This is a genomic window from Streptomyces sp. NPDC052012 (genome assembly GCF_040689265.1).
GTDB lineage: Bacteria > Actinomycetota > Actinomycetes > Streptomycetales > Streptomycetaceae > Streptomyces.
The window spans coordinates 1-86,863 of sequence record NZ_JBFAXA010000010.1 but is presented as its reverse complement, the minus strand read 5'-3'; the positions used below and the strand labels follow the sequence as shown (position 1 = coordinate 86,863).

78 protein-coding genes, 3 pseudogenes and 1 riboswitch are annotated in these 86,863 nt (G+C 70.4%); of the genes and pseudogenes, 52 read left to right on the top strand and 29 right to left on the bottom strand.

Annotation, left to right across the window (positions count from 1 at the left end):
* Nucleotides 1-169: 169 nt before the first annotated feature.
* Together AB0412_RS18685 and AB0412_RS18680 are read right to left on the bottom strand one after the other, a co-directional pair.
* A complete protein-coding gene (locus tag AB0412_RS18685) occupies nucleotides 170-484 on the bottom strand; it encodes an AzlD domain-containing protein (protein ID WP_366403657.1) in 315 nt (104 codons plus the stop codon).
* Nucleotides 481-1,164 (bottom strand): AzlC family ABC transporter permease, encoded by a 684-nt coding sequence (locus AB0412_RS18680; RefSeq protein ID WP_366403656.1) that lies wholly within the window; start codon nucleotides 1,162-1,164, stop codon nucleotides 481-483. The genes AB0412_RS18685 and AB0412_RS18680 overlap by 4 nt, the downstream gene beginning before the upstream one ends.
* Nucleotides 1,165-1,232: 68 nt before the next feature.
* Between AB0412_RS18680 and AB0412_RS18675 the strand changes: the two genes are divergently transcribed.
* On the top strand, nucleotides 1,233-1,808 hold the full coding sequence (locus tag AB0412_RS18675) for an XRE family transcriptional regulator (protein ID WP_366403655.1): 576 nt from the start codon (nucleotides 1,233-1,235) through the stop codon (nucleotides 1,806-1,808).
* Nucleotides 1,809-1,960: 152 nt separating this feature from the next.
* Here the strand turns inward: AB0412_RS18675 and AB0412_RS18670 are convergent, their stop codons facing one another.
* On the bottom strand, nucleotides 1,961-2,164 hold the full coding sequence (locus tag AB0412_RS18670; RefSeq protein ID WP_004984723.1) for a cold-shock protein: 204 nt from the start codon (nucleotides 2,162-2,164) through the stop codon (nucleotides 1,961-1,963).
* A 308-nt stretch (nucleotides 2,165-2,472) separates the two neighbouring features.
* On the opposite strand from AB0412_RS18670, the gene AB0412_RS18665 reads away from it, so the two are divergent.
* On the top strand, nucleotides 2,473-3,321 hold the full coding sequence (locus AB0412_RS18665) for a menaquinone biosynthesis protein (protein ID WP_366403654.1): 849 nt from the start codon (nucleotides 2,473-2,475) through the stop codon (nucleotides 3,319-3,321).
* A gap of 65 nt (nucleotides 3,322-3,386) precedes the next feature.
* On the top strand, nucleotides 3,387-5,126 hold the full coding sequence (locus AB0412_RS18660) for a serine/threonine-protein kinase (protein ID WP_366403653.1): 1,740 nt from the start codon (nucleotides 3,387-3,389) through the stop codon (nucleotides 5,124-5,126).
* On the opposite strand, the gene AB0412_RS18655 is transcribed toward AB0412_RS18660, so the two are convergent.
* A complete protein-coding gene (locus tag AB0412_RS18655) occupies nucleotides 5,119-5,757 on the bottom strand; it encodes a hypothetical protein (protein WP_366403652.1) in 639 nt (212 codons plus the stop codon). The genes AB0412_RS18660 and AB0412_RS18655 overlap by 8 nt on opposite strands.
* A complete protein-coding gene (locus tag AB0412_RS18650; protein ID WP_366403651.1) occupies nucleotides 5,754-10,445 on the bottom strand; it encodes an FtsK/SpoIIIE domain-containing protein in 4,692 nt (1,563 codons plus the stop codon). Before AB0412_RS18650 ends, AB0412_RS18655 begins: the two co-directional genes overlap by 4 nt.
* Before the next feature lie 348 nt (nucleotides 10,446-10,793).
* On the opposite strand from AB0412_RS18650, the gene AB0412_RS18645 reads away from it, so the two are divergent.
* The 5 genes from AB0412_RS18645 to AB0412_RS18625 all read left to right on the top strand — a co-directional run bounded on the left by AB0412_RS18645 (nucleotide 10,794) and on the right by AB0412_RS18625 (nucleotide 14,219).
* A complete protein-coding gene (locus tag AB0412_RS18645) occupies nucleotides 10,794-11,096 on the top strand; it encodes a WXG100 family type VII secretion target (RefSeq protein WP_366403650.1) in 303 nt (100 codons plus the stop codon).
* Between the two features lie 100 nt (nucleotides 11,097-11,196).
* Complete coding sequence (locus AB0412_RS18640) at nucleotides 11,197-11,523, top strand: hypothetical protein (protein WP_366403649.1); 327 nt, start codon at nucleotides 11,197-11,199, stop codon at nucleotides 11,521-11,523.
* 72 nt (nucleotides 11,524-11,595) lie between these two features.
* Nucleotides 11,596-12,933: a hypothetical protein gene (locus AB0412_RS18635; RefSeq protein WP_366403648.1), complete on the top strand. Its 1,338-nt coding sequence runs from the start codon at nucleotides 11,596-11,598 to the stop codon at nucleotides 12,931-12,933.
* A 12-nt stretch (nucleotides 12,934-12,945) separates the two neighbouring features.
* Nucleotides 12,946-13,596, top strand: coding sequence for a hypothetical protein (locus tag AB0412_RS18630; protein ID WP_366403647.1), 651 nt, complete (start codon nucleotides 12,946-12,948; stop codon nucleotides 13,594-13,596).
* Between the two features lie 11 nt (nucleotides 13,597-13,607).
* Nucleotides 13,608-14,219, top strand: a complete 612-nt coding sequence (locus tag AB0412_RS18625; RefSeq protein WP_366403646.1) for a hypothetical protein — start codon at nucleotides 13,608-13,610, stop codon at nucleotides 14,217-14,219.
* A 53-nt stretch (nucleotides 14,220-14,272) separates the two neighbouring features.
* Here AB0412_RS18625 and AB0412_RS18620 read toward each other — a convergent pair whose 3' ends face one another.
* From AB0412_RS18620 to AB0412_RS18575, 10 genes are all read right to left on the bottom strand, one after another.
* Complete coding sequence (locus tag AB0412_RS18620; RefSeq protein ID WP_366403645.1) at nucleotides 14,273-14,854, bottom strand: hypothetical protein; 582 nt, start codon at nucleotides 14,852-14,854, stop codon at nucleotides 14,273-14,275.
* On the bottom strand, nucleotides 14,851-15,498 hold the full coding sequence (locus tag AB0412_RS18615; protein WP_366403644.1) for a hypothetical protein: 648 nt from the start codon (nucleotides 15,496-15,498) through the stop codon (nucleotides 14,851-14,853). The genes AB0412_RS18620 and AB0412_RS18615 overlap by 4 nt, the downstream gene beginning before the upstream one ends.
* Nucleotides 15,482-15,880, bottom strand: coding sequence for a hypothetical protein (locus tag AB0412_RS18610; protein ID WP_366403643.1), 399 nt, complete (start codon nucleotides 15,878-15,880; stop codon nucleotides 15,482-15,484). The genes AB0412_RS18615 and AB0412_RS18610 overlap by 17 nt, the downstream gene beginning before the upstream one ends.
* Nucleotides 15,881-15,906: 26 nt before the next feature.
* Nucleotides 15,907-17,265 (bottom strand): hypothetical protein, encoded by a 1,359-nt coding sequence (locus AB0412_RS18605; RefSeq protein WP_366403642.1) that lies wholly within the window; start codon nucleotides 17,263-17,265, stop codon nucleotides 15,907-15,909.
* Nucleotides 17,262-17,564: a hypothetical protein gene (locus tag AB0412_RS18600; RefSeq protein WP_366403641.1), complete on the bottom strand. Its 303-nt coding sequence runs from the start codon at nucleotides 17,562-17,564 to the stop codon at nucleotides 17,262-17,264. The genes AB0412_RS18605 and AB0412_RS18600 overlap by 4 nt, the downstream gene beginning before the upstream one ends.
* A gap of 429 nt (nucleotides 17,565-17,993) precedes the next feature.
* Nucleotides 17,994-18,956: a hypothetical protein gene (locus AB0412_RS18595; RefSeq protein WP_366403640.1), complete on the bottom strand. Its 963-nt coding sequence runs from the start codon at nucleotides 18,954-18,956 to the stop codon at nucleotides 17,994-17,996.
* Between the two features lie 34 nt (nucleotides 18,957-18,990).
* Nucleotides 18,991-20,028 carry a hypothetical protein gene (locus AB0412_RS18590; protein ID WP_366403639.1) on the bottom strand — a complete coding sequence of 346 codons (1,038 nt, stop codon included), beginning with the start codon at nucleotides 20,026-20,028 and terminating at the stop codon, nucleotides 18,991-18,993.
* Between the two features lie 38 nt (nucleotides 20,029-20,066).
* Nucleotides 20,067-20,738 carry a hypothetical protein gene (locus AB0412_RS18585; protein ID WP_366403638.1) on the bottom strand — a complete coding sequence of 224 codons (672 nt, stop codon included), beginning with the start codon at nucleotides 20,736-20,738 and terminating at the stop codon, nucleotides 20,067-20,069.
* Between the two features lie 93 nt (nucleotides 20,739-20,831).
* Complete coding sequence (locus AB0412_RS18580) at nucleotides 20,832-22,943, bottom strand: hypothetical protein (RefSeq protein ID WP_366403637.1); 2,112 nt, start codon at nucleotides 22,941-22,943, stop codon at nucleotides 20,832-20,834.
* Nucleotides 22,944-22,948: 5 nt separating this feature from the next.
* On the bottom strand, nucleotides 22,949-23,665 hold the full coding sequence (locus AB0412_RS18575) for a hypothetical protein (protein WP_366403636.1): 717 nt from the start codon (nucleotides 23,663-23,665) through the stop codon (nucleotides 22,949-22,951).
* Nucleotides 23,666-24,144: 479 nt separating this feature from the next.
* On the opposite strand from AB0412_RS18575, the gene AB0412_RS18570 reads away from it, so the two are divergent.
* From AB0412_RS18570 to AB0412_RS18525, 10 genes are all read left to right on the top strand, one after another.
* On the top strand, nucleotides 24,145-24,870 hold the full coding sequence (locus AB0412_RS18570) for a hypothetical protein (protein ID WP_366403635.1): 726 nt from the start codon (nucleotides 24,145-24,147) through the stop codon (nucleotides 24,868-24,870).
* Nucleotides 24,871-24,889: 19 nt separating this feature from the next.
* Complete coding sequence (locus AB0412_RS18565) at nucleotides 24,890-25,846, top strand: hypothetical protein (protein WP_366403634.1); 957 nt, start codon at nucleotides 24,890-24,892, stop codon at nucleotides 25,844-25,846.
* Nucleotides 25,843-27,150, top strand: coding sequence for an ATPase, T2SS/T4P/T4SS family (locus AB0412_RS18560; protein WP_260825585.1), 1,308 nt, complete (start codon nucleotides 25,843-25,845; stop codon nucleotides 27,148-27,150). The genes AB0412_RS18565 and AB0412_RS18560 overlap by 4 nt, the downstream gene beginning before the upstream one ends.
* Before the next feature lie 8 nt (nucleotides 27,151-27,158).
* Nucleotides 27,159-28,154, top strand: coding sequence for a type II secretion system F family protein (locus tag AB0412_RS18555; protein ID WP_366403633.1), 996 nt, complete (start codon nucleotides 27,159-27,161; stop codon nucleotides 28,152-28,154).
* An 11-nt stretch (nucleotides 28,155-28,165) separates the two neighbouring features.
* A complete protein-coding gene (locus AB0412_RS18550; RefSeq protein WP_366403632.1) occupies nucleotides 28,166-29,077 on the top strand; it encodes a type II secretion system F family protein in 912 nt (303 codons plus the stop codon).
* Nucleotides 29,078-29,138: 61 nt separating this feature from the next.
* Nucleotides 29,139-29,402 carry a hypothetical protein gene (locus AB0412_RS18545; RefSeq protein WP_366403631.1) on the top strand — a complete coding sequence of 88 codons (264 nt, stop codon included), beginning with the start codon at nucleotides 29,139-29,141 and terminating at the stop codon, nucleotides 29,400-29,402.
* A gap of 26 nt (nucleotides 29,403-29,428) precedes the next feature.
* On the top strand, nucleotides 29,429-29,884 hold the full coding sequence (locus AB0412_RS18540) for a TadE family protein (protein WP_366403630.1): 456 nt from the start codon (nucleotides 29,429-29,431) through the stop codon (nucleotides 29,882-29,884).
* Nucleotides 29,885-30,316 (top strand): TadE/TadG family type IV pilus assembly protein, encoded by a 432-nt coding sequence (locus AB0412_RS18535; RefSeq protein ID WP_366403629.1) that lies wholly within the window; start codon nucleotides 29,885-29,887, stop codon nucleotides 30,314-30,316. It abuts the gene before it with no gap.
* Nucleotides 30,313-30,774, top strand: coding sequence for a pilus assembly protein TadG-related protein (locus AB0412_RS18530; RefSeq protein WP_366403628.1), 462 nt, complete (start codon nucleotides 30,313-30,315; stop codon nucleotides 30,772-30,774). Before AB0412_RS18535 ends, AB0412_RS18530 begins: the two co-directional genes overlap by 4 nt.
* A gap of 314 nt (nucleotides 30,775-31,088) precedes the next feature.
* On the top strand, nucleotides 31,089-31,319 hold the full coding sequence (locus AB0412_RS18525; protein WP_366403627.1) for a hypothetical protein: 231 nt from the start codon (nucleotides 31,089-31,091) through the stop codon (nucleotides 31,317-31,319).
* 67 nt (nucleotides 31,320-31,386) lie between these two features.
* On the opposite strand, the pseudogene AB0412_RS18520 reads toward AB0412_RS18525, so the two are convergent.
* A pseudogene (locus tag AB0412_RS18520) lies at nucleotides 31,387-31,616 on the bottom strand (hypothetical protein).
* Between the two features lie 51 nt (nucleotides 31,617-31,667).
* Nucleotides 31,668-31,845 (bottom strand): annotated as a pseudogene (locus AB0412_RS18515) (DUF397 domain-containing protein); the annotation flags it as partial.
* A gap of 196 nt (nucleotides 31,846-32,041) precedes the next feature.
* On the opposite strand from AB0412_RS18515, the gene AB0412_RS18510 reads away from it, so the two are divergent.
* From AB0412_RS18510 to AB0412_RS18500, 3 genes are read left to right on the top strand one after another with little or no spacing between them, the layout of a single operon-like run.
* Nucleotides 32,042-32,509 carry a hypothetical protein gene (locus AB0412_RS18510; protein WP_366403626.1) on the top strand — a complete coding sequence of 156 codons (468 nt, stop codon included), beginning with the start codon at nucleotides 32,042-32,044 and terminating at the stop codon, nucleotides 32,507-32,509.
* Nucleotides 32,476-32,730 carry a hypothetical protein gene (locus AB0412_RS18505; RefSeq protein WP_366403625.1) on the top strand — a complete coding sequence of 85 codons (255 nt, stop codon included), beginning with the start codon at nucleotides 32,476-32,478 and terminating at the stop codon, nucleotides 32,728-32,730. Before AB0412_RS18510 ends, AB0412_RS18505 begins: the two co-directional genes overlap by 34 nt.
* 8 nt (nucleotides 32,731-32,738) lie before the next feature.
* Nucleotides 32,739-33,134: a hypothetical protein gene (locus AB0412_RS18500; protein ID WP_366403624.1), complete on the top strand. Its 396-nt coding sequence runs from the start codon at nucleotides 32,739-32,741 to the stop codon at nucleotides 33,132-33,134.
* A 72-nt stretch (nucleotides 33,135-33,206) separates the two neighbouring features.
* Here AB0412_RS18500 and AB0412_RS18495 read toward each other — a convergent pair whose 3' ends face one another.
* Together AB0412_RS18495 and AB0412_RS18490 are read right to left on the bottom strand one after the other, a co-directional pair.
* Nucleotides 33,207-34,175, bottom strand: a complete 969-nt coding sequence (locus AB0412_RS18495; protein ID WP_366403758.1) for a hypothetical protein — start codon at nucleotides 34,173-34,175, stop codon at nucleotides 33,207-33,209.
* A 77-nt stretch (nucleotides 34,176-34,252) separates the two neighbouring features.
* Nucleotides 34,253-34,900: a hypothetical protein gene (locus tag AB0412_RS18490; RefSeq protein ID WP_366403623.1), complete on the bottom strand. Its 648-nt coding sequence runs from the start codon at nucleotides 34,898-34,900 to the stop codon at nucleotides 34,253-34,255.
* Nucleotides 34,901-35,209: 309 nt separating this feature from the next.
* Between AB0412_RS18490 and AB0412_RS18485 the strand changes: the two genes are divergently transcribed.
* From AB0412_RS18485 to AB0412_RS18470, 4 genes are all read left to right on the top strand, one after another.
* Nucleotides 35,210-38,197 (top strand): BTAD domain-containing putative transcriptional regulator, encoded by a 2,988-nt coding sequence (locus tag AB0412_RS18485; protein ID WP_366403622.1) that lies wholly within the window; start codon nucleotides 35,210-35,212, stop codon nucleotides 38,195-38,197.
* Between the two features lie 4 nt (nucleotides 38,198-38,201).
* On the top strand, nucleotides 38,202-38,930 hold the full coding sequence (locus AB0412_RS18480; protein WP_366403621.1) for a prepilin peptidase: 729 nt from the start codon (nucleotides 38,202-38,204) through the stop codon (nucleotides 38,928-38,930).
* A 90-nt stretch (nucleotides 38,931-39,020) separates the two neighbouring features.
* The gene (gene mqnC / locus AB0412_RS18475) at nucleotides 39,021-40,220 is read left to right on the top strand and encodes a cyclic dehypoxanthinyl futalosine synthase (RefSeq protein ID WP_366403620.1); all 1,200 of its coding nucleotides are present in this window, start codon (nucleotides 39,021-39,023) and stop codon (nucleotides 40,218-40,220) included.
* A 7-nt stretch (nucleotides 40,221-40,227) separates the two neighbouring features.
* Nucleotides 40,228-40,674 (top strand): hypothetical protein, encoded by a 447-nt coding sequence (locus AB0412_RS18470; RefSeq protein WP_366403619.1) that lies wholly within the window; start codon nucleotides 40,228-40,230, stop codon nucleotides 40,672-40,674.
* A gap of 80 nt (nucleotides 40,675-40,754) precedes the next feature.
* On the opposite strand, the gene AB0412_RS18465 is transcribed toward AB0412_RS18470, so the two are convergent.
* The gene (locus AB0412_RS18465; protein WP_366403618.1) at nucleotides 40,755-41,762 is read right to left on the bottom strand and encodes a chitinase; all 1,008 of its coding nucleotides are present in this window, start codon (nucleotides 41,760-41,762) and stop codon (nucleotides 40,755-40,757) included.
* Nucleotides 41,763-41,951: 189 nt separating this feature from the next.
* On the opposite strand from AB0412_RS18465, the gene AB0412_RS18460 reads away from it, so the two are divergent.
* Genes AB0412_RS18460 through AB0412_RS18445 form a run of 4 tightly spaced genes read left to right on the top strand, consistent with a single transcriptional unit; the run spans nucleotide 41,952 to nucleotide 46,460 of the window.
* Nucleotides 41,952-42,389: a hypothetical protein gene (locus tag AB0412_RS18460; RefSeq protein ID WP_366403617.1), complete on the top strand. Its 438-nt coding sequence runs from the start codon at nucleotides 41,952-41,954 to the stop codon at nucleotides 42,387-42,389.
* A complete protein-coding gene (locus tag AB0412_RS18455; protein ID WP_366403616.1) occupies nucleotides 42,386-44,635 on the top strand; it encodes a bifunctional polysaccharide deacetylase/glycosyltransferase family 2 protein in 2,250 nt (749 codons plus the stop codon). The genes AB0412_RS18460 and AB0412_RS18455 overlap by 4 nt, the downstream gene beginning before the upstream one ends.
* Nucleotides 44,635-45,768, top strand: coding sequence for an acyltransferase (locus AB0412_RS18450; RefSeq protein ID WP_366403615.1), 1,134 nt, complete (start codon nucleotides 44,635-44,637; stop codon nucleotides 45,766-45,768). The genes AB0412_RS18455 and AB0412_RS18450 overlap by 1 nt, the downstream gene beginning before the upstream one ends.
* The gene (locus AB0412_RS18445; RefSeq protein ID WP_366403614.1) at nucleotides 45,765-46,460 is read left to right on the top strand and encodes a demethylmenaquinone methyltransferase; all 696 of its coding nucleotides are present in this window, start codon (nucleotides 45,765-45,767) and stop codon (nucleotides 46,458-46,460) included. Before AB0412_RS18450 ends, AB0412_RS18445 begins: the two co-directional genes overlap by 4 nt.
* Here the strand turns inward: AB0412_RS18445 and AB0412_RS18440 are convergent.
* Together AB0412_RS18440 and AB0412_RS18435 are read right to left on the bottom strand one after the other, a co-directional pair.
* Nucleotides 46,447-46,761 carry a PASTA domain-containing protein gene (locus AB0412_RS18440; RefSeq protein WP_366403613.1) on the bottom strand — a complete coding sequence of 105 codons (315 nt, stop codon included), beginning with the start codon at nucleotides 46,759-46,761 and terminating at the stop codon, nucleotides 46,447-46,449. The genes AB0412_RS18445 and AB0412_RS18440 overlap by 14 nt on opposite strands.
* A 149-nt stretch (nucleotides 46,762-46,910) precedes the next feature.
* The gene (locus AB0412_RS18435; RefSeq protein ID WP_366403612.1) at nucleotides 46,911-47,417 is read right to left on the bottom strand and encodes a GNAT family N-acetyltransferase; all 507 of its coding nucleotides are present in this window, start codon (nucleotides 47,415-47,417) and stop codon (nucleotides 46,911-46,913) included.
* Nucleotides 47,418-47,466: 49 nt separating this feature from the next.
* Here AB0412_RS18435 and AB0412_RS18430 point away from each other — a divergent pair, with 49 nt between their 5' ends.
* A complete protein-coding gene (locus AB0412_RS18430; RefSeq protein ID WP_366403611.1) occupies nucleotides 47,467-48,801 on the top strand; it encodes a geranylgeranyl reductase family protein in 1,335 nt (444 codons plus the stop codon).
* 330 nt (nucleotides 48,802-49,131) lie between these two features.
* Here the strand turns inward: AB0412_RS18430 and AB0412_RS18425 are convergent, their stop codons facing one another.
* Nucleotides 49,132-49,956 (bottom strand): C40 family peptidase, encoded by an 825-nt coding sequence (locus AB0412_RS18425; RefSeq protein WP_366403610.1) that lies wholly within the window; start codon nucleotides 49,954-49,956, stop codon nucleotides 49,132-49,134.
* A gap of 747 nt (nucleotides 49,957-50,703) precedes the next feature.
* Between AB0412_RS18425 and AB0412_RS18420 the strand changes: the two genes are divergently transcribed.
* The 15 genes from AB0412_RS18420 (at nucleotide 50,704) to recQ (ending at nucleotide 69,059) form a co-directional block, all read left to right on the top strand.
* Nucleotides 50,704-51,063 carry an NADH-quinone oxidoreductase subunit A gene (locus AB0412_RS18420; RefSeq protein ID WP_007490928.1) on the top strand — a complete coding sequence of 120 codons (360 nt, stop codon included), beginning with the start codon at nucleotides 50,704-50,706 and terminating at the stop codon, nucleotides 51,061-51,063.
* 13 nt (nucleotides 51,064-51,076) lie between these two features.
* Nucleotides 51,077-51,631 carry an NADH-quinone oxidoreductase subunit B family protein gene (locus AB0412_RS18415; RefSeq protein WP_018528252.1) on the top strand — a complete coding sequence of 185 codons (555 nt, stop codon included), beginning with the start codon at nucleotides 51,077-51,079 and terminating at the stop codon, nucleotides 51,629-51,631.
* Entirely contained in the window at nucleotides 51,628-52,374 is a 747-nt protein-coding gene (locus AB0412_RS18410; RefSeq protein WP_366403609.1) for an NADH-quinone oxidoreductase subunit C, read from the top strand. Before AB0412_RS18415 ends, AB0412_RS18410 begins: the two co-directional genes overlap by 4 nt.
* Nucleotides 52,371-53,762 (top strand): NADH-quinone oxidoreductase subunit D, encoded by a 1,392-nt coding sequence (locus tag AB0412_RS18405; RefSeq protein WP_366403608.1) that lies wholly within the window; start codon nucleotides 52,371-52,373, stop codon nucleotides 53,760-53,762. The genes AB0412_RS18410 and AB0412_RS18405 overlap by 4 nt, the downstream gene beginning before the upstream one ends.
* The gene (gene nuoE, locus AB0412_RS18400; RefSeq protein ID WP_366403607.1) at nucleotides 53,759-54,619 is read left to right on the top strand and encodes an NADH-quinone oxidoreductase subunit NuoE; all 861 of its coding nucleotides are present in this window, start codon (nucleotides 53,759-53,761) and stop codon (nucleotides 54,617-54,619) included. Before AB0412_RS18405 ends, nuoE begins: the two co-directional genes overlap by 4 nt.
* On the top strand, nucleotides 54,616-55,968 hold the full coding sequence (gene nuoF / locus AB0412_RS18395) for an NADH-quinone oxidoreductase subunit NuoF (protein ID WP_366403606.1): 1,353 nt from the start codon (nucleotides 54,616-54,618) through the stop codon (nucleotides 55,966-55,968). The genes nuoE and nuoF overlap by 4 nt, the downstream gene beginning before the upstream one ends.
* Nucleotides 55,965-58,469, top strand: a complete 2,505-nt coding sequence (locus AB0412_RS18390; RefSeq protein ID WP_366403605.1) for an NADH-quinone oxidoreductase subunit G — start codon at nucleotides 55,965-55,967, stop codon at nucleotides 58,467-58,469. Before nuoF ends, AB0412_RS18390 begins: the two co-directional genes overlap by 4 nt.
* A gap of 17 nt (nucleotides 58,470-58,486) precedes the next feature.
* A complete protein-coding gene (gene nuoH / locus AB0412_RS18385; protein ID WP_366403757.1) occupies nucleotides 58,487-59,863 on the top strand; it encodes an NADH-quinone oxidoreductase subunit NuoH in 1,377 nt (458 codons plus the stop codon).
* On the top strand, nucleotides 59,856-60,506 hold the full coding sequence (nuoI, locus tag AB0412_RS18380; RefSeq protein WP_366403604.1) for an NADH-quinone oxidoreductase subunit NuoI: 651 nt from the start codon (nucleotides 59,856-59,858) through the stop codon (nucleotides 60,504-60,506). Before nuoH ends, nuoI begins: the two co-directional genes overlap by 8 nt.
* The gene (locus tag AB0412_RS18375) at nucleotides 60,503-61,348 is read left to right on the top strand and encodes an NADH-quinone oxidoreductase subunit J (RefSeq protein WP_366403603.1); all 846 of its coding nucleotides are present in this window, start codon (nucleotides 60,503-60,505) and stop codon (nucleotides 61,346-61,348) included. The genes nuoI and AB0412_RS18375 overlap by 4 nt, the downstream gene beginning before the upstream one ends.
* On the top strand, nucleotides 61,345-61,644 hold the full coding sequence (gene nuoK, locus AB0412_RS18370) for an NADH-quinone oxidoreductase subunit NuoK (protein ID WP_004927567.1): 300 nt from the start codon (nucleotides 61,345-61,347) through the stop codon (nucleotides 61,642-61,644). The genes AB0412_RS18375 and nuoK overlap by 4 nt, the downstream gene beginning before the upstream one ends.
* A gap of 11 nt (nucleotides 61,645-61,655) precedes the next feature.
* Nucleotides 61,656-63,620 (top strand): NADH-quinone oxidoreductase subunit L, encoded by a 1,965-nt coding sequence (gene nuoL, locus AB0412_RS18365; RefSeq protein ID WP_366403602.1) that lies wholly within the window; start codon nucleotides 61,656-61,658, stop codon nucleotides 63,618-63,620.
* Between the two features lie 5 nt (nucleotides 63,621-63,625).
* Nucleotides 63,626-65,197 (top strand): NADH-quinone oxidoreductase subunit M, encoded by a 1,572-nt coding sequence (locus AB0412_RS18360; RefSeq protein ID WP_366403601.1) that lies wholly within the window; start codon nucleotides 63,626-63,628, stop codon nucleotides 65,195-65,197.
* Entirely contained in the window at nucleotides 65,194-66,852 is a 1,659-nt protein-coding gene (gene nuoN / locus AB0412_RS18355) for an NADH-quinone oxidoreductase subunit NuoN (RefSeq protein ID WP_366403600.1), read from the top strand. The genes AB0412_RS18360 and nuoN overlap by 4 nt, the downstream gene beginning before the upstream one ends.
* 197 nt (nucleotides 66,853-67,049) lie before the next feature.
* On the top strand, nucleotides 67,050-69,059 hold the full coding sequence (gene recQ, locus AB0412_RS18350; RefSeq protein WP_366403599.1) for a DNA helicase RecQ: 2,010 nt from the start codon (nucleotides 67,050-67,052) through the stop codon (nucleotides 69,057-69,059).
* Nucleotides 69,060-69,121: 62 nt separating this feature from the next.
* Here recQ and AB0412_RS18345 read toward each other — a convergent pair whose 3' ends face one another.
* A complete protein-coding gene (locus AB0412_RS18345) occupies nucleotides 69,122-70,060 on the bottom strand; it encodes a M56 family metallopeptidase (protein WP_366403598.1) in 939 nt (312 codons plus the stop codon).
* A gap of 203 nt (nucleotides 70,061-70,263) precedes the next feature.
* A complete protein-coding gene (gene fahA / locus AB0412_RS18340; RefSeq protein WP_366403597.1) occupies nucleotides 70,264-71,478 on the bottom strand; it encodes a fumarylacetoacetase in 1,215 nt (404 codons plus the stop codon).
* 295 nt (nucleotides 71,479-71,773) lie between these two features.
* Between fahA and AB0412_RS18335 the strand changes: the two genes are divergently transcribed.
* The 5 genes and pseudogenes from AB0412_RS18335 to AB0412_RS18315 all read left to right on the top strand — a co-directional run bounded on the left by AB0412_RS18335 (nucleotide 71,774) and on the right by AB0412_RS18315 (nucleotide 79,993).
* A complete protein-coding gene (locus tag AB0412_RS18335) occupies nucleotides 71,774-73,060 on the top strand; it encodes a DegT/DnrJ/EryC1/StrS family aminotransferase (protein WP_366403596.1) in 1,287 nt (428 codons plus the stop codon).
* Nucleotides 73,053-74,597: pseudogene (locus tag AB0412_RS18330) on the top strand (lipopolysaccharide biosynthesis protein); the annotation flags it as partial. The gene AB0412_RS18335 and the pseudogene AB0412_RS18330, both read left to right, overlap by 8 nt.
* 1,966 nt (nucleotides 74,598-76,563) lie before the next feature.
* Nucleotides 76,564-78,372, top strand: a complete 1,809-nt coding sequence (locus tag AB0412_RS18325; protein WP_366403595.1) for a glycosyltransferase — start codon at nucleotides 76,564-76,566, stop codon at nucleotides 78,370-78,372.
* Nucleotides 78,369-78,827, top strand: a complete 459-nt coding sequence (locus tag AB0412_RS18320) for a hypothetical protein (protein ID WP_366403594.1) — start codon at nucleotides 78,369-78,371, stop codon at nucleotides 78,825-78,827. Before AB0412_RS18325 ends, AB0412_RS18320 begins: the two co-directional genes overlap by 4 nt.
* Nucleotides 78,828-78,916: 89 nt before the next feature.
* Entirely contained in the window at nucleotides 78,917-79,993 is a 1,077-nt protein-coding gene (locus AB0412_RS18315; protein ID WP_366403593.1) for a glycosyl hydrolase, read from the top strand.
* Between the two features lie 111 nt (nucleotides 79,994-80,104).
* Here the strand turns inward: AB0412_RS18315 and AB0412_RS18310 are convergent, their stop codons facing one another.
* From AB0412_RS18310 to AB0412_RS18300, 3 genes are all read right to left on the bottom strand, one after another.
* Nucleotides 80,105-80,860: a polysaccharide deacetylase family protein gene (locus AB0412_RS18310; RefSeq protein WP_366403756.1), complete on the bottom strand. Its 756-nt coding sequence runs from the start codon at nucleotides 80,858-80,860 to the stop codon at nucleotides 80,105-80,107.
* A 101-nt stretch (nucleotides 80,861-80,961) separates the two neighbouring features.
* On the bottom strand, nucleotides 80,962-82,287 hold the full coding sequence (locus AB0412_RS18305) for a glycosyltransferase (RefSeq protein ID WP_366403592.1): 1,326 nt from the start codon (nucleotides 82,285-82,287) through the stop codon (nucleotides 80,962-80,964).
* A 43-nt stretch (nucleotides 82,288-82,330) separates the two neighbouring features.
* On the bottom strand, nucleotides 82,331-83,416 hold the full coding sequence (locus AB0412_RS18300; protein WP_366403591.1) for a GNAT family N-acetyltransferase: 1,086 nt from the start codon (nucleotides 83,414-83,416) through the stop codon (nucleotides 82,331-82,333).
* 165 nt (nucleotides 83,417-83,581) lie between these two features.
* Here AB0412_RS18300 and AB0412_RS18295 point away from each other — a divergent pair, with 165 nt between their 5' ends.
* Nucleotides 83,582-84,481, top strand: a complete 900-nt coding sequence (locus AB0412_RS18295; RefSeq protein WP_366403590.1) for an HAD family hydrolase — start codon at nucleotides 83,582-83,584, stop codon at nucleotides 84,479-84,481.
* Between the two features lie 48 nt (nucleotides 84,482-84,529).
* Here AB0412_RS18295 and AB0412_RS18290 read toward each other — a convergent pair whose 3' ends face one another.
* Complete coding sequence (locus tag AB0412_RS18290) at nucleotides 84,530-85,021, bottom strand: transglycosylase SLT domain-containing protein (RefSeq protein ID WP_366403589.1); 492 nt, start codon at nucleotides 85,019-85,021, stop codon at nucleotides 84,530-84,532.
* 5 nt (nucleotides 85,022-85,026) lie between these two features.
* Nucleotides 85,027-85,201: riboswitch (cyclic di-AMP (ydaO/yuaA leader) on the bottom strand.
* 509 nt (nucleotides 85,202-85,710) lie between these two features.
* On the opposite strand from AB0412_RS18290, the gene AB0412_RS18285 reads away from it, so the two are divergent.
* Nucleotides 85,711-86,721 (top strand): polyprenyl synthetase family protein, encoded by a 1,011-nt coding sequence (locus AB0412_RS18285; protein WP_366403588.1) that lies wholly within the window; start codon nucleotides 85,711-85,713, stop codon nucleotides 86,719-86,721.
* The last annotated feature ends 142 nt before the right edge of the window (nucleotides 86,722-86,863 follow it).

Below are 86,863 nucleotides of genomic sequence, written 5' to 3'. Positions count from 1 at the left end.
AGTCGCTCGGTTCAGCTGCCGCGCTGCCTGGGTTCGGTGGCAGCCGTTCGGTTCAGCGCCGTGCCGCTCGGGTTCGGCGGCGTTCGCTCGGTTCAGGCGCCTCGCTGCCTGGCTTCGCGGGCAGCCGTTCGGGTCATCCCCCGGACCCGCTCACCGCTCCCGCTCTCGCTCACGGAACCCCCGCCGCCCGCAGGAGTGCTGTCGTTGTCGCCGCGGCCAGGACGGCCGCCGCGAACGGGGCGCGGCGCCAGGCCAGTAGGCCGCCCGCCAGCACCCCGGCCGGACGCGCCCATCCGGCGAAGCCGCCGCCCTCGGTGAGGGCGCCCGTCGCGAGGAGGGCCACCAGCAGGACCACCGCACCGGCGGACAACAGCTCCTGCACCCGTGACGGCAGCTCCACCCGCCCGTGGAGGAGCGGCCCGACCAGCCGGAAGGCGTACGTACCGACCGCCAGCGCCAGGATCACCGCGACCGCCCCGCTCACGCCGACCGCCTCCCGCGTCGGTACAGCACCAGCCCGGCCAGTGCCACCAGGACCGGCACTCCCGCCGGAACCACCGGTGTCACCGCCAGGGCCAGCGCCGCGCCCGGCAGGGCTGCCCGGCGGATCCCCGCGTCCTCGCGCAGCGCGGGGAGGACCAGGGCGGCGAGGACGGCTGGGAAGGCGGCGTCCAGCCCGTAGCGGGCCGTGTCGCCCAGCGCGCTGCCGGCCAGCGCGCCCGCCAGCACCCCCACGTTCCACACGGCGAACATCCCGAGCCCCGAGACCCAGAAGGCGGCCCGGCGCCGTGCCGGATCCGTCTGGGCCAGGGTGAAGGCCACCGTCTCGTCGGTCACCAGATGGGCGCCGACCAGCCGGGCGAGCCGCCCGGAGCCGATGTGTTCGGCGACGGCGAGACTGAAGGCCGCGGTGCGCGTGTTGAGCAGCAGCCCCGTCGCCGCGGCCGCGAGAGGGCCGCCCCCGGCGAGCAGCACGCCGACCGCGCTGAACTGGGCCGACCCGGCGTACACCAGCAGCGACATCACCACCGGCACCCACACCGGCAGCCCCCCGGCGACGGCGATCGCCCCGAACGACACGCCGACGATGCCTCCGGCCGTGCAGACCAGGGACACATCACGGAGGAGGTCGGCGTCTATCCTTGTTCGCTGTACCGAACGCATGTTTTCTACGATGGACAAGCCGAGGCTTGTTCGTCAAGCCGAACAATCAGACCGCTGGAGCGAACAACATGGCTGAAGGAGCCCCGGGCGTCCCGTCCCGCCTCCCCCTCGACTGGATCGCCGCCGCTCTGCGCCGCGAACGCACCCGCGCCGGCCTCTCCCTCTCCGAACTGGCCAAACGCGCCGGAATCGCCAAGTCCACGCTGTCCCAGCTGGAGGCGGCGAGCGGAAACCCGAGCATGGAGACCATCTGGGCGCTGGCGGTGGCGCTCGGCGTGCCGTTCAGCACCCTCGTGGAACCGCCGGTGTCCGCGGTGCAGGTGATCCGGGCGGGTCAGGGGCCGACCGTCCACTCCGAGCAGTCGAGCTATCTGGCCACGCTGCTGTCGGCGAGCCCGCCGGGGGCCCGGCGCGACATCTACGCCGTCGCCCTGGAGCCGGGCACGGTGCGCGACTCCGAACCGCACATCCCGGGAACGGTGGAGCACATTGTGGTGAGCGCCGGGCGGGTCGAGGCGGGCCCCGACGGGGAGAGCGTGGAACTCGGCCCGGGGGACTACATGGCGTACCGCGGGGACGTGGCGCATACGTACGAGGCGCTGGAGCCCGGCACGAAATTCGTCCTGATCATGCAGCACGTATGACGCGCATACGGGAAGAATTCATCCCGAATTCATGCAGAGAAAAAAGGGGGCAGCGGCCGGAGGCCGGAGAAAAGGCAGGAGCCCCGTCGCCTGACGGCGCGGGGCTCCTTGGGTACTGCTAGTCGTTCCCGATCAGAGGAAGGATCTGAAGATCAGACCGGCGTGACGTTCTCCGCCTGCGGGCCCTTCGGACCCTGCGTGACGTCGAAAGACACCTGCTGGTTCTCCTCGAGGGACCGGAAGCCGGTCGCGTTGATCGCGGAGTAGTGGACGAAGACGTCGGGACCGCCGCCCTCCTGGGCGATGAATCCGAAGCCCTTTTCGGCGTTGAACCACTTCACGGTTCCGGTAGCCATAAGCCCTCCTTGGGCCCAAAGGGTTGCCCTGCTCCAGAACCAGCAAGTGTGAAGACTGAATTCTGCACAACTGCATATGTCTGAGAACGACGAGAGCCCGCGGTCACATGCTCCGCAGGCTCTGTACTGCAAGGGAAACCAAACTGCAACTTGCGATGAGCCTAGCACGAGGGCGCCCGAATGCAAGAGAGGCCAAGATCACGTCACCCGAATGTTTGAACGCGCCCTGCGTCCCCTCCTGTCGCAGCGCCCCCACAGCGGGTGGGGCCGGAGGCTCCGCCGTGACGCACGAGGGCTAGCCTCCCGATGTGGACAATCCTCGCACCCGGCCGCGCGTCGGCCACATCCAGTTCCTGAACTGCCTGCCCCTGTACTGGGGGCTTGCGAGAACGGGCACGCTCCTCGACTTCGAGCTGACGAAGGACACCCCCGAGAAGCTCAGCGAGCAGCTGGTGCAGGGCGACCTCGACATCGGGCCGATCACCCTGGTCGAGTTCCTCAAGCACGCGGACGACCTGGTCGCCTTCCCCGACATCGCCGTCGGCTGCGACGGCCCGGTGATGAGCTGCGTGATCGTCTCGCAGGTCCCGCTGGACCGGCTGGACGGAGCCCGGGTCGCCCTCGGGTCGACCTCCCGCACCTCCGTACGCCTCGCCCAGCTGCTGCTCGCCGAGCGGTTCGGCGTGCACCCCGACTACTACACCTGCCCGCCCGACCTGAGCCTGATGATGCGGGAGGCCGAGGCGGCCGTCCTCATCGGTGACGCGGCGCTGCGCGCGAACATGCTCGACGGGCCGCGCTTCGGCCTCGACGTGCACGACCTGGGCGCGCTGTGGAAAGAGTGGACGGGCCTGCCGTTCGTCTTCGCGGTGTGGGCGGCGCGCCGGGACTACCTGGAGCGCGAACCGGTCATCACCCGCAAGGTGCACGAGGCCTTCCTCGCCTCCCGCAACCTCTCCCTGGAGGAGGTCGGCAAGGTCGCCGAGCAGGCGGCCCGCTGGGAGGCCTTCGACGAGGAGACCCTCGCCCAGTACTTCACCACCCTCGACTTCAGCTTCGGCCCGCCGCAGCTGGAGGCGGTCGCCGAGTTCGCCCGCAGGGTGGGGCCGACGACGGGGTTCGCGCCCGACGTGAAGGTGGATCTGCTGCGGCCCTGAGCCCGCGAGGGCGCTGGCACTACCCTGCTGGAAGGTTCCGGCGTTACGGGGGAGGGGTGGACGCGATGCGGCCGCTCGACGTGGACGAACCCACGGTGGTGGGGCCCTACCGGCTGCTCGGCCGGCTCGGCTCCGGCGGCATGGGCAGGGTCTACCTGGGCCGCAGCGCGGGCGGCCGTACGGTCGCCGTCAAGATCGTGCACCCGCACTTCGCGCTCGACGACGAGTTCCGGGCCCGCTTCCGGCGCGAGGTGGAGGCCGCGCGCCGGGTGGGCGGCGCCTGGACCGCCCCCGTCCTGGACGCCGACCCCGACGCCCGTATCCCGTGGGTCGCCACGGCCTACGCGGCCGGCCCGTCCCTCGCCGCGGCGGTCATGGACACCGGCCCCCTGCCCGCCACGACGGTAAGGGCGCTGGGGGCCGGCCTGGCCGAAGCCCTCACGGCGGTGCACGAACTGGGCCTGGTGCACCGCGACGTGAAACCGTCCAACGTCCTCCTCACCCTCGACGGCCCCCTCCTCATCGACTTCGGCATCGCCCGGGCCATGGACGGCACGGCCTCCCTGACCTCGTCCGGCGTCTCCATCGGCTCCCCCGGCTACATGTCCCCCGAGCAGATCCTCGGCAAGGGCGTCACCGGCGCGGCGGACGTCTTCTCCCTGGGCGCGGTCCTGACGTACGCGGCGACGGGCGAGCCGCCCTTCCCCGGGGACTCCTCGGCCGCGCTGCTCTACAAGGTCGTCCACGAGCCCCCGGAACTGGGCGACCTGGAGGGCGAGGTGCGCGCGGTGGCCGAGTCCTGCCTGACCAAGGACCCCGCCGCCCGCCCGGCCCCCGCCGAGGTGGCCCGCCGCCTGGCCCCCGAGGGCGCGGCCCGCCTGGTCACGGGCGGCTGGCTGCCGGGCCCGCTGGTGGAGCAGGTGAGCCGGGCGGCGGTGCGGCTGCTGAACCTGGAGGCGGGGGACGCGTCCGGTCCCGCGTCGGGCCCGGTGGCTTTCACGACTCCGGCGGTCACGGGGGAGGCCGCAGTCGCTGAGGGTGCCGCGGGGGTTACGGGAGGGGCCGCGCCCGCCGCCTTCGGTCCGGCCCCGGTGATGCCGGGCGGCGAGACTCCGGCCCGTACTCCGATCCCGGAGCAGCGGGAGCCCCATCCGCCCACCCAGCCCTCCGGGGCGCCCCTGTCACCAGGGGCTCCTCCCGGTATCCCTTCCGCATCCGACGGGAACCCGCCCGGCAAGCTCTCCCTCTCCGTCACGGCCACCTCCACCCAGGAGCCCGGCACCCGGGGCAGACGGGCGCGGCGCGTGAGCTGCACGGTGGCCCTCGCGGTGGCGGGCGCACTGGCCGCCGTGACGGTCGGATCCGTGTTCGTCTTCGACCTGCTCCCCCGCAACGGCTCGGACGACTCCTCCTCCGCCGGCGGCGGATCGGCGTACGAGGCCCCGCCCACCACCGTCCCCGCCGCCTACCTCGGCACCTGGGAGGGCCAGGCCAGCTCCCGCGACGGCATCTCCATCCCCCTCGGGACGTTCCGGGTGACGCTCAAGCAGGCGAAGGCGGGCGAACAGGTGGGCACCGTCCGCCACACCGACATCTTCGGCGGCATCTGCGACGACGTCCTCACCCTGAAGCAGGTCACCGGCAAACAGCTCGTCGCGAGCTCCGTCGGCGCCAAGACCAACCGCGACGTCTGCAACCAGGCCCTGCACACCGTCCGCCTCACCCCGGTCGGCGACGACCTGGTCTACGAGTCGGACAGCAAGGACTCGGGGCGGCCGAAGGCGCGGTTGTCGAAGATCAAGTAGCGGCGGGAGCGCCGTCCGCCGAGTCCTCGGCGGACGAGGGACTCTTCGGGCGGATGTACTTCCCGCCCAGCACGAGCAGACCCGTGATCACGGCGACCGTCGCGGCGAGTCCCACCGCCCACAGGAACGGGTACTCCTCGTGCACCCAGCACACCCCTCCCTCCTGGTAGCAGTCGGCGTCCCAGTCGCTGCGTCGCTTGGGCCGGAAGGTCGCCGTGAAGATGAACCCCGTCACCAGGTAGCAGCCTGCCAGGCCGGGCAGGGAGGCTGCCGCCCACGCCAGGGAACGGACCTTGCTCTTCTTCCAGCTGATACGGAACAGCGGCGCCGCGAAGGCGACGAGGACCGGCGGAGCGACGGCACCCACCGTGGCGGCGAACGCGTACGCGCCGCCCGGCCAGGCGGGAGCCACGCTGCCCCATACGCTGTGGCCCCAGTGCCTCTCGAAGAACACCAGCGGCAGGATCAGGACGACGAAGACCGGCAGCACCAGACACCCGAACGCCTTCTCCCCGAACGTCAGCTTCTTCTTCCCGCCCCCGGCGGACGGCCGCCCCGGCCGGTGCTCGTACCGCAGCGACGCCCCCGCCGCCCTGCGCCGCTTCGGCCTCGCCGATCCGCCGCCGCTCACCCCGGCACCACCACCGTGCGCAGCTCACCGTCGCCCAGGTGCAGCATGCCCTTGCCGGGGACGATCTGGCCGCCGACCATGCTGCGCGACAGCCGTACGCCGATGAGGTCGCCGCTGGAGGACTCCTGCGGGGAGAGCAGGATGCCGCGGCGTGCCTTCTTCGCGTCGACCTGCCAGCCGGAGAAACCGCTGCACACGTCCTCCTCGTCACCGGCGATGACCAGCGCGAGCCCGCGTTCGGCACCGCGGGAGACGAGCTTCTTCAGCTGGCTCTCGGCGTCGCAGTCCTCCAGGATCTCGCCGTCGTCGACGAGCACGGCGATCGGTGCGTCCGTCGACGCCTCGTCGATGAGCTCCTCGAAGTCGTCCTCGTCGATGTCGTCCCCGGTGAAGACCTTCAGCACGCCGTCCGCGCCGTCCAGTTGCCGAAGCGGCGACTGGCGCGGCGCGGCGACCACAAGGCGGGTGCCCTGGGCCAGGAAGGACTGGGCGAAGTTCATCAGCACCGTCGAGCGGCCCGACTTGGCCGGTCCCGCGATGACGAACGCCGGGACGCCCTCGGCGAGATCGGGCCCGAAGCCGACGATCTCGTCGCCGCCGATACCGGCCAGCGCCCACAGCTTCGACCGGGACGACTCCGCATCGCGCAGCTCCCACGCCTCCGCGAAGGAGATACGGCTGGGCAGGCTGTCCACGCGGAACGGGCGCCGGGAGCGCGGCACGTCGGCGTCCCGCACGCCGGCCGCCTCGCCGATCGCGGTGAGGGCCGCGGCCTGACCCTGACCCGTGGTGTCCTCGGCGAGCAGCGCGAACTGCGTCTCCGTACCGGACTCGTTGCGGAACGCGCGTCCCGGCGGGATCTCCTCGGGCACCTTGCGGGCCGGGATGCCGAGCGAGGAGAAGTCGCTGCGGTCGGCGAGCCGCAGCCCGTACTTGTCCTCGGTGAGCGTGGCGATGCGGCCGACGAGCAGGGTGCGGTCACCGGTGAGGACCAGATGGATGCCGACGCTCGCACCCTCGCGCATCATCGTCTGCAACTCGTCGGTGAGCGACCCGTGGTCGATCTCGCCGAGCGTGGGCACCCAGCCCTCCCAGCGGTCCAGCAGCACCACGATGTGCGGCAGCCGCTCGTCCTCGGCGACGGCGGCCCGCTGCTCGCCGATGTCCGCGTAGCCCTTGTCCGCCAACAGGTCCTGCCGACGGGACAGTTCACCCTTGAGCCGGTTCACCAGCCGGATCACCCGCTCGGTCTGGTTGCGGCCGACGACCGCGCCGCAGTGCGGCAGCCGGGTCAGCGCGTTCAGGGCGCCGTTGCCGCAGTCGATGCCGTACAGGTGGACGTCGGCCACGGAGTGGGTGCGGGCGATCGAACCGGCGAGGGTGCGCAGCACCTGCGAGCGGCCGCTGCGCGGGGCGCCACCGATCATCAGATGGCCGAACGTGGAGAAGTCGACCACGACCGGGCGGCGGGCCTGGTCGGCCGGCAGGTCCTCGATGCCGAACGGGGCGGGCGGCAGCTTGCCCGGGGTGAGCGCGACGGCCGGCACCTCGATGTCGTCGAGCAGCAGCGTCTCGTCCAGCGCGGGCAGCCACGGGCTGTGCTGGGCGGGGATGCCGAGGGACCGGTTGGCGTCGCGCACGGCGTCGACGAGCACCTTGAGGTCGGTGATCTCGTCGTCCTCGCGGGCCTCCGACTTCGGCTTGGCGAGCGCGGCCCGACCGAGGTCCTCCCAGGTCAGCGGGCCCACCCAGGGCGCGAGCGCGGCCGGGTCCGCCGCACCGGGCCGGCGGCCACCGACGCGCCCCGACTGGAAGGGCACCAGGGAGGAGTGGCCGAGCCGCGCGTAGGCGCGACCCGGGGTGCTCTTGGAGATGTGCCCGGCCTCGGGGGAGTCGATGACGTCCGTCGACTCACCGGCGTCGGTCACCCGCAGCGCGATACGCAGGTTGGTGTTGGCGCGGATCTCGGGGGAGACGACACCGCTCGGCCGCTGCGTGGCGAGCAGCAGGTGGATACCGAGCGAGCGGCCTCGCTGGGCGATGTTCACGAGGCCGGTCACGAAGTCGGGCAGGTCCCGCACCATGGACGCGAACTCGTCGATGACGATGAGCAGGCGCGGCACGGGCGCGTGCGAGGGGTCCCGGCGCACCAGGTCCTGGTAGTCCTCGATGTCCTTGGCGTCGGCGGCGGCCAGGATGTGCTCGCGCCGCTTCAGCTCCGCGCCCAGCGACTCCAGGGCCCGCTCGACGAGATGCGCGTCGAGGTCGGTCACCATGCCGACGGTGTGCGGCAGTTTGACGCAGTCCTTGAACGCGGAGCCGCCCTTGTAGTCGACGAGGACGAAGGTCATGTTCTCGGGCGTGTTCGCCACGGCCAGCGCCGCCACGATGGTCTGCAGCAGCTCCGACTTGCCCGAACCGGTCGTACCGGCGATCAGACCGTGAGGCCCGTCCTTGCGGATGTCGATGCCGAACGGACCGTCGTACGACTCGCCGATCACCGCCAGCGTCGACTGCCCGCCCATCCGCCAGCGCGCGGCGATCGCGTCGCCGGTCGGCGGCTCCAGCTGCAACACGTCCAGGAGCCGGCTGGATCCGGGCAGCGCCGAGTCCTCGGTCTCCCCGCTGATGTCCCGCAGCGGCGCGAGCGAGCGGGCGAGTCGCAGGCACCAGGCGGGGGAGACGAAGTCGGGCCGTACGTCCTTGATGCGCTCCGCGCCCGCCTCCTCCACGCGCAGCCGCAGCTTGTCCGGCTGCTGGGTGCGGCTGGGCTCGGCGGTGCTGGTGTGCCAGGCCTGGAAGGAGGGGAAACCGCCGCTCGCCTGCTGGGGCTGGGCCTGCGGATGATCCTGTGCGCGCTCCTCGGCGAGCGGCTCGGCGACCACGAACGCCTGGCACTCGCCGGGCAGGAACCGCTCCTCGGCGTCCAGGCAGATCGCGTACATGGACACGGACGGCCCCTCACGCAGCAGCCGCACGACCCCCGGCAGGGACCGCAGCCGCCGCGACCCGTCCCAGACGACGACGATGTCCGGGTCGCTGAACGTCGTCCCCTGGGACCGGTTCTCGTCGGCGGCCTTCTTGCGCGCGTCGAGGATCTGCGTCAGCTCGCCGATGCGGGCGCCGACGGTCTCGGCGTCGGTGCCGATGAGGACGTTGACGTCCTGACCGCCGGAGGGGCGCGCGTGCGGCAGCCAGCGGACCCAGTCCCAGGACTCCTGGGCGGAGTTCTCGCTGAGCACGTAGAACTGCACGTCCATCGGGCTGTGCAGGGCGGCGGTCTGGGCGACGGCCCACCGGCCGAGGGCACGGGCGGAGTCGCCCGGCCCGGCCATGCCGATGACACCCAGGGAGCGCAGCTTCAGCGCGACGGGCGCGTCCTCGATCTTCCAGGTCACCTGGCGGCGGTGGTCGTCCTGCTCCGGGTCGTCGAGCACGACCTCGGAGGGCAGTTGCCCGGTCCCGACGCGCAGCAGCAGATGATCGCGGTCCGTCCGCCGCCGCTCCCACAGCCGGGTCCGCGGCCCGGTGCCGAGCGAGAGCACGGTCGCCGGATCGGGAATCGCATGCCGCCGGTCGTCACGCTCCTGGACCAGCGCCTCCCGGGCGTCCTTCTCGATGCGCGCCTTCTGCTCCTCGTACTCCTTGACCTGCTTGGCGTGGGACTTGCGGCCGTGCTTCTTGTCGTTGAAGTAGTTGGCGAAGAGCAGGATCGGGCTGAGCGCCGCCATGATCAGGTACCACCAGCGCTGGAAGATCAGCACCATGACGACCGAACCGACGAGCGGCGACAGCGCCATCAGCCAGGGCAGCGGCCGGGCTTCGTACTCGCGGGGCGCCGAGGGCAGCCGGAAGTTGGTCTGCCGCTCGGCCGGACGCAGCCGGGGCGGCCGGTTGTAGTCGAGGCCTATCCCGTCGTCGGACCACTTGAGGGCGGCGTTGGGGGGCGAGTAGCGGGTGAGCTCGAGGAGGCTGTTGCCGAGGCCGATCTGGGCGCCGAGGGGCCAGTCGTGGGTGCCGTCCGCGGCCGGGCGCTGGGCCCGGTTCTCCCCGGAGCCACCGGCACGGGAGGCACGTGCCTCCTGACGCCTCCGCCTCTTTCTCTTGCCCTTTCTCTTGCCCTTGCCGCTCTCCTCGTCCGTGCCGGTGTCGTCCTGGTGGTCGATCGGCCGGCCGTCGAGCGTGACCTTCTCGCGGTCGCCGTGCACGACGACCTGGCAGGTGCCGTCGGTGGCCACGGAGAGGGTGAGGGCACGGGCGTCGACCTCGGGATCGTCGACGCGGATGTAGGACGCCGGCCCGCTGCCGATGTCGTACCGACCGACGCCCAGCCGGTGCACGAACCCGGCGGCGGGCCCGCCGACGACGCGCAGCTCGACGAGGCCGGTGGGCTCACCGGGCAGACAACCGGCGGGGTCCTGCAGCGAGACGACGGCCCCGTCGCGCAGCGGCGACCCGATGACGGTGGCGGAGGGATCGACGGCGTACCCGTCGACGTAGACGAGCGGCGCGCTGCCGACGGGCCCCTGACGCTGCTGCCCGATGGGAATGACCTGGGCGCCGCTGTGTCCGACCTGCGCGGCCAGCTCCTGCGCGATGTCACCGACGGTGGACTCGGGATCGGCATCGAGCACGACGTCGGCGGCGTCCCCGCCGAACGGATCGACGACGGTCAGAGTCAGGCGCACGCTAGTCCTCCCCAGGCCCTGTGGCCGTTCACTGTGGCCGCATCCACCACACGAGTCACAGTCCCGGTGACGATATCGGCTCGCGAACGCGACGAGGCAGCGGGGAGCCGCCCCGGCGTTCCCGATGGCAACGCCGTACACAACTTCCCGACACTTCCCAACGGCGCCTTCACAGACGGGGATGTGGCACCAGAAGTCACCCCCGTAAGCTGCTGCCGCAAGAGCGGACGATCACACCGGCAGCCCCTGACGCCTCATGCGTCCCGGAGTGGGTGCGGATGGACCGATCGTTCCGCAAACGGGAGCCACGGGGGTTGGCCCTGCGGCGTTGCGAGAGGAAGCGGCTTCATGGCCAAGGACCTTGACATCACATATCAGGACATGCGGGAGGCGGCCAAGCATGTCGTCAAGGAGAAGGAGAAGCTCCAGGAGAAGCTGGACGGCCTCCGCAAGTACATCAACAACCTGGTCAACTCCGGCTATGTGACCAAGAGCTCCTCCAAGGCCTTCGACGAGAACTTCGACGAGTTCACCAACGGCGCGAAGAAGACGCTGGACGGCCTGGACGGCATGGGCGACTACCTGACCATGGCCGCGGACAAGTTCGAGCAGATCGACGACGAACTGGCGAAGCAGGCTCGGGGGAAGTAGCAGCGTCCGATGAGGGCGTACGGCGGTGGGGTGGGCCATGGACCCTGACCCACCCCACCGCCGGTGCTGAGCAAACGACAACGCGCAAAGCGGGGGCGTCATGGCCGGCGAGGGCGATCACACCCGGGCCGATCTCGATGTGATCAAAGAGATGGGTACTGGGCTCACCAAAGTCAAGAAGGCGTTCGAGGGCCTGGGGAAGCTCAGCGGGAAATACGGGGATGAGTTCGGGCACAGGGGCCTTGCCGATAAGTTCGAGGACTTCGCAGGAAACTGGGAGATCACTCGGGAAAAGCTGACCGGGGAAGTCGAGGCGTTGGCCAAGATCGCCAAAGAAGCAGCCAAGGCATACGAAGACATCGACCACCAGTTGGCCGAGGCCATTAGAAATGCACGGGACTCCGAGAATTCCCAGAGGGGGAAGTAGGCCATGCCCGGACGGCCCCGCGACTGGCACCCGCTCGCAGACAGCGATCCCGTACCCGGAGACCCGGACCAGGTGGCTGCGCTGGGTCGGCAGCTACGCAAGACGGCTGAAGAGCTGGAACGCCAGATCGGAAACCTCAAAGCCATTACCCGAGTCGATTCCTGGGACAGCAAGGCGGGCAAAGAGTTCCGAGAGAAGGCGAAGGGCAACGTAAAGAAGCTCGAAGCCGCACTCAAACGGTATGACACGGCGGCCAACGCCATCGGCACGAGCGTGACAGAGACCGGCGGCGGGTATCGGGACGGGTCTCAGGTCAAGCCCACGAACTACGCGAACGATCTGAACAGGGCGCAGGAGATAGCCGATGCCGCCCTGCGAGACGCGAAGGACGCCGAAGACCGTAAAGGCGCTGCTCAGCGGAGCTTGGACGGGCTCGCGGAAAAGGACCAGGGCGACAAGAAGAAGCTGGAGGAACAGCAGGAGGCTGCAGAGGGCGAGATCGCACGCGCGCGGGAGAAGATCGCTCAGGCACAGGACGTCCGGGACCAAGCGGCCAAGGCAGCCATCGAGGCCATCGACGCCGTCATCAAAGATGACTCGCTGAAAGACGATTTCTGGGACAAGTTCGACGACTGGGTCGATAAAATTGGCACGTGGGCGGAGCATTGGGCTACATATCTGGGAGTCGCAGCGCTTGCCATTGGCTGGATTCCGATCATCGGCCAGGCTCTGGCGGGCGTGTTGGGTGCATTGTCCACGATCCTGACGCTGGTGAGCACGGTCGCCACGGTCATCCAGGTCATCCGGGGCGACAAGGGGCTGAAGGACCTCGCGTTCTCCGTGCTGGGGCTTGCCATGATGGGGGTCGGAAAGGCCTTTTCCAAGATCGCCGGACGATATGTGCAGCGAGCCATGGCGTCCATGAACAAGGCGAACGCCGCCAAGACAGTTGCGCAGAGGCGGCGAGCGGTGAAAGCAGTGAACAAGGCTGCGGGATCCAGCGTGAGAGGATCCAGGGATAACCTCAAAAACAAGCTGGGCATGTTCAAGCTGGAGCCTGGCGAGTGGCGTAAGTCCATGATCGAGCCCTTCACCGAACCGTTCTCCAAGTCCACAGGTCAGAACTTCAGAACACTGATTCCCGGCCAGGGCAACTACCGAGAAACCTGGACTAAACTGGTCGTCCGAGGTGACGGAAACCTAGCGCTCGGCGCGGGGCGCTCCCTCTCGTTGGCGGATCCCGGTGTTGCCTCTGATCTGAAAGACATCAAGTTTGTGTCTCACGCAATGGATGACTTCGGGTCCGTCAACCGGATCTCTCGTAACGCCACGGGTCTCTCCATGGTTGGTGTGGGGGTGACGTCCGTTGGGATGGGGCTGGACAGTAACCTTAATCCGCTTCTGGAATGAGAGGACCCGCTGATGGCGGAAAATGCGGCAGATATGCCGATCGGCGACTATGAGACGCGCTTCGACTTTCAGTCCGGGTGGGTTGACCTGACGCTGGATCATCCGATTCAGGCCGAGGCGCTAGGGCTTGCCGGTGCTGTCGTGCGCCGGTTCAATCCGCTGGAGCGGAGCGTCAGTGAGCGTGACTTGTTGAACGATCTGGTCGACAGAGCACTGTTCCTCAACAAGGATGAACCGGACATTGCGGCCGCCTACTACACCCCGCGCGGGGTCGGACTCGCGGATCTGCGGGTGGATTCATACGCAGATGAAGACGCTCCTCGGCCGTCGCCGTCCGAAATGACGCCGCTCCTCCTGGACTGGTCGAATGCCAAGGTGGTTGGGGAACCGGACATCAGGTATCTCGACCTGGCTGCAGGGCCGGCTGTCCGGGTCCAAGCCATGTTGAAAGGAAGGCGCATCCTAGGATTCGGGTCCCAGTTGACCGAGTCCATCAAGTACGCGGTTTTCCCCCCGGACGTTCATTACGTCGTCGTTGTCAGTGTCACCTGGCGGAACATCGAGCATTCCGACGAACTCACTCGGCTGACCGACGAGTTGGTGTCGACCATGAGGCAAGTGCCGGTGGGTGTCGAGCGCCATCGCATGGACCCGGACGATTGAGTGGTGTGCCTGTGAAGACTCCTGAGGACTTCGCCTCGCCTCCTGCGGACTACAACCTCCTCGTCCCTGATGGTTGGTTTCAGATCCTGCTTGATCCGGAGGATCGAGATCGTTGCATCGTCGCCCTCGTAGATCTTCAGTTCAGAGGTGTGGACAATGCCCCGCATCTCAAGCGAGACCTGATGCGGGATCTGCAGGACAGAGCGAAGGCCGCGTACGGCTTGGGCGGTACGGAGTTCTACATCTCCCTGCTGACTGCAGGCCCTGTTCCCTTGGCCTCCTCGCTGCTCGTCAGCGTCACGGCCCTTGACGAGTGGCCTGCCTGCTCAGACGCGACGGAACTGGCCGAGCACATGAGCGAGGGGCACGTGAGGGGAGATGCGGAACTAGGCGTGACACGGCTGGAGGCAGCCGGTGACGCCGTGCGCGTCCGGCGCCGCTCTGCGCCTGATCCAGCGAAGCAGCTGGGCAACACGCTGCCGACCACGACACTCACTTACTACGTGCCGATCCCCGCAACCCAGCGGTGGCTGATGCTCAACTTCTCAACTCCGGTGGCCCCATTGGCCGACCAGATGGTACGCCTCTTCGACACGGTGGCTGGCACCTTGCACTGGACGTGACCGTGTAGCGAGAGGCAAATGCGTAAACCTGGCGCCGGGGTTGCGCGACGGTCTCACTCCGGGGCGCTCACCCAGAGGCTCCTTGCGAAATCGTCCACGATGTCGGAATAGACGGCCATCTTTCCAGGGTCGTTCCAGACCATGTAGAAGCAGAGGTCGACGCCGGACGCCTGGACACGCCAGCCGTATCGGACGGTGACCATGAGCTGCCCGTCCGGAGTGGACCAGTAGCGCGTGGACCGGAGTCCCTCGCCCAGGCGTTCCGTGGCGAACGGCTCGACTTCGACAGGACGGACTGCGCTCTCCGCGTCCGCTTGGACAATCTGCCGCAGAGTCGCCTCTCGGTCCCCCTCACTCTCGGCCATGAGGATGAAGGCCGGCACGGGGACCTCGTCGGGCAGTGGAATGAACAGGAACGCCTGATCGGCCGGAGCAAGCCCGGACAGGACTTCCGCAAAGGAATCCAACTGCTGGCGTATGGCCTTGATCCGTCGTCGCTTGGGCCTTTGCTCATGTGCGCTCAGAAGAGCGAGCGCGCACAGTTCTGCCCACTCCTCACGCTCTTCCTTGCTGTTCCAGCGCATATGGGTCGGAAACCATTGAAGCGTTTCCGAATCGGTTTCCACCAGAGTCATGCGTAGCTCCATCGGAAGGTGGTCATGACGGCGTCGAACAACTCGACCAGGATCTCGGCCATCTCGCTGTCCGGACGCCCGTCCGCAATCGTGCTGAAGGAGATGGTCAACCACTGCGGGACGGCCGAGCCGGGAATCTGCAGAAGGTATTCGACCCGCCGCGAGGGGTGCTCCACCTCGCGAGCCGTATCGGGCTGTGCCACGCCGTCCACACGAAACCCGGCGGCACCGTCGATCGTCACCTCCTCGCTCTGCGAGGCGTCCGGCCGCAACGAACTCAGGACCATTCCGGCGTCCATCCCCACGGCCGGGGCGGGCAGCGGCTCCGAGATGATGAACGAGGCCGGAAGAGCCACACCGTCGATGCGCTCCACGGGCAGGTGCAGATCCATCGCACGGGCCGCACGGGCCTGACGTGCCACCTTCTTCAGGCGCTTGATCAGTTCCAGACGAGCCTTGGTGAGGTCATCGCGCGGAATGTCGGCGGGCAACTCCCGCACGGAGCCGTCCACGATCCGCTTGATCGCCTCGCTCGTGCCCTGGCGCAGCGGAATCATGTCCCAGCCCGGCGGAGGGACGAGCGTGTAGCCCGTAGGTGCGTCCCTTGCGGTCTCGCCAGAGATGGATTCAGCGGTGCTGGACACATCGAGCCCTTTCCCAGATCGCGGAGCCGGCCACGAGGAGCGGCGTGATGAATGCGCCGAATACGCCCACCCAGTAGCTGGTCACAATGGCAGGGAGGACAAGCGTGAAGGAGATGCCCATGGCGTGTGTGAGGGCTGCTGGTCGGCGACTGGCGCGGGGGTGCTGAATGAAAATGACGAGCAGGGTTACGAGGGCGGCCGAGACCACGCCCCGCTGGAGCCAGACCCATGCCGAGCCGAACGACTTGGGCACGAGGAAAGCACCGCCGACGTACACAACGAGGTAGACAAAGGGGACCATGACGCACAGGCGCGCCAGCGCCACGACCCCACCCCCCAGCCGGTCGAGCAGAGAACCGGAGGCGTTGCCGGGTGTTGTCACGTGATTTCAACTCCCTTTGCTGGTTGTCACCACGAGGATCCGATCGGAGCTTTCCACGTGTTCTCTTTCCAGTCGTTGTAGCCTTCGCTCGACCACTTGTCGGGGATCGTCCCGCCCGTCGCCGTTGACGCGGCACTCCAGGCGTCACTCTGCCCGAAGATCTTGTCCGTCGCGTCGGCTCCGGCACCAGCGTAGATGGCGGCGAGAGAAATGCCGTATCCGGCCCGAGCCTTCGCGGTCTGGCCGACGGCAGCCTCCGGGAAAGCGGCCTTGTTCTTCGCGAACTGAGAGTAGATGCCGTGCAGCTCGCCGTCACCGAGATGGGCCCACTTGGCGGCGGCGCTCGACTCGGTGGCCTCCTTGGCGACGCGTCCCGCGTCAGCCGAGATCTTCTTGCGGGTGAAGGTCAAGAGGTCCTTGTAGAACTTCTTCGCCCCCTCGTCCGCGGTGTTCGCGATGGCTCGTTGCAGTGAATTCATCATCGACTTGTGAGCGCGCAACCCGGCCTTCAGGCCCGCCTGTCGGCCGGCCAGAGCGCCTGCCTTGGTGGCGGTGTTGGCGCCCTTGAGCATCGTCAGACCGGCCCGCCCCGCGCCCATCGTCAGCAGCCCGACGGAATCCATGGCCACTTCCATCCAGCTGGCCTCGCCGGCCGCCGCCAGCACCGCTCTGGAGCCCAGAATGATGCCACCGAGCACAAGAGCCAGAACATTCAAGCCGGGGACGAACAACGCGATGACGCCGATGATCGTGGCTGCCCATCCCAAGGCATCCAATACGATCTTGATCGTCTTGATGTTGTCGTGGATCCAGCCCTTCAGGTCGTCCCACCAGCTGTCCTCGATGGCGTCATCGAGCTCGTCGCGGATCTTGTCCGCGTGGTGGCGGGCCCGTTCGTCCCGGTCGCCCTTGATGCGCTCGAGCTGAGCTCGGAACTTGTGCAACGGGTCGCCGTCGGTGCCGCTGGGGGAGGGGGCGGGCGTTTTGGATTCCCCCTCGCCGGACTCGTTCTTGGCCTTCTCTGCTTCGAGGTGCTCCTGCTCCTTCTTGGCATTGGCCAGCACCTTGTCGGCCTCGGACTGGAAGTCTTCAAGGTCGTTCGCCCAGTTGGTCAGGTGGCCGTGGACTCGTTCATAGCGGCTTGCCACCTGATCCAGGCGCTTCTGGAGGCCTTCGCCCTCCTCCTTGAGCTTTGTGGCGTACTTGCCCTTGAGCTCGTTGTCCTCGCCGATGCCGCGCAGCAGCCTGGCCTGTTCGCGCAGCGAACTGGCCACGGACTTCATGTGCTTGACCTCGTCGCGTATCTCCTCCGGATCGCCCGGTACCGGGTCGGACTCGGCGAGCGGGTGCCAGTCGCGGGGGCGAGGCTTGGACGACGGCGTCACTTCTTCCTCGCCTTGCGGAGTTCCTCGGCCAACTGCTTGTCGGCGCCGGAGAACCCGTCGATGGTGGACTTCACCAGTTCTCCCACTGCCTTGACATTGTCGATCAGTTTGCCGCGGTGGTCGTCCCAGTTGTCGACGAATTTGCCCATGGCGTCGGCTATCTCACCGCTTCCCCAATAGGGGTGCATGTCGTCCTTACGGTTGTTGAGGTCCTTCAACTCCTTGTGGATGCTTTTCAGTCGGGATTCCGACTCCACCAGGAGATCGACGTTGACGATGAGGTCCGAGTCGCCGGCCATGCTGTCCTTGGGGCTTTCTGGTCCAGTGCTGAGAGTCGTATGTGCTGTGCGGCTGCGCCTGTCGTCGCCGGGGTGTCAGAGCGATTGACCGACTCCTGCGCTCTCGTCGTCGGCCTCGGGGGCCCCGTGCACGCCTCCGCCCACCGTCAGAAGCACAGCCGCAGTTCCGGCGAACGCGGCAGCAACGGGCAAAGAGCGGCGCATCACAGTGACTCCCCGTGAGACAGAAGTGCAGGCAAGGGCATTGACGGTATCGGTGTGGTTCATGGTTTCGCCAGGGCGAAGTTCTCTGCGAATGGGATGATCCCGGCGTATGGGGATTGGTCGGCTGGGTTGTGTCCCGCCCTGTCTCGGCACGCACCCCGCGCTCAGGCGCCTGCACTCGGTCTGCCGCGGGACTTGGGCGTGCGCATGTGAAGTTCGAGCGCTTCAGCCGAAGCCGTCCTTCGGCAGCTCCAGCGTCCGGAACTCCACCCACCGGCCCAGCCTCTCGCTTCGGCCTGCCAGTGCGAACAGGGCGAGCGGAGCACCGAGGCCCAGCAGGGCCATCGTCCACGTCGGCAGGATCCAGCCCAGTTGGGTCACGCACAGGCAGCAGAGCAGGAGGGCGGTCGCCGTGCGGGCCAGGGACGCGGCGAACGCCGTGGTCGCGGCGCGGGCGTCAGGGGTGCGCTGGAGGCGGGCGGTGATCAGCATGCCCAGCGCGGCGCCTGCGTGGAAGCCCCACAGGAGGCCGCCCGGGAAGAACATCGCGGCGGCACCGGTACGGGGGAAGTGGAAGTTCAGGCCGATCAGCATGCCGACGAAGGCTCCGTTGAAGGACCAGGTGAGCAGAGCCACCGTTGCGAGGTGGCCGCGGATCTGGGCGCTCAGGGTGTCGCCGTGCTCGCCGGGCACCGGCCGGAACACCGCGCCCGAGCAGGCCGCTCCCACCGGAGTCGCCAATGCCAGTCCGGCCAACGCGCCCAGCAGTCCGCCGCTCTTGCCGGGGCCGCCGTGCGAGGGGAAGAGGTCCTGTACCTGCCAGATGGCGACCGTCACGAGCAGGACGTACAGCCAGTAGCCGGCCAGCAGGACCCACCCCGCCCTGATCCGCGCCCCGCGCAGCAGCGCCACGGGGGTCTGCAGCAGGCCGCCGATGGGCACAGCGAGCACGGCCCAGAGGGCGAGCACGCCTTCGGCGCCGCGTCCCTCGGCGCGGACCTTCTCGTAGAGGGCCGGTGACGCGGGCAGACCGAAGGACTCGGGGGTGAGGGCGAGGGCCAGGGTGAGAGCCAGTGAGACGACTCCGGCTGCCGTGCCCGCGGTGATCCGTAGCGCCTTGACCGTCTTGACTCGCTCCTCGGACGGCTCGGGGCGGGGATGGGACCTTGTCTGGCCGCTGACTCGCATGCTCCTGCTGCCTCCTTGGGTAGCTCAACTCCCGTCAGCGGTTGACGGCCTGGATCTCCTGGACGGTCACAGCCTGGTCGTTGCCGAATGTTCCGTCGGGCAGGTCGCCGCCGGCGCCGCCTGTGCCTTCCCAGGTGATGTCCCACGTGATGGTGGCCTGGAGTTTGAAGGTGCCGTCGCCGGAGGAGCGGAGGTACTTGATGCCGCAGGGTGGGGTCAGGTCGGGCTTGCCCCTGGCGTAGGGCTCGCCGATGGAGCCGTCGGCGTTGATGACGCACTCGCCGGAGGCCGGGTAGGTCTCGGCGTCCTCGGTGCCCGGTTCCAGCTTGAGGGAGACCGGCTTGGCCGTGGTCGTCGACTGGAGGTTGAAGCCGGGGACGTCGATCGCCGCCGTGGCCTGGACCTCGTCGAAGACGGCCTTGTCGAGCCAGGCCCACGTCGGCAGGTTCACCTTCGTGGCGGCCTGCGGCGCGAGGGTGACCTTGGTGTCCGGCAGCTGCATGTGCTGGTAGGCGAGGGCCGCGAGGATCTCGGGCGTGATGGCCTCCTCGTACTGGGGCGGCGGGGCCTCGCCGTTGGGCACCCAGAAGGGGAGGTCGTTGCACGAGCTTCGCTTCAGCGGGTCGGGCTCGTCGGGGTTCTCCACGGCCGCCCAGAACATCCCCTTGCCGTCGTTCTCGACGTTGTAGTCCTTGTAGCCGGGGGTGTCGGTCCAGCCGTACTCGTCCTCGTAGTGGCGCTGCAGTTCGGTCAGTGCCGCGCCCGCGTGGCCGCCCATGCCGGGGGCGTTCAACTGGCTCTCGATGTCCTGGGACATCTTCTTCTTGAAGTCCTTGGCGCCGAGATACGGGGCGTACCAGCAGGGTGGAGGCGTCCAGTTGACGTCGGTGGACGTCACGTTGCCGGTGCCGCCGTTCTTGGCGACGGATCCGGAGTACTGGATGCGGGCGGCGGCGTAGATGCCGGTTTCGTCCCCTCCGCCGGTCTCTTCTGTACTGGCTCCCTTGCCAGAGCCCACGGGCTTCGCCGCATAGGCGGCCTCCGGGAGGGCGACTGGGACGAGGGCCAACATCAGTGCCGCGGCACTGAGGCGTATGCGCCGTGATCGGCTCACTGGCACTTCGCCGCCTTGGTCTCGACGAACACCTTGGATGCCTGCCACAGCCCCTCACCTGCCGGGTGCTTCACCATGATGATCTTGAAGTGGTCGAAGTCCTCAATGCTGGGCTCGGTCTTGAGGATCTTGTCGGTCTTGAGTTCCTTGCCGTAGAACTTGCCTGCGTCCGCACAGAACGCGACTTCCACCGAATTGCCGTTCGCCGCGGACCTCGTGGTGGCGTCGTAATGGCGCAGGGTGCCGGTGGCGGTCCAGCCACCCTTGATCCACTCGTTGATCTGCACCTTCGCGTAATGCATCCCCTCGCCCGTGGCGTACGCCGTCACCGCCGCGTCCTTGGTCGTCCCTTTGTCGACGCCCCGGTAGATGGCCCGGAGGAAGTTCGCCGCGTCGTCCATCGCCGCAGCCTCGTTCTTGTCCTCCGGCTTGTCCCAGTCGAAGACCAGGTTCATGTCCTTCGGCAGGGACACGTCCACGCCGTCCGGCTTGTCCTCCGCCGGTGCCGCGGACGGGTTCGCCGACTCCTTCGGTGTCTCCGCGCCCTGGTCGGCGCCGGCGATCTTGTCGTTGTCGCCGGCCTTCTCCTCTCCGCCTCCGCAGGCGGTCAGCAGGAGGGCTGTTGTCGCGGCACATGCGACAGCAACGGGCAAAGTTCGGCGCTTCACAGTGGCTCCCCGTGGGACAGTTGTGCAGTCAAGGGCAATGACGGTACTGGTGTGGTTCCTGGTTTCGCCACAGCGAACATCACTCCTGGGTGCTCAGCCGACACGCGCTACCCGGCGCCGGACCATGGCCACCAGCCCGTCAAATCCGCTGTACAGCGACGCCAGAAGGCCGTTCGCAGCCTCGTCGTAGCGGACGCGGACACGCTGCGCGGTGCCGGGCAGGGTCAGGAATCGCTTGTGCAGGTCGCCCGGCGTGAGCGTCGCCGCGATGCCGCAGGGTTGGCAGAGCGGGAGCAGGCGTCTGCTGTAGCCCGCGGCGGTCATACGGACGTGATGACGGGCGACGGCCGCGCCGTGCAGGGGGTTCACGGCGCAGCAGCGTGCGTCGGAGTCGCCCTCGAGGGCCGCCCGTGCCGCGCGGGCGAGGACCACGATCGCCAGCAGGCGGGCCGGGTCCAGGGAGGGGTCTGGCAGGTCGGCGGACCTGTCGTCGCCCGCCAGGGACTTCGCCGCCTCGTAGCGATCACGGGCGGTACGGGATCCGGCGTGCGACGACGGGGCCGCCCCGGAGTCGTCGTCCGCCCCTGACGTCCGCTCGAAGGCCGCCGCCGTCGCTCGCAGTTCCGCCCGTGCGGCGCGGCGCAGATATGCCGCTGACGGTGCCTTCGGCGCTGACTCGGGCGAGCCCGGGCCCGGTGTCCAGCCGATGCGTCGGCCTGCCCTGGCCACGGCTGTCCACACCCCGGACACCATGATGAGCAGCAGCAGCGCCACCAGGGCGCCGACCACCAGGCCCGGCCAGAAGTCGGTGGCGAAGAGCGGTGGGAGGGCGTGCTCCTGGGCTGGGGCGGGCGCGGACGCCGGTGTGCCGCTGTCGTGCGGTTCCTCGGTGCGGGGCATCTCGTCGAGGAACGTCATCAAGGCGTCGAGGCGTTCGCCGAGGAGGTGGTCCTCGGCCTCGTCCGCCTTCGCGGATCCGTACGCGATCGATTCGGGAAGGTCGAGGAGGAGCTCGTAACTGTCCAGGCGCAGGCCGTGGTTGAAGACGTCGATGTAGCCGCTCAGCGGGTCCGCGGCGACATACACCCCGTCCTTCTTCAGCTTGGCGTGGACGGCCGCGGCGAACCGTTCCCCGTCACCGGCGGACTCGTCCTCCGGCATGTGCGGAACCAGAGTGACGTGGACCGGGCCGCCGCCCTCCGACCGGGCGAATCGGTCGATACGGTCGTGCAGGCGGGCGACTTGGGACGCGCTGAGCCTCTGCGGGCTCTCCGGGTCCTGGTAGACCGGGTCCTCGGCCAAGCCCGCCGCGACGCGTTCGACGCGGGCGGACATGTCCTGCGGGGACGGCGTGGGAGCAGCGCTGCTGCGGGTCTGGTCGAAGACCAGGGGAGCGGCGCCGGCGATCGCCGCGCCCGCGAACAGGGCGACGGCGGGCACCACCAGACGACGCCGCAGAGGGGTGCCGGCGGTGGACTTCTTCTTGTCGCGCGCCCGTGGCGGGCCGCGTCGGCGGCGGCGTATGTACGGCGCCAGCAGCAGGATCGACAGCGGTACGCCGGTGACGGCTATGCCCGTGAGGAACGACTGGTTGCGGCGGTCCGCGGGGCCGATGTACAGCTCCTCGGGGCCGCCGTCCTCCCCGTACGACTCACTCGCCGCCGTGGCCAGTCTCCCGGCGTCCTCGGGGTCCATGGTGGCGACCTCGACGAAGCGCTCGAAGGCGCGCAACGGTCCTGCGTCGACCGGGAGTTCGTAGCGCGCGACCGTCGCGGCGGCCTCCGCCGGGACGTGCACGCCGTGGGCCCGGGCCTCCGCGACCTCCGACTCGTCGATCAGCACGTACAGCCCGTCGCGGCCCAGCCGCTCGTGCACCTCGTCCAGCAGGCCGTCCCGGTGCACGGTCTGGCTCGGCAGGACCAGGACGTACGTCGGGACACCGGTGCGCTCGGCCAGGCGGGCGAAGTCGTCGGCGAGGGACCGCGGGACCTCGCGGGGGAGCTGGTCGGTGACGTGGACCGGGTGGGCGCGGAGGCGGTCGGCGAGGTACGCGGCCTGGGTCTGCGCCTGCGGGCGTGGCTGCGGCGCTGCCTGTGCCCGCGGTGCGGCGGTGGTCAGTACGGCCATGACGGCGATGAAGGCGGACAAGCGCAGAAGCAGGCGGACGGTCCTGGCGCCGATGCCGCTGGACACTGCGGACGTCACGGTCGTCACCCCAGCTTCGCGTTCTGCGCCTTCACCACCGCCGCCGGCAGCTCGGCGTCGCTCGGCTTGGCCTGCGCGATGTCCACGCCGTTGACGGAGAAGTAGACGCCGAGGACGTCCGCCTTGCGGACCACCTGGGTGTGCAGGGTGTGCGAGGCACCGCGGAAGGTCATCGTCGCCTTGAAGCCGAGGGTCTCGTCACCGGCCGGGCCGACCTCCTCCTCGGTGACGGAGTCGTACGCGCTCGTGCCGCCGCTCGCCTTCGCCGTGAAGCCGTCGCCGCAGGCAGCCACGGCCTTCCTCACCTCGGCCAGAGTGGGCTGAGCGGCCCCGGCCTCGTAGGCGGTCAGGGTGATGTATGTGTGCGCGTCGTTGAGGCCCTTCGACAGCACCCGAGTGAGGTCCGCCGTGGGATCCCCCAGGGGGAGCTGGTTCATGGCGTACGCCAGGGGAGCGCAGGCCGGTTCGTCGACCTTGACCTCTTCCGGCGACTTGGCGAACACGAACTCGTCGCTGGGCTCGTCCACCGAGAACCCGTCGACGTCGGCCTGCCGCACCATCAGCTTGGCCAACTGCTGCTCCGGAGTGACCTGCTGGGCCTGAGACGTGGCCGGCCTCGGCTCGCCGGTCGAGTTGTCCGCCTCCTTGTCGCCGCCGCACGCCGTGAGCGTGGAGACGGCGAGGAGGGACAGGGCGGAGGCGGTCAGCGCGGTGCGCTTCATGTGGGGGGCTCCTCGGGGGGGCTTGCTTACGGGCCTGCTGCGGCGTCCCGTCACCGGTCCGGGCGAAGATCATGGCATGGGCAGTCCGACCCCTCGTGAGTGAATCGTGCAGGGCTCATGGGCGAGGCGTGACGAATCGGGTGGGCGGGGTGAGGGGCGGAGTGCGTTGGCGGTTCGCTCGCGCACAGGGCCTGACGTGGGGGTCTGCTCAGTCGTCAACGCCGTTTCGAGGGGCCGAAGTTGCAGGTGGGTAACAGCGTGCCGTGTGGTGTTCATGACGTCGGACGCGCCTTGAGGGGCGTATGAGCGGCTGATACGGTGCGAGGGCTTGACACTCACCTCAGCGTTGGCTATCCGCCCAGGTCGGGAGGGTACGTCCGGCGCGTCCCGCATGTCTGCGCGCGAGTGGACGCGGGCGAAGTGTCCGAATTTTCTGAGAACTTGGCAGACATCGTCTTGGGTGTACGGGGAGCGGTTGCGTGAAGATCCAAGAGCGTACGGGGGCGGGCGCCGGTCGTTCCGCCGCTCCGGCTCAGCCGTCGGTCGGTGACCGGCTTCCCACGCCGCCTCGCGAGCGCAAACCCGCGCTGGCCGCACTGGCCGTGCTGCTGATCCTGGTGGGCGCGCTCGGCGCGACGATGCTGGTGCTGCAGGCCGGCGACCGGATCGAGGTCGTGAAGGTCAAGAACGAGATCCAGGCCGGCGAGTCCGTCACCGACAGCGACGTGACGTCGGTGATGGTGGCCGAGGACGCGAGCATCAACTACATCCAGTGGTCCCAGCTGGACGCCCTCAAGTCCCTCAAGGCCAAGACGACCATCTACGCCGACACGGTCCTGCAGGGCCAGATGTTCGCCGAGAAGAGCAGCCTGCCCGCCGGCAAGGCCTCGGTCGGTCTCGCGCTCAAGGAGGGCCAGTACCCGGGGGACATCAAGCCCGGTGACCTCGTGGCGGCCTACCGCGTCGGCGGTACGAGCGCGGGCTCCGACGACTCGGACGCCGCCGGCTCCGGCGCGACCGGCTCGTCCTCCGGCGGCGCCCTGGTCGACAAGGCCCGGGTGAACACCGTCAAGGAGGACGGTGACGCCACCGTGAGCACCGGCAGCAAGACGCTCACCCTCCTCGTCGACCAGACCGACGCGGCCGCGCTCGCCTCGGCGGCAGCCGCGGGTGAGGTCGCCATCGTGCACGTCCCCGGCAACTGAAGAAGGCGGCACCCCACCCATGGCCCTCATCGCCCTCGCCGCCGACAAGGGTTCCCCCGGCGTCACCACCGCGGCCGTCGCCCTCGCGGCGGTCTGGCCGCGGCGCGTGCTGCTCGCCGAGACGGACCCGGCGGGCGGTGACCTCGTCTACCGCAGTGCCGCCGCGCACGGCGGGCCGCTCAACCCCAACACCGGCATGCTGTCCATCGCGGCCACCGCGCGCCGCGGCCTCGTGCCCGATCAACTCTGGGACCACGTCCAGCCGTTGAGCGGCGGACTCGAAGTGCTCGTCGGCCTCGGCATCTCCGAGCAGGCCGCCGGGCTCGCCGGGCTGTGGCCCACCCTCGGCCGTGCCTTCGCCTCGCTCGCCGACTCCCCGCACGCGCCCGCCGACGTCATCGCCGACTGCGGACGCATCAGCGGGGACACCCCGGCCGTCGAGCTCTTCCCGCACGCCGCCCTCGTGCTGCTCATCTCGCGCACCGAGCCCGAGGCGCTCGCCCGCGTCCGGGACCGCGCCGCCGCCCTCGCCACCAAGCTGCACGGCGGACCGCGCGGTGCCGCCAACCTCGGCAACCCGGCGATCGGCGTCGTCCTCATCGCCGACACCGGCAACGCCGCCAAGCTGGCCTCCCAGGTCAACGACATGCTCGTGCACGCCCAGACCGGCGCCCGTGTGGTCGGCACCCTCGCCGACGACCCGGCCGGCGCCGAGCAGCTGGCGGGCCGCAGGCGCGGGCGGCTCGACAAGTCGCTGCTGATCCGCTCCGCCCGCAAGGTGACTGCCGACCTGTACCAGCAGTACGGCGCCGCCTGGACCGCCTCCGCCAACGCCCAGCACCACCAGCAGGCCCAGGCTCAGCCCGCCCAGCCTCAGCAAGGCCGGCACGCCCAGCAGTACCAGGCCCAGAACCCCCAGGCCGCCCACCCGCACGGCGGCGGCCCCGTCACCGGCCACGCCGGAGCCGGCCGATGACCGCTGTCGACCACCAGCTGGTCAAGCGGTTCCGTCAGGACGCCGGCGACCGGATCGCCGAACAGCGCCGCCTCGACCAGGTCAACGGCGTCACGCCGATGTCCACCGAGGACGAGCGGCAGTACGCCCGTGCCGTCATAGCCCAGATACTGGAGGAGTACGCCCGCGCCGAGATCAACGCGGGCCGTACGCCGCTGGACGCGGAGACCGAGGAGCAGTACGCGGCCGCCGTGCACGCCGCCCTCTTCGGCGTCGGCCGGCTCCAGCCGCTGCTCGACGACCCCGAGGTCGAGAACATCGACATCAACGGCTGCGACCAGGTATTCGTCGGCTACTCCGACGGCCGCGAGGTGCGCGGTGAGCCCGTCGCCGAGACCGACGAGGAGCTCATCGAGCTCATCCAGGTGCTGGGCGCGTACTCGGGTCTGTCGTCCCGTCCCTTCGACTCCGCCAACCCCCAGCTCGACCTTCGGCTCCCGGACGGCTCGCGACTGTCCGCCGTGATGGACGTGGCGCGCCGGCCCGCGCTGTCCATCCGCCGGGCGCGCATGGGCAAGGTCTTCATCTCCGACCTCGTCGGCAACGGCACCCTGACCCCCGAGCTCGGCCACTTCCTGGCCTGCGCGGTCCGCGCCCGCAAGAACATCATGATCGCGGGCGCCACCAACGCCGGTAAGACGACGCTGCTGCGCGCCCTCGCCAACGAGATCCCGCCGCACGAGCGGCTCATCACCGTCGAACGTGCCCTGGAGCTTGGGCTCGACCAGTTCCCCGAACTGCACCCGAACGTCGTCGCGTTCGAGGAGCGGCTGCCCAACTCCGAGGGGCAGGGCGCCATTTCGATGGCGGAACTCGTCCGCCGCAGCCTCCGTATGAACCCCTCCCGCGTCATCGTCGGCGAGGTGCTCGGTGACGAGATCGTGACGATGCTGAACGCGATGTCCCAGGGCAACGACGGCTCGCTGTCCACGATCCACGCCAACAGCTCCAGCGAGGTGTTCAACCGCATCTCCACCTACGCCCTGCAGGCGAGCGAACGGCTGCCGATCGAGGCCAGCCAGATGCTGATCGCGGGCGCGGTGAACTTCGTCGTCTTCATCCAGCGGCGCAACGACTTCCAGAACGGCGGCCGGCTCCAGCGCATGGTCACCTCCGTCCGCGAGGTCAACGGCGTCGACGGACGCGTGCTGTCCAGCGAGGTGTTCGCGGAGACTCCCGACGGCCGGGTCGTGCCGCACGCCCCCCTAGCCTGCCTGGAGGAACTGATGGCACACGGCTACCGGCCCAGCGGAACGTGGGGGTGACCGGGACCATGACTCTCGCTGCGCTCGGCTCCCTCGGTTCCATGGGCGGCCTGTTCTCCACCACCGTGCTGTACGCGCTGGCGTGCGGTGTCGCCGTCGGCGGCGGACTCGCCCTGTTCGCCGTCGCCGTACGCGGACTCCCGGCCAGGCCGGAGCACGAGAAGCAGAAGGCGAGCGAACGGGCGAACGAACTGATCCGGTTCGCGGGCCGGCGCGGATCGCTCGCCGCGATCGTCGGACTGGTCGTGCTGCTGCTCACCCGCTGGGCGGTCGCCGGCATCGCCGCCGCCGTCCTCGTCTTCTTCTGGGACCGCCTCTTCGGCGGCGCCGCCGAGGAACGGGCCGCGATGCGGCGGGTGGAGGCGCTGGCCTCCTGGACGGAGTCGCTGCGCGACACCATCGCCGGTGCCGTGGGCCTGGAACAGGCCATCCCGGCGTCCGCCCGCGCCGCCGCGCCCGTGCTGCGCCCGCACCTCGACGCCCTCGTCGACCGGCTGCGCGCCCGCACCCCGCTGCCCGAGGCGCTCCAGCAGCTCGCCGACGAGATCGACGACGCCTCCGCCGACATCATCGTGGCCGCGCTCATCCTCAACGCCCGGCTGCGCGGGCCCGGTCTGCGGCAGGTCCTCGGCGCGCTCGCCAAGTCGGCGCGTGAGGAAGTGGACATGCGCCAGCGCGTGATGGCACAGCGTGCGTCCACCCGGCGCTCCGTGCAGATCGTCGTCGCCGTGTCGATCGCGTTCGTCCTCGGCCTGTCCATCTTCAACCGCGACTTCGTCGAGCCCTACGGCACGGCGGTCGGGCAGCTCGTCCTCGCCTGTGTCTGCGGCCTGTTCGCACTCGGCTTCTGGTGGCTGCGCAAGCTGTCCACCATCGAGACGCCCGAGCGCTTCCTGGTGCGGGACGAGTCGTCGGTCCAGTTCGTCCGGCCCCGCACTCCGGCCGCTGCCGGCTCACCGCAGCAGCAGTCGCCGCTCCACCACGACGAGGGGGTACGGCGGTGAAGGAACTGACGATGCCGATCGTCGTCGGCGCGATCCTGGGCCTCGGCGTCTACGTCCTGGTCCGCGCGCTGATGCCGACCAGGCGCAGCGCCATCGCCCAGGTCGCCCGGATCGACGCGATGCGGGCGCGGGGCGCGGCGTACGAGTCGTCGCGCTCGGCGCGGCAGGACAGCGGCCGTTTCGGCTCGCTGCGTGCCGAAGTGGGCGCGCGGGTCGCCGAGTTCTATCTGCAGCAGGGCTGGGAGCAGCGCTCGCTGCGGGCGGACCTTGCGGTGCTGGACCGCAGCTGGGAGAAGTTCCTGGCGACGAAGGTGCTGCTGGCGGCGGCCGGTCTGTTCTTCGGCCCGTTCCTGTTCGCGGTCGTCTGGACGATCGGCTTCAGCAAGAGCCCGATCATCCCGGTGTGGCTGGCGCTGCTGTGCGCGACGGTCTTCTTCTTCCTGCCCGACCTGGAGGTGCGCCGGGACGCCGCCGAGAAGCGGCGCGACCTGCGCCGGGTCATCGGCGCCTACCTGGACCTGGTGTCGATGAGCCTGGCCGGTGGACGCGGTCTGCCCGAGGCGCTGATGGCGGCGGCCGAGGTGTCCGACGGCTGGGCGAGCCACCGTATCCGCAACGCCCTCGCCGACGCCCGGATCACCGGTATCAGCCAGTGGCAGGCGCTGGGCCAGCTGGGCGAGGAGCTGGGCGTGGAGGAGCTCAAGGACCTGTCCGCCTCCCTCGCGCTCGTCGCGGACGACGGCGCCAAGGTCCGCGAGTCCCTCGCCTCCCGCGCGGAGACCATGCGGCACCGGGAACTCGCCGAGATCGAGGGCAGCGCGGGTGAGAAGTCCCAGTCGATGCTCGTGGCCCAGCTGCTGCTGTGTGCGGGGTTCCTCGTGTTCCTGATCTTCCCGGCGGCGATGCGGGTGTTCCAGGTGTGAGAACCGTGGTCCTTGAGCCCTACGTCTTTTCCGTGAACCGAATTCGAGAGGACAACGCGTCATGAACGGCCGAACGAACGGACGTACCTTCCACACCGGCATCCCCGCCGTGGACTTCCTGGTCACCTTCATGCGGGCCCGCGTCGAGCGCGCCCGCTCCGGCGAACTGGACCGCGGTGCCTCCGCGGTGGAGTGGGTCATCATCTCGGCGGTCGTCGTGGCGATCGTCGGCGTCGTGGCCGCCATCATCAACGCCGCGCTGAGCGAGGGCGCCAACAAGGTCGGCGACTGCATCAAGGGCGCGGACGCGGGCAAGACCTGCTGACCGCGCTGACCGTACGCACCGCATCGATGTCCACGCGCGCCCTTCGGGTACGCCGCTGGGTACGCCGACGGGCCGAGGCCGCCTCCGCCCGCGGTGACTCCGGCATGTCCGCGATCGAGTTCGTGCTGCTCACGCCCGTGCTGTTCTTCATGATCTTCGCGACGGTGCAGTTCGCGCTGTACTTCTTCGCCGATCACGTGGCCCAGGCGGCGGCGCAGGCGGGTGCCCGCAAGGCACGGGCGACGGCGGACGCCGAGCCGGGCGGCTGGCGTGGCGAGGCGCGGGACGTCGTGGACAGCTACATCCAGCAACTGGGCCCGCAGTTGGTGCTGGCACCGGACGTGAGGATGGTGCAGCCGGAGCAGAACACGGTGGGCGTGGAGATCACGGCGCGGATCCCGACGGTGTTCCCGGGCCTCGACCTGACGGTGCACGCACAGTCGGTCGGCCCGGTGGAGCGTTTCGTGCAGGAGGAGAACTGAATGGAGTTCCCTCTCTTCGGCAGACGCGCGGTCCGGGGGGACGACGACCGGGGCCTGTCCACCGTCGAGGTGGTGATCCTCGCCCCGGTGATGATCCTGTTCATCCTGGTGCTGGTGGCCTTCGGCCAGCTGGTCGACGGACGCGGCGCGTTGGACGGTGCGGCGCGGGACGCGGCCCGTGCGGGCTCCATCCAGAAGGACCACGCGACGGCGATGGCCGAGGCACGCAAGGCGGCGGAGGCCAACCTCGCCGACGTCTGCGCGGGCCCGGTGACGGTCGTCCAGACCAGCCCGGGCTTCGAGCCCGACACCATCTTCACGGTCGAGGTGAGCTGCGAGGTGCGCGGCCTGGGGATGCTCGGCCTGGACATCCCGACGACGCTGACGTCGAGCTTCAGCTCCCCGCTGGACCCGTACCGGAGGACGGCGTGAGAGACCCGCTGCGTACGTGGCTGTCGGCCCGCACGTCCCGGCTGGACGACCGGGGTTCGGGTGCCGGCGCGGTCATCATCTTCGCGCTGGTCTTCCTCTCCCTGTCGGCCTTCGTCATCGACGGCGGCATGTCCATCTCCAAGCGGGAGCGGGCGGCCGACATCGCGGAGCAGGCGGCCCGTTACGCCGCCCAGGACATCGACCGCGAGGCCCTCTACGACGACGTGGGCGGCCCGGCGCCGATCAACTACGAGAACTGCGACGCCCGGGTGAAGGCCTTCGCCCGCGAGATGGGCATGTCCGGCCCGGACGTCGCGGCGACCCACTGTGTGGCGGCCGACGCGCAACAGGTCGAGGTGGACGTGCAGTTGACGTATGCGCCGGTGTTCACGGGCATGTTCTACGGCGGGAACGTGGTGGTCCACGGCCAGGCGGTGGCGGAGAACGAGGTCGGCTGAGCCGCTGCCGTTCCGCCCGTCGTGGAACCTCCAGCGGATCTGCACAGTGTTCACGTGGAGGCTGTTTGAACGCCGTGCCGGCCGTTCCGGGGGGACGGCGGGGCAGGGTCCGGGACGCTGACAACCCGCTGGACGGGCACTTCGTGTGAAGAATCCGGGTGATTCCGTGACCGGTATTCCACACCCGTGAACGGAAAGGCCGACCGGCCTTTGTCGCGGCGCCGGAGCGACTGGTCGCCCTTTATCCGACGTGCTTTGATCGGAGCTCCGAATTCCGCTCACGCGCAGTGCCTGCACGAAGGGAAAAACGCGACATGAACCTCGTCCCCCAGGTCGAAACCGCCGAAATCTCCGACGCCGACCTGGAGCTCGTCTCCGGCGGTCAGACCGCCGGCGCGAGCCTGAACCTCGGCATCCACGCCGAGCCGGGCGCCCTGGGCGTCCACGTCGAGGCCGGCAACCTCGGTCTCACCGCGGGTGTCGGCGCCGCTGTCTCGCCGCAGGGCGTCTCGGCGGACGGCCACCTGAGCGCGACGCTGTACTGAGCTGTACGACCTGTACGACCTGTGCTGACGTCACCCTGACAGGGACGCCGGGACAAGCGGGGCGGGACTACTTCCCGCCCCGTTTGTCCTCGACCCGCATCTTCTCGTTCACCTGCCTGGCCAGCTCGTGCTCGAGCTTCTCGAACTCCCGGACCACGGCGTCCGACATCCCGGCGAGCGCGTCATTGACGCTGCGGTCACCGATGTCGTCCCGGTAACGCTCGAAGAGTTTCTTCGTGTGATTCATCCGCGTCTTGAGCGACCGCAACCGCCGCCGTAGTCCTTGAGCTCGCTCAACGGCAACGCGAGGTCACTTTTTCCCTGGCCCGTGGTCAATCTCCCGCTGTGCTTGAGCGTCCGGACGAATGCGATGAAGGCGGGGAAGGGGAAGGTGAGGGTGCCACGGGTGGGGGATTTTGAGACGCGTAGGGCGATGTGGGTGAGGGAGGGGGGATATTTCTATGCAGTTGTCTCCGTCGCCGCTGCCTGAATAGGACGATTTCTGCCAAGTGTCGGGGCTGGCCACGCCTGCCTGTACCTGTTCGAGTGACGAGCAGGCTGGTCGTGGCGAGGTGGTGGCCGGGCATCGGTGACCTCTGGATCGCCAAGCTCTGATGTTGCTCAAGATTCGTCACGCGGTGATCATTTGGGTCGTAGGGTCGGTACGACCACAGAGGTGAGCAACACCTCATAAAACTGAACAGAAGTACGGGGAATCTGGCATGACCACCAGAACCACTACGGGCACCTCGGCCGGCGGCGCTTTCCGGCGCACCAACGCTGTCATCGTTGCGGCTGCGGCTGCGGCTGCGGCTGCGACCGCGGGCGCCCTCTTCGCCGCAGCCACCGGCGCCCATGCTGCAGAGGCGGAAGTGAAGCCGACAACGGGCGTCCAGAACACCATGGTTGTGGACGATCCGGAATTCACCGTCGCGGAGCAGGAGCAGGGCGCGGTGCTCGCACAGGGAATTGCCGAGCTCGGCGTGACCGAAGACCAGTTTGCCGCGGCCCTGGACGTGGCCCTGACCAGGCCCGCTCCGGATGCACAGGCTCTTCGCACCCGGCTCGCCGCGCTCCCGGCCAGGAGGTCCGCGACTCTGCCCTCACCCAGCTCTCTGCCGGCTCGGATGGTGGGAAGAAGCCAATGGTCGCCGCCATGGGCTGGTGGGACAAGACGAAGTTCGTTGTGAAGTGCAGCGCGGCCGTCGCCGCTGTGCTGATCAGCTTCGCGCCGGCTGGGTCCAGCATCAAGGTCGCCCGAGCTGTGGCGCTGTTCAAGAAGTACGGCGCAAAGAAAACGGCGAACATCATCTGGCGTTTCGTGAACGGAAAGCACGTCGGTTCCAAGGAACGCGAGGCTGTGAAGGCGTTTATCGGCATCTCCGCCATTTCCTCGGCATGCAGCAAGTGAGGTGAGTAATGACCATCGAGCACATCGCAGTCGTCGCCCTGGTAGTCGAGGTGATGATCATGGTGCTGGCGCGGGTCGGTACTGAGCGGCGCTACTGGAATCACTCCAAGCGGCGTGGGCCGGCGCCGTTGAAGAGGGATGACATCACCTATGTGTCGGGGCTCTTGTACGCATTCGCCGCGGTCGCGATGGTGGTCGGTGCCGTTGCGTCGCGGGCTGAGCTGACGCTGTCGGCCGTCGGTACCTTCGCGTTGTTCGGCATCCTTCTGCCGGCGTTCGCCGCGAACTCCGTCATGGTGATGGCGACGCGGGGCCATGCTGCAGAGGTCACCGGGTGGCAGCGGGGACTGGCCTGCGCGGTTGCCGCCGGTGGTGGCCTGGTGTCGGTGGGTCTCGTCGGCTGACGGACGGGTCCCCAGGGGCCCTGTCCCCCGCGATGAGTGGGGGACAGGGCTCACGTACGGCGTACCGCACCTTCACCGGTTGATCGACTGGATCTCCTGGACGTTCATGTCCTGGGTCGTCTCGAAGGTGCCGTCCGGGAGGTCGCCGTTGGCGCCGCCTGCGCCTTCCCAGGAGATCTGCCAGGTGATCGATGCCTTCAGCTGGTACGGGTCACCGTTGGAGGCGCGGAGGTAGCGGATGCCGCAGGGCGGGGTCTTGTCGGCGTCGCCCTTGGTGTACGGGGTGCCGATCGAACCGTCCTCATTGATCTCGCAGTTGCCGGAGGCCGGGTAGGTCTCCGCGTCCTTCGTGCCCGGGTCGAGGTGGAGGGCGACCGGCTTGGCGGTCGTCTCCGCCCACAGCCCCGTGCCCGGCAACTCGGCGCGGACCTTCACCTCCTTGAAGGTGCCCTTGTCCAGCCACACCCAGGTCGGCAGATTCACCGTGGACCGGACCGCGGGCTTCAGCTCGATCTCGGTTTCGGGAACTTTGACCTTGTCGTATGCGTACTCGGCGAGAGTCTCCGCGGTGGGCGCGTTCGGGTCGTCAGGGATTTCGCCGGCGTCCTGCCAGAACATCAGTCGGCTGCACAGCGTTGTGTCGTCGATGGCGGTGACGTCGGGGGCGACTCCGTGCCAGAAGTAGCCCTTCTTGCCGAGGTTGTAGTTCTTGTAGCCCTTCACGGTCGACGGAGTGCCGAAGTAGTTGGCCGCGTCCTTCTCGTCCCGGAAATGGTCGGTCCACAAGCCCGATCCGATCCACCCCTGGCGGATGCTGACTTGGCCGCTGCCGTCGGCCTCCGCGAAGTTCTTCATCTGCTCGGGGGTGAAGAGCGGCTCGTACCAGCATGGTGGCGGCTCCCAGTTCACGTCGGTGGACGCAAGGGTGCCGCTTTCTCCACCGGTAGGGCCGCTCACTTGGGTGACCTTGATCCGGGAGTAACTGGCCGAGGCGGTCAACTCCTTGCCGTTGGCTTCACCCTTCGTGTCGGACTCTCCGATGGCGTTGGCGGGAGCGGAACACAGAAGCACCGCGACACCGGACAGAGCGATCGCGGGGATCCCCTTGCGCCACGGTTTCACCTCGAGCACCCGCCCCTCTGCGCGGTGACGGAGTCGGTCTGCCACACTCCCTGAGCGCTCCTTCTCAGCGTGACCATGTAGGCCACCTCAGGGGCTTTGCCCGGGGGATTCCCTACCTCCTTCCCGGTTTCCCGGTTCTTCGTGTAGGCCTTGCTCTCGTCAGTGCAGTAGTTGAGGGATGCCGTCTTGCCGCCGCCGACAACGGTCACCTTCGGGTCGAAAACGGGCAGTTCGCCGATGACGGTGACGTTCTTGCCCGTGTACGACTTGATCCACTCCCGGCTCTGCGCGAGGCCGTTCTTCGTGTCGTAGAAGGCAAGTGCGTCCCCGCCGTCCGGCTCGTTGGCGATGATCGCCGCGTACCCTGCCCGTACCTCCTCCTTGGCATCGTTGAGGACGGCCTGTTCCTCCGGGTCGCTGCTCGTCCAGTTCTCGAAGGTGAGCTTGAAACTGCTCGGCAGGGTGATGGTCGGGCGCTTCACCGAGGGCGGAGTCGACGCCGGCGTCGATGCGGAGGGGCTCCGCCCCGTGTCCGCCCCCTTGATGTCGTCCGAGGAATCGCTGCCACCCCCGCAAGCCGTCAGCAGCAAAGTCGCTGTCGTGGTCAGTGCTGCGGTGGTCGTGGTCAGGGTGCGGCGGGCCACGATTCGGTTCCCCCTGGGTCGGCTGTGTGCAACAGAGAACGAAGTTATCAGGGGGTGCGCAACGGCAGTTGAGAGGTGGGGGCGGATTGTGTGGGGGAGGTGAGGGTGGTGCGTGGCGGTTGCGAAGGGGGTGAACTCCCGGCGCGCGACAGCTTCGGCGGCCGTCGTCCCGGTCCGCCCGCCGCCTCGGGGCTTCGACTGCGGCCATACGAGTCAATAAGATCTCTGTAGTCTCAGCAGACCCGAGAGCCCACACACCCCACAGCAGCTCAGCTCCTCCCACACGACCACACCCCCAGGACACCCGCCATGCCGCGACGCCGCACCTCAAGCCCGTCAAGCTCGACGGGAAGCTCGTCGGGAAGCCCCGCGGGAGGTCCCGCCGCGCCGCGGAACCGGACGCCGCAGCCCGTGCGGGTGCGGCGGCGGTCGTTCGGGGACTTCGTCAAGGCGTTCCTCGCGTTCGTCGCGCTGCTCGTGCTGCTCGTCGGCGTGCCGTTCGCGCTCGCCACGCAGGCGGGGTGGCCCCTGCCGAGCTCGTTCGAGCCCATGGAGTGGCTGCGGCAGCCGGTGACGACCGAGACGTTCCTCAGGATCCTCACCTTCGTCGTCTGGCTCGCCTGGGCGCAGTTCACCGCCTGTGTGCTCGTGGAGATGAAGGCCGCGCTGTCCGGCGTCGGTGTCCCGGGACGCGTGCCCGGTGCCGGGCCCAGCCAGCTGCTCGCCCGGCAGCTCGTCGCCGCGCTGCTCCTCGTCGGCGCCACCGCGGCCAGCTTCACCCCCGGGCTCAGCGCGCTCGGGCAGAGCCTGGAGGGCCATCAGAAGCCCAGCGTCGCCGCCGCCCAGCAGACGCCCGGTCTCTTCGCCCAGCAGCAGGAGCAGGCCGCCGGTGCCGCTGCCGCGCTCGCCGAGCAGGCCGGCCACGCCGCCGCGCACGCCGACGGGAGCGCCAAGCAGGGGGACACCAAGTTCTACCGGATCCAGCCGCCCGAGGGGCGTCACCACGACTCCCTCTGGGAGATCGCCGAGCGGCACCTCGGCGACGGACGCCGCTACAAGGAGATCTTCGAGCTCAACAAGGACCGTACGCAGCCCGACGGTTCCAAGCTGTCCGAGGCCAGCCTCATCCGGCCCGGCTGGATCATGGAGATGCCCGGTGACGCCCGGGGCGGCGAACTCGTCGAGATGCCGGACGAGGCCCCCGAGGTCTCGCCGGAGGTCCAGCAGCAGATCCACGACTACGCGCAGACGGGGGAGCAGGCGCAACCGGGCGGCGGCTCCTCGCACGTCTCCCTCCCCGAACAGCGCCCCGCCCCCGCGCAGGAAAGCACCGCCCACGACAACGCCGGGCACCAGCAGGCCGAGCAGCCCCGGCAGCACGCCGCCCCCGCCCACGCGTCCGACGACGCCTTCGGCCTCCCCGAAGCCCTCCTCGGCGCCCCCCTCCTCGCCGCCGGCCTCCTCGGCGCCCTCGGTCACCGGCGCCGGCAGGCCCTGTGGCAGTCGGCGTTCGGCGGCATCGGAAGCGGGCGGCGGGGCATGGAGCCCCCCACCCCCACCGGCGCCGCCCAGGACGCGCAGGACGCCCTCCTCGTCGGTGCCGACCCCGAGGGCGTGCGGCTGCTCGACCGGTCGCTGCGCGGGCTCGCCGCCTCCCTCGCCGCCGAGTCGCGGCCGCTGCCGACCGTGTACGCGGCCTGGCTCAGCAACGGCGACCTGCACCTCCAGCTCGCCCAGCCCGCCGGGAAGCCGCCCACGCCCTGGCAGCTGGGGCAGGACCAGACCTTCTGGATGCTCGCCAAGGACGACGCCGAGAGGTACGAGGACACCGACACCGCCGCGCCCTATCCGGGCCTCGTCAGCCTCGGCACCATGGACGACTCACGGCTGCTGCTCAACCTGGAGTCGGTGCCGGGCATCGTCTCCCTCTCCGGCCGCGAGGCCGACCGTGCCGCCGTGTTCGCCTCCGTCGCCGCCGAGCTGGCGACCAACGGCTGGTCCGACCGCATGACCATCACCCTCGTCGGTTTCGGCGAGGACCTCACCCCGCTCGCCCCCAACCGGCTACGCCACCTCGACGGCATCGAGGCGCTGCTCGAGACGATGGAGGCCGAGACACGGCAGCGGCGGGGGGCGCTCGGCGCCGCCGGGCACGACTCCGTCCTCACCGGGCGCACCGGGCCCGCCCAGCACACGCGTTGGGCCCCGCACCTGGTGCTGCTCGCCGCCGAACCTTCCCCCGAGGACGCCGTGAGGCTCGCCGAAATCGCCGCCGACGCCAGCCGCCTCGGCATCGGCTACCTCGTCGGCACCGAGAGCGGCGAACTGCCCGGCGCCGCCTGGGAGATGGAGATCACCGGCGAGGGCAGGCTGCTCGCCCCCCTCCTCGGTCTCGAACTCGACGCTCAGCTCCTGCCGACCGCGCAGCAGCGCGCGGTGGTGGAACTCTTCGTCGAGGCCGACCCGGAACGCGGGCCCGACGGTCCCGTCGGCACCCCGCCGTTCCTCGTCGACGTCAGCGAGCAGGGACGGCCCGCCGTCTACGCCCGCCTGGTCGGCTCGTACGAGATCATCGGCCTCGACGCCCCGGACGGCGAACGCAGCGCCCTGCTGCACGAGGCGCTCGCGATGCTGCTCCTGCACCGCGAGGGCGTGCACCCGCGCGTGCTGGCCTCCGCGCTGTGGCCGCGCGGTGTCACCGACGACGTGCGCGAGGCGCTCATCGAGCGGCTGCGCGCCTGGCTCGGCACCGACCCCGACGGCACCCCCCGCCTCGGCACCGATGCCACCGGCCGGCTCGTCCTCGCCAAGTCCGTCGTCTCCGACCTGGACGTGCTGCGCTCGCTGTACCACGAGGCGACCCAAGGGCGTGGCGTCGGCAGCCGGGCCGTGCGCGGGCGGCTGCTCACCGACGCGCTCGTCCTGGTGCGCGGGCCGCTGCTCGCCGACCGCCCCGCGGGCCGCTACCGCTGGCTCACCCACGAGATCGTCGACGCCCAGCTGCCGCTGCTCGTCGCCGACACCGGGCTCGCGCTCGCCGAGTTCCACATGGAGAAGAACCGCGCGGAGAAGGCCATCGAGGCGCTCGACGCCGCCCTGCGCACCGCCCCGGCCGACGAGCGCCTGTGGAACGAGCTGCTGCGCGCCACGCACGCCCTCGGCGAGCCGGAGCGGCTGACGGCCCTCGCCGCCGACCTCGTCGGCCGCAGCGGCGCGCGCGGGCTGCCGCCGCGCACCGAGGCGCTGCTCGACGAGCTGCTGCCGGCCTGGCGCGACGCGGTCGCGGCCGTGGGATGAACGGATGACCACCGGTCTGCTCGTGCTCGCCGCCGCGCTGTGGGGCGCGGCGGCCGGCGCGCTGCTGCCCCGGGCGGCGTACCGCTTCTCCGTCCCGTCGGGGGAGGAGTGGCGGACGGCCTGCCCGGCGGGACATCCGGTACGGGGCTGGCTCGGGCGGGCGCGCTGCACGCGGTGCACGGCGGGACCCTCCTACGGCCCTTCCCTCCCCGCCCTCCTCGCCACCACCCTCGTCTGCGCCGCCCTCGCCGCCGCCACCGGAACCCGCCCCGAGCTGGCCGTCTGGCTGCTGCTCGCGCCCGTCGGCGTGCTGCTCGCGCTGGTCGACTTCCGGGTGCAGCGGCTGCCCGACCCGCTCACCCTCCCCTTCGCCGCCGCCGCCCTCGCCCTGCTGGGCCTGACCGCCCTGCTCCCCGAGCACGCGGGGGAGTGGACCACCGCCCTGCTGGGCGCGCTCGCCCTCGGGGCCGGCTACTTCGTGCTGTTCCTCATCAACCCCGCCGGCATGGGCTTCGGCGACGTGAAACTCGCCCTGGGCGCGGGCGCCGTCCTCGGCTGGTACGGCTGGCCCACCGTGATGCTCGGCACCCTCGCCGGGTTCCTGTCGGGGGCGCTGTACGGCGGTGCCCTGGTCGTCGCCCGGCGGGCGGGCCGCAAAACGGCCATACCGTTCGGCCCGTTCCTGATCGCCGGCGCCTTCGCGGGGCTGCTCGTCGGCGCGTACACCGCCTAGCTCCGCCTGACGTCCATCGGTGAAAGGCGCTGGCGTACGCTGAGGACGTCCGTCCACAACCCTTACGAACCTTACGAAAGGGACCGCCCGGTGACCGAGAAGGCCGACCTTCAGCCCATCCTCGACCGCGCAGCCGCCGGTGGACGGATCACCCCCGAAGAGGCGCTCGACCTCTACCGCGACGCCCCGCTGCACGCGCTGGGCGCCGCCGCCGACGCCGTCCGCCGGCGCAGGTACGCCGGTACGGAGCACATCGCGACGTACATCATCGAGCGGAACATCAACTACACCAACGTGTGCGTCACGGCGTGCAAGTTCTGCGCCTTCTACGCCGCCCCGAAGGACAAGGCGAAGGGCTGGACCCGCGACCTCGACGACATCCTGCGCCGCTGCGCGGAGACGGTCGAGCTGGGCGGCACGCAGATCATGTTCCAGGGCGGCCACCACCCGGACTACGGCGTCGAGTACTACGAGAAGCACTTCGCGGCGATCAAGAAGGAGTTCCCGCAGCTCGTCATCCACAGTCTGGGGGCGAGCGAGGTCGAGCACATGGCGCGGATCTCGGGTGTCTCGGTCGAGGAGGCGATCCAGCGCATCCACGCCGCCGGGCTCGACTCCTTCGCCGGTGCCGGCGCCGAGCTGCTGCCGGAGCGCCCGCGCAAGGCCATCGCCCCGCTGAAGGAGTCCGGCGAGCGCTGGCTGGAGATCATGGAGATCGCCCACAACCTGGGCGTCGAGTCCACGTCCACCATGCTCATGGGCACCGGCGAGACCAACGCCGAGCGCATCGAGCACCTGCGGATGATCCGGGACGTCCAGGACCGCACGGGCGGCTTCCGCGCGTTCATCCCGTACACCTACCAGCCCGAGAACAACCACCTGAAGGGCCGCACCCAGGCCACCATCTTCGAGTACCTGCGGATGATCGCCATCGCCCGCCTGTTCCTCGACAACGTGGCCCACATCCAGGGCTCGTGGCTGACCACCGGCAAGGAGGTCGGCCAGCTCTCCCTGCACTACGGCGCGGACGACCTGGGCTCGATCATGCTGGAGGAGAACGTGGTCTCCTCCGCCGGCGCGAAGCACCGCTCCAACCGCCTGGAGATCATCGACCTGATCCGCAAGGCGGGCCGGGTCCCGGCGCAGCGCTCCACGACGTACGAGCACCTGGTGGTGCACGACGACCCGGCGAACGACCCCGTCGACGACCGCGTGGTCTCCCACATCTCGTCGACGGCCATCGAGGGCGGCACGGCCCACCCCGAGCTGAAGCTCCTTCCCGCCAACTGACGGCGCCGTGCTGACGATTCACGCGGCGGACACGCTCCGCGTCCACGGGGACGCCGAGCCCCTGAAGGACGCCGCCGTCGCGGTGGAGGGCGACCGGATCGCCGCCGTGGGCCCGCTGGACGAGCTCCGGGACCGCTTCCCCGGGGCACGGGTGCGACGCTGGCCGGGAGTCCTCGGCCCCGGCCGCGTCCACGAGGGCCCGCTCCCGGACGCGCCGAGCCCGAGGGAGCGCATCCACGCGATCTTGAAGCTGGGCGCGGTGGCCGTCCTGGAGAGACACGTCGACTCCCCCGAACTCCGTGCCGCCGCGGAGCGCAACGACGTACACGTCCTGCCGACTTCACGGCCCGCCGAGATCACGATCGCCGGCCGAGCGGACCTGGCAGTCCTGGACGAGTCAGGCGCGTGCATCGCGACGGTGTGCGCGGGCCGCCTGGTACACAGACGTCGCTAGAGGCGCCCCGAAAGGGGCGCGGGGAACTGCGCGATCAACCACGGACGACCCGCACCCCGCACACAACACACCCCCCGAGCTCACCCCGCCAGCGCCTCCCCGAAGGCCCCGTCCTCCTGCTCGACCCCGCTGCACTCGGTCAACTCGTCATCCGCGGACGACTCGCACTGCCGATCCCGGAACGTCGACCACATCGACACCCACGCCACCCCCTTCTCCACCGCGAAGTCCCGCACCTGCTCCGCGTCCTCCAGGGTGAACGTCTCCCCCTTCACGTCGTTCACCCCGATCATCGAGGTCAGCGCCATCCCCCGCCACGCCTCCGCCTCCGACAGCCCGAAGACGTCCCGGAGTTGCGCGTGCGCCGCCTTCGCCGAGGTGACGGCGTAGTCCCCCATGTCACCGTCGTAGGACTCGCCGTAGTTCATGGTCATGATGTTGACCGTCCCGACCTTCACACCATGGTCGTTGGCCGACTCCAGCAACGCCACGGTGTCCTTGTCGAGCCCGGACGGCATGACCGGGACCGTGAAGGACACCTCCAGGCCGGCGCGCTCCTTCTGCAGCAGCGCGATCGCCTCGGACCGCAGCTCCACCGACTCCGAGTCGGTCAGCTCGTCCCCCTCGATGTCGAAGTCGGCCCGCGACGCACCGGCCGCATCCAGCGCCGTTCCGTACGCCTCGGCGAGCTCCTCGGCGCTGTCGCACGTGGTCGCCAGCTCCTTGCCGGACGCCCCGCCGAAGGAGACGCGGACATCGGCACCGGAGTCGGTGAGTCCGGCGATGCGCGCGGTGGCCGCCTTGTCGTCGATGGCCTGCGAGCCGTGCCAGCTCGGGGTGCAGCCGCTGCCGGAGGAGATCACGAACGCCAGGTTGTACGTGGACGGGGAGCCCACCGTGTCGTTGGCGTCGGCGGACGTGGCGTTGACGTAGGGGGCGTACGCGGTGGCCGCCTCCGCGGACGGGGACGCGCTGGTCTGCGCGGGCGCCGCCGCGTCCGTCCCGCCGTCGGGCGAGGAGCAGCCCGCGGTGGCGGCCAGGACCACCAGGCAGCCGAGCCCGGCAACGGATATCAGTGGACCGCGCATCGCGCTCGCTCCCGTTCTTCGAGTTTCGTCGACAACGCAAACCTCTCATACGGGGCTGTGCCCCACCTGGGGATATACGCCCTGGTTCCGAGAGGCTCTCAGCCGGCGCAGAGGTTGGCGGCATTCTCACGGCCCACGCACAGCGAAAGCACGGTTTCCGGCACATGAAGACGATCTACCGTCCGGGCCATGCATTCCGATCCCGCCATCGAGAGCCGCGCCGCCGCGCGCGGCCGTCGCCGCAAACGCCGTGACGGGTCCGGCGAGGGGCCCGTCTTCGTCGACACCTCCGGACGCCGCGCCAGGGTGCTGCGCCGCATCGGGCTTCTTCTGGGTGCCGTCTGCGCCGGCTACGCGATCGTGCTGGGTCTGGCGTTCCTCGGCAGCGGCACCTCGGTCTCACCGTCCTCGCTGCTGCCGTTCGGGAACGAGCAGGGCGCCGCTCCCGGAGGTGCCGGAGCCGGGCCGCGGGGCGGGGCCGCCCCCACCGGCATGCCCTCGGGCGCACCCGGCGCCGGAGCGGCCGGTGCCCCGACCGGTGCTCCTCCCGCCGCTCGGCCGAGCGGCGTCCCGTCGCCCGCCACCACCGCCACCACGCTGCTTCCCACCCCCTCCGCCGCCTCATGAGCCTCACCTCCACCGGACGCGGTCGCCGCCGCGCGCCCACCCGCCTCGAGCGCGCCGCCGGCCGGGCCGCCGCCCTCCAGCGCCCCCGGATCCTCCTCGCCCTGCTGCTCCTGCTGGCCCTGACCTGCGTGATGCTCCTAGACGGCTATCTGCGTGCGGAGGTCGGCGACGACCAGCGGGTGCGCACCGGCGCCTCTGCCGACGCCGTGCCGGACGAGATCCTCGAGGGCGGCCCGATCCTGACCTTCCCGGGCGGCCAGGCCACCACCCTCTCCGTCCCGGACAAGACGATCGCGCTCACCTTCGACGACGGCCCGGACCCGACCTGGACGCCGAAGGTGCTGAAGATCCTCGAGAAGTACGACGTCCCCGGCACGTTCTTCGTGGTCGGCTCGATGGTCGCCCGCTATCCCGGACTCGTGCGGGACCTGGTCGAGCAGGGCAGCGAGATCGGCGTCCACACCTTCACGCACGTCGACCTGTCGTACCAGAGCGCCTCGCGTGTGAAGCGGGAGATGGACCAGACCCAGCTCGCGCTCGCCGGAGCGGCGGGCATCACGACGACCCTGTTCCGCGCGCCCTACTCCTCCAGGACGGACGCCATCGACAACTACAGCTGGAAGGTCTACCAGCAGCTCGGCGAGGACGGTTACACCAGCGTCTTCATCGACACCGACAGCGAGGACTGGAAGCAGCCCGGCGTCGCGAAGATCGTCGAGGGGGCCACTCCGGAGGACGGCGAGGGCGCCTCGGTGCTCTTCCACGACTCCGGCGGCGAGCGGGAGCAGACGATCGAGGCGCTGCCGAAGTACATCGAGAAGATGCAGGCGAAGGGCTACACCTTCACCACCGTCAGCGGCGCCATGGCCGGGCAGCACCAGGCCGGCGGGCCCGTGGCCCCCGCGGCCGCGGGGGGCGCCGCCGGCACCGGCAACCAGCTCCAGGCCGCGCACCGCGAGGCCACCGGCACGACCCTCTACGAGGGCAAGGCACTCGTCGCGGCCGTCACCGTGGCCGAGTGGACGGTGCCCGCGCTCTCGGCGGGCCTCGTCGTGGTCGGCGTCGCCGTCATGGGGCGGTTCGGGCTGATGCTGGTCCTCGCCCGGCGCCACCACAGACAGCGCAACCGGCTCCGGTTCAGCTGGGGCCCGCCGGTGACCCGCCCGGTGAGCGTGATCGTCCCGGCGTACAACGAGAAGGAGTGCATCGCCAACACCCTCACCTCACTGGCGCGGAGCACCCACCCGATCGAGATCATCGTCGTGGACGACGGCTCCACGGACGGCACCGGTGAGATCGCCCGCGCAACGGCCCGGTCGCTCGGCATGACCGGCGTCCGGGTCGTCCGCCAGGAGAACGCGGGCAAACCGGCCGCCCTCAACAACGGCGTGCGCCACGCCAGTCACGACATCGTGGTGATGATGGACGGCGACACCGTCTTCGAGCCGGACACCGTACGGCACCTCGTCCAGCCGTTCGCCGACCCGGAGGTCGGCGCCGTCGCCGGCAACGCCAAGGTGGGCAACCGCAGAACGGTCATCGGCGCCTGGCAGCACATCGAGTACGTGATGGGCTTCAACCTCGACCGGCGCATGTACGACGTGCTGCGCTGCATGCCGACGATCCCCGGGGCGATCGGTGCCTTCCGCCGCGAGGCCGTCCTCGACGTCGGCGGCATGAGCGAGGACACCCTCGCCGAGGACACCGACATCACCATCGCCATGCACCGCGCGGGATGGCGGGTCGTCTACCAGGAGCACGCCCGCGCCTGGACCGAGGCGCCGCGCACCCCGCGGCAGCTGTGGTCCCAGCGCTACCGCTGGTCGTACGGCACCATGCAGGCGCTGTGGAAGCACCGCAAGTGCCTGACGGACACGGGCCCTTCGGGCCGCTTCGGCCGCGTGGGCATGCCGCTGGTGGTGCTGTTCCAGGTGATCACCCCGGTGTTCGCCCCGCTGATCGACCTGTTCACCGTCTACTCGATGATCTTCATCGACCTCGGGGCCGCGCTGCTGGCCTGGTGCGCCGTCCTCGGCGTCCAGCTGGTGTGCGCCGCGTACGCCTTCCGCCTCGACCGCGAGCGGTACCGGTACCTGCTGATGATGCCGCTGCAGCAGCTGGCGTACCGGCAGATGATGTACCTCGTCCTCATCCACTCCGGCATCACCGCCCTGACCGGCGGACGCCTGCGCTGGCAGAAGCTGAAGCGCACGGGCGAGGTCGGCATGCCCGCCGGGCCGAGCTGATGGGACGGCACGGCAAGGGGGGTCCGGCACCGGCCGCCGCCACGGCGGTCGCCGGGCCGGGCCCCGTCCCGGGCGGCGGCCGGGACCGCTACTTCGACACCCTCCGCGCCCTCGCCCTGGTCCGGGTCGTCGCGTATCACGCCTTCGGCTGGCCATGGGCCGGCCTGCTCCTCCCCTCCATGGGGATCATGTTCGGCCTGGCCGGCACCCTGATGGCCAAGTCCCTCCAGCGCCCCGCACCGAAGGTGCTGAGGAGCCGGATCCGCCGTCTGCTGCCGCCGTTCTGGTTCTGGGGCGTCTTCGTGGTCGCCGCGATGCTGGTGCACGGCTGGATGCCGGGATGGCAGATCGTGTACTGGATCGTGCCGCTCGGCGACCCGCCGGGCAGCGCCTGGGCCGAGCAGACCTGGGAGATCCTGTGGTATCTGCGGACCTACCTGTGGTTCGTCCTGCTCTCCCCGCTGCTGCTGCGCGTCTTCCGGCTCGCCCCCGTCCCGGTGCTCGTCCTCTCCCTCGCCCCGATCGTCGTCCTCCGGTGCGCCTGGCAGCCGCCGGACAACCGCCTCGGCACCGTGCTGCTGGACCTGGCCACCTACCTCTTCTGCTGGATCCTCGGCTTCGCGCACCGCGACGGTGTGCTGCGCCGGCTGCATCCGGCCGCGGTCCTGCCGCTGTCGTGGGCCGCGCTCGCCCTCGGCGCCTGGTACGCCTTCTCCCACCAGGCCGAGTACGGCACCTACGACCTCGACGACATCCCTCTCGCGCAGGCCTTCTGGTCGGCCGGGTTCGTGACCCTGCTGATGTATGCCAAGGCCCGGCTCGGCACCGGCTTCGTCGGACTCGCCCGCCTCCCGCGCCTGGACCGGCTCGTGACCGTCTTCAACGCGCGGGCGGTGACGATCTACCTGTGGCACGAGATCGCGCTGGTCCTCGCCGTGCCGCTGATCGACCGGTTCTGGGAGGTGCCCGCGTTCGCGGCGTATCTGCCGCTGGAGAGCCAGTGGTTCATGCTCGGCGTCAGCTGGATCCTGATCCTCGGGTTCGTGCTCGCCTGCGGCTGGGTCGAGGACGTGGCCGCGCGCCGCAAGCCGAGGCTTCTGCCGTGCGGCCGGGCTGCAACAATGAGCCCGTGACCCGCGCATCCCTGGACAAGCAGCCGCACGAAGTCGCCTCGATGTTCGACGACGTGGCGGAACGGTACGACCTGACCAACGACGTGCTGTCCCTCGGCCAGGACCGGAGATGGCGCAAGGAGGTGGCGAAGGCGGTCGACGCGCGCCCCGCGCAGAAGATCCTGGACCTGGCGGCCGGCACGGGCACCTCGTCGCTGCCGTTCGCCCGCACCGGCGCGTACGTCGTGCCGTGCGACTTCTCCCTCGGCATGCTCGCCGTCGGCAAGCGGCACCGGGCCTGGCTGCCGTACACCGCCGGCGACGCGACGCGACTGCCGTTCCGGGACGACGTGTTCGACGCCGTCACCATCTCCTTCGGGTTGCGCAACGTGCAGGACTTCGACGCGGCCCTGCGCGAGATGCACCGGGTGACCCGGCCCGGCGGGCGGATCGTCATCTGCGAGTTCTCGCACCCCACGTGGGCGCCGTTCCGCACCGTCTACACCGAGTACCTGATGCGCGCGCTGCCGCCGGTCGCCCGCGCGGTGTCGTCGAACCCCGACGCGTACGTCTACCTCGCCGAGTCCATCCGCGCCTGGCCGGACCAGCCGGCGCTCGCCGAACGCCTGAAGGGCGCGGGCTGGTCGAGGGTGGCGTGGCGCAATCTGACGGGCGGCGTGGTCACGCTGCACCGGGGGTTCAAGGACAGCTGAGCAGGACGGTGCGGGGGCTGTGCGGCTCGTCCAGCTCCCGCTGGAGCCCGCCGGTGGGCGGCAGCGGCCCGCGCGGCTCGCGCACACCGCCGCCGCCGTCGCCCTCACCGAAGTCGAACCACACGTAGACCATCGAGTCGCGGGGCACCTCGGCGCCCGGCTGCGGGTACTGGCGTACGACGTGGTCGACGACGGTGAGGTGGAAGTCCGGCCGGTCCGGGGCGCTCAGGACCAGGCCACGCGCGCGGGCCGACTCCCGCGCGTCCACGGCCATCAGGCCGACCAGGCGCGGCACACGCACTTCGGGTGTCCGGAGACCTTTGGGTGTCATACGCACGGACGTCACCCCCCAGCGGTACCGGCAGGGTAGACCCGCCGGTGCGTCCGCAGGAAGCGTCAAGTGGCGTTCCGTGACGATGATTCACCGTGTGTGACGGCCGGGTAGGGCCCTCAGAGGTCGAGGCGGTAGCAGTGGGCCTCGACCCTGCCGACCGGGGTCGTGAACGTCTCGGCGAGGCGCATCCCGAGCCGCTGGGTGACCGCTATCGAGCGCGAGTTGCGCGCGTCGACCATCGCCACCACGCGCGGCACGCCCGCCGCGCGCACCCGCTCCAGCGTCTGCCGCGCCGCCGCGGTCACATATCCCTTGCCCCAGTACGCACGGCCCAGCCGCCAGCCGATCTCGATCTCGCCCTTGGGCCCCCAGTCCTCCGGCCACGGCTGGGCGCCCGTGAAGCCGATGATGCCGTCGGACTCGTCGAGCATGGACCACAGGCAGAAGCCGCACTCGGCGTCGTGCCGCCGCTGGCGGGCGGTGAGCTCCTCGTAGACGGACAGCTCGGCGGACCTGCCGCCGTGGAACTCCATGACGTCCGGGTCGTCGAAGAGGCGGTGCCAGACGAAGGCGTCCTCGTGGGTGGGGACACGGAGCCGTACGACGGGGAGAGCTCGGTTCACGTCGGGCAGCCCTTCAGCCGGGTGATCAATTGTGCTGCATAGACTGCCCATGTCCAGTGCCGGTCGGCACGCAGATTTCGAACCTTGGGGAGATCCCGCCGTGACCGAGCCCCTCTCCGACAACACCGCCGATGTGATCGTCGTGGGCGCGGGGCCAGCCGGCTCCACCACCGCCTACCACCTGGCCAGGGCCGGACTCGACGTGCTGCTGCTGGAGAAGACCGAGTTCCCGCGGGAGAAGGTCTGCGGTGACGGTCTCACCCCGCGCGCCGTGAAGCAGCTGGTGTCGATGGGCATCGACATCTCCGAGGAGGCCGGCTGGCTGCGCAACAAGGGCCTGCGCATCATCGGCGGCGGGGTCCGGCTCCAGCTGGACTGGCCGGATCTCGCCTCCTTCCCCGACTACGGCCTGGTCCGCAAGCGCGACGACTTCGACGAGCAGCTCGCCCGGCAGGCGCAGAAGGCGGGCGCCCGGCTGTACGAGCGCTGCAACGTGGGCGCCCCGATCGTCGACGACCGCACCGGCCGCATCACGGGCGTGAAGGCCAAGCTGGGCGAGGAGAAGCGCGAGGTCGCCTTCCACGCCCCGCTCGTGGTGGCCGCCGACGGCAACTCCACCCGGCTGTCCCTGGCGATGGGGCTGCACCGCCGCGAGGACCGCCCGATGGGTGTTGCCGTGCGCACGTACTTCACCTCGCCCCGCCACGACGACGACTACCTGGAGTCCTGGCTGGAGCTGTGGGACCGCCGCGGCCCCCAGGACCGGCTGCTGCCCGGCTACGGCTGGATCTTCGGCATGGGCGACGGCACGTCGAACGTCGGCCTGGGCGTGCTCAACACCTCCGACTCCTTCAAGGAGCTCGACTGGCGCGAGGTCCTCAAGGCCTGGTGCGCCTCGATGCCGGAGGACTGGGGCTACACGCCGGACAACATGACCGGCCCGATCCGCGGCGCCGCGCTCCCCATGGCCTTCAACCGCCAGCCGCACTACACGCGCGGGCTGCTGCTCGTCGGCGACGCGGGCGGCCTGGTGAACCCCTTCAACGGCGAGGGCATCGCCTACGCCATGGAGTCCGGGCAGATCGCCGCCGACGTCATCGTCCAGGCCCACGCGCGTGCCACCCCGGCCCAGCGGGAGACCGCCCTCCAGCGCTACCCGCGCGTCCTGAAGGACACCTACGGCGGCTACTACACGCTCGGCCGCGCCTTCGTGAAGCTCATCGGCAACCCGAAGGTCATGCAGATCGCCGCGCAGCGGGGTCTGACCCACCCGATGCTGATGCGGTTCACCCTGAAGCTGCTCGCCAACCTGACCGACCCGACGGGCGGCGACGCGATGGACCGCATCATCAACGGGCTGAGCAAGGTGGCGCCGAAGGCGTGAGACGCGCGGCGGGCAGTGCCCCGCGCGTACGGGAGCCGTGAGCGGCTCTGTGGGCGGCCGGAGTCCGGGGGACGGACGTCGGCCGCCTTGCGCGTGTCCGGGGCGCTGTGAGGGGCCGTCACGGGTGCGCACGCGGCTCGCGGTCGTCCATGCCGAGGCGTCAACCCACGCCGCCGCGGGGATAATTCGGGCAATCGGGTGATCTTGCCTTCTGGAGCCCTCTGGGTGTTGCCCTCTGGGGGTGTCCGGCCGGACGGACATGAACGGACGAGGGCCGCTGCCCCCGAGCGGCAGCGACCCTTCAGTCCGTTATGAGCGCGATGTGTTGGTTCAGAGCACGCGCACGGCACCCGAGGCCGGGTAGCCGGAGAGGTCCTGGATGACGACACCCTTGGACGGGTTGGCAGCGTCCAGGTACTGGCCGTTCCCGATGTAGACACCCGTGTGGTACGCGGAGCCCTTGCCGCCCCAGTAGAGGATGTCGCCGACCTGGATCTGGGACAGCGGGATGTCGGTGCCGACCGTCGACTGGTCCTGCGAGACGCGCGGCAGGTCGACGCCGACCTGGCGGAACGCGGCCTGGACCAGGCTGGAGCAGTCCCAGGCGTTGGGGCCGGTGGCGCCCATGACGTAGGCGTCGCCCACCTGCGCCTTGAGGAAGGAGATGACCGTCGCGACGCTGCCGCTGGCCGGCGCGGAGGCGGTCGTGGTGCTGGTGAGGGAGGGGCGCTCGGCCGTGCGCGCCGCACGCTCGGCGGCGGCCTTGCGGGCCTCCTCCGCCGCCTTCTTCTTCGCCTCGGCCTTCTTCTTGGCCTCGGCGAGGTCCGCCTTGGCCTCCTTGGCGGCCTTGGCGGCGGCCGCGTCACGCTCGGCCTGCAGCTGGTAGTTCGCGGCGGCCTGCTGGGTGACCTCCGCGGACTGGGCGACCTGAGTGGCCAGGTCGGCCGTCAGGGTGGGCAGTTCGAGGGTCTGCGTCACCGGCTCGGCCGCGTTCGCCGAGCTGGACGCCCCGGCGACTGCCAGGGTGCTGAGGACGCCACCGGCAACTCCGGCCCGCATCGCGATCGTGGAGGTCGCGGTGCGGCGGGGCTTCCGGTGGCTGCGTATGTGAGCGGTGTGGGACATGGGAACAACCGGTACCAGGGGCTCCTTCATATCTTCAAGAAACGTGTCCTGCGCCACAGTTGTTCAACCGGGGCCCCGAATCCCGGGCGCGCCGCTCTTTATTGACGCCGTAACGGACATTGCGGGCGGCCTGTGACCCGGCTGTGATCACGGTGTTTCATCATTACGCCCGAATTGCCCTCCGCCTACCACTGGTTGGACTGGTTGGCCAAGCCCGGTTCTCAGGCGCCTCTCATGAATGTGGCGGAGGTCACGGAACGATTACCCCTCGGGTCGCGTCGCACCGCACCGATCACGGCCGGGTCACGCCCGGATCACGGCACCGCACCTCGGAGCCGGACTTCGTGAACGCGTGCACACGTCCACATCGCGCCCCGACCCCCCTCTCATGTGTGAACGCGGCCTCTATCAAGAGATCGAGTCCAGCACCAATTTGCATGCAAGAGAACTCTCTTGATATGGAGACGGGCCTCCTGGCCTGCGCTGACGAGCCAAAATGTCACCTCTGGTGATCGCCCGGACGCTTCGCGTGTGAAGATCACCGCTCATCCGACTTCATGATCGTTCGTCAGGTGGTGGAGATCACAAAGCTTGTGCAATACCCCGTGTCGCAGATCACAGACCGGCGGGCATAAGATGCGGAGCGGTTGGGCTTGTGACCTGCTTCACATGTTCTCGATCTTCGCCGGGGCGGGCGTGGTTCGCGGGGCTGGTGAGGCGGATGAGCCCGACGCACAACCGCCAGCAGTCAGTGCCGACTGAGAGGAGCGAGGAGCGGTGAACGCGTATGCGCCCATCCTCGTACTGGGAGCCCTCGGGGCAGGCTTTGCGATCTTCTCCGTGGTCATGGCCACGCTGATCGGTCCGAAGCGGTACAACCGGGCCAAGCTCGAGGCCTACGAGTGCGGCATCGAGCCGACCCCCACGCCGGCCGGCGGCGGGCGCTTCCCCATCAAGTACTACCTGACGGCGATGCTCTTCATCATCTTCGATATCGAGATCGTCTTCCTCTACCCCTGGGCCGTCACCTTCGACGCCCTGGGTCTTTTCGGGCTCGTGGAGATGCTGCTCTTCGTGCTCACCGTCTTCGTCGCGTACGCGTACGTATGGCGGCGCGGCGGCCTGGAATGGGACTGAGGGGCCTTTAGTCATGGGACTCGAAGAAAAGCTGCCGAGCGGCTTCCTGCTGACCACCGTCGAGCAGGCCGCGGGGTGGGTGCGCAAGTCGTCCGTCTTCCCCGCCACGTTCGGCCTCGCCTGCTGCGCCATCGAGATGATGACCACCGGCGCCGGCCGCTACGACCTGGCGCGCTTCGGCATGGAGGTCTTCCGCGGCTCACCGCGCCAGGCGGACCTGATGATCGTCGCCGGCCGGGTCAGCCAGAAGATGGCGCCGGTGCTGCGGCAGGTCTACGACCAGATGCCGAACCCCAAGTGGGTGATCTCCATGGGGGTCTGCGCCTCCTCGGGCGGCATGTTCAACAACTACGCGATCGTCCAGGGCGTCGACCACATCGTCCCGGTCGACATCTATCTGCCCGGCTGCCCGCCCCGGCCGGAGATGCTGATGGACGCCATCCTCAAGCTCCACCAGAAGATCCAGTCCTCCAAGCTCGGCGTCAACGCCGAGGAAGCGGCCCGCGAGGCGGAGGAGGCGGCGCTCAAGGCCCTGCCCACGATCGAGATGAAGGGGCTGCTGCGATGAGCGACGCACCCAAGGACGCGAACGGGGTGAACCCCGAGAAGGACCTCTCGGCCGAGAACCTCCCCGGCCAGCGCGGCCAGGGCGGCGAGGAGATCCGCGTCCAGCGCGGCATGTTCGGCGCGAACAACGGCGGCGACACCTCCGGCTACGGCGGCCTGGTCCGCTCGGTCCGGCTCCCGGGACCGGCGACCCGTCCCTACGGCGGCTGGTTCGACGAGGTCGCCGACGAGCTGGAGGGCGCGCTGGAGGAGCAGGGCCTGCTCCCCGAGAACGCCATCGAGAAGACGGTCGTCGACCGCGACGAGATCACCTTCCACATCGAGCGCGAGCACCTCGTCCGGGTGGCGAAGACCCTGCGCGACGACCCGGCGCTGCGCTTCGAGCTGTGCACCGGCGTCAGCGGCGTCCACTACCCCGGCGACAAGGGCCGCGAACTGCACGCCGTCTACCACCTGCGCTCGATCACCCACAACCGGCTGATCCGCCTGGAGGTCAGCTGCCCCGACAGCGACCCGCACATCCCGTCGCTGTTCTCCGTCTATCCGACGAACGACTGGCACGAGCGCGAGACGTACGACTTCTTCGGCATCGTCTTCGACGGCCACCCCGCCCTGACGCGGATCATGATGCCGGACGACTGGCAGGGCTTTCCGCAGCGCAAGGACTACCCCCTCGGCGGCATCCCCGTCGAGTACAAGGGCGCCCAGATCCCGGCTCCGGACCAGCGGAGGTCGTACTCGTGAGCACCTCGAACACATCCTCCCACCCGTCACCCGACCACCACCCCTCAACGAGTCCCTCCGGGACGCCCCTTTCATCCGCCGCTTCGGCGCGCGAGACCACGGAAGGCACCGTCTACACCGTCACCGGCGGCGACTGGGACGAGGTCGTCCAGACCGCGGCCCGCGCCGACGACGAGCGCATCGTCGTCAACATGGGACCCCAGCACCCGTCCACCCACGGAGTGCTCCGCCTGATCCTGGAGATCGACGGCGAGACCGTCACCGAGGCCCGCTGCGGCATCGGCTACCTCCACACCGGCATCGAGAAGAACCTCGAGTACCGGACGTGGACCCAGGGCACCACGTTCGTGACGCGCATGGACTACCTGACGCCGTTCTTCAACGAGACGGCGTACTGCCTCGCCGTCGAGCGGCTCCTCGGCATCGAGAACGAGGTCCCCGACCGCGCCTCGATCATCCGCGTGCTCCTGATGGAGCTGAACCGGATGTCCTCGCACCTGGTGGCCATCGCCACCGGCGGCATGGAGCTCGGCGCCACCACGATCATGATCTACGGATTCCGTGATCGTGAACTGATTCTCGACATCTACGAGCTCATCACCGGCCTGCGGATGAACCACGCGTACATCCGCCCCGGCGGACTCGCCCAGGACCTGCCGCCCGGCGCGGTGGACCAGATCCGCGAGTTCGTGAAGAAGATGAAGAAGAACCTCCCGGAGTACGACAAGCTCGCCACCGGGAACCCCATCTTCAAGGCCCGTATGCAGGACATCGGCTACCTGGACCTGGCCGGCTGCATGGCGCTGGGCGCGACCGGACCGATCCTGCGCTCCACCGGCCTGCCGCACGACCTGCGCAAGGCCCAGCCGTACTGCGGATACGAGACCTACGACTTCGAGATCCCGACCGCCGACACCTGCGACGCCTACGGCCGCTTCCTGATCCGGCTCGAAGAGATGCGCCAGTCGCTGCACATCGTCGAGCAGTGCCTGGACCGGCTCCAGCCCGGACCGGTCATGGTCGCCGACAAGAAGATCGCCTGGCCCGCCCAGCTCGCCCTGGGACCGGACGGGCTCGGCAACTCCCTCGACCACATCAAGAAGATCATGGGCACCTCCATGGAGGCCCTGATCCACCACTTCAAGCTGGTCACCGAGGGCTTCCGCGTCCCGCCGGGACAGGCGTACGCGGCGGTCGAGTCGCCCAAGGGCGAACTCGGGGTGCACGTCGTCTCCGACGGCGGCACCCGCCCCTACCGGGTCCACTTCCGCGACCCGTCCTTCACCAACCTGCAGGCCATGGCGGCGATGTGCGAGGGCGGCCAGGTCGCCGACGTCATCGTCGCCGTCGCGTCCATCGACCCCGTGATGGGAGGCGTCGACCGGTGACCACCTCTTCTTCGGAGCGGGGCGTCAGCCTGGGCATGCCCGAACTGCCCGCACCGGCCTACCCGGACGACGTCCGGGCCCGGCTGGAGACCGACGCGCGCGAGATCATCGCCCGCTACCCGGACTCCCGGTCCGCCCTCCTGCCGCTGCTGCACCTCGTGCAGTCGGAGGAGGGCCATGTCACGCGCACCGGCATGCAGTTCTGCGCGGACATGCTCGGCCTGACCACGGCCGAGGTGACCGCGGTCGCCACCTTCTACACCATGTACCGGCGCAAGCCCAGCGGCGACTACCAGGTCGGGGTGTGCACCAACACCCTGTGCGCCGTCATGGGCGGCGACGCGATCTTCGAGGAGCTCCAGGAGCACCTCGGCGTCGGCAACGGCGAGACCACCGACGACGGCAAGGTCACCCTCGAGCACATCGAGTGCAACGCGGCCTGCGACTACGCGCCCGTGGTGATGGTCAACTGGGAGTTCTTCGACAACCAGACCCCCGAGACCGCCAAGCGCCTCGTCGACGACCTGCGCGCCGGCCGCCCGGTCGCACCCACGCGCGGCGCCCCCTTGTGCACCTTCAAGGAGACCGCGCGCATCCTGGCCGGCTTCCCCGACGAGCGGGAGGGCGCCGTCGAGGCCACGGGAAGCGCGGGACCCGCCTCCCTGATCGGCCTGAAGCTGGCCAAGGGCGAGGCCGCCCCCGCGCGCGTGGTGCACCCGCGCGGCGAGGCACCCCAGGACGCGCCGCCGCACGAGCCGTCACCGACCGAGCACCTCAGCTCGCACGACGCGCCGCAGGACACATCGGCCTCCGACCCGTCCCACCCGGCGGGCCCTGTCGCCGAGGAGGGGGAGTGATGACCTTGGCACCCGAACTGAAGGACACCAGCCCGGAGAAGCTGCTCGCACCCGTGCTGTCGGCCTTCTGGGACGAGGACGAGTCCTGGACGCTGGACGTCTACAAGAGGCACGAGGGGTACGAGGGGCTCCGCAAGGCGCTGGCCATGTCCCCGGACGACGTCATCGCGTACGTCAAGGACTCCGGTCTGCGCGGGCGCGGCGGCGCCGGCTTCCCCACCGGGATGAAGTGGCAGTTCATTCCGCAGGGGGATGGAAAGCCGCACTATCTTGTTGTCAACGCCGACGAATCGGAGCCCGGAACGTGCAAGGACATTCCGCTCCTCTTCGCGAACCCGCACAGCCTCATCGAGGGCATTGTCATCGCGTGCTACGCGATCAGGTCGTCGCACGCCTTCATCTATCTGCGGGGTGAAGTCGTCCCCGTCCTGCGGCGGTTGCACGCGGCCGTGCGCGAGGCGTACGAGGCGGGCTACCTCGGCGAGAACGTCCTGGGCAGCGGACTGAACCTGGAACTCACCGTGCACGCGGGCGCGGGCGCGTACATCTGCGGTGAGGAGACCGCGCTGCTCGACTCGCTCGAAGGCCGCCGTGGTCAACCGCGGCTGCGTCCCCCCTTCCCCGCTGTGGCCGGCCTCTACGCCTGCCCGACTGTGGTGAACAACGTCGAATCGATCGCGTCGGTTCCCGCCATCATGAACCGGGGCAAGGAATGGTTCCGGTCGATGGGGAGCGAGAAGTCCCCGGGCTTCACGCTCTACTCCCTGTCCGGCCATGTCGCGAGCCCTGGCCAGTACGAGGCGCCGCTCGGCATCACGCTGCGCCAGCTCCTCGACATGAGCGGCGGCATGCGGCCCGGGCACCGCCTGAAGTTCTGGACCCCGGGCGGCTCCTCGACGCCGATGTTCACCGACGAGCATCTCGACGTCCCTCTTGATTACGAAGGAGTGGGCGCCGCGGGTTCCATGCTCGGCACCAAAGCCCTCCAGTGCTTCGACGAGACGACCTGCGTCGTGCGCGCCGTCACCCGCTGGACCGAGTTCTACGCCCACGAGTCCTGCGGCAAGTGCACCCCCTGCCGCGAAGGCACGTACTGGCTGGTCCAGCTGCTGCGCGACATCGAGGCCGGCAAGGGCCGGATGTCCGACCTCGACAAGCTGAACGACATCGCCGACAACATCAACGGCAAGTCCTTCTGCGCCCTCGGCGACGGCGCCGCCTCGCCGATCTTCTCCTCGCTGAAGTACTTCCGCGAGGAGTACGAGCAGCACATCACGGGCCGCGGCTGCCCCTTCGACCCGGCCAAATCGACGGCCTGGGCCGACCACCGTACGGAGGTGAACGCATGACCGTGACCACCAGCGCTCCCTCCGGAGGAGGGGAGGCGGCGGTCCCGCCCGAGGACCTCGTCACGCTGACGATCGACGGCGTCGAGATCAGCGTGCCCAAGGGCACCCTCGTCATCCGGGCCGCCGAGCAGCTCGGCATCGAGATCCCCCGGTTCTGCGACCACCCCCTGCTCGACCCGGCCGGCGCCTGCCGCCAGTGCATCGTCGAGGTCGAGGGGCAGCGCAAGCCCATGGCCTCCTGCACCATCACCTGCACCGACGGGATGGTGGTCAAGACCCACCTGACCTCGCCGGTCGCGGAGAAGGCGCAGAAGGGTGTGATGGAGCTGCTGCTCATCAACCACCCGCTGGACTGCCCGGTCTGCGACAAGGGCGGCGAGTGCCCGCTGCAGAACCAGGCCATGTCGCACGGCAACGCCGAGTCCCGCTTCGAGGGCAAGAAGCGCACCTACGACAAGCCCGTGCCGATCTCCACGCAGGTGCTGCTGGACCGCGAGCGGTGCGTGCTGTGCGCCCGCTGCACCCGCTTCTCCAACCAGGTCGCGGGCGACCCGATGATCGAGCTGATCGAGCGGGGCGCACTCCAGCAGGTCGGCACCGGCGAGGGCGACCCGTTCGAGTCGTACTTCTCCGGGAACACCATCCAGATCTGCCCGGTCGGCGCGCTCACCTCGGCCGCCTACCGGTTCCGTTCCCGCCCCTTCGACCTGATCTCCTCGCCGTCGGTCTGCGAGCACTGCTCCGGCGGCTGCGCCACGCGCACCGACCACCGGCGCGGCAAGGTCATGCGGCGCCTCGCGGCCGAGGACCCCGAGGTCAACGAGGAGTGGATCTGCGACAAGGGACGCTTCGCGTTCCGCTACGCGCAGCTGCGGGACCGCCTGGACACGCCGCTGGTGCGCAACCCGGAGGGCGAGCTGCAGCCCGCTTCCTGGCCGGAGGCGCTGCAGATCGCGGCCCAGGGGCTGCTGGCCTCCCGCGGCCGGACCGGTGTGCTGACCGGCGGCCGGCTCACCGTCGAGGACGCCTACGCCTACAGCAAGTTCGCACGCGTGGCACTCGGCACCAACGACATCGACTTCCGCGCGCGCGTGCACAGCAGCGAGGAGTCCGACTTCCTCGCCGCGCGGGTCGCCGGCCGCGGACGCGACCTCGACGGTACGGGCGTCACGTACACGGCGCTGGAGAAGGCGCCCGCCGTCCTGCTCGTCGGGTTCGAGTCCGAGGAGGAGGCACCCGGCGTCTTCCTGCGGCTGCGCAAGGCCTGGCGCAAGCACGGGCAGAAGACGTTCGCGCTGGCCACGCACGCCACCCGCGGTCTGACGAAGGCCGGCGGCACGCTGCTGCCCGCCGCTCCCGGCACCGAGACCGAGTGGCTGGACGCGCTCGCGAGCGGTGTCGGACTGGAGGGCGACGGGGCGAAGGCGTCCGAGGCGCTGCGCACCGAGGGTGCGGTGGTCGTCGTCGGCGAGCGCCTGGCGGGCGTGGCGGGCGGCCTGACCGCCGCCGTGCGGTTCGCCTCCGCGACCGGGGCCCGGCTGGTGTGGATCCCGCGCCGTGCGGGCGAGCGGGGCGCCATCGAGGCGGGCGCGCTGCCGTCGCTGCTGCCCGGCGGCCGTCCGGCGACCGACCCGCGCGCACGCGAGGAGGTCGCCGCTATCTGGGGCGTCGCCGAACTGCCGCAGCGCTACGGCCGCGACACCGGTCAGATCGTCGAGGCCGCCGTGAACGGCGAACTGCAGGCGCTGCTGGTCGCCGGTGTGGAGGTCGCCGACCTGCCCGACCCGGCACGCGCGCGTGCCGCACTCGCGGAGGCCGGGTTCGTGGTCTCCCTGGAGCTGCGGCCCAGCGAGGTCACCGAACTCGCCGACGTCGTCCTCCCGGTCGCCGCCGTCGCCGAGAAGGCGGGCACCTTCCTCAACTGGGAAGGGCGCGTCCGGCTGTTCGAGGCGGCGCTCAAGCCCGACCACATGACCCGTCGCGTGGCACCCAGCGACGCACGCGTGCTGCAGATGCTGGCCGACGCCATGGACGTCCACCTGGGGCTGCCGGACCTGCGCACCGTGCGCGCCGAACTGAACCGGCTCGGCGCCTGGGACGGGCCGCGGGCCACCGAGCCGCTGGAGACCGCGGGCGCGCTGCCCCGGCCGGCCGCAGGCGAGGCGGTGCTCGCCGGGCACCGGATGCTGCTCGACCAGGGCGTACTGCAGCAGGGCGACGAGGCGCTCACCGGCACCCGGCACGCCGCCTACGCGCGCGTGTCGGCCGCCACGGCCGCCGAGGTCGGCGTCAAGGACGGCGACCTCCTCGCGGTGACCGGCACCGCGGGCACCGTCGAACTGCCGCTGGCCGTCACCGAGATGCCCGACCGCGTGGTGTGGCTCCCGCTGAACTCCGTCGGCGGCGGCGTCGCCTCCGACACGGGGGCACGGCCCGGCTCCCTCGTCCGCATCGGCCCGGCGACGCTCGCCGGCGAGGCCACCGAGGAGGTGGAGGCATGAGCCCGAACGTCACCGCCATGAGCCCGTACGTCGCCGCCGAAGACCTCTCGATGTTCGGCCGTGACCCCTGGTGGCTCATCGCCATCAAGGCGGTGTTCTGCTTCGCCTTCCTGATGGTGACCGTGCTGATCTCCATCGTGATGGAGCGCAAGGTCGTCGCCTGGATGCAGCTGCGCATCGGCCCCAACCGGCACGGCCCCTGGGGCATGCTCCAGTCGCTCGCCGACGGCGTGAAGCTGATGCTCAAGGAGGACGTGGTCGTCAAGCGCGCGGACAAGGCGGTGTACGTCCTCGCGCCGATCGTCGCCGCGATCCCCGCCTTCATGGCGATCGCGGTGATCCCCTTCGGCCCGGCCGGCAACGAGATCTCGATCTTCGGCCACCGCACCACGATGCAGCTCACCGACCTGCCGATCGCGATGCTGTACATCCTCGCGGTCGCCTCGGTCGGCATCTACGGCATCGTCCTGGCGGGCTGGAGCTCCGGATCCACCTACCCGCTGCTGGGCGGCCTGCGGTCCTGCGCGCAGATGATCTCCTACGAGATCGCCATGGGCGCCGCCTTCGCCTCCGTGTTCCTGTACTCGGGGTCGATGTCGACGTCGGCGATCGTCGAGCAGCAGACGGACCGCTGGTACATCGTGCTGCTGCCGGTCTCGTTCATCATCTACATCGTCACCATGGTCGGCGAGACCAACCGCGCCCCCTTCGACATGCCCGAGTCCGAGGGCGACCTGGTGGGCGGCTTCAACACCGAGTACTCGTCGATCAAGTTCGCGATGTTCATGCTCGCCGAGTACATCAACATGGTGACCGTCTCGGCCGTCGCCGTGACCCTCTTCCTGGGTGGCTGGCGGGCACCCTGGCCGGTCAGCACCTTCTGGGAGGGCGCCAACCACGGCTGGTGGCCGCTGCTGTGGTTCGTCCTGAAGGTCCAGCTGCTGCTGTTCTTCTTCGTCTGGCTCCGCGGCACCCTCCCGCGGGTCCGCTACGACCAGCTGATGAAGCTCGGCTGGAAGGTCCTCATCCCGGTCTCCCTGGTGTGGCTGATGCTCGTCGCCACCGTCCGGGCCCTCAGGAACGAGAACTACGACTTCGCCGACATCGCCCTCTACATCGGCGCGGCCGTGCTCGGCCTGCTGCTGCTCTCCTTCGTCGCCGACATGTTCCGCGCGAAGGCCAAGCAGGCGGAGCAGCCCGCCGAGGCCCCGGCCGCGTTCGACCCGATGGCGGGCGGATTCCCCGTACCGCCGCTGCCGGGGCAGGAGTTGCCGGCAGTGCCCAGGCGCCGGCCGCGCCGGGAGCGGGAGCTGATTGTCAGTGGTGGGCCCGATACTCAGAGTGACGGATCTCTGGGTGGATCTACGGATGGAAAGGAGGCGTCCGATGGCTGAGGAGCCCAAGGAGGCCAGGCCCACGTCGCCCGGTTTCCTGAATCCCGTGGCCGGCTTCGGCGTGACCTTCAAGGCCATGTTCAAGAAGCGGCTGACCGAGCAGTACCCGGAGCAGCAGAAGACCACCGCTCCGCGCTTCCACGGACGGCACCAGCTCAACCGCCATCCGGACGGCCTGGAGAAGTGCGTCGGCTGCGAGCTGTGCGCCTGGGCCTGCCCCGCCGACGCGATCTACGTGGAGGGCGCGGACAACACCGACGAGGAGCGCTACTCGCCCGGCGAGCGGTACGGCCGCGTCTACCAGATCAACTACGCCCGCTGCATCCTGTGCGGCCTGTGCATCGAGGCGTGCCCCACGCGCGCGTTGACCATGACCAACGAGTTCGAGCTGGCCGACTCCAGCCGGGCCGACCTCATCTACACCAAGGAGCAGCTGCTCGCCGGTCTGGAGGAGGGCATGGTCGAGGCTCCGCACGCCATGTACCCGGGCACCGACGAGCAGGACTACTACAAGGGCCTGGTGACCGAGGCCGCGCCCGGCACCGAGCGTCAGGTCGCCCACTCCAAAGGCGAGGTGGTGCAGGAGGCCGCCTCCACCTTCGGCCCGGAGGAACCGGCCTCGGAGAAGGTGATCGGGCGATGACGGAGCAGCTCGCCGCCTACTCCACCTCCACCGGAGAGGCCGTCCAGTTCTGGATCCTCGGCACCATCGCGGTGATCGGCGCCCTGTGCACCGTCTTCATGAAGCGGGCCGTGCACAGCGCGCTGAGCCTCGCCGGGACCATGATCATCCTGGCGGTGTTCTACCTCGCCAACGGCGCCTACTTCCTCGGCGTCGTCCAGATCATCGTCTACACCGGCGCGATCATGATGCTGTTCCTGTTCGTGGTGATGCTGGTCGGTGTCACCGCGGCGGACTCCCTGAAGGAGACCATCAAGGGCCAGCGCTGGCTGGCCCTTCTGTGCGGGCTCGGCTTCGGCATCCTGCTGATGGCCGGCATCGGCAACGCCTCGCTCACCGAGTTCAACGGCATCGGCCAGGCGAACGCGAACGGCAACGTGGAGGGCATCGCCGCCCTGCTGTTCACCAAGTACGTGTTCGCCTTCGAGATCACCGGCGCCCTGCTCATCACCGCCGCCGTGGGTGCCATGGTGCTCACCCACCGCGAGCGCACCGAGCGCGCCAGGACCCAGCGCGAGATGGCCGAGCAGCGCGTCCGCGAGGGCACGTACGTGCCGCCGCTGCCCGCCCCCGGCGTGTACGCGCGGCACAACGCCGTGGACATCGCGGGCCTGCTGCCCGACGGCACCCCGTCCGACCTCACCGTCAGCAAGACGCTGCGCGAGCGCGGCCAGGTGCGTGACGTGTCGCAGGAGGCGCTCAACGACCTGCGGGCGCTGGAGCAGCGCGCGGAGGAACGCCTGGAGCGCACGGCGATCGAGCCGTTCAAGGGGTTCGAGCGGTCCGAGGAGGCGTCGAAGTGAACCCGGTCAACTACCTCTATCTCGCCGCCCTGTTGTTCACGATCGGCGCCACAGGCGTGCTGATCAGGCGCAACGCGATCGTGGTGTTCATGTGCGTCGAGCTGATGCTCAACGCCTGCAACCTCGCGTTCGTCGCCTTCTCCCGGATGCACGGCAATCTCGACGGCCAGATCATCGCCTTCTTCACGATGGTCGTCGCCGCCGCGGAGGTCGTGGTGGGGCTGGCGATCATCGTGTCCCTGTTCCGTTCCCGCCACTCGGCCTCGGTCGACGACGCCAGCCTGATGAAGTTGTGAGGGGCTGAAACGTGGAGAACCTGATTGCGCTGCTGGTGGCGGCGCCTCTGCTCGGAGCGGCGGTCCTGCTGTGCGGCGGACGCCGGCTGGACGCCGTCGGCCACTGGATCGGCACGCTGCTCGCGTTCGTCTCCTTCGCCCTCGGCCTGGTGCTGTTCACCGACCTGCTGGGCAAGGCCGCCGAGGAACGCACCGTCACCCAGCACCTGTTCAGCTGGATCCCGGTCGAGGGCTTCCAGGCGGACGTCGCCTTCCGGCTCGACCAGCTGTCGATGACGTTCGTCCTGCTGATCACCGGTGTCGGCTCGCTGATCCACCTGTACTCCGTGGGGTACATGGAGCACGACGAGCGGCGCCGCCGCTTCTTCGGCTACCTGAACCTGTTCCTCGCGGCGATGCTGCTGCTCGTCCTCGCCGACAACTACCTGCTGCTGTACGTCGGCTGGGAGGGCGTCGGTCTCGCCTCCTACCTGCTGATCGGTTTCTGGCAGCACAAGCCCAGCGCCGCCACGGCCGCGAAGAAGGCCTTCCTGGTCAACCGCGTCGGCGACATGGGTCTGTCCATCGCGATCATGCTGATGTTCCTGTGGTTCGGCACCTTCGCCTTCGAGCCGGTGCTCGGCAGCCACGGGGAGGCCGGGCTCGCCGGCGCCGCCGGTGAGGACAAGCTCACCGCGATCGCGCTGATGCTGCTGCTCGCCGCCTGCGGAAAGTCCGCCCAGGTGCCGCTGCAGTCCTGGCTCGGCGACGCCATGGAGGGCCCGACCCCGGTCTCGGCCCTGATCCACGCCGCGACCATGGTGACCGCGGGCGTCTACCTCATCGTCCGCTCCGGCGCGATCTTCAACGGCGCGCCCGACGCGCAGCTCGTCGTCACCATCGTCGGCGCGGTCACGCTCCTGTTCGGTGCGATCGTCGGTTGCGCGAAGGACGACATCAAGAAGGCGCTGGCCGGTTCGACCATGTCGCAGATCGGCTACATGGTGCTGGCCGCGGGCCTCGGCCCCATCGGCTACGTCTTCGCGATCATGCACCTGGTGACGCACGGCTTCTTCAAGGCCGGGCTGTTCCTCGGCGCCGGCTCGGTGATGCACGGCATGAACGACGAGGTCGACATGCGCCGCTACGGCGGGCTGCGCAAGTACATGCCGGTCACGTTCATCACCTTCGGCCTCGGCTACCTCGCCATCATCGGCTTCCCGGGCCTGTCCGGCTTCTTCTCCAAGGACAAGATCATCGAGTCCGCGTTCGCCAAGGGCGGCACCGAGGGCTGGATCCTCGGCGCCTGCGCCCTGCTCGGCGCGGCCATCACCGCGTACTACATGACACGCGTGATGCTGATGACGTTCTTCGGCGAGGAGCGCTGGCGCAACGCCCCGACGCCGTCCCCGGCCCAGCCGGACGTGGAGCCCGCCGCCGAGACGCGCGGCGAGTACACGCCGCCGCACCCCCACGAGTCGCCGGGCGTCATGACGATCCCGATGATCGTGCTGGCCATCGGCTCGGTGTTCGGCGGTGCGTTCTTCAGCATCGGCGACCGCTTCGTGCACTGGCTGGAGCCCATCACCGGGCACGACCACGGACACGCCCCGATCAGCGCCCTGACGGTGACGATCTCCACGGTCGCCGTGATGGTCATCGGTGTGGCGGTCGCCTGGGCCCAGTACGGGCGCCGCCCGGTGCCGGCCGTCGCCCCGCGCGGGTCGCTGCTCACCCGGGCCGCCCGCCGCGATCTGCTCCAGGACGACTTCAACCACGTGGTCCTGGTGCGCGGCGGCGAACACCTCACCCGCTCGCTGGTGTACGTCGACCACACCCTGGTCGACGGGGTCGTCAACGGCACGGCCGCCTCCATGGGCGGCCTGTCCGGGCGGATGCGCAGGCTGCAGAACGGCTTCGCGCGGTCCTACGCGGTCTCGATGTTCGGCGGCGCGGCGGTCCTGGTCGCCGCGACCCTGCTGATGAGGGCGGTCTGATACCGATGTCCTTTCCTCTGCTGACAGCGACGGCGGCGCTCCCGGCCATCGGGGCGATCGCCACGGCCGCCGTGCCGGCCGCGCGGCGCACCTCGGCCAAATGGCTCGCGCTGCTGTTCTCGCTCGCCACCCTGGTGCTCGCGATCGTCGTCCTGGTGCGTTTCGACCCGGGCGGCGACCGCTACCAGCTCACCGAGTCCCACGCGTGGATCGCCGACTTCGGCGTCCGCTACGAACTGGGCGTGGACGGCATCGCGGTCGCGCTGATCGCGCTGACCGCGCTGCTGATCCCGTTCATCGTCCTCGCGGGCTGGCACGACGCCGACCCGCTGGAGACCGGCAGCAGGCGGTGGCGGCCCACCCAGGGCTTCTTCGCGCTGATCCTGGCCGTCGAGGCGATGGTGATCCTCTCCTTCGAGGCCACCGACGTCTTCCTCTTCTACATCTTCTTCGAAGCCATGCTGATCCCGATGTACTTCCTCATCGGCGGCTTCGGGGACCGGGCCCACGAGCACGGCGAGGAGAAGGCGGCCACCCAGCGGTCGTACGCGGCGGTGAAGTTCCTGCTGTACAACCTGGCCGGTGGTCTGATCATGCTGGCCGCGGTGATCGGCCTGTACGTGGTCGCCGGGAACTTCTCGCTCACCGAGATCGCGCAGGCCCGTGCGAGCGGCGAGCTGGACATGGCGACCAGCACCGAACGCTGGCTGTTCCTCGGCTTCTTCTTCGCCTTCGCGGTGAAGGCGCCGCTGTGGCCGCTGCACACCTGGCTGCCCAACGCCATGCAGGAGTCCACCGCCCCGGTCGCCGTGCTCATCACGGCGGTCGTCGACAAGGTGGGCACCTTCGCGATGCTCCGCTTCTGCCTCCAGCTGTTCCCGGAGGCCAGCAAGTGGGCGACGCCCGCGATCCTCGTACTGGCGCTGATCAGCATCATCTACGGTGCGCTGCTCGCGGTCGGCCAGCGCGACATGAAGCGGCTGATCGCGTACGCGTCGATCTCGCACTTCGGCTTCATCATCATGGGCATCTTCGCGATGACCAGCCAGGGCCAGTCCGGGGCGACGCTCTACATGGTCAACCACGGCATCTCGACGGCCGTGCTGATGCTGATCGCCGGCTTCCTGATCTCGCGGCGCGGCTCGCGGCTCATCGCCGACTACGGGGGAGTGCAGAAGGTCGCGCCGGTGCTCGCCGGCACCTTCCTGATCGGCGGCCTGGCGACGCTCTCGCTGCCGGGGCTCGCGCCGTTCGTCAGTGAGTTCCTGGTCCTGGTCGGCACCTTCACGCGGTACCCGGTGATCGGAATCATCGCCACCTTCGGCATCGTCCTCGCCGCGCTCTACACCCTCGTCCTCTATCAGCGGACGATGACGGGCCCGGTGAAGCCGGAGGTCTCCGCGATGCCGGACCTGCGGGTGCGGGAGATCGCGGTGGTGGCGCCGCTGGTGGTGCTGCTGATCTTCCTGGGCGTCTACCCGAAGCCCGTCACGGACATCGTGAACCCGGCGGTGAAGCACACCATGTCCGACGTCGACAAGAAGGACCCCCGGCCCGAGGTGGAGGCGGCCAAGTGAGTGCAACAGCCGTCCACAGCCTGTGGACAACGGCGGCAACCGCAGCCGATCCGATCTCGAAGATCGACGCGCCGAAGATCGAGTACGGGCAGCTCGCGCCCACGTTGATCGTCGTCGGCGCGGCGATCGTCGGGGTGCTGATCGAGGCGGCCGTGCCGCGCAAGTCCCGTTATTACGCACAGATGTTCGTCGCCGTCGTGTCGCTCGCCGCCGCGTTCGCCGCGGTGGTCGCGCTCGCGGCCGACGGGTACGGCACGACCAAGGCGGGCATCGCGGCGATGGGCGCGATCGCCGTCGACGGACCGGCCCTGTTCCTGCAGGGCACGATCCTGCTGACGGCCCTGGTGGGCCTGTTCACCTTCGCCGAGCGGCGGCTCGATCCGGAGGCGCACGGCAACCGGGTCGACTCCTTCGCCGCGCAGGCCGCGTCCGTGCCGGGCAGCGACAGCGAGAAGAAGGCGGTCAAGGCCGGCTTCACCACCACCGAGGTCTTCCCGCTGCTGCTCTTCGCGGTCGCCGGCATGCTGATCTTCCCGGCGGCCAACGACCTGCTGACGCTGTTCGTGGCGCTGGAGGTCTTCTCCCTGCCGCTCTACCTGCTGTGCGCACTGGCCCGCCGCAAGCGGCTGATGTCGCAGGAGGCCGCGGTCAAGTACTTCCTGCTCGGCGCGTTCGCCTCCGCGTTCACGCTGTTCGGCATCGCCCTGCTGTACGGCTACTCCGGCTCGATGTCGTACGCCACGATCGCGCAGGTCGTCGACGGCACGATCCAGGACATCAACCCGGCGCTCGCCGACACCATGGGCAACGACGCGCTGCTGCTGGTGGGCGCCGCGCTGCTGGTGATGGGCCTGCTGTTCAAGGTCGGCGCCGTCCCGTTCCACATGTGGACGCCGGACGTCTACCAGGGCGCGCCGACACCGGTCACCGGATTCATGGCGGCGGCCACGAAGGTCGCGGCGTTCGGCGCGCTGCTGCGCGTGCTGTACGTCGTCCTGCCGGGCCTGCGCTGGGACTGGCGGCCGGTGATGTGGGCGGTGGCGATCGTCACCATGCTCGGCGGTGCGATCGTCGCGATCACGCAGACCGACATCAAGCGGCTCCTGGCGTACTCGTCGATCGCGCACGCGGGCTTCATCCTCGCCGGTGTGATCGCGACGACGCCGGACGGTGTCTCGTCGGTCCTGTTCTACCTGGCCGCGTACTCCTTCGTGACGATCGGCGCGTTCGCGGTGGTCACGCTGGTGCGCGACGCGGGCGGTGAGGCGACGCACCTTTCCAAGTGGGCAGGTCTTGGGCGCAGGTCCCCGCTGGTCGCGGCGGTGTTCGCGGTGTTCCTGCTGGCCTTCGCGGGCATTCCGCTGACGTCCGGATTCGCGGGCAAGTTCGCCGTGTTCAAGGCGGCGGCGGAGGGCGGCGCGGCGCCCCTGGTCGTGGTCGGCGTGATCTCGTCGGCGATCGCGGCGTTCTTCTACATCCGCGTGATCGTGCTGATGTTCTTCAGCGAACCGCGCCCCGAGGGCCCGACCGTCGCGGTGCCGTCACCGCTGACGATGACGGCGATCGCGGTCGGCGTGGCGGTGACGGTGGTGCTGGGCGTGGCCCCGCAGTACTTCCTGGAGCTGGCGGGCGACGCGGGGGTGTTCGTGCGCTGACCTAGGCGTCGCAGGGAGTGGCCCGGTCCCCGATCCGCGGGGCGCCGGGCCGCTGTCGTTCACACGTTCGGGTAGGGGTCTGTGGATAACTCCGGGGCTGTCGGCGCGGGCCCCTATCGTGGACGCAGTGGCCGAAGGACCACGAGAGCCGCAGCACTACGAGAGACGACGCGGGACGACGTACGGGGGACAGGACGATGGGTGGGACGGGCGGTGTCGCCGACATGGCAGTGACGCAGAGTGAGGCGCTGGCCGCGCTGCACCGGGTGTTCGGGTACGAGGCCTTCCGGGGTGAGCAGGAGGCCGTCGTCGAGCACGTGGTGGCCGGGGGCGACGCGGTCGTCCTCATGCCGACCGGCGCCGGCAAGTCGCTGTGCTATCAGATCCCCGCCCTGGTCAGGCCCGGCACGGGCATCGTCGTCTCCCCGCTGATCGCGCTGATGCACGACCAGGTGACCGCGCTGCGGGCGCTGGGCGTGCGGGCCGGGTTCATGAACTCCACGCAGGACTTCGACGAGCGGCGCATGGTGGAGGCGGAGTTCCTGGCGGGCGAGCTGGACCTGCTGTACCTCGCCCCGGAGCGGCTCCGGCTCGACGCCACACTGGATCTGCTCTCACGCGGGAAGATCTCCCTCTTCGCCATCGACGAGGCGCACTGCGTGTCCCAGTGGGGCCACGACTTCCGGCCCGACTACCTGATGCTGTCCGTGCTCGGCGAGCGGTGGCCGGACGTGCCCCGGATCGCCCTGACGGCGACGGCCACGCGGGCCACCCACCGGGAGATCACCGAACGGCTGGGGCTCGAGGGCGCCCGGCACTTCGTGGCGAGCTTCGACCGGCCCAACATCCAGTACCGGATCGTGCCGAAGGCCGACCCGAAGAGGCAGCTGCTGAGCTTTCTGCGCGAGGAGCACACGGGCGACGCGGGCATCGTCTACTGCCTGTCGCGCAACTCCGTGGAGAAGACCGCCGAGTTCCTCACCCGCAACGGCATCGAGGCGGTGCCGTACCACGCGGGTCTGGACGCGGGGACGCGCGCCGCGCACCAGGCGCGTTTCCTGCGGGAGGACGGGCTGGTCGTGGTCGCCACCATCGCGTTCGGCATGGGCATCGACAAGCCGGACGTCAGATTCGTCGCCCACCTCGACCTGCCCAAGTCCGTCGAGGGCTACTACCAGGAGACGGGGCGTGCGGGGCGTGACGGGCTGCCGTCCACGGCCTGGATGGCGTACGGCCTCAACGACGTCATACAGCAGCGCAAGCTGATCCAGACGGGCGAGGGCGACGAGGCGTACCGGCGGCGGGCCAATCAGCACCTGGACGCGATGCTGGCGCTGTGCGAGACCGCTCAGTGCCGGCGCGGGCAGCTCCTCGCCTACTTCGGCCAGGACCCCGACTCCCCCGCCTGCGGCAACTGCGACACCTGTCTCACCCCGCCGGAGACCTGGGACGGCACCGTCGCCGCGCAGAAGGTGCTGTCCACGGTGGTGCGGCTGCAGCGGGAGCGCGGGCAGAAGTTCGGTGCGGTGCAGATCGTCGACATCCTGCTGGGCAAGCGCACCGCCAAGGTCATCCAGTTCGATCACGACCAGCTGTCCGTGTTCGGGATCGGCCAGGAAGTCGGCGAGGCGGAGTGGCGCGGCGTCATCCGGCAGTTGCTGGCCCAGGGGCTGCTCGCGGTCGAGGGCGAGTACGGCACGCTGGTGCTGAGCGAGGCCAGCGGGGCCGTACTGCGCAGGGAGCGGGAGGTGCCGCTGCGGAAGGAACCGAAGAAGCCGGCCACCTCGCGATCGGCGGGGTCGGGATCGGCGGGTTCCGGACGTGGCGAGCGCAAGGCCAAGGCCGCAGCGGCCGAGCTGCCCGAGTCCCTGGTGCCGGCCTTCGAGGCGCTGCGGGCCTGGCGGGCCGAGCAGGCCCGGGAGCAGGGCGTCCCCGCGTACGTGATCTTCCACGACGCCACGCTCCGGGAGATCGCGACGGTGTGGCCGACGTCCGTGCGGGAGCTCGGCGGCATCAGCGGCGTGGGCGAGAAGAAGCTGGCGACCTACGGGGAGGGCGTCCTGGCGGTGCTGGACGCGCTGGGCGGGCCGTCCGGCGAGGCGGACGCGCTGGGCGGGCCGTCCGGCGAGGCGGCGGGGCGGCCCGCGGAGAGCGACCACGACTGGCCGGCGCCGGACGAGGAGCCGGAACCGGAGCCGGACTGGTGAGTGAGCCGGCGGAACGGCGGGCGTGAGCCGGCGGAACGGCGGGTGTGAGCCGGCCGGTCCCGTCACGGCAGGGCCGTCAGACCCGGCGCGAAGGTGATCAGGAGGGGGATCAGCGGGACCAGTGCCGCCGCGGTCGTCGTCAGGGCGCGACGGCGGCGGTCGAGGCGGGGCGGGGGCTCCAGCAGGCGGTCGACGCGCTCGCCGAGCAGGCGGTGGCTGGAGGCGCAGGACAGCACGCCGCGGTGCTGGTTGAGCTCGATGAGGGCCAGGGCCGTGGTCAGGTGGCCGCAACGGCGGGAGGCGGTGTCGTCGGCGGCCAGTTCGACCAGGCGGTGGGTCTGGTCGCAGAAGTGGGCGAACAGCGGGATACGGGGGAAACCGGTGGCCAGTGCGGTGGACAGGTGCAGCAGCCAGTCGTGGCGGGCGCGGGCGTGGCCGCGTTCGTGCGTGAGGACGGCGTCGAGCTGGTGGTCGGTGAGGCGGTGCAGGGCGCCGGTGGTGACGATCAGCTGGGGCGGGTGGCCCGGCATCCACCAGGCGTCCGGGTACTCGTCCTCCAGCACCAGCAGCGGACCGCGGGCGGCGGGCAGACCGGCCGGCAGGTCGGGGGCGCGTTCGCGCAGATGTGCCCGCGCCTGCGCGCGGCGCCGACGGGCCTCGACCAGCTCCCGGCCGAGCATCGCGGTCGTCCAGGCGGCACCGCACGCCAGCAGTACCGTCAGGACGGTCGCCCACGGCGAGGCGGCGGACAGATCGTAGGCCGCGGTCACCGCGGGCGGTGCCGGGGCGAACAACTGGGCGCGGACGGTGCCGAAGACGGCTGCGGCACCCAGCGCGAGCGCCGTCACACAGCACAGCAGCACGGTGGCGACGAGGCACTGCCACACCCACAGCGCCACCACCGGCTCCCGCTCCGGCCACTTCGCCCGCGTCAGCGCGCGAGGGACGGGCACGGCGGCCGTCACGGCGACCACGCTCAGCAGGAGCAGGCAGACGGTCATGCCACGGGCTCCGGATCCTCGTCGGAAGGGCGGCTTCGGGTCGTACGGGGTCATGCGGAGTCGTACGGGGTCGTGCGTGGGGTGAGCGGGTGCCGTGCGCGGCCGCGGCACACCGCCCGACGCCCAGTATGACGGCGTGGGGCGGTGTGAGGCAGGGGTCGGCCGGGATCTCCGTGGTCCCCGGCCGGGTCGGGCCGGCGCGGTCAGGCCGTGGGGACCACCCGGCCGGTGACCTCGCCGAGGCCCACGCGGACCCCGTCCGGGCCGGGCGCCCAGGCGGACAGGGTCACCACGTCGCCGTCCTCGAGGAACGTCCGCTTGCCGTCGGGCAGTTCGAGGGGGTCGCGGCCGTTCCACGTCAGTTCCAGCAGGGAGCCGCGTTCCCGCTCGGCGGGGCCGCTCACCGTGCCGGAGCCGTAGAGGTCGCCGGTGCGCAGGGAGGCGCCGTTGACCGTCATGTGGGCGAGCTGCTGGGCGGCCGTCCAGTACATGGTGGAGAAAGGAGGCTCGGAGACCACATGACCGTTGACGCTGACGGAGATCCGCAGGTCGTAGCCGCCGGGTTCGTCGTCCGCGTCGTCCAGGTACGGCAGCAGGTCATGGGTGCGCTCCGGCGGGGCCACCCGGGCCGCGTCCAGGGCGTCCAGCGGGGTGATCCACGCCGACACCGAGGTGGCGAAGGACTTGCCGAGGAACGGGCCGAGGGGGACGTACTCCCAGGCCTGGATGTCCCGCGCGGACCAGTCGTTGAGGAGGCACAGGCCGAAGACGTGGTCGCGGAAGTCACCGAGCGGCACCGGCCGGCCCATCTCGGACGGCACCCCGACCACGAAGCCGACCTCGGCCTCGATGTCCAGCCGGACGGACGGACCGAAGACCGGCGCGGGGTCGGACGGCGCCTTGCGCTGACCCGAGGGCCGCACGACATCCGTGCCGGACACCACGACCGTGCCGGAGCGGCCGTGGTAGCCGATCGGCAGGTGCTTCCAGTTGGGGGTCAGGGAGTCGGGCGCGTCGGGACGGAACATGCGGCCGACGTTCCGGGCGTGGTTCTCCGACGCGTAGAAGTCGACGTAGTCCGCGACCTCGAAAGGCAGGTGCAGGGTGACCTCGGACAGCCGGTGGAACAGCGGCTCGACGGTCTCGCGGTGCGCCGGGACGGTCACCCAGGCCGTGAGCGCCCTGCGCACGTCCGACCAGGCCGTGCGGCCCGCCGCCAGCAGCGGGTTGAGGGTCGGGCGGGCGAGCAGGGAGGCGTACGGGGAGCCGAGGGCGTGCGCCGCCGCGCCGGCGTCGAGGACGTGGTCGCCGAGCCGGACACCCACGGTCCGCTCCGACGAGCCGGGGGGCGAGAACACGCCGTACGGCAGGTTGTGCGGGCCGAAGGGATCGCCCTCGGGGACATCGAAGGGGGGCATCGGGTGCTGCCTCACTTTCGTCTGCGCAGGTGCTCCACGAGACCGTGGCCGTGCCACACGTTACGGGTGCCACCGCGCTCTTGGGCAGAGCCGGTGTGGTGGCGCGGGGGCGCACGGGGCTGCTGAGCAGGGCGGACGGGTGCGCCGGGGCTCGGGCCCGGCTTCCCCTTGCGTACCGGAGGTTATCCACAGGATGGGATGCAATCTTGACGGAGCGGTGCGAAGGGGGCGACTCTGGGCGAGTGCCGGAAGGCCTCGGGGAGGGGGCGGTTCCGAAGGCACACCAGGGGGGCGGATGGCCATTGGGGAGGCCCGTCCGGGCTCCGCGCAGTCTGGCTCGCGGCCGAACAGGCTGGAAGAGACCATGCGCGGCCGGCTCGGCCGGGAATGTGTGTACGTGCCGTCATGCAGGTTCGGGCTATTCGTGGCGCTGCGCCACTGGTGCCCGCCGGGCGGCCGGGTGCTGATGTCGCCGGTCAACGACGACGTCATCTTCTTCGTGGTGCTCGCGGCCGGACTGCGCCCGGTGCAGGCCCCGTTGAACCCGCTGGACGCCTCCATCGACATCGATGCCGTGCCCGAGGAGGTGTGGGGCTCCCTGTCGGCCGTACTGACCACCAACCTGTACGGCAACCCGGACCCGGCGCCGGAACTGCGGGCGCGGTGCGACGGGTTGGGCATCCCGCTGTTCGAGGACGCGGCGCACGCCATCGGCAGCGAGAGAGGCGGCCGGCCGGTCGGGGCGTGGGGGGACGCCTCCGTGTTCAGCCTGTCCAAGCATGCCGGCGCTCAGGCGGGCGGCATCCTCGCGTTCGCCGACCCGGACCGCTCCGAGGCACTCCGGTCGGCCTGCGCCGAGCTGCTCACGCCGTCCCGGGCGACGTCCGAACTCGCTTATGGCGTACGCCCCTACGCGGAGGCCGCCGTGCGCGGGCTGCGGCTGCGGCGGGCCGCCTGGGCCACCCTGCGGCTGCTGGGACTGACGGAGCGCGAGGGCATCCGCATGCCGCTGCGGCCGCAGGAGCTGGCCGCTGCCGCCGACGCGGCCCCGGACCTGACGGCGTACGACCCTTGGGTGCGCGTCGACATGCACGACTACCGGCTGACGTCCGGTCCGCTGCGGCTGCGGCGGATCCGGCGCAGGCTGGAGCGGCTGGACGAGGTGCTGGCCGCCGCGCGGGAGGGCACGGAGCTGCTGCTGTCGACGCGGTGGGCGCTGCGGCGGGAGGGCAGTGCGGTGCAGCCGTTGTTCCGGGTGCCGCTGTTCGTGGCCGACCGGGACGCGGCGATCGCGGCGCTGGCGCGGCGCGGCATCGTCGTCGGCTATCTCTACGATCCGCCGCTGGACGACTACGCGGGGGAGGAGTTCACCGACCTCTCGCCCGCGCCCGAGGCGGCACGCTGGTTCGCGCGGCATGCGCTGCCCGTGGATCCGCTGCGGGCGCGAGAGGCCGTCGAGGCGCTGGAGCGGGCCCGGGTGCGGCCCGCCGAGCCGCCGGAGCGCACCGTGCGGGAGCCCGGTGGCCCGACGCCGGGCGAGGGGAAAGCGACCTCGAGGGAGCTGGGACCGTCCCGTGGCTGAGACCCAGGTGCACGAGCGGGCCGCGGTGCGTGACACCGGCGGCGGGCACCGGCCTGCCGGCAGTGGATCCGGCTCGGACTCCCTGTTCAAGAACGCCTACTTCCTCATGCTCAGCACGGGTGTGTCCGCCGTGCTCGGTCTGGGCTTCTGGCTCGTGGCCGCGCGCTACTACTCCGAGGACGCGGTCGGACAGGGCTCCGCCGCGATCGCCGCGATGCGGCTGCTCGCCAGCATCACGGCGACCACCATGATCGGCGCGGTCGTCCGCTTCGTACCGCGCGCGGGGCGCGAGACCGGGCGGCTGGTGTGGGGGGTGTACGGGGCGAGTTCCCTGGTCGTCGCCCTGGCCGCCGGGGTCTTCCTGCTGACGCTCGATCAGTGGGGCGCGTCCTACGCACCGCTCGGCACACCGCTGGCGGGCGCGTTGTTCGTCGCGGCGTGCGTGGCGTGGGCGCTGCTCACCCTCCAGGACGGGGTTCTGACGGGGCTGCGCAAGGCGGAGTGGGTGCCGGCCGGGAACGCGGTGTTCTCCGTCGGGAAACTGGTCCTGCTCGCCGTGTTCGCGAGCGCGCTGCCGGTGCTGGGCATCTTCGTCTCCTGGGCCGTGGCGATCGCCTTCTCCACGCTGCCGCTCGGCTGGCTGATCTTCCGCAGACTCATCCCGCGCCAGGCCGCCGCCGACCGCGACCTGGAACCTCCCCGGCTGCGCGACATGGGCCGGTTCCTCGCCGGGGACTCGCTCGGTGCGCTGTTCAGCCTGGCGATGATCAATCTGCTCCCGGTGATGGTCGCGGTCCGCTTCAGCGCCGCGGAGAACGGCTACTTCTACGTGGCGTACACCGTCGGCGGCACCATGGAGTTCATGGCCATCAACATGGCCTCCTCCCTCACCGCCCACGCCTCGCACGACCCGCGCCAGCTCGCCGACGGGGTGCGGGGGGCGCTGCGCCGGATGACGCTGCTGCTGGTGCCGGTGGTGCTGGTCCTCGTGGTGTTCGCGCCGCAGATCCTCACGCCGTTCAGCGCGGATTACGCCGAGCACGGCTCGACGGTGCTGCGGCTGCTCGCGCTCGGTGCGCTGCCCCGGGTCGTGGTGGAGCTCTACATCGGTGTGCTGCGGGTGCAGGGGCGCACCGGTGTGCTCGCCGCGCTGCAGGGCGCCATGTGCGTGCTGGTGCTGGGCAGCGCGGCCGTGCTGTTCACGCCGGCGGGCATCTCGGGCGCCGGGTGGGCCGTGCTGATCAGCATGACGCTGATCGCCGTCGTCTCGGTGTTCGGACTGCGCTCGGCGCTGCGCGAACGGCCCGGTGAGCAGCGCGAGCGTCCCTCCGCCGCCGCTCCCGTCTACGGCACACGCTGGGCCAGGCTCAACGCCACCGCCGGGTACGGCACGGGCTGGGCCCGCCGGGCCGCGTACGAGGACGGCGACGCGGAGGTAGACGGCGAGGACACGGTCACGCTGATCATCGGCCACCCGGGGTACGAACGGGAGGCCCTTCACTCGGACACGGTGGCGTTCATCGTGCGGCCGCATACCCGGGAGGAGCGCGAGGGGGGCGTCGACCCGGGACCGGTGGGCCATGGCGACGCTGCCGACGCCAGCGGTGGGGCTGCCGAGGACCGCGGCGACGCCACCGGCGATCGCGGTGGGGCCGTCGAGGACGCGGCCGGGTACGCGGGGGCGGACGAGCGGGGGAGGAGCGGCGGGCGCGAAGAGACGGACGGCGGGCGCGGACTGGACGCTGCACGGGAGACGTACGCCGGGCGCGAGCGGACGCCGCGGGATACGCCGCCGCAGGCGCCGGAGGATCGGGCGCCGGAGGAGCAGGAGCCGGAAGAGCGGGCGTCGGGAGTACAGACGCCGGAAGATCGGGCGCCGCTGGAGCAGGAGCCGGAAGAGCGGGCGTCGGGAGTACAGACGCCGGAAGATCGGGCGCCGGAGGAGCAGGAGCCGGAAGATCGGGCGCCGCTGGAGCAGGAACCGGAAGAGCGGGCGCCGGAAGACCAGACGCCGGAAGATCGGGCGCCGCTGGAGCAGGAACCGGAAGAGCGGGCGCCGGAAGACCAGACGTCGGAAGAGCAGAAACCGGAAGACCAGGAGCCGGAAGACCAGGCGCCTGAGGAGCAGGAGGCGCCCGGGGGCGAAGCGGCGGGCGTGCGGGACGACTCACCGAGTGCGCGTGCGGCGGCGGACGCCGACCGGCAGGGCGCGCCGCCCGTGCACGAGGAGCCCGACCGCGAGGGCGGGCCCCAGGCGTCCCCGGAAGAAGGGAAGCGCCGTGCGCGAGTTGAGGAACCTGACCAGCCCGGCGAGCGTCAGGTGCCGGGGGACGGTGAGGCGCAGGGCGGTGGCCGGCGATCGCCGTGGGACGTCGTGTTGCCGGCCGGCCGGCCGGTGTGGGCCTCGGACGCGTCGGCAGGCGGCTCCGGCTGGGAGCGGCGAGGACCGACGGAAGTCAGCAGTCCGCCCTGGGCGGCCGAGCCGCCACTCGGTCCCCGTTCCGCCTCCGGTACATCGCTCCCGTCGCTCCCGTCCATCGGCACGTCACCCCGGCCCGCAGGCGCAGTCTCCCCCCGCCACGACCCGGCACGCCCGGCACGCCCCGCACCCCCCACGCCCACCGGACCGTCCTCACCCCGACCCCATGACGACCCCGACCGCACCCTCAAAGGCGTCCTGTGGGCCCTGCTCGCTCTTGCCACCCTCGCCTTCTGGATGTCCGTGCGCGCCCTGCCCTGGCTCGACGGGGCCGGTGAGAAGGAGCTCACCGGGCGGGAGTTGCTGGAAGGGATGCCGGCGGCAGCCCTGGGCGCCGGTGGTGTACTGCTGCTCGTGTTCGTCGCCGCGGTGACGTTGTGCACGCGCCCCGACGCCCTGCTGCCCGGTACCGCACTGGGTTCCGCCCTGCTCGCCCTGCACGCCGCGCCCGTCGCCCTCGGCCGGGAACCGGCGCCGGTGGACGGTGCGTTGTACTCGAAGACGGCCGGTTTTCTCGCGGAGGCGGTGGGGCTGGAGGGGCCCGGACCGCTGCTGCGCTGGACGCCGCTCGTCTGCATGCTGCTGTGCCTCGTCCCTCTGTGGCTGCTGCTCGCCGGCGCGGGCGCGTGGCTGTCGTGGTCGGGGCGCTGGGGGGTTCTGTACCTGATCGCGGTGGGCGGCTGGGTCTGGAGGGACGAGCTCGCGCCGCTCACCCCGCTGCTGCTCGTCGTACTCGCCGTACTCGCCCTGCTCCTGCCGCTCGGCCGCGCCGCCGTGAGAGCCGCGGCAGGAGCCCTGCCCGACCGCAGACAACCGAACGACCGATCCAGGGACTGATCAAGCTTCAGAGCCGAACCGCCAGGGGGGAACCACCGTGCGTCCGCCAGCAACGCCACGCGAGAGATCCGCGTCCGAGCCCGCGCCCGAGCGTACGCCGACGCCGGTCACCCCTGACGAGCCCGCCACGACGAGCACGGCACGGACACCGCCGTCCTCGGAGTCGTCCAGCCCGGCCCACGAGCCCGTGACGGATCTGTCCGACCTGCCGCCCGCCTGGTCCGGGCGCCGCGCCCGCGCCGCCTGGCCCGCCCTTCCGCTGCTCGTCGCGCTCGCCCTGTGGGGGTACGCGGTACGGCACACCGATGTGTCGCGGCTCGACGACTTCGGGCTCGTCACGGCGCTCCACCCGAGCTTCTGGGCCGGCCTCGCCGTCCTCACCGCGGGCTTCTGGTTCACGGTGCGCGATCCGCGCCGGCCCGGTGCCTGGTCGGCGGCGTACGTGCTCGGGCTGCTGGTGATGGAGCGGGCCACGCAGGCCGTGCTCTATCCGACGCCGCTGTACGCGTGGGCGTGGAAGCACGACGGCGTCGTCGACCACCTGCTGACGGCCGGCGGGCTGCAGAGCGCCGACCAGGTGGGCGACATGGCGGTGTACGACCAGTGGCCGGGCTTCTTCGCCGCGCAGGCCGCGCTGGTGCGGCTGCTGGGCGTGGACTCGGCCGCGATGTACATGGCGTGGTGGCCGCTGGCGTCCAGCCTGATGCTGCTGCTCCCGCTGCTGCTGATCTACCGCACCTTCACCGAGGACCGGCGGCTGATCTGGACCGGCGTGTGGCTGTTCTTCGTCGCCAACTGGGTGGGCCAGGACTACTTCTCGCCGCAGTCGGTGGCGTTCGCGCTGCACCTCGGTGTGCTGGCCGTGGTGCTGCGCCGGTACGGCCGTTCCGGCGGCGGGCGTGGGCGGCGCGGGCAGGCCGTGTGGACAGCCGCCCTCAGCGTGATGCTGGTCGCCATCGTCATCTCGCACCAGCTCACCCCGGGCATGCTGGCCGCCTCGCTGCTGGCCCTGTGCCTGATCCGCCGCTACCGGGACTGGGTGCCGGTGGTCACCACCGTGGTGATCTTCCTGGCCTGGTGTCTGACGGCCGCGCTGCCCTTCCTGTCCGCCGCGCTGCCGGACATGCTCCGCTCCGTGGGCGACGTCGGCGGCAACGTGGCCACCGGGTACGGTGCCACCCCGACCGGCACCGGGGCGGTGGCGACGTCCTGGGCGGCCCGGCTGCTGTCCGGCTCGGTGCTGCTCCTCGCGGTGGCGGGGGTGTGGCGGCAACGGGTGCTGCGGCACCGGGCGCTGCCGCTGCTGGTGATCGCGGCGGCGCCGCTGCCGATGTTCGTGGCGAGCAGCTACGGCAGCGAGATGATCTTCCGGGTGCTGATGTTCATGCTGCCCGGCGTGGCGTTCTTCGCCGCCGCGGCGCTGCTGCCGAAGGTCCGCACGCTGGCCGGCGAGGCCCGCGAGAAGGACGCGCACACCACCGCACCGGCCGCGGGGCGGCGGGCCGTCACGGTGGGGGCCCCGCTGCTCACCCTGCTCGCCGGGACGCTGGCCTTCGTGCCGAGCTACTCGGGCAAGGACCGGATCAACTACTTCCCGCCCGAGGAAGTGAACCTGGTCCAGCGACTGTTCGACGAGGCGGCCGAGGGCTCGATGGTGGTCGCCGCCAACCGCAACTACCCGCTCGCCTACGCCGAGTACGGCAGCATCGACCACTACTGGTTCCTCGACGACGACCGCCGTCACGTCGACGCCATCGTCAAGGAACCGGCCGCCACCCTCGCCCGCGACATGGCGGGAGGGGAGCGTCCGGGCCGCGCCTACTTCCTCCTCACTCAGGGGCAGTTGGCCAACTCCGAGATGAACGGGCAGCTCACCGAGGCCCAGCTGGAGCGGATACGGAAATCCGTCGCCGCGTCGCCGCGGTTCCGGCTGGTGGCCGAGAACAGCGCGGGAGTGGTCTACGAACTGCGGCAGCAAGGAGGTGCGGCGCGATGACACCGCAGGAACTCGTGGTGAGGATGCTCCCGCCGTTCGGCGGCTGGCTGGCGCTCGCCGCGCTCGCCCTGCCCGGCGGGTCTCCGCTGCGCGGCGCCGCGGTGGCCGTGTTCCTGGCGGCGGGGCCGGGCGCGGCCCTGGTCGGGCTCTGCGGGCCCGCGCTGCGCGTGCGGTCCGCGCAGGGGCCCGTCGAGCGGCGCGACCCGCACTTCGCCCGTCACTCCGATCTGCTGGAGCGGCTGATGCTGGTCGTCTTCGTCAGCGTCGCCGCGGTGATGATCGTCGCGACGGTGCTGATCGCCACGCACACCTTCACCGCGCCGCGCGTGCTGCTCGCCCTCACCGTGCTCACCACGCTCGCGGCGTTCTGCCCGCGCCTGCGCGCCTCCCCGCCGACACCGGCGCCGACGCCGACGTCGGCCACGCCCAGGACAGGAAAGGGTTCCGCTCTGTGAGGTTCGCTCGTCCCTTTCACCGCACCTCCGAAGGCCGGCACCGCAAGCCGGGACCACAGGACGCAGACACGGGCACCGACACGGAGGAGGTGCCGCCGCCGGGGTCCCGCCGCCGTCGGCTGCTGATCACGTCCGCCGCGGTGGTCAGCGCGGTCATGGTCGCCGTGCTGGCCCTGAGGGACGCCTCAGGGCCGTCGGGTTCGGGTCCGGAGCCGTCCGCGATGGGCGAGAAGTGCCGGCCCACGGCGCTGCTGGAGCCGCCCTGCGGCGCCTGGTTCGGCGCGTTCGTGCCGCACGAGCGCGCCGACCTGGAGGAGAAGGTGGCGGCGTACGAGCAGCGCGTGGGCCGCAAGCTCGACATCGTGTACACGTACCACGACATGTCCCTGCCCGAGGGCACCCGCAGGGAGGGCCAGCTGCTCAGCCCGGAGGAGCAGCGCGTCGGCGAGGACCGCATGCTGCTGCTGTCCTGGGAGAGCAAGTGGTGGGGCGGCACCAAGAAGCAGCAGCCGACGTGGAAGCAGATCGCCGACGGTGAGCTCGACGCGTCCGTCATCGACGTCCAGGCCCGGCGCATCAAGGAGTACGGCGAGCGCACCGGCAAGAAAGTCTTCCTCTCCTTCGACCTGGAGATGGACACCCGCACCCCGGACAACGGCACACCCGCCCAGTACGTGAAGGCGTACCGGCACATCCACGACCGGTTCCGTGAGCTGGGCGTCGACAACGTGGTGTGGACCTGGATCATCACCGGATACCTCGACCACGCCGACCTGTTCGAGCGGATGTACCCGGGGGACGAGTACGTCGACTGGATCGGCTACAACCAGTACAACTACTACCGCTGCCACAACACCGACTGGCTGAGCTTCGCCCAGACCCAGACGGCCACGCACGACTGGATACGCAAGAACATCTCCGACGACAAGCCGCTGATGCTGTCCGAGTTCGGAACGGCGGTGGACGCGGCCCGCCCGCAGCGGCAGGCCGAGTGGTACGCGCAGGTGCCGCGCGTGCTGAAGGAACTGGAGGGCGTCAAGGCGGCCCTCCAGTGGAACTACCGCGACCCCGGACCCCACTGCAACCTCGCCGTGGCCGACGAGGCGGCCTGGGACAGCCTGCGCAAGGTCGCCGCCGACCCCTACCTGAACCAGCCCCGGAAGTGACCGGGCGACGGCCCGCCGGAGGACACCTCGCGGGAGGGCACCCCGCCGGAGAACTCAGCAGCGCCCGAGAACTCGCCCGGAAGCCCTCGGGGTGACGAACGGCCCGACCGGTCAGCCCGCGAACTCGGGTCCGTGGACGGCCGCTCGGGCGCGCCGGTACCAGCGCCACCCGATCGTCCTCGGGCCGTCCCGGTACGGAGCGATCCGCGCACCGGCGCCCGCGAGCCAGGTCCGGACGTCGGCCACGGTGTGCGAGCGGCGGACGATGAGCCGGGCGATGCGGTAGCGCTCGTCCCGCTCCGAGCTGAGCGCATGCCGCACGGCGGTCGCCGTCTCGTAGCCGACGTCCGCCGCCATCGACCTGACGCGGGGACTGTTGTAGCCGTGCGGGTAGGCGAGATGGGGGACCGGGTGCCCGAGGGCGTCCTCCAACGCGGCCTTGGAGTCGCGCAGTTCGGCCCGCAGGCGTCCGCGGGACAGGGTGTCCAGCTGGGCGTGGGTGACCGTGTGACTGCCGATCTCCATGCCCGCGCGCTCCAGTTCCGCCGCCTGGCCGAGCGCCATCATCGGCGCGGGCGGCAGCAGGCACCGCCCGCCGGGCGCGAGGGCGCCGGTGGTGAGATACGCGGTAGCGGGCAGCGCGCGCTCGGCCAGCGCGTCGGCGGTGGGCCCTGGCAGGTCGGCGAAACCGTCGTCGAAGGTCAGCAGCACCGGCCGGGGCGGCAGCGGTGCCCGTCCCGCGAGATGACCGGCGAGGGCGCTGATGGTGACGGGGGTGCGGCCACTGTCCAGGACGGCGTCGAGATGCGCGGCGAACTCCCGGGGCGTGACGGTGAACTCAGCGATCCACTCCGGCGGATCGTCCATCACGGCGTGGTACAGGAACACGGGGATGGCCGACTCCGTGCGGGGCCCGGACGTCCCCTCGGCCTCCGCTCTGCCGGCCGGCGGATCCTGCGGCGAGGTCGTCATCTCCGCCCCCTCCTCGCAGCGTCCCGCACGGCCCGCCGGGCGCGCAGATAGCCGACGGGCCCGTACAGCATCCCCCTGCGCTGCAGACGGGACAGGCGCCGCGGCCAGGGATGCGTACGGCTGCCGTGGTCCCCCGGAGCGCCACCCGGCGCCGCTCCGTCTCCCTCCGTCTCCCGTACGGCGGTCAGCGCCCGCGCGTGAGCGAGGCCCCGCGGAAGCCGGGCGAGGAAGGCGGGCAGCAGCGCGGGCCGGTTGACCAGGATCGCGGTGAGGTAGGCGGTGAGACCGGCGCCATAGCCGTGGGCCTGGGTCTCCAGGTCCGCCCAGGTCTCCCGGTGGTGGTGCCACACCAGTGCCCGGGGTGTGTAGTGCAGCCGGTGCCCGTGGGCGAGGACGCGGACGAAGCCGTAGAGGTCGTCGCCGCCCCGGGCGGGGGTGCCGGCACCGGTGGCGGGGTCGAAGCCGCCGACGGCGCGCAGCACGTCCGTGCGGAACGCCATGTTCGCCCCGGAGCCGAACCGCCCCGCCGTGAACGGGAACAGCGGCTCGTCTCGGGGCGGGTTCGCGGGGTCGTACGTCGTCGGCGTGAAGCCCTTCGCGAAGCCGCCGTGGCTCTCCAGCAGGACCTGGGCCGGGGTGCGCAGCCGGGCGGGCAGGATCAGGCCGGTGGTGCAGCCGAGGCGCGGGTCGGCGGTGAAGGGGGCGGTCAGTTCGGTGAGCCAGCGGGGATCGGCGATCACGTCGTCGTCGGTGAACGCGATCACCTCGCCACCGGCCTCCGCCAGGCCGGTGTTGTGGGCGACGGCGAGCCCGGGGACCGGCTCGCGCACATAGCGCACGCGCTCCCCGTACTTCCGGTGCACCAACTCCTTCGTCGCGTCGGTCACGGGCGCGTTGTCGACCACGACGATGTCGAAGCGCGGGTGGTCCTGGGCGAGCAGCGAGTCGAGCGCGCGGGCCAGCTGCCCGGCCCGCTCCCGGGTCGCGACGACGACCGAGGCGGACGGCGGTGAGACGACCGAGGCGGACGGCGGTGACGTGACGGGACCGGCCGGGCCGGCGTCCCCCGCGAGCACCTCCCGAGCCGGTCCCGCCAGCACCGTCCGCGGATCCGCCCCCTCCGGCACCCGCCCCAGGAACGTCCCGACCGGCACACCCGCCCTTCTGACCAGCACGAACACCTCGCCATGGGTCACCGGCGGGCTGCCCGGACCGGGTCTCAGCGTCGCCTCCGCGCCGTTCAGATCCAGCTCGGCGACCTGCACCGCCCCGATGGCCAGGAACCGCCGTATCTCCTCCTGCGTACGTGCTGCACGCGACATGGCCTTCCCCCTCCTCACGACCCTCGTGGACCGTTCATCACCCTCACGACCGGCGCAGTCGCCCCGCGCCCCGCAAGGTCCGCGACGCCAGCGACGCGAGCCGCGGGCGGGCGCGGACGAACGCGTGTGCGCGGCGCACGGGCTCGCGGCTCAGCCAGTGCAGTGCGGCGCCCGCCCCGGGACGCGTCGCCGCCCCCTCGTAGACGGCGAGTTCGCCGGTCTTCAGCGAGTCCTTGTACTCGGCGGGACCACGCCCCATGTCGAGCAGGCCGATGCCCTCGGCGGCCGCCGCCTCGGCCATCCGCAGATGCAGCACCAGACCCGGCGAGAACTTCGCGAAATCCGGGTCGTACGCCGGGAACCAGCAGGCCAGGACGGACGAAGAGCGCAGCCCGAAGTGGGCGGCGACGGGACGGCCGTCGGCGTACAGGACCGACAGCGTGCCGGTGCACTGCGGGGCCCGGGTCTCGGCGAGGCGGCCGACCAGCCGGGTGATCCAGTCCTGCGCGAACCGGTCGCGGCGCCCGGTCCTGCGGTACTGCGCCGACTTCCACTCCATGAGGGTGCGCAGCGCCGCCGGGTCCCGCTCGTCGAACACGAACCGTACGGGCCCCACCTGGCGGCCCAGCCTGCGCTCCTTGGCCAGCGTGGTCTTCAGGAACTTCGGCGACTGGGTGCGCAGCACCGACTCGTAGGTCTCGTAGCCCTTCTCCACGTCGATGACGAAGGCGGCGTGCTCCTCGGCCGCGTACGGCACGAACAGCCGCTGGTCGGCCTCCAGGTTGTCGAAGGCGAAGCTCGACACCGAGCAGGCCCGCAGCAGTTCACCGGTGTCCCAGGCCAGACCCGGGCGCAGGACGGCGCCCTGGCAGTCCGACACTCCCAGCCCGATGGCCCGCCCCTGCCCGAGCGCACCCCGCTCGTAGGGCAGGAAACCGGCCGGTTCCGTCCCCTCGTACAGCACGGCGACCCGGGCCCGCGGTCGTACCCGGCCCACGGCGGTGGTGAACTCCGGCTCCATGAAAGGGCTGCGCGGTACGTCCGCGGCGGCGCGCAGTTCCCGCCAGCGCTCCCGTTCCCCCTGGCCGAGATCCTCCGGCCTCAGTACGCGCACACGTCCACTGCTCACCTGACCCCCCGATCAAGTCCCCCCTGGACACTTGGAAGGTACCGCCCGAGAGGGCATGGACGGTAGGTAGCGGACCATGTTGTTGCCAACCGGTGCACAAGCGGGGGTCGGGGGCGTACCGGACGGTGGTGAGAAGGACCGGCGTGTTGTCCGTATTCTCTGATCATGGCCGCACCCACCGCATATTCACTCATCGCCACCGACCTGGACGGGACGCTGCTGCGCGGCGACGACACCCTGTCCGACCGGTCCCTCGCCGCGCTCGCGCGGGTGGCGCAGGCCGGTGCCCAGCACCTCGTGGTGACGGGCCGCCCGGCTCCCCGGGTGCGGCCCCTCCTGGAGGACCTCGGCTGCACCGGGCTCGCGGTGTGCGGGCAGGGCGCGCAGGTGTACGACGCGGGCGCGGACCGGCTGCTGTGGTCCGTGACCCTGGACCGGGAACTGGCGGAGACCGCGCTGGGCAAGATCGAGGCCGAGGTGGGGGAGGTCTACGCGGCGGTCGACCAGGACGGGGTCGACGGGCTGACGCTGATCGAGCCGGGCTATCTGATGCCGCACCCCACGCTGCCCGCCGTGCGGGTCGAACGGCGCGGCGATCTGTGGGACCGCCCGATCAGCAAGGTGCTGCTGCGCCACTCCCGGCTGACCGACGACGAGTTGGCGGCGACGGCGCGCTCGGTGGTCGGCTCGCTCGCCACGGTGACCATGTCGGGGCCCGGGACCGTGGAACTCCAGCCGTGCGGTGTGACGAAGGCGACAGGGCTGGCGCTGGCGGCCGAGCATCTGGGGCTGGGCCCCGAGCGGACCCTCGCGTTCGGTGACATGCCCAACGACATCCCCATGTTCGACTGGGCGGCCCGCGGGGTCGCCATGGCCAACGCCCATCCCGAGCTCAAGGCGGTGGCCGACGAGGTCACCACGACGAACGAGGACGACGGCGTGGCCGTCGTCCTCGAGCGTCTGTTCCCGGAGGCCGGGCGGCACGTGCCCCAACACGTGCCGGCCCAGTGTGTTCCCGGTTTCGCGTCCTCGTCCGCCGAGAGGACGCTTCTGTCGTCTCAGTGAGCGGCTCCCCAAAGCCGCCTCTTGTGACCCCGTACGGCTCAGTACGGCTCAGTACGCGCCGAAGACGTTGTCGATCGAGCCGTAGCGGTCGGCGGCGTAGTTGCAGGCCGCCGTGATGTTCGCGACCGGGTCGAACGGGTCGAAGGCGGTGCCCGGCACGTGGTATGCGGCGAAGGTCGGGTCGATGACCTGCAGCAGGCCCTTGGACGGGGTGCCCTTGGCGGCGTTGGAGTCCCACAGGTTGATGGCGGCCGGGTTGCCGGAGGACTCGCGCATGATGTTGCGGTGGATGCCCTCGTAGCTGCCCGGGATGCCGTGCTGGGCCATGACGGCCAGCGACTCGCGGATCCAGCCGTCGAGGTTGTCCGGGTACGTCGTCGCGGCGGTCGTGGCCGTCGTGGTGGAGGTCGTGGTGGCCGCGGAGGCGCTGGTGGCGCCGATGAGCGGGAGGGCGACCACGGCGACGCCGGTGCCGGCGACGGCGAGAGTGCGGGCGAGGCGGCGGCCGCCGGAGCGGCGGTGCTGACCGGATGCAGGCATGTTCGTTGTTTCCTCTCCTACGCCTGCGAGGTGAGCTGTCGGGTTCGGGCTGGGAGAGTGCCCGGCCGTGCCCCTTCGGGCATGGCTTCACCCCGAGCCGTTCCGGACGGTGGTCCGGCGCGGCGACTTACCTGGGTCCCCCGCTCCTGCCGTGCGTGAGTGAGTCGTCGACTGGGTGGTGCGGGCGGCGGCAGGATTCGGCGTCCGCCCGGCAGGCCGGGAACGTATGCGAGAGCACATGTCGGGAACAAGTGCGGTCATCACAGATGAGGTCGTTTGATCTTGCGGTGGGGTGTTTTGGGTGCTTGATCCTTTGCGGGTGTTAAGGGTCAACTGTGTTGCGGGAGAAGGGGGTACGCGTCTATGGGCGGGCTGTGGGGGCAGGTGGGCGTGCGTGACCCACTTCACGGGAGGCGGAGGGCGGGAGCATTTATCGCCAACGGGAATTCGCCTGGTAATTGCGGCAAATCGGGCACCTGGGCGGGCAGGATGGTGCCTATGGCGAGGTGTGGGCTGTTGTGATCAAACGATCAGGAGTGCTGCGGTTGTGATCCGATATCGCCCGGCTGGTAACACCGGGCGCTGGTGGTGATCGAAACGTGACCGGATACGCTGACTTGAGTGGTGGCAGCGACCTATCGACAAACCGTGTAATCGGCAGTGGACACCAGCAGACAGGAGACCCCCTCGTGACCGTCGTCGGGCCGTTCGGGCTGAGCGTGCGGGACCAGGCTCTGGAAGCCGATGTCCAGGCCGGATTGACGGCTGTCGAGGAGGGGCTGCTCGAGGCCACCAAGAGCGAGGTGCCCTTCATCACGGAGGCCGCGCAGCATCTGGTGCGGGCCGGGGGGAAGCGATTCCGGCCCCTGCTCGTGATGCTCGCCGCGCAGTTCGGTGACCCGTATGCGCCGGGGGTCGTGCCGTCGGCGGTGGTGGTGGAGCTGACCCACCTCGCCACGCTGTACCACGACGACGTGATGGACGAGGCCGCGGTGCGGCGCGGGGTCGCCAGCGCGAACACGCGGTGGGGCAACTCCGTCGCGGTGCTCACCGGCGATTTCCTGTTCGCGCGGGCGTCGCACATCCTGGCCGATCTCGGGCCGGAGGCGGTGCGGGTGCAGGCGGAGGCGTTCGAGCGGCTGGTGACCGGGCAGATCCTGGAGACGGCGGGGCCGCAGGACGGGCGGGATCCTGTCGATCACTACCTGGATGTGCTCGGGGGCAAGACCGGGTCGCTGGTGGCGGTGTCGTGCCGGTTCGGGGCGATGATGTCGGGCGCCGACGAGACCGTGGTGGACGTGCTGACGCAGTACGGCGAGCGGCTGGGGGTCGCGTTCCAGCTGGCCGACGATGTGCTGGACATCGCGTCGGACTCGCACGAGTCGGGGAAGACGCCGGGTACGGATCTGCGTGAGGGGATCGCCACGCTGCCGGTGCTGCGGCTGCGGGAGCGGGCGGCTCGGCTGGGGCTGGCGGAGGATGTGGCGCTGTGCGAGCTCCTCGACTCCGACCTGACGGACGATGCGCGTCACGCCGAGGCGCTGCGGTTGCTGCGGGCGCATCCTGCGCTGGAGCAGGCGCGGCGGGACACGGTGCGGTATGCGGAGGAGGCGCGGGCGGCGTTGGCTCCCTTGCGGGAGTGTGACGCGAAGGTGGCGCTCGAGCAGTTGTGCGACGCGGTGGTGCACAGGGCCGGCTGAGGCACGGCTGCGGCTGCCGGGTCCGGTGGGGGTGCGCGTGGCCCTGTCTGCGGCGCCAGTGCGGCTTCGGTGGGGGTGCGCGTAGCGCCTACGGGGGGTGGGTGAGTCGGGGCCGGGGCGGTGGTGTCCGTCCTCGGTCTGG

Bases quoted from the DNA above. Each gene is read 5' to 3' on its own strand.
- AB0412_RS18645 (WP_366403650.1), top strand. From the start codon at position 10,794: ATGGCCAAGGACCTTGACATCACATATCAGGACATGCGGGAGGCGGCC.
- nuoH (WP_366403757.1), top strand. From the start codon at position 58,487: ATGAGCCCGTACGTCGCCGCCGAAGACCTCTCGATGTTCGGCCGTGAC.
- AB0412_RS18560 (WP_260825585.1), top strand. From the start codon at position 25,843: ATGACCGCTGTCGACCACCAGCTGGTCAAGCGGTTCCGTCAGGACGCC.
- AB0412_RS18305 (WP_366403592.1), bottom strand. From the start codon at position 82,287: ATGTCGCGTGCAGCACGTACGCAGGAGGAGATACGGCGGTTCCTGGCC.
- AB0412_RS18360 (WP_366403601.1), top strand. From the start codon at position 63,626: ATGTCCTTTCCTCTGCTGACAGCGACGGCGGCGCTCCCGGCCATCGGG.
- AB0412_RS18590 (WP_366403639.1), bottom strand. From the start codon at position 20,028: ATGTTGGCCCTCGTCCCAGTCGCCCTCCCGGAGGCCGCCTATGCGGCG.
- AB0412_RS18290 (WP_366403589.1), bottom strand. From the start codon at position 85,021: ATGCCTGCATCCGGTCAGCACCGCCGCTCCGGCGGCCGCCGCCTCGCC.
- AB0412_RS18525 (WP_366403627.1), top strand. From the start codon at position 31,089: ATGAACCTCGTCCCCCAGGTCGAAACCGCCGAAATCTCCGACGCCGAC.
- AB0412_RS18500 (WP_366403624.1), top strand. From the start codon at position 32,739: ATGACCATCGAGCACATCGCAGTCGTCGCCCTGGTAGTCGAGGTGATG.
- AB0412_RS18620 (WP_366403645.1), bottom strand. From the start codon at position 14,854: ATGACTCTGGTGGAAACCGATTCGGAAACGCTTCAATGGTTTCCGACC.
- AB0412_RS18390 (WP_366403605.1), top strand. From the start codon at position 55,965: ATGACCGTGACCACCAGCGCTCCCTCCGGAGGAGGGGAGGCGGCGGTC.
- AB0412_RS18670 (WP_004984723.1), bottom strand. From the start codon at position 2,164: ATGGCTACCGGAACCGTGAAGTGGTTCAACGCCGAAAAGGGCTTCGGA.
- AB0412_RS18455 (WP_366403616.1), top strand. From the start codon at position 42,386: ATGAGCCTCACCTCCACCGGACGCGGTCGCCGCCGCGCGCCCACCCGC.
- AB0412_RS18595 (WP_366403640.1), bottom strand. From the start codon at position 18,956: ATGCGAGTCAGCGGCCAGACAAGGTCCCATCCCCGCCCCGAGCCGTCC.
- AB0412_RS18630 (WP_366403647.1), top strand. From the start codon at position 12,946: ATGGCGGAAAATGCGGCAGATATGCCGATCGGCGACTATGAGACGCGC.
- recQ (WP_366403599.1), top strand. From the start codon at position 67,050: ATGGGTGGGACGGGCGGTGTCGCCGACATGGCAGTGACGCAGAGTGAG.
- AB0412_RS18335 (WP_366403596.1), top strand. From the start codon at position 71,774: ATGGCCATTGGGGAGGCCCGTCCGGGCTCCGCGCAGTCTGGCTCGCGG.
- AB0412_RS18415 (WP_018528252.1), top strand. From the start codon at position 51,077: ATGGGACTCGAAGAAAAGCTGCCGAGCGGCTTCCTGCTGACCACCGTC.
- AB0412_RS18680 (WP_366403656.1), bottom strand. From the start codon at position 1,164: ATGCGTTCGGTACAGCGAACAAGGATAGACGCCGACCTCCTCCGTGAT.
- AB0412_RS18565 (WP_366403634.1), top strand. From the start codon at position 24,890: ATGGCCCTCATCGCCCTCGCCGCCGACAAGGGTTCCCCCGGCGTCACC.
- AB0412_RS18430 (WP_366403611.1), top strand. From the start codon at position 47,467: ATGTCCAGTGCCGGTCGGCACGCAGATTTCGAACCTTGGGGAGATCCC.
- AB0412_RS18510 (WP_366403626.1), top strand. From the start codon at position 32,042: ATGACCACCAGAACCACTACGGGCACCTCGGCCGGCGGCGCTTTCCGG.
- AB0412_RS18485 (WP_366403622.1), top strand. From the start codon at position 35,210: ATGCCGCGACGCCGCACCTCAAGCCCGTCAAGCTCGACGGGAAGCTCG.
- AB0412_RS18295 (WP_366403590.1), top strand. From the start codon at position 83,582: ATGGCCGCACCCACCGCATATTCACTCATCGCCACCGACCTGGACGGG.
- AB0412_RS18545 (WP_366403631.1), top strand. From the start codon at position 29,139: ATGAACGGCCGAACGAACGGACGTACCTTCCACACCGGCATCCCCGCC.
- AB0412_RS18320 (WP_366403594.1), top strand. From the start codon at position 78,369: ATGACACCGCAGGAACTCGTGGTGAGGATGCTCCCGCCGTTCGGCGGC.
- AB0412_RS18345 (WP_366403598.1), bottom strand. From the start codon at position 70,060: ATGACCGTCTGCCTGCTCCTGCTGAGCGTGGTCGCCGTGACGGCCGCC.
- AB0412_RS18660 (WP_366403653.1), top strand. From the start codon at position 3,387: ATGCGGCCGCTCGACGTGGACGAACCCACGGTGGTGGGGCCCTACCGG.
- AB0412_RS18600 (WP_366403641.1), bottom strand. From the start codon at position 17,564: ATGGCCGGCGACTCGGACCTCATCGTCAACGTCGATCTCCTGGTGGAG.
- AB0412_RS18555 (WP_366403633.1), top strand. From the start codon at position 27,159: ATGACTCTCGCTGCGCTCGGCTCCCTCGGTTCCATGGGCGGCCTGTTC.
- AB0412_RS18450 (WP_366403615.1), top strand. From the start codon at position 44,635: ATGGGACGGCACGGCAAGGGGGGTCCGGCACCGGCCGCCGCCACGGCG.
- AB0412_RS18640 (WP_366403649.1), top strand. From the start codon at position 11,197: ATGGCCGGCGAGGGCGATCACACCCGGGCCGATCTCGATGTGATCAAA.
- AB0412_RS18540 (WP_366403630.1), top strand. From the start codon at position 29,429: ATGTCCACGCGCGCCCTTCGGGTACGCCGCTGGGTACGCCGACGGGCC.
- AB0412_RS18480 (WP_366403621.1), top strand. From the start codon at position 38,202: ATGACCACCGGTCTGCTCGTGCTCGCCGCCGCGCTGTGGGGCGCGGCG.
- AB0412_RS18675 (WP_366403655.1), top strand. From the start codon at position 1,233: ATGGCTGAAGGAGCCCCGGGCGTCCCGTCCCGCCTCCCCCTCGACTGG.
- AB0412_RS18425 (WP_366403610.1), bottom strand. From the start codon at position 49,956: ATGAAGGAGCCCCTGGTACCGGTTGTTCCCATGTCCCACACCGCTCAC.
- AB0412_RS18505 (WP_366403625.1), top strand. From the start codon at position 32,476: ATGGGCTGGTGGGACAAGACGAAGTTCGTTGTGAAGTGCAGCGCGGCC.
- AB0412_RS18410 (WP_366403609.1), top strand. From the start codon at position 51,628: ATGAGCGACGCACCCAAGGACGCGAACGGGGTGAACCCCGAGAAGGAC.
- AB0412_RS18465 (WP_366403618.1), bottom strand. From the start codon at position 41,762: ATGCGCGGTCCACTGATATCCGTTGCCGGGCTCGGCTGCCTGGTGGTC.
- AB0412_RS18535 (WP_366403629.1), top strand. From the start codon at position 29,885: ATGGAGTTCCCTCTCTTCGGCAGACGCGCGGTCCGGGGGGACGACGAC.
- AB0412_RS18575 (WP_366403636.1), bottom strand. From the start codon at position 23,665: ATGAAGCGCACCGCGCTGACCGCCTCCGCCCTGTCCCTCCTCGCCGTC.
- AB0412_RS18375 (WP_366403603.1), top strand. From the start codon at position 60,503: ATGACGGAGCAGCTCGCCGCCTACTCCACCTCCACCGGAGAGGCCGTC.
- fahA (WP_366403597.1), bottom strand. From the start codon at position 71,478: ATGCCCCCCTTCGATGTCCCCGAGGGCGATCCCTTCGGCCCGCACAAC.
- nuoI (WP_366403604.1), top strand. From the start codon at position 59,856: ATGGCTGAGGAGCCCAAGGAGGCCAGGCCCACGTCGCCCGGTTTCCTG.
- AB0412_RS18310 (WP_366403756.1), bottom strand. From the start codon at position 80,860: ATGGACGATCCGCCGGAGTGGATCGCTGAGTTCACCGTCACGCCCCGG.
- AB0412_RS18460 (WP_366403617.1), top strand. From the start codon at position 41,952: ATGCATTCCGATCCCGCCATCGAGAGCCGCGCCGCCGCGCGCGGCCGT.
- AB0412_RS18550 (WP_366403632.1), top strand. From the start codon at position 28,166: ATGCCGATCGTCGTCGGCGCGATCCTGGGCCTCGGCGTCTACGTCCTG.